102 protein-coding genes, 2 tRNA genes and 1 pseudogene (2 of these 105 cut by a window edge) are annotated in these 115,343 nt (G+C 41.6%); 40 read left to right on the forward strand and 65 right to left on the reverse strand.

Going from position 1 to position 115,343, the window contains the following annotated elements; genetic code table 11:
• The 3 genes from LX64_RS04495 to LX64_RS04505 all read right to left on the reverse strand — a co-directional run.
• Nucleotides 1-442: the 5' end (the start) of a CusA/CzcA family heavy metal efflux RND transporter gene (locus LX64_RS04495; RefSeq protein ID WP_111596438.1), read on the reverse strand. It extends 3,938 nt beyond the left edge of the window; only the first 442 of its 4,380 coding nucleotides appear in the window; its start codon is at nucleotides 440-442; its stop codon lies beyond the left edge, outside the window.
• 107 nt (nucleotides 443-549) lie between these two features.
• Nucleotides 550-930 carry a hypothetical protein gene (locus tag LX64_RS04500; RefSeq protein WP_148707194.1) on the reverse strand — a complete coding sequence of 127 codons (381 nt, stop codon included), beginning with the start codon at nucleotides 928-930 and terminating at the stop codon, nucleotides 550-552.
• Between the two features lie 139 nt (nucleotides 931-1,069).
• A complete protein-coding gene (locus LX64_RS04505) occupies nucleotides 1,070-2,584 on the reverse strand; it encodes a S41 family peptidase (protein ID WP_111596440.1) in 1,515 nt (504 codons plus the stop codon).
• A gap of 239 nt (nucleotides 2,585-2,823) precedes the next feature.
• On the opposite strand from LX64_RS04505, the gene LX64_RS04510 reads away from it, so the two are divergent.
• From LX64_RS04510 to LX64_RS04560, 11 genes are read left to right on the forward strand one after another with little or no spacing between them, the layout of a single operon-like run.
• The gene (locus tag LX64_RS04510; protein WP_111596441.1) at nucleotides 2,824-3,492 is read left to right on the forward strand and encodes a stress protein; all 669 of its coding nucleotides are present in this window, start codon (nucleotides 2,824-2,826) and stop codon (nucleotides 3,490-3,492) included.
• Nucleotides 3,493-3,495: 3 nt separating this feature from the next.
• On the forward strand, nucleotides 3,496-4,155 hold the full coding sequence (locus LX64_RS04515; RefSeq protein ID WP_111596442.1) for an HAD family hydrolase: 660 nt from the start codon (nucleotides 3,496-3,498) through the stop codon (nucleotides 4,153-4,155).
• A gap of 5 nt (nucleotides 4,156-4,160) precedes the next feature.
• Nucleotides 4,161-4,985: a phosphoribosyltransferase family protein gene (locus LX64_RS04520; RefSeq protein WP_111596443.1), complete on the forward strand. Its 825-nt coding sequence runs from the start codon at nucleotides 4,161-4,163 to the stop codon at nucleotides 4,983-4,985.
• Nucleotides 4,970-5,524: a TerD family protein gene (locus LX64_RS04525; RefSeq protein ID WP_111596444.1), complete on the forward strand. Its 555-nt coding sequence runs from the start codon at nucleotides 4,970-4,972 to the stop codon at nucleotides 5,522-5,524. Before LX64_RS04520 ends, LX64_RS04525 begins: the two co-directional genes overlap by 16 nt.
• Before the next feature lie 5 nt (nucleotides 5,525-5,529).
• Entirely contained in the window at nucleotides 5,530-6,141 is a 612-nt protein-coding gene (locus LX64_RS04530) for a TerD family protein (protein ID WP_111596445.1), read from the forward strand.
• Between the two features lies 1 nt (nucleotide 6,142).
• A complete protein-coding gene (locus LX64_RS04535; RefSeq protein ID WP_111596446.1) occupies nucleotides 6,143-6,781 on the forward strand; it encodes a vWA domain-containing protein in 639 nt (212 codons plus the stop codon).
• Nucleotides 6,782-6,784: 3 nt separating this feature from the next.
• A complete protein-coding gene (locus LX64_RS04540; RefSeq protein ID WP_111596447.1) occupies nucleotides 6,785-7,423 on the forward strand; it encodes a vWA domain-containing protein in 639 nt (212 codons plus the stop codon).
• A 10-nt stretch (nucleotides 7,424-7,433) separates the two neighbouring features.
• Nucleotides 7,434-8,477 carry a TerY-C metal binding domain-containing protein gene (locus LX64_RS04545; RefSeq protein WP_111596448.1) on the forward strand — a complete coding sequence of 348 codons (1,044 nt, stop codon included), beginning with the start codon at nucleotides 7,434-7,436 and terminating at the stop codon, nucleotides 8,475-8,477.
• Nucleotides 8,477-9,865 carry a PP2C family serine/threonine-protein phosphatase gene (locus LX64_RS04550; RefSeq protein ID WP_111596449.1) on the forward strand — a complete coding sequence of 463 codons (1,389 nt, stop codon included), beginning with the start codon at nucleotides 8,477-8,479 and terminating at the stop codon, nucleotides 9,863-9,865. The genes LX64_RS04545 and LX64_RS04550 overlap by 1 nt, the downstream gene beginning before the upstream one ends.
• A 3-nt stretch (nucleotides 9,866-9,868) precedes the next feature.
• Nucleotides 9,869-11,380, forward strand: coding sequence for a helix-hairpin-helix domain-containing protein (locus tag LX64_RS04555; RefSeq protein WP_111596450.1), 1,512 nt, complete (start codon nucleotides 9,869-9,871; stop codon nucleotides 11,378-11,380).
• 9 nt (nucleotides 11,381-11,389) lie between these two features.
• Complete coding sequence (locus LX64_RS04560) at nucleotides 11,390-12,415, forward strand: TerC family protein (protein ID WP_111596451.1); 1,026 nt, start codon at nucleotides 11,390-11,392, stop codon at nucleotides 12,413-12,415.
• Nucleotides 12,416-12,495: 80 nt separating this feature from the next.
• Here LX64_RS04560 and LX64_RS04565 read toward each other — a convergent pair whose 3' ends face one another.
• The 5 genes from LX64_RS04565 to LX64_RS04585 form a co-directional block, all read right to left on the reverse strand.
• Nucleotides 12,496-13,638, reverse strand: a complete 1,143-nt coding sequence (locus tag LX64_RS04565) for a PepSY-associated TM helix domain-containing protein (protein WP_111596452.1) — start codon at nucleotides 13,636-13,638, stop codon at nucleotides 12,496-12,498.
• A gap of 124 nt (nucleotides 13,639-13,762) precedes the next feature.
• On the reverse strand, nucleotides 13,763-14,995 hold the full coding sequence (locus LX64_RS04570) for a DUF4374 domain-containing protein (protein WP_111596453.1): 1,233 nt from the start codon (nucleotides 14,993-14,995) through the stop codon (nucleotides 13,763-13,765).
• Nucleotides 14,996-15,014: 19 nt separating this feature from the next.
• Entirely contained in the window at nucleotides 15,015-17,381 is a 2,367-nt protein-coding gene (locus LX64_RS04575; RefSeq protein ID WP_111596454.1) for a TonB-dependent receptor, read from the reverse strand.
• Nucleotides 17,382-17,392: 11 nt separating this feature from the next.
• Nucleotides 17,393-18,016 (reverse strand): hypothetical protein, encoded by a 624-nt coding sequence (locus LX64_RS04580; RefSeq protein WP_148707195.1) that lies wholly within the window; start codon nucleotides 18,014-18,016, stop codon nucleotides 17,393-17,395.
• Between the two features lie 37 nt (nucleotides 18,017-18,053).
• Nucleotides 18,054-18,620, reverse strand: a complete 567-nt coding sequence (locus LX64_RS04585) for an RNA polymerase sigma-70 factor (RefSeq protein ID WP_111596456.1) — start codon at nucleotides 18,618-18,620, stop codon at nucleotides 18,054-18,056.
• A gap of 271 nt (nucleotides 18,621-18,891) precedes the next feature.
• Here LX64_RS04585 and LX64_RS04590 point away from each other — a divergent pair, with 271 nt between their 5' ends.
• From LX64_RS04590 to LX64_RS04610, 5 genes are all read left to right on the forward strand, one after another.
• Nucleotides 18,892-19,074, forward strand: a complete 183-nt coding sequence (locus tag LX64_RS04590) for a hypothetical protein (protein WP_111596457.1) — start codon at nucleotides 18,892-18,894, stop codon at nucleotides 19,072-19,074.
• 75 nt (nucleotides 19,075-19,149) lie between these two features.
• Nucleotides 19,150-19,608, forward strand: a complete 459-nt coding sequence (locus LX64_RS04595; RefSeq protein WP_111596458.1) for a hypothetical protein — start codon at nucleotides 19,150-19,152, stop codon at nucleotides 19,606-19,608.
• A gap of 86 nt (nucleotides 19,609-19,694) precedes the next feature.
• Nucleotides 19,695-20,753: a hypothetical protein gene (locus tag LX64_RS04600; RefSeq protein ID WP_111596459.1), complete on the forward strand. Its 1,059-nt coding sequence runs from the start codon at nucleotides 19,695-19,697 to the stop codon at nucleotides 20,751-20,753.
• Nucleotides 20,754-20,972: 219 nt separating this feature from the next.
• On the forward strand, nucleotides 20,973-21,797 hold the full coding sequence (locus LX64_RS04605) for a helix-turn-helix domain-containing protein (protein WP_245952552.1): 825 nt from the start codon (nucleotides 20,973-20,975) through the stop codon (nucleotides 21,795-21,797).
• A gap of 11 nt (nucleotides 21,798-21,808) precedes the next feature.
• A complete protein-coding gene (locus tag LX64_RS04610) occupies nucleotides 21,809-22,606 on the forward strand; it encodes an SDR family NAD(P)-dependent oxidoreductase (protein WP_111596460.1) in 798 nt (265 codons plus the stop codon).
• A 219-nt stretch (nucleotides 22,607-22,825) separates the two neighbouring features.
• Here LX64_RS04610 and LX64_RS04615 read toward each other — a convergent pair whose 3' ends face one another.
• On the reverse strand, nucleotides 22,826-23,041 hold the full coding sequence (locus LX64_RS04615) for a hypothetical protein (RefSeq protein WP_111596461.1): 216 nt from the start codon (nucleotides 23,039-23,041) through the stop codon (nucleotides 22,826-22,828).
• A gap of 250 nt (nucleotides 23,042-23,291) precedes the next feature.
• On the opposite strand from LX64_RS04615, the gene LX64_RS04620 reads away from it, so the two are divergent.
• Complete coding sequence (locus tag LX64_RS04620) at nucleotides 23,292-23,597, forward strand: hypothetical protein (protein WP_111596462.1); 306 nt, start codon at nucleotides 23,292-23,294, stop codon at nucleotides 23,595-23,597.
• A 77-nt stretch (nucleotides 23,598-23,674) separates the two neighbouring features.
• Here LX64_RS04620 and LX64_RS04625 read toward each other — a convergent pair whose 3' ends face one another.
• Nucleotides 23,675-24,910, reverse strand: a complete 1,236-nt coding sequence (locus LX64_RS04625; protein WP_111596463.1) for an SEC-C domain-containing protein — start codon at nucleotides 24,908-24,910, stop codon at nucleotides 23,675-23,677.
• A 27-nt stretch (nucleotides 24,911-24,937) separates the two neighbouring features.
• Nucleotides 24,938-25,789: a hypothetical protein gene (locus LX64_RS04630; protein ID WP_148707196.1), complete on the reverse strand. Its 852-nt coding sequence runs from the start codon at nucleotides 25,787-25,789 to the stop codon at nucleotides 24,938-24,940.
• 783 nt (nucleotides 25,790-26,572) lie between these two features.
• Between LX64_RS04630 and LX64_RS25950 the strand changes: the two genes are divergently transcribed.
• Nucleotides 26,573-26,725, forward strand: coding sequence for a hypothetical protein (locus LX64_RS25950; protein ID WP_158538526.1), 153 nt, complete (start codon nucleotides 26,573-26,575; stop codon nucleotides 26,723-26,725).
• Nucleotides 26,712-27,698: pseudogene (locus tag LX64_RS26435) on the forward strand (recombinase family protein); the annotation flags it as partial. The gene LX64_RS25950 and the pseudogene LX64_RS26435, both read left to right, overlap by 14 nt.
• A 526-nt stretch (nucleotides 27,699-28,224) precedes the next feature.
• Here LX64_RS26435 and LX64_RS04645 read toward each other — a convergent pair.
• The 6 genes from LX64_RS04645 to LX64_RS04670 all read right to left on the reverse strand — a co-directional run bounded on the left by LX64_RS04645 (nucleotide 28,225) and on the right by LX64_RS04670 (nucleotide 36,712).
• Nucleotides 28,225-28,300, reverse strand: a tRNA-Lys gene (locus LX64_RS04645).
• A gap of 162 nt (nucleotides 28,301-28,462) precedes the next feature.
• Nucleotides 28,463-29,449, reverse strand: coding sequence for a metallophosphoesterase (locus tag LX64_RS04650; protein ID WP_111596466.1), 987 nt, complete (start codon nucleotides 29,447-29,449; stop codon nucleotides 28,463-28,465).
• A gap of 823 nt (nucleotides 29,450-30,272) precedes the next feature.
• Complete coding sequence (locus LX64_RS04655; RefSeq protein WP_111596467.1) at nucleotides 30,273-31,865, reverse strand: RagB/SusD family nutrient uptake outer membrane protein; 1,593 nt, start codon at nucleotides 31,863-31,865, stop codon at nucleotides 30,273-30,275.
• 20 nt (nucleotides 31,866-31,885) lie between these two features.
• Nucleotides 31,886-35,107, reverse strand: a complete 3,222-nt coding sequence (locus LX64_RS04660) for a SusC/RagA family TonB-linked outer membrane protein (protein WP_111596468.1) — start codon at nucleotides 35,105-35,107, stop codon at nucleotides 31,886-31,888.
• Between the two features lie 12 nt (nucleotides 35,108-35,119).
• Entirely contained in the window at nucleotides 35,120-36,061 is a 942-nt protein-coding gene (locus LX64_RS04665; protein ID WP_111596469.1) for a FecR family protein, read from the reverse strand.
• Between the two features lie 96 nt (nucleotides 36,062-36,157).
• A complete protein-coding gene (locus LX64_RS04670; protein ID WP_158538527.1) occupies nucleotides 36,158-36,712 on the reverse strand; it encodes a sigma-70 family RNA polymerase sigma factor in 555 nt (184 codons plus the stop codon).
• 348 nt (nucleotides 36,713-37,060) lie between these two features.
• Here LX64_RS04670 and LX64_RS04675 point away from each other — a divergent pair, with 348 nt between their 5' ends.
• Together LX64_RS04675 and LX64_RS04680 are read left to right on the forward strand one after the other, a co-directional pair.
• Nucleotides 37,061-37,951 (forward strand): retropepsin-like aspartic protease, encoded by an 891-nt coding sequence (locus LX64_RS04675; RefSeq protein WP_111596471.1) that lies wholly within the window; start codon nucleotides 37,061-37,063, stop codon nucleotides 37,949-37,951.
• Between the two features lie 103 nt (nucleotides 37,952-38,054).
• Nucleotides 38,055-38,756 (forward strand): sterol desaturase family protein, encoded by a 702-nt coding sequence (locus tag LX64_RS04680; RefSeq protein ID WP_111596472.1) that lies wholly within the window; start codon nucleotides 38,055-38,057, stop codon nucleotides 38,754-38,756.
• A gap of 7 nt (nucleotides 38,757-38,763) precedes the next feature.
• Here LX64_RS04680 and LX64_RS04685 read toward each other — a convergent pair whose 3' ends face one another.
• The 3 genes from LX64_RS04685 to LX64_RS26155 all read right to left on the reverse strand — a co-directional run bounded on the left by LX64_RS04685 (nucleotide 38,764) and on the right by LX64_RS26155 (nucleotide 40,994).
• Nucleotides 38,764-39,528, reverse strand: a complete 765-nt coding sequence (locus LX64_RS04685) for an alpha/beta fold hydrolase (RefSeq protein ID WP_111596473.1) — start codon at nucleotides 39,526-39,528, stop codon at nucleotides 38,764-38,766.
• 167 nt (nucleotides 39,529-39,695) lie between these two features.
• Nucleotides 39,696-40,292, reverse strand: coding sequence for a YdeI/OmpD-associated family protein (locus LX64_RS04690; RefSeq protein WP_111596474.1), 597 nt, complete (start codon nucleotides 40,290-40,292; stop codon nucleotides 39,696-39,698).
• 114 nt (nucleotides 40,293-40,406) lie between these two features.
• Complete coding sequence (locus LX64_RS26155; protein WP_211324733.1) at nucleotides 40,407-40,994, reverse strand: hypothetical protein; 588 nt, start codon at nucleotides 40,992-40,994, stop codon at nucleotides 40,407-40,409.
• A gap of 117 nt (nucleotides 40,995-41,111) precedes the next feature.
• Between LX64_RS26155 and LX64_RS04700 the strand changes: the two genes are divergently transcribed.
• Entirely contained in the window at nucleotides 41,112-41,690 is a 579-nt protein-coding gene (locus tag LX64_RS04700) for a TlpA family protein disulfide reductase (protein ID WP_111596475.1), read from the forward strand.
• A 33-nt stretch (nucleotides 41,691-41,723) separates the two neighbouring features.
• Here the strand turns inward: LX64_RS04700 and LX64_RS04705 are convergent, their stop codons facing one another.
• The 23 genes from LX64_RS04705 to LX64_RS04815 form a co-directional block, all read right to left on the reverse strand.
• Nucleotides 41,724-43,043 carry a serine hydrolase domain-containing protein gene (locus LX64_RS04705; RefSeq protein WP_111596476.1) on the reverse strand — a complete coding sequence of 440 codons (1,320 nt, stop codon included), beginning with the start codon at nucleotides 43,041-43,043 and terminating at the stop codon, nucleotides 41,724-41,726.
• A 3-nt stretch (nucleotides 43,044-43,046) separates the two neighbouring features.
• The gene (locus LX64_RS04710; RefSeq protein ID WP_111596477.1) at nucleotides 43,047-43,643 is read right to left on the reverse strand and encodes an HAAS signaling domain-containing protein; all 597 of its coding nucleotides are present in this window, start codon (nucleotides 43,641-43,643) and stop codon (nucleotides 43,047-43,049) included.
• Nucleotides 43,640-43,975 (reverse strand): PadR family transcriptional regulator, encoded by a 336-nt coding sequence (locus tag LX64_RS04715; protein WP_111597027.1) that lies wholly within the window; start codon nucleotides 43,973-43,975, stop codon nucleotides 43,640-43,642. The genes LX64_RS04710 and LX64_RS04715 overlap by 4 nt, the downstream gene beginning before the upstream one ends.
• Nucleotides 43,976-44,686: 711 nt before the next feature.
• Entirely contained in the window at nucleotides 44,687-45,451 is a 765-nt protein-coding gene (locus tag LX64_RS04720) for a GLPGLI family protein (RefSeq protein ID WP_111596478.1), read from the reverse strand.
• Nucleotides 45,452-45,454: 3 nt separating this feature from the next.
• A complete protein-coding gene (locus LX64_RS04725) occupies nucleotides 45,455-48,193 on the reverse strand; it encodes a TonB-dependent receptor (protein ID WP_111596479.1) in 2,739 nt (912 codons plus the stop codon).
• A gap of 36 nt (nucleotides 48,194-48,229) precedes the next feature.
• Complete coding sequence (locus tag LX64_RS04730) at nucleotides 48,230-48,553, reverse strand: hypothetical protein (protein ID WP_111596480.1); 324 nt, start codon at nucleotides 48,551-48,553, stop codon at nucleotides 48,230-48,232.
• The gene (locus tag LX64_RS04735) at nucleotides 48,550-49,098 is read right to left on the reverse strand and encodes an RNA polymerase sigma factor (protein ID WP_111596481.1); all 549 of its coding nucleotides are present in this window, start codon (nucleotides 49,096-49,098) and stop codon (nucleotides 48,550-48,552) included. The genes LX64_RS04730 and LX64_RS04735 overlap by 4 nt, the downstream gene beginning before the upstream one ends.
• Entirely contained in the window at nucleotides 49,099-49,440 is a 342-nt protein-coding gene (locus tag LX64_RS04740; RefSeq protein ID WP_111596482.1) for a DUF6249 domain-containing protein, read from the reverse strand.
• Nucleotides 49,441-49,544: 104 nt separating this feature from the next.
• On the reverse strand, nucleotides 49,545-50,636 hold the full coding sequence (locus tag LX64_RS04745; RefSeq protein ID WP_111596483.1) for a glycosyltransferase family 2 protein: 1,092 nt from the start codon (nucleotides 50,634-50,636) through the stop codon (nucleotides 49,545-49,547).
• 21 nt (nucleotides 50,637-50,657) lie between these two features.
• Entirely contained in the window at nucleotides 50,658-52,256 is a 1,599-nt protein-coding gene (locus LX64_RS04750; RefSeq protein WP_111596484.1) for a tryptophan halogenase family protein, read from the reverse strand.
• Nucleotides 52,257-52,267: 11 nt separating this feature from the next.
• Nucleotides 52,268-53,878 carry a DUF6734 family protein gene (locus tag LX64_RS04755; RefSeq protein WP_111596485.1) on the reverse strand — a complete coding sequence of 537 codons (1,611 nt, stop codon included), beginning with the start codon at nucleotides 53,876-53,878 and terminating at the stop codon, nucleotides 52,268-52,270.
• Nucleotides 53,875-55,626 (reverse strand): ABC transporter ATP-binding protein, encoded by a 1,752-nt coding sequence (locus LX64_RS04760; RefSeq protein WP_111596486.1) that lies wholly within the window; start codon nucleotides 55,624-55,626, stop codon nucleotides 53,875-53,877. Before LX64_RS04760 ends, LX64_RS04755 begins: the two co-directional genes overlap by 4 nt.
• Nucleotides 55,627-55,637: 11 nt before the next feature.
• Nucleotides 55,638-57,341, reverse strand: a complete 1,704-nt coding sequence (locus LX64_RS04765; protein ID WP_111596487.1) for a S8 family peptidase — start codon at nucleotides 57,339-57,341, stop codon at nucleotides 55,638-55,640.
• Nucleotides 57,335-58,780, reverse strand: a complete 1,446-nt coding sequence (locus tag LX64_RS04770) for a radical SAM/SPASM domain-containing protein (RefSeq protein WP_111596488.1) — start codon at nucleotides 58,778-58,780, stop codon at nucleotides 57,335-57,337. The genes LX64_RS04765 and LX64_RS04770 overlap by 7 nt, the downstream gene beginning before the upstream one ends.
• A gap of 72 nt (nucleotides 58,781-58,852) precedes the next feature.
• Entirely contained in the window at nucleotides 58,853-59,062 is a 210-nt protein-coding gene (locus LX64_RS04775) for a hypothetical protein (RefSeq protein ID WP_111596489.1), read from the reverse strand.
• Between the two features lie 82 nt (nucleotides 59,063-59,144).
• A complete protein-coding gene (locus tag LX64_RS04780; protein WP_111596490.1) occupies nucleotides 59,145-61,001 on the reverse strand; it encodes a S41 family peptidase in 1,857 nt (618 codons plus the stop codon).
• A gap of 617 nt (nucleotides 61,002-61,618) precedes the next feature.
• Nucleotides 61,619-62,878: an amidohydrolase family protein gene (locus tag LX64_RS04785; protein WP_111596491.1), complete on the reverse strand. Its 1,260-nt coding sequence runs from the start codon at nucleotides 62,876-62,878 to the stop codon at nucleotides 61,619-61,621.
• Nucleotides 62,879-62,889: 11 nt separating this feature from the next.
• Entirely contained in the window at nucleotides 62,890-63,951 is a 1,062-nt protein-coding gene (locus LX64_RS04790; RefSeq protein ID WP_111596492.1) for a TlpA disulfide reductase family protein, read from the reverse strand.
• 66 nt (nucleotides 63,952-64,017) lie between these two features.
• Complete coding sequence (locus LX64_RS04795) at nucleotides 64,018-65,403, reverse strand: RagB/SusD family nutrient uptake outer membrane protein (protein ID WP_111596493.1); 1,386 nt, start codon at nucleotides 65,401-65,403, stop codon at nucleotides 64,018-64,020.
• A 10-nt stretch (nucleotides 65,404-65,413) separates the two neighbouring features.
• The gene (locus LX64_RS04800; protein ID WP_111596494.1) at nucleotides 65,414-68,935 is read right to left on the reverse strand and encodes a SusC/RagA family TonB-linked outer membrane protein; all 3,522 of its coding nucleotides are present in this window, start codon (nucleotides 68,933-68,935) and stop codon (nucleotides 65,414-65,416) included.
• A gap of 13 nt (nucleotides 68,936-68,948) precedes the next feature.
• The gene (locus tag LX64_RS04805; protein WP_111596495.1) at nucleotides 68,949-69,959 is read right to left on the reverse strand and encodes a FecR family protein; all 1,011 of its coding nucleotides are present in this window, start codon (nucleotides 69,957-69,959) and stop codon (nucleotides 68,949-68,951) included.
• A 43-nt stretch (nucleotides 69,960-70,002) separates the two neighbouring features.
• Nucleotides 70,003-70,548, reverse strand: coding sequence for an RNA polymerase sigma factor (locus LX64_RS04810; RefSeq protein ID WP_111596496.1), 546 nt, complete (start codon nucleotides 70,546-70,548; stop codon nucleotides 70,003-70,005).
• A gap of 208 nt (nucleotides 70,549-70,756) precedes the next feature.
• Nucleotides 70,757-73,147 carry an outer membrane beta-barrel family protein gene (locus tag LX64_RS04815; protein ID WP_111596497.1) on the reverse strand — a complete coding sequence of 797 codons (2,391 nt, stop codon included), beginning with the start codon at nucleotides 73,145-73,147 and terminating at the stop codon, nucleotides 70,757-70,759.
• 130 nt (nucleotides 73,148-73,277) lie between these two features.
• Between LX64_RS04815 and LX64_RS04820 the strand changes: the two genes are divergently transcribed.
• The 4 genes from LX64_RS04820 to LX64_RS04835 all read left to right on the forward strand — a co-directional run bounded on the left by LX64_RS04820 (nucleotide 73,278) and on the right by LX64_RS04835 (nucleotide 76,013).
• Complete coding sequence (locus LX64_RS04820) at nucleotides 73,278-74,309, forward strand: sensor histidine kinase (protein ID WP_111596498.1); 1,032 nt, start codon at nucleotides 73,278-73,280, stop codon at nucleotides 74,307-74,309.
• The gene (locus tag LX64_RS04825) at nucleotides 74,306-75,007 is read left to right on the forward strand and encodes a LytR/AlgR family response regulator transcription factor (protein ID WP_111596499.1); all 702 of its coding nucleotides are present in this window, start codon (nucleotides 74,306-74,308) and stop codon (nucleotides 75,005-75,007) included. Before LX64_RS04820 ends, LX64_RS04825 begins: the two co-directional genes overlap by 4 nt.
• A gap of 270 nt (nucleotides 75,008-75,277) precedes the next feature.
• Nucleotides 75,278-75,514 carry an RNA recognition motif domain-containing protein gene (locus tag LX64_RS04830; protein ID WP_111596500.1) on the forward strand — a complete coding sequence of 79 codons (237 nt, stop codon included), beginning with the start codon at nucleotides 75,278-75,280 and terminating at the stop codon, nucleotides 75,512-75,514.
• Nucleotides 75,515-75,566: 52 nt separating this feature from the next.
• On the forward strand, nucleotides 75,567-76,013 hold the full coding sequence (locus tag LX64_RS04835; RefSeq protein WP_111596501.1) for a cold-shock protein: 447 nt from the start codon (nucleotides 75,567-75,569) through the stop codon (nucleotides 76,011-76,013).
• A gap of 78 nt (nucleotides 76,014-76,091) precedes the next feature.
• On the opposite strand, the gene LX64_RS04840 is transcribed toward LX64_RS04835, so the two are convergent.
• The gene (locus LX64_RS04840; RefSeq protein ID WP_111596502.1) at nucleotides 76,092-76,838 is read right to left on the reverse strand and encodes an acyl-CoA desaturase; all 747 of its coding nucleotides are present in this window, start codon (nucleotides 76,836-76,838) and stop codon (nucleotides 76,092-76,094) included.
• 197 nt (nucleotides 76,839-77,035) lie between these two features.
• Nucleotides 77,036-77,425, reverse strand: a complete 390-nt coding sequence (locus LX64_RS04845) for an EthD family reductase (RefSeq protein WP_111596503.1) — start codon at nucleotides 77,423-77,425, stop codon at nucleotides 77,036-77,038.
• Between the two features lie 640 nt (nucleotides 77,426-78,065).
• Here LX64_RS04845 and LX64_RS04850 point away from each other — a divergent pair.
• The 6 genes from LX64_RS04850 (at nucleotide 78,066) to LX64_RS04875 (ending at nucleotide 83,565) form a co-directional block, all read left to right on the forward strand.
• Entirely contained in the window at nucleotides 78,066-78,650 is a 585-nt protein-coding gene (locus LX64_RS04850; protein WP_111596504.1) for a hypothetical protein, read from the forward strand.
• A 117-nt stretch (nucleotides 78,651-78,767) separates the two neighbouring features.
• Nucleotides 78,768-79,247: a RidA family protein gene (locus tag LX64_RS04855; protein ID WP_111597028.1), complete on the forward strand. Its 480-nt coding sequence runs from the start codon at nucleotides 78,768-78,770 to the stop codon at nucleotides 79,245-79,247.
• Between the two features lie 192 nt (nucleotides 79,248-79,439).
• Nucleotides 79,440-79,781, forward strand: a complete 342-nt coding sequence (locus tag LX64_RS04860; protein ID WP_111596505.1) for a HopJ type III effector protein — start codon at nucleotides 79,440-79,442, stop codon at nucleotides 79,779-79,781.
• Nucleotides 79,782-80,129: 348 nt separating this feature from the next.
• Nucleotides 80,130-82,415, forward strand: coding sequence for a xanthine dehydrogenase family protein molybdopterin-binding subunit (locus tag LX64_RS04865; protein ID WP_111596506.1), 2,286 nt, complete (start codon nucleotides 80,130-80,132; stop codon nucleotides 82,413-82,415).
• A gap of 21 nt (nucleotides 82,416-82,436) precedes the next feature.
• On the forward strand, nucleotides 82,437-82,904 hold the full coding sequence (locus LX64_RS04870; protein WP_111596507.1) for a (2Fe-2S)-binding protein: 468 nt from the start codon (nucleotides 82,437-82,439) through the stop codon (nucleotides 82,902-82,904).
• 31 nt (nucleotides 82,905-82,935) lie between these two features.
• Nucleotides 82,936-83,565, forward strand: a complete 630-nt coding sequence (locus LX64_RS04875) for a hypothetical protein (protein ID WP_211324734.1) — start codon at nucleotides 82,936-82,938, stop codon at nucleotides 83,563-83,565.
• A gap of 184 nt (nucleotides 83,566-83,749) precedes the next feature.
• On the opposite strand, the gene LX64_RS04880 is transcribed toward LX64_RS04875, so the two are convergent.
• Nucleotides 83,750-84,613 carry an alpha/beta hydrolase gene (locus LX64_RS04880; RefSeq protein ID WP_111596508.1) on the reverse strand — a complete coding sequence of 288 codons (864 nt, stop codon included), beginning with the start codon at nucleotides 84,611-84,613 and terminating at the stop codon, nucleotides 83,750-83,752.
• A 261-nt stretch (nucleotides 84,614-84,874) separates the two neighbouring features.
• On the opposite strand from LX64_RS04880, the gene LX64_RS04885 reads away from it, so the two are divergent.
• Complete coding sequence (locus tag LX64_RS04885; RefSeq protein ID WP_111596509.1) at nucleotides 84,875-88,339, forward strand: hypothetical protein; 3,465 nt, start codon at nucleotides 84,875-84,877, stop codon at nucleotides 88,337-88,339.
• A gap of 146 nt (nucleotides 88,340-88,485) precedes the next feature.
• On the opposite strand, the gene LX64_RS04890 is transcribed toward LX64_RS04885, so the two are convergent.
• The 12 genes from LX64_RS04890 to LX64_RS04945 form a co-directional block, all read right to left on the reverse strand.
• Entirely contained in the window at nucleotides 88,486-89,220 is a 735-nt protein-coding gene (locus LX64_RS04890) for a DJ-1/PfpI family protein (RefSeq protein ID WP_211324735.1), read from the reverse strand.
• A gap of 130 nt (nucleotides 89,221-89,350) precedes the next feature.
• On the reverse strand, nucleotides 89,351-90,091 hold the full coding sequence (locus LX64_RS04895; RefSeq protein WP_111596510.1) for a putative quinol monooxygenase: 741 nt from the start codon (nucleotides 90,089-90,091) through the stop codon (nucleotides 89,351-89,353).
• 7 nt (nucleotides 90,092-90,098) lie between these two features.
• A complete protein-coding gene (locus LX64_RS04900) occupies nucleotides 90,099-90,911 on the reverse strand; it encodes an alpha/beta fold hydrolase (protein ID WP_111597031.1) in 813 nt (270 codons plus the stop codon).
• 70 nt (nucleotides 90,912-90,981) lie between these two features.
• Nucleotides 90,982-91,554 (reverse strand): carboxymuconolactone decarboxylase family protein, encoded by a 573-nt coding sequence (locus LX64_RS04905; protein WP_148707197.1) that lies wholly within the window; start codon nucleotides 91,552-91,554, stop codon nucleotides 90,982-90,984.
• Nucleotides 91,555-91,566: 12 nt separating this feature from the next.
• Nucleotides 91,567-92,136, reverse strand: a complete 570-nt coding sequence (locus LX64_RS04910; protein WP_111597032.1) for a cupin domain-containing protein — start codon at nucleotides 92,134-92,136, stop codon at nucleotides 91,567-91,569.
• A 10-nt stretch (nucleotides 92,137-92,146) separates the two neighbouring features.
• Nucleotides 92,147-92,371 (reverse strand): 2TM domain-containing protein, encoded by a 225-nt coding sequence (locus tag LX64_RS04915; protein WP_158538528.1) that lies wholly within the window; start codon nucleotides 92,369-92,371, stop codon nucleotides 92,147-92,149.
• A gap of 214 nt (nucleotides 92,372-92,585) precedes the next feature.
• Complete coding sequence (locus LX64_RS04920; protein ID WP_111596513.1) at nucleotides 92,586-94,550, reverse strand: sigma-54-dependent transcriptional regulator; 1,965 nt, start codon at nucleotides 94,548-94,550, stop codon at nucleotides 92,586-92,588.
• Complete coding sequence (locus LX64_RS04925) at nucleotides 94,543-96,975, reverse strand: sensor histidine kinase (RefSeq protein ID WP_111596514.1); 2,433 nt, start codon at nucleotides 96,973-96,975, stop codon at nucleotides 94,543-94,545. The genes LX64_RS04920 and LX64_RS04925 overlap by 8 nt, the downstream gene beginning before the upstream one ends.
• 331 nt (nucleotides 96,976-97,306) lie before the next feature.
• Nucleotides 97,307-98,896, reverse strand: coding sequence for an MFS transporter (locus tag LX64_RS04930; RefSeq protein WP_111596515.1), 1,590 nt, complete (start codon nucleotides 98,894-98,896; stop codon nucleotides 97,307-97,309).
• Between the two features lie 2 nt (nucleotides 98,897-98,898).
• Complete coding sequence (locus tag LX64_RS04935) at nucleotides 98,899-99,945, reverse strand: HlyD family secretion protein (protein ID WP_111596516.1); 1,047 nt, start codon at nucleotides 99,943-99,945, stop codon at nucleotides 98,899-98,901.
• A gap of 10 nt (nucleotides 99,946-99,955) precedes the next feature.
• Nucleotides 99,956-101,287 (reverse strand): TolC family protein, encoded by a 1,332-nt coding sequence (locus LX64_RS04940; protein WP_111596517.1) that lies wholly within the window; start codon nucleotides 101,285-101,287, stop codon nucleotides 99,956-99,958.
• A complete protein-coding gene (locus LX64_RS04945; protein WP_111596518.1) occupies nucleotides 101,274-101,531 on the reverse strand; it encodes a hypothetical protein in 258 nt (85 codons plus the stop codon). The genes LX64_RS04940 and LX64_RS04945 overlap by 14 nt, the downstream gene beginning before the upstream one ends.
• 89 nt (nucleotides 101,532-101,620) lie before the next feature.
• Between LX64_RS04945 and LX64_RS04950 the strand changes: the two genes are divergently transcribed.
• Nucleotides 101,621-102,409: an AraC family transcriptional regulator gene (locus LX64_RS04950; RefSeq protein WP_111596519.1), complete on the forward strand. Its 789-nt coding sequence runs from the start codon at nucleotides 101,621-101,623 to the stop codon at nucleotides 102,407-102,409.
• A 136-nt stretch (nucleotides 102,410-102,545) separates the two neighbouring features.
• Here LX64_RS04950 and LX64_RS04955 read toward each other — a convergent pair whose 3' ends face one another.
• The 3 genes from LX64_RS04955 to LX64_RS04965 are packed head-to-tail and all read right to left on the reverse strand — an operon-like array spanning nucleotide 102,546 to nucleotide 104,848.
• Nucleotides 102,546-103,226 carry a hypothetical protein gene (locus tag LX64_RS04955; protein WP_111596520.1) on the reverse strand — a complete coding sequence of 227 codons (681 nt, stop codon included), beginning with the start codon at nucleotides 103,224-103,226 and terminating at the stop codon, nucleotides 102,546-102,548.
• Nucleotides 103,227-103,244: 18 nt separating this feature from the next.
• Nucleotides 103,245-103,997: a hypothetical protein gene (locus LX64_RS04960; RefSeq protein WP_111596521.1), complete on the reverse strand. Its 753-nt coding sequence runs from the start codon at nucleotides 103,995-103,997 to the stop codon at nucleotides 103,245-103,247.
• Between the two features lie 14 nt (nucleotides 103,998-104,011).
• Nucleotides 104,012-104,848, reverse strand: a complete 837-nt coding sequence (locus tag LX64_RS04965) for an ABC transporter ATP-binding protein (protein WP_111596522.1) — start codon at nucleotides 104,846-104,848, stop codon at nucleotides 104,012-104,014.
• Nucleotides 104,849-105,072: 224 nt separating this feature from the next.
• Between LX64_RS04965 and LX64_RS04970 the strand changes: the two genes are divergently transcribed.
• Nucleotides 105,073-106,179 carry a sensor histidine kinase gene (locus LX64_RS04970; protein ID WP_111596523.1) on the forward strand — a complete coding sequence of 369 codons (1,107 nt, stop codon included), beginning with the start codon at nucleotides 105,073-105,075 and terminating at the stop codon, nucleotides 106,177-106,179.
• Nucleotides 106,176-106,892, forward strand: a complete 717-nt coding sequence (locus tag LX64_RS04975) for a LytR/AlgR family response regulator transcription factor (protein WP_111596524.1) — start codon at nucleotides 106,176-106,178, stop codon at nucleotides 106,890-106,892. Before LX64_RS04970 ends, LX64_RS04975 begins: the two co-directional genes overlap by 4 nt.
• A 172-nt stretch (nucleotides 106,893-107,064) precedes the next feature.
• On the opposite strand, the gene LX64_RS04980 is transcribed toward LX64_RS04975, so the two are convergent.
• Nucleotides 107,065-107,137: transfer RNA gene (locus tag LX64_RS04980), tRNA-Lys, on the reverse strand.
• 220 nt (nucleotides 107,138-107,357) lie between these two features.
• Between LX64_RS04980 and LX64_RS04985 the strand changes: the two genes are divergently transcribed.
• The 4 genes from LX64_RS04985 to LX64_RS05000 all read left to right on the forward strand — a co-directional run bounded on the left by LX64_RS04985 (nucleotide 107,358) and on the right by LX64_RS05000 (nucleotide 112,872).
• Nucleotides 107,358-108,170 (forward strand): SDR family oxidoreductase, encoded by an 813-nt coding sequence (locus tag LX64_RS04985; RefSeq protein ID WP_111596525.1) that lies wholly within the window; start codon nucleotides 107,358-107,360, stop codon nucleotides 108,168-108,170.
• A 195-nt stretch (nucleotides 108,171-108,365) separates the two neighbouring features.
• On the forward strand, nucleotides 108,366-109,193 hold the full coding sequence (locus LX64_RS04990) for an SAM hydrolase/SAM-dependent halogenase family protein (RefSeq protein ID WP_111596526.1): 828 nt from the start codon (nucleotides 108,366-108,368) through the stop codon (nucleotides 109,191-109,193).
• Complete coding sequence (locus tag LX64_RS04995) at nucleotides 109,190-109,507, forward strand: putative quinol monooxygenase (protein ID WP_111596527.1); 318 nt, start codon at nucleotides 109,190-109,192, stop codon at nucleotides 109,505-109,507. Before LX64_RS04990 ends, LX64_RS04995 begins: the two co-directional genes overlap by 4 nt.
• Before the next feature lie 131 nt (nucleotides 109,508-109,638).
• A complete protein-coding gene (locus LX64_RS05000) occupies nucleotides 109,639-112,872 on the forward strand; it encodes a glycosyltransferase family 117 protein (protein WP_111596528.1) in 3,234 nt (1,077 codons plus the stop codon).
• Between the two features lie 85 nt (nucleotides 112,873-112,957).
• Here the strand turns inward: LX64_RS05000 and LX64_RS05005 are convergent, their stop codons facing one another.
• The 3 genes from LX64_RS05005 to LX64_RS05015 form a co-directional block, all read right to left on the reverse strand.
• Complete coding sequence (locus LX64_RS05005; RefSeq protein WP_111596529.1) at nucleotides 112,958-113,497, reverse strand: hypothetical protein; 540 nt, start codon at nucleotides 113,495-113,497, stop codon at nucleotides 112,958-112,960.
• Nucleotides 113,497-114,489, reverse strand: a complete 993-nt coding sequence (locus LX64_RS05010; protein ID WP_111596530.1) for an AAA family ATPase — start codon at nucleotides 114,487-114,489, stop codon at nucleotides 113,497-113,499. The genes LX64_RS05005 and LX64_RS05010 overlap by 1 nt, the downstream gene beginning before the upstream one ends.
• A 177-nt stretch (nucleotides 114,490-114,666) precedes the next feature.
• Nucleotides 114,667-115,343, reverse strand: the 3' portion of a protein-coding gene (locus LX64_RS05015) for a sugar phosphate isomerase/epimerase family protein (RefSeq protein WP_111596531.1). Its footprint extends 160 nt past the window's final position; only the last 677 of its 837 coding nucleotides appear in the window; its start codon lies beyond the right edge, outside the window — the gene reads right to left on this strand; the stop codon is at nucleotides 114,667-114,669.

Raw genomic sequence — 115,343 nt, forward strand, 5'->3', positions numbered from 1 at the left:
CTTTCTTGGGCTTAATGACGTATTGATAAATTTCACCAAGGCCCGTTGTAACAGGCGCAAGGGAAGGCATATTGGCATTCTCGTTTATCTCTACTTGCGAGAGGCGTTCCGTGATTTGTTGACGTGCCCAATATATATCTGTTTCATCGTCGAAAACGATCGATACGAGCGACAAACCGAAGCGCGACATGCTTCTACTTTCTTTAATGCCGGGCACATTACTAACGGCCAGTTCAATGGGGAAAGTAATGAGGCGTTCTACATCTTCTGCCCCTAAAGAAGGCGCTGTTGTAATTACCTGTACTTGGTTATTGGTAATATCGGGAACGGCATCAATGGGCAATTGTGTTAATTGGTAGGTGCCATAGGCGATCCAAATCAATGTAAACACAGCAATTGCCAGTTTATTTTTAACTGAGAATTGAATAATCTTATTGAGCATAAATATTTAGCTAGGATACACAATATCGTGGCCCACGGTGCTAGTAAAGCAATCGGCCATTCATGCAGCGTTGGCTGCAGCAATCATGAAAAAATAGGTAAGAAAAATTATGCCCTTGGAGGACGGAAGAGGCAATCGGCAGCAGGATTGAAGTAGAACTGCTGGCGTTCGAGCGGGTAATCTCTTTCAACAATACCTACGCGCGGGTTTTGGATGGTTTCTTTTTGAAGATGTGGTACGAACAAGAAGGATACAACAGTAATATGCGGGCTTTTAAAAGGCAGTTGCATATCCTTATCATCATCATTATCATCTAAATCGTTTCCCCAATAGTGCATCCCTAGGAAGTCCATGAATGTAATAGAGGCATCTCTGCGGGTATGATCTTGGAAATGTTCATATAGCTTAGGCAGCTTGGCAAACTGTAGAAAGTTTGTTGCCTCACCTATGAGTATAAAGAACAATATGTGCAAGATGGCCTTTTTCACGGTGGCAAAAATAGGGTTGTTTGTGGAAAATGCAACATGAAAAGGATGGATGGTAGGAAAAGTTAATATGGAATGTGTTACTACATTGAGCATTCCTGCCTATTCCAAGTGTAATCTCGCAAGTTATGACATCCGTATATTAGGGCTTGATGCGAGCTTGGGAAGCGAATACATGTAATGCTTCTGTAATATCTGCATCCCTATTGCTTACTACATCCCAAGGGGTATAATTTACCGTCCTATTCGGCATAACACCATGTCCATAAACAGGCTTTTGCAACACAGACACAACGCGCAACATGGGAAAGTCGACCGCTACCTTGGTATTAGGCAAAGTGAGCACTTGCATATTACCACCGCTGCAACCCTCTGCGCCTCCATGTGTTTCACGCCCAATGAAGAAGGCCCTTGGGCAATATTGCCTAATGGCAGCAGCTGTATGTGCTCCAGATGAAAAGGTAGCACCGTCAATGAATACAACGAGATTCCCGCCGTAATGATCAGTTTGATCTATATGTTGTTGTGCTAATAAGTTAGTGAAACCCTGTTGAAAGTCCATTTTATAATGCCCATCTTTTACTTGACCTGTAGGTATGAAACTTAGTTTGAAGCTGCGTGTTCTTTCGGGATCGAGGTATTGATCGAACGGTGTTCTTGCGGGATTGGCGATACGTGCCCATAAGTCGCCTACCATTTGAAAGTTACGATCGGCTACATACGTTAACAATTTAGCAGCGATCCTAATATCTCCCCCCGTATTATGGCGAAGGTCGATAATTAGGTTTTTGGTCCCTTTTCTACGGATTTCTTCAAATGCTTTGGCATAGATGAGGGTATCGTTGTATTGATAGCTGTGTACTTCGAACCAGGCAGTATTGCCATTTTGTTGAAATCGAAGTGGCAGGTAACCCGTGGTGGTATCTACTTGCCAATCTTTGTAATTATCGACGATTGGGATAGGATCGGCTGGCGGGGTATTAGCGGGTACGGTATCTACGATGATGGTGTGCTGATTGCCTTTGGGGGTTTTCACCACCATGGTATAAGGTGGTTGCCAATGGTAATACTTATTACAAGCATCTTCGAAACCATCATATTCGCTGAGGAATAATTCTTTGAAGGTAATGTTGTTACCATCGGCCGCGTAGAGATCACTTCCATGTTTGATAATATCTTTCGTGGGGGTATTATTGATGCTGATAATTTCGTCGCCTGTTTGCACCGTGGCGATTTGATGATACGTAATAAATGCCCGGTTGTTTTGCACCAGTACTTTGAATGGTAAACTCGGTAATGCTTGGCTGGGTCGTTTATAGTGCTTGGAATGTTTGATTTGTGTATGGCCGCATTTTAGGGCACTGATAAACGGGTAGATAGTGGCGATGAAGGCATCTTCCGTTATGGGTTGATTGAGTTGCGCGCGGGTTGTTTCGTACATATAGCGAAGACTATCGGCAGCGGTGTAAAGCCCGAAAGCGGGATGCATATCGTGGATAGCTGACCATAAGATGTCCAAGTCGGATTGCATGCTTTTGACGGGGAGTAATGGCGGCTTGGGCTGTAGTTGTGCTTGAAGGCTTAGGGAAATACTGAGCATTACAGCTAGTAGACTGAATTTGTATCGTTTACCTTTGTGTTGATAATGAACATTCATGATGCATCGCAATATGGGATGAAGTTAATAAAGTGGCGACAAAGCATACATTAAATTTCCAACTTGAATAATTCCATACCGTTCATTTACCTTCACATCACATCATTACAAAAAATCACCCATCCCCTCCCTCTTACGGCTTCCCGTAAAATTGCCAGTACAAGCAAGATTACTTTTGAAATGCAATAACGCCGCAACCAATTACCCGGTGTAAAACATTGCAACCAAAACTACCAGCTATGGCAATCAATCTACAAAAAATCACTTTAGAAAGAACAGGTGATTCCCACGTTATTGACCTCTCTAAAAAAACAGGTGGTCTTACACAGGAGATCAACATTAACCTCAATTGGTCGAAAGGTACTACTAAAAAGAGTGGCTTATTTGGCGGGCTTTTTAGTAGTGACAGTACAGACATTGATCTCGATTTGGGTTGCTTCTATGAACTCAACAATGGCGAAAAGAGCGTCATCGATGGTTTGCAATTCGCTAAAGGAACAGGTGGACCTAAAGAGCAACTTACGCGGCAAGGCAGGTATACCGGCGTGCCTTGGATTTGGCATACCGGTGACGATCGCGGCGCTGCTGCAGGTTCTGGTGAAAACATTATTGTGAATCCTCAAGGTATGCAAGATTTGAAGCGTATCGTGGTGTATTGTTTCATCTATGATGGTGTAGCTAATTGGGCAGAAACGAATGGTATTGTTACCGTAAGCGTGCCGGGTGTGGCCGATATTGAAGTACAATTAGGCAAACAATCAAGTCCCAACAACTTCTGCGCTATCGCCGAAATCCTTTTCTCTCACAACACCATCAACGTTAAAAAGCTTGTCACCTTCCATAGTGGTCATGGCACCTGCGACATTGCTTACAAATGGGGATTAGAATGGGGCTTTGGCGCTAAATAACCGATGAAAATAGACACCTCAAAACACAGCCATTTTTCATTCGACCTGTGGTTAACGCTCATCCGCTCCAACCCTTCTTTCAAAGCAAAGAGAAATGCATTATTCAAAGCCGTTTTCAATATTGGTGAACCGTTAGAAAAGGTAGCCGCTATTGTTAGGCATTACGATGTGCTAGCGAATAAAATCAGCGAAGTATCGGGGCGACATATGTATGCTGAACAAATTTACTGTTTAGTATTACAAGCGCTTCACATCGACTTGAACGAGCATACCCAACAACTACTGCAAACATTCCAGGCGGAGGCAGATGAGTTATTCATGTTGTACAAACCGGTACTACTGCATACTAACCTCCAACAACATTTCGAAGCAATAAGGGCACAAGGTAAATCTATTAGCATTCTAAGTAATACTGCCTTTATTAAAGGATCGGTGTTAAGGCAAGTGCTAGCGCACTACGAGTTGTCGGAACTACTTTCTTTCCAGTTGTATTCTGATGAAATAGGTTATGCCAAACCTGCGGGGAAAGCCTTTGATCTTGTTTATCAGCATGCCAATAGCATTCGACCCATCGACAAGTCATCCATATTACATATTGGCGACAATCCTACGGCCGATTACCATGGTGCTATCAATTTTGGATTCAATGCCCTGTTAATTTAACAAATATGAACCTGAGATACAGTCTTCACAAAATCGAGCATGCATACGACCCGTCCTTTTCCCCGCTGGAGTATAGTCGCTTTAAATTCGGGCAAACTTGCTACGCGGAGAAATTCGCACAGGAACTATTTGATGGGTTTATTGCTCAATATACCGATCTCGTGCTGGCGCAAGAAGAAATTATATTGTTACCCAGCCCGTATTGTGCTATTCCCACTGCTTCAAATTTCCTGTGTGCTTATTTCAAAAAGCACTTGAACAGCTTTTTGTTTAAACACCAGCGTCCTGCTTGCAAAGAAAGTAAGATACATCGTTACCAAACGTATGTAGAAGATTATGGCAATATGGATTACGAGCAGCGGGTACGGCTTATTTCCGGCGACACGTATTATTTAGACAAGCAATTTATTGCCGGCAAATTGTGCCTTTTCTTGGATGATATAAAAATCACGGGAAGTCATGAACATACGGTGAATAAAATTTTGACGCAATATAATGTTGATGGACAATTCATCTTCTTGTATTTCGCTGAATTAATGAACAGTGATGTACATCCACGCATAGAGAATTACTATAACTATTTCGATGTGCAATCGCCCGGCGATATTATCCGCATCATGAATAGCGCCAGCTTTTGCTTTAATACGCGCTTAGTGAAGTATATACTATTGTTAGACACAGCGGCTTTTACCGAAGTCATGCGTAACATCAGCAGGAAAAAACGCAACGAACTACTCGACCTAGCTATTAGCAACAACTATCACCAAGTTATCGATTACCAAGAAAATATTTCAAAACTAAAACCCAAAAAAACATGTCAATTAATTTGATCAAAGGGCAAAGACAAAGCTTACAAGCGCCCAGGTTTACAGTAGGTCTTGGCTGGGATGCTAATACATCCTCTACAGGTACTGATTTCGACTTAGATGCTTCTGCTTTTATACTTGGCGAAAACAGCAAACTCTTATCTGATCAACATTTTGTATTCTACAACAACCTCCAAGCGCCGAATGAATCAGTAGTGCATACAGGCGACAACCTGGTGGGAGACGGTGATGGTGATGATGAACAAATTATAGTTGACCTCTCAAAAATTGATGCACATGCCAGTGAAATCTGCATCGTAATTACCATTCACGACGCGGCAGGGCGCAACCAGAATTTTGGACAAGTGCGCAATTCTTTCATCCGCATTTTCAATCCTGATACGAACGAGGAGTTATTGAAATATGAATTGGAAGAGGACTTCTCTATTGAAACGGCTGTTGAGTTCGGTAGAATTTATAAGAGAAATGGCGAATGGAAATTCGAAGCCGTAGGCGCCGGTATGAAAGGTGGTTTACAGGATTACTTAAACAAATTCAACTAAGCAACATGTCGATTGATTTACAGAAAGGCCAACGCATCAACTTACAAAAAAGTAACGGCACAACGCTCAGCAACATCTGTGTAGGTGTTAACTGGGGAGCTATTCAACGAAGGAATTTACTGGGAATAATGAAGCAAGAAGCGGTTGACCTTGATGCCAGTTGTATTCTTTTCGATGACCAGCAGAACAGGATGGATGTTGTATACTTCGGTCGCCTTCGTTCGAAAGACGGGGCCGTAAAACACAGTGGCGACGATTTAACGGGCGACATGGGTGAAGATGATGGTAAAGATAATGAAATCATTACCGTAGACTTCTCTAAGCTCGATGCTAAAGTTAACAAGATCGCCTTTGTTCTGAACAGTTTCCGCGGACAAGATTTTGCCTCCATCCCTTTTGCTTCCATCCGCATATATGAAGGAACACCCACCTATGTACAATCGGTGTTTGCCAGTTACAACATCGCACAAGCCAGCAATTTTGCAGGACATGTTTCTATGGTACTAGGCATCTTTTACAAGGTAAACAACGAATGGAAGTTTAATGCCATTGGCGAACCTACCAAAGATCACAAACTAGAAGATACGATTAGAACTGTTCAACAAAAATTCTTATAACATGAGAAGACTACCGGTATACCTGTTGTTAGATACTTCCGGCTCCATGACAGGCGAACCCATTGAAGCCGTGAAAAACGGGGTGCAAATGATGATCCATTCCCTTCGTCAAAACCCCCAAGCCATCGAAACAGCATTTGTGAGCATTATCACCTTCGATACGGATGCTACACAAGTGATCCCGTTAACAGACCTCGCCTCGTTCCAAATGGTGGATTTAAAAGCCAACGGCGTAACTGCTATGGGGGCCGCCTTGGGTTTATTGGCCGACAAACTACAAACGGAAGTAGCCCGCACTACGCCTGAACAAAAGGGCGACTGGAAACCATTGGTATTTATCATGACCGATGGTATACCTACCGACGATTGGCAAATAGGGTATAACAAGCTGAAAGCTGTCAATAAAGGCCTTATTGTAGGTTGTGCGGCAGGACATGGTGCAGATGATTCGGTATTGAAACAAATTACCGGCTCGGTGGTACGGTTAGACAATGCCGATTCCGAAAGTATTTCCAAATTCTTTCAATGGGTAACGGCTTCTATTTCTACCACTTCTACTAAAGTAGAAGAATCGGGGAAAGAAGTAATAGGCATGGAACAATTGCCACCGCCGCCATCGGAACTAGTCATAATAGCTTAAACCATGACGAGAAGATTACTTGCTTACTTCCTCTTGGACACCTCGGGTTCCATGCATGGAGAGCCTATACAAGCATTGAATAACGGCTTCAATGGATTGATTAGTATGCTACGAGCAGACCCGCAAGCCATGGATTCGTTACATATCAGCGTGATCACGTTCGATAAGGATGTGAAAAACATAATACCGTTAACAGACTTGGCCAGTTTTCAGCCTGTAGAAATTAAATGTCCAGAAAGCGGCCCTACCCATACGGGGCAGGCTTTAGAAATGCTTTGTGACCTAGTAAAAAAGGATCTCGTTAAAGGTTCTGCTGATAGGAAAGGCGATTGGAAGCCGTTGTTGTTTTTATTCACCGACGGCAAACCATCCGACTTACAATTGTACCGTGCGGCGATCCCAAAAATCAAAGCACTTGATTTTGGTATGATCGTCGGGTGTGCAGCGGGACCAAAGGCAGAAACAAGTTTCTTGAAAGAATTAACGCCTGAAGTGGCCAGGTTAGACACAACGGATGTAAACACGTTGACGACCTTCTTCAAATGGGTTAGTTCTTCTATTGAAATGGGTAGCAAATCCCAAGGCACCGGGGAAAACATGGTACTGCCGCCCCCACCTGGTGAATTAATTCTAGTTGTATAAAACAGCCATTATGAGAAGATTACCGGTTTACTTTCTAATAGATGTATCTGAATCGATGGTGGGAGAACCCATTGAGCAGGTACAGCAAGGCATATCGACGGTGATGACCGCGTTAAAAACAGATCCCTATGCCTTAGAAACAGTGTGGGTATCGATTATTGCCTTTGCCGGCAAAAGCAAAGTAATCACGCCTTTACAAGACGTGATTACTTTCTACCCTCCTACTATTCCAATAGGTAGTGGCACCTCTTTATCGAGTGGCTTAACAACACTTATGCAAGCCATTGATCGAGATATCGTAACCACTACGTTCGAGAAAAAGGGTGATTGGAAACCATTAGTGTTTTTATTCACCGATGGTACACCTACTGATGCTTCAGAACAAGCGATTACGCAGTGGAACAACCATTATCGAAGAAAAACGAACATGGTGGTTATTTCTATTGGTGATCGTACTAATTACGCGCTTTTAGGCAGTCTATCGGAAAACCTCTTACGCTTTCAAGACACGGATGCAAATGCTTATAGTGCATTCTTTAAGTGGGTGACGGCTTCGATCAAAGCAACCAGTGAGCATGTGAGCAACCATGGGATGGAGGTGATTAATCTTAGTAAAGCAGACCCGGGTGTAATGGAGAGAATCGACTTAACAAAGCAACAGGTAGTGCCGGATGATCAGTACGTGGTAGTACATGGTAAATGTTCGAAAACGAAGCAGTCGTATTTAGTTAAATATCGACAAGCATTGCAGTCACCGGGTATACACGATTTTCAAACTAGGGTTTATGAAATACAAGGGGCTTATAAAATTGATGCTGATAGTTATGAAGCACTGTCGAGCCAAGCAGCTTCCTCCATCAAAGTATCATCCAGCGAACTCCAGGGAAATACGGATTGCCCCTATTGTGCACAGCGTTTTGCAATGGCTACTTGCAACTGTGGTAAGAACCATTGTATTCGTGGCAACGGGAAAAACACTTGTCCATGGTGCGGGCAAACAGCCTATTATCGTTTTTCATCCAGGAGGTTTGACATAAATAGAACATTAGGATAATGGTAGAACAATTCTTACAACAACTGTTAACGGAGTTCAATATCGCTACTAGTAAATACTCGGACAATACTATATCCCGGCTTTTACATCATGCGAAAATTAATGAACTCACGAAATCGATCACGGCCGCTAAAAAACAGGCGATCAATATCTTTCAAATGTATAGCGTTTCAGAAGCATTCAAAGACACACCCATCATACTGCCCAATGCCACAGCCAAGCAAGCCTATTCATTCCAGTTCGATTTATCGGCATTTCCGCATACACGCATACGGGAAATTCGGTTACTCGATAAAGTAGGGCTGGCTTTTGATCCGGTTACGGCGCAAATAACCGGTGTACCCATGGTGGCCATTACAGTAGACTTGCAGGTTGTTTTTACATGTGGACAAGATGAAGACCAGGCAGAAGACATCAAAATTATTCCGCTGATTGTAAATGCCGATCCGAAAGACTTGTGGTTGAACAAACCGAGTAATAAAAGTGCATTGTATGCGAAAGAAGACAGTGATCGATACGCCGGTACTTTTCTCGACAAACGCATTGTAGTAGCTTCTCAACGTGGACGTTCGCATGCGCATGAAGGTTCGTTCCGGGATGATCACTTTTATACAAAGCCGTTATTGCTGGGTTGGGAGATTATTGCGGTAGCAGATGGCGCGGGTTCAGCCAAGTTTTCACGGGAGGGTTCAAGGATAGCCACCACGTTTATTGCCGATAGTTTTAATGATGAAGGGGTGTTGAAGGAATTATCGGATCGTTGTACGGAATACTTCACCCCTACCGAAGAACATTCAACGGAAGAGCAAGCATTGAAGCACAAGTCGGCCATCATTAACATCCTCTATAAATCTGTCCGTAGCCTTCACACTGCGCTCAGCAATTTTGCTACGCAAGAACAGGTACAACTGAAGGATTTAAATACGACGTTGATTTTCGCCTTGGTTAAAAAATTCGAATACGGTTACGTAGTGTTAACGTTTGGTGTGGGCGATTGCCCCATTAATGTTATCACGGAAAACCCGCACGAGGTAAAACTCCTAAACCAACTCGACATCGGCGAATTTGGTGGAGGTACCAGGTTCATTACCATGCCGGAAATATTCACGAACGAAATAGTGAGCCGATTTGCCATTCACCGTTTTAGCGATTTCTCCAAGCTTGTATTAATGACCGATGGTATTTATGATCCCAAGTTCATTACAGAGAACAAACTGGAAGACAAAGCGGCTTGGGATATGTTTTGGGCTGATTTAGCCGGTGAGAATGAAGACCAAGCAAAAGTTGACTTCCTACAACCCAACGGTATCGACCAACAATTATTATCGTGGTTAGACTTCTGGAGCAAAGGCAACCACGACGATCGTACGCTCGCCATAATTTATTAAGCTATGCAAACAGTAAAGGTTACTTCCATTATTGATACTTCTAAAAGCTACGAGTACATCGACAATGGCACGCCGAAACAAGGCGGTGTGAAAGATGTGTACTTCTCGCCCGATAGGAAATATGTTGTTGCCTTCTTTAGAACGCCCTTAGACTTCAACCAAAAAGATCGTATCAAGCGCATTGTTACCTTGTATTTAGACAACATCAAAAAAGGTCATGCGGCTGATTACTACTTACAAGATATTTTCCGTTGGCCTTACGATGCGGTAGAGCGAGATGGGAAAACGGGCGTGATTGTACCGGTATACGATCAGCGGTTTTTCTTTCACAAAGGGTACGGTGCGAACGATAATATCAAAGGCGGCGAAAAAGTAGGCAAATGGTTTACCTCTCCTTCTTTCAGGCATCAACAATATCCATTGTCGCTAGATCGGGCAGAATTAGGCGATTGGCTAAGTTATTTCCAAGTGGCAATTAGTATATGCCGAGGTGTAAAGAAAATGCACCAAATGGGATTAGCGCATAGCGATTTATCGTACAACAACGTATTGGTAGACCCTGTTACCAAATCGGCCAACATTATCGACCTTGATGGTTTGGTTGTGCCGAACTTATTTCCACCCGAAGTAATTGGTACCGCCGACTTTATTGCGCCAGAAGTATTGCGTACGAAGCACCTTAAAATATCGGACCCCAACCGTATTCTTCCCAACCAAAGGACCGACTTACATGCTTTGGCGGTGCTTATTTACATGTATTTACTCAGGCGGCATCCATTAAGGGGCGGGAAGATTTGGGATACGGATGCGGAGAAAGATGAACTGCTGGCAATGGGCGAAAAAGCATTGTTCGTAGAACATCCTACCGATGCCACCAACCGCGTAAAAACGGATCAATTGCGTAAATGGGATACTTTCTGGGGCAATCCTAGTAAAATTCCCTATACGGCAACCGGGCCCTATTTATCCGACCTATTTCGACGTGCTTTCATCGATGGGTTACATCAACCTATGCAGCGCCCTATTGCTAATGAATGGGAAACTGCTTTACTAAAAACAGTAGACCTTATACAACCTTGTCATAACCCTTCTTGCGAAGAGAAATGGTACGTATTCGACAATACATCCAAGCCTACTTGCCCCTTCTGTGGCACATCGCATAAAGGCACTTTACCCGTGGTGGATTTATACTTCAAGTTTAAGGATGATGTATGGAAACCTGAAGGACATCGCTTGATGGTGTACCATCAACAATACCTTTTTAAATGGCACGTGTCGAGGAAGGTAATTCGCAATGAAAGTTTAACAGCTGAAGATAAAAAACCGGTGGGCTACTTCGCTTTTCATCAAAACAAATGGGTGCTTGTGAACCTTTCGCTCGATGGTATGAAAGACCTTACTACGCAACAAACCATTCCTCACAATGCTATGGTGGAGCTAAACAGTGGTGGTAAGATTTTATTATCGAACGAGGAAGGTGGCAGGCTACTTTATATCACTATTACGAATCAATAATTACTAAAAATGGAACAAAATATTTTACAACTGCACCCCGGGCTTGTTTGGGGTTTCGCGGTAACAGTTTTCGTGATGTTGTTGCTTGATTTGGGGATTTTTCATAAGAAGAGTCATGTTGTGACCTCAAAAGAGGCATTAACCTGGTCGTTGGTATGGATTAGTTTAGCCATGGTATTCTCTGGTGTTGTATTGTGGGTGTTTAGTCATGATAGTGGCGGTTCCACCGTGGCGATAGAAAAGTTTACGCAGTTTCAAACGGCGTATTGGATAGAGAAAGCCCTATCGGTCGACAACCTATTTGTATTTATTCTTGTATTTTCTTATTTCAAAGTACCGCGGGAGTTGCATCACCGTGTGTTGTTTTGGGGTATTTTAGGCGCCCTTGTATTCCGGGCTATTTTTATATTCGCCGGTGTGGGGCTGATTAATGTTACTTACTTGAACCCCATATTGGAATTGCTGGGTGCGAAACCTTTAGCTTGGAATATTAACTTGGTATTGACCATATTCGGGATATTCCTTGTATATGCCGGTGTTAAATCTTGGGGCAAAGGCGACGAGGAAGAAGAAAGTGATTTCAGTAATTCGGCCGGTGCGAAGCTTGTACGCAGGTTATACAAAGTAAGCGACCACTACGATGGTGGCAAATTTTTCACTGTAAAGAATGGTATCAAAGTAGCTACGCCGTTATTGGTGGTAGTAGCCGTTATTGAATTCACGGATGTATTGTTCGCGGTGGATTCTATCCCGGCCATCTTTGCTATTTCAAAGGACCCATTTATTCTCTATACCTCTAACATTTTTGCCATTTTGGGTTTACGTTCGTTGTACTTCTTGTTGTCGAACTTCATACATATGTTTAGCAAATTGCCTTACGGGTTGTCGATCATTCTTTCCTTTATTGGATTGAAGATGATTATTTCGCCGTGGGTGCATATATCTTCGCCGGTTTCTTTGGGCGTTGTGGTAGGTATATTAATAATTTCGGTGGTGGCATCGTTGATGTTCCCGGAAAGGAAGGAAGCGGTGTAGCTGGATGTTTAATGAATAAGAAAAAGCCGCACAGGCCATAGACCTATGCGGCTTTGTTTATCGATGGGGGTGCTTCTGTATTAGTTCGCACTTACATTGTTCAATACAGCTTTCTTCACCGGCTTTTTCTTTTTCTTCTTACCCCACCACACTAAGAAACCGGTTATGGGCAAACTAGCACATATAAGGCTACCTAGGAAATAAATCACTTGGGTGGTCATACCAGCTAATGAACCTACGTGAAGGCCGTAATTAGCACGCATAATTAAATCTGCAAACTTTAGTTCACGGAGTGTTTTCTCGGAGGTGGGTAATTGTGCTAAAGTATGTTGATCGAGGTAAATATCTCTCCATGTACCGCGATGCATATCTACGCAAAGGTATAGTGCTTCAGCGGGTTCATCGGGGAAGGCAACGATAATTTCCTTTTTGTTGTAGACGCCAATTTCGTTGATGCCTTTACGCCATGCTTTGTCGACATTATCGATGCTGGTAATTGTGCGAATAATGCTTGTATCGGAATGGCTGCTTACCCGGGGAGGTACACTTTCACCTCCTGAAGCAGTCCAGTATACACTGGAAGAAAACCAACCGAAACACATCATTAAAGCAGAAAAGGCGAAAATGGTTGCTACGATGAAGGAATAGAAGCCTAGCACATTGTGTAAATCATAGTTAACACGCTTAAAGCTGGCTGTCCATTTAATCTTGAAACTTTTGTCGACGTTGGCTTTCTTTAAGTTTTTAGGCCACCAGAGTACGATACCTGTGACTAATAAAATGAAGAAAAGTAATGTACCATAAGCAGTGATGTGGTGGCCCACTTCATGTGGTAACCACAAAAAGATATGTCCATCTAGTACCCAATCAAAGAAATCTTCCCGTTCTACAATTGCATTTACTTGTGCCGTATATGGATTTACAAAGGCTACGGAATCACTTTTTTCGAGTGATACTACAGCGGCTTTGTCTTCCCCTTTATACCATATTGAAGTAACAGGTTTACCTGCTGCTGCGGCAGCGGATTTTGCTAAGGCCGATGGTGGCAGCATGTCTACTTTCCCCGTATTAGGCGCATGTCGCCACGGGTTGGTAGCGTTGCGGATCTCATGTTCAAACACTAATACGCAGCCGGTAATACCCATAATTACTACAATAATGCCGGATACTAATCCTAACCATAAATGCAACCACGCGTTCAGTTTCTTTAATAGTTTCTTCATCTCAAATAATTTCGTCCAAGTTCTTTCGCTCTATACTTTAATTTGCAGCCGTTCGAAATAGGGAACATACTGGTGTTGTATACTTACGCGCGGCAATGCTGCCTGCTGAAGCAATTGTTTTATCTTACCATTTGTCGATACGCAATAAATATTCATACCCCTGGTCGAAGGCCAAACCTTGGGTAAGGTTGCCTGTCATTGGATCGTATTCATACATATGTCCTTTTTTATCGGGAGAATTCAACATGATATAGGCTTTGTTATCTTCCACTACAACTGCATTTACATATACTTCACCGATATCGGTAGGTAAATCGAGTTTACGCACGATTTCACCTTTTCTTACGTTGAAGATGACGAAATAGCTTTCCCAGTAGTAGTAGAAATCGGGACGTGATCTATCGGAAGGAATTCTAACACGCGCAATGGCTTCGCCGTTACCGATGTACCACATAGCTTGGCAAGTATGACCTTTTAACGCGGCAGAAAAATCGAAGAAATAATTCGGATCGATTTCGGCCGTACCATTTTTAATACGGTAGATGGCAGAACCACCATCGTAATCGAAGCCTGCTTCTGGTACCGTGGTGAAATAAATGTCATTTCTATCATCGGTGAAAGAATACGGTGTATAACGCGTAGGTGCACCAGGTACCCAAGAGCGGCTATCTTCCAGCGTAGCGCTGATATTCATCGATGGGTAATCGATTACGGATACCAATACTTTGGGATATGGCAATGCCGGCCATTTAGCAGTATAGCTATACCCCATAAAGATTTTACCATCGCGGTATTCTACGAAACCAGGTGCAATGGCGAGGTATTCTTTCTCGGCAGGTAAAGAGATGTTCAATTCACCGTTGCTTACGCTTAAGTCGGTCACTTTTACTTCGCTGTACAGCACTTTATCGCTGGTACCGTTGGTACCGATTAGGATCAATGTTTCAGCATTCACCCATACGTGCGAGCTAATACTGGCCATTTGTGGGAACGGCACTTCTTTATCGGTGATAAGTTTGTCGTTGTTAATGTGGTATTTACCTAAGCGACCGGTATTGCTATTCAAATAATAATAATAACCATCGCGTTGAATAAAGCCTTGGTCGTTACAAATGGTGGTTACATTCACACCTTTACCATTTAAGCCAACGGAACCTTCTTTCAAGGAAGGCACTTCAACCAAGTAATAAGCAGTGTTTGGCCAACTGCCGAGCATCATCAAGGCACCGTATTTCTTATCGCGGCTACCTTCTTCTTCGGTAAAACGTTTGGGTTCTTTCTCGCAACCGGCTAACAATACAGCACAAAATACGGCCGGTGCAATAATGATATGTTGGAAAAATCTATTCAATTTCATGATCTAGTCTTAATAAATTTTATCGAATGAAGTATCTCAATTTCACAGCAAATGCACGACCCGGCTTTTGTAAGCGGAAGTTATCGTAAGCAATCTCATCCGATAAGTTGCGGCATTCTACGCCGATATTATACGTACCATCGTGCATGGAGTAAGTTAACACAGCATTGTGGATCAACTGTTTTGGAATGATGGGATTACTGTTGATGTTACCATATGCTTCCCAAGAAAGATAAAACCAGTGTACATATTGCGTATACCAATTCAACTGAATGCGAGAACCTTTACCTAACAAGTTGTTTTTACCAATGTTTACATCGGCATTCCAGAACAAGGAAGGTTGGTTCGGTACTTTATTACCGAAAGTAATATCGGGTACCGTAGAGCCTGCTTTTGTGAAACGCGTGTTGTTAATCATTCGTTGGTAGCTAAGGTTGAAGGAACCACCGATTAAATCGGCATATTGGTATTTTACTTCCCCTTCGAAACCGTTGATTTTTACGGAAGATTTATTCTCGTAACGTCTTGCCGCCGGCACGTAATAAATAAAGTCGTCGGCATTGCGGTTGAAGTAACCTGCTTCCGTGTAGAAGTTGTGTTTGCCGAGGCGTGTGCTATAGTAGAAACCGGCGTTAAAGTTGTTGCTCGATTCTGGTTTCAGGGTAAGGTTAGGTACCGTTAAGTAGCCGTTACCAAACATTTCTTCTGCTTCTTGTAGGCGGTAAGCACGTTCGTAAGATGCTTTCACGCCTAGTTCTCCCGTTATTTTAAAACGAGTAGCCACACCATAGCCGTAGTTTTCTTGGAAGTCTTTCAACCGCTCGTATACAACGGCGCCATTTGTATCGAAACGCAGTACTTGGCTTTGTTGCGTACCTACACCGTACATTTTACCGAAGAAAGTATTCGCCCAACGACCATCGAAGAAGGTTTGTTGATAAGCTATACCTATCACGTGCTTACCTAAAGTGCTGGGGATATGATCACGATCTTCTTTCAGCGTATTATAGCTTTTGTTTTGGATGTGATCGAAAGTATAGTTTAGGTTAAATGAATGTTGTTTGTTGATATCATAGCTGATGTTCAAACGAGCGAATTGACGAGGACGGGTAATTTTGCTGATCGTTGGTTCGTTGCTCATTTCGGGTTTGGTAGCTTTTACATAAGTGCCATCCCATTGGTAGCGGCGCATAGCAGTATCAACTACGTTGATTTCATCGGCAGCAATAGCACCGTAAAAGTTAAGGTGTAAGCCTTCGGTGAAGAGGTTGCTTTTTTTATAACGAACAGAACCGTTTAAGCTATGTCCTTTTCTTACAGCGGCGCCGTACACCATTTGTTGTTCGATACCTGTTTGCAGTTCTTGGTTGTAGCCTGAACCTGAGAACCCGACAAAGAAAACATCTGCCCATTTTCTATTCACCACACCCGCTTCGATTTGCCCCATAGCGGAACGGTATTGGTCGTGGAAGCGGTTGAAATCTTTTTCTACGTAGTCGTATTTTTTCTCGTCCCACACTTCTACACCGCGCATTGTATAGTTATTGTCGGCGTAATTGTAGAAAGAACTTACGCGGATAATGAATGGTGAGGCTGAATCGGGTTTGAATTGCGCGTTCAGTGATGCCCTGTGTGTATTAAAAGAACCGTAGCTATAGCTTGCATCTAGGAACCTTTGTGTGCTTTGATCGGTGACGATATTTACGATACCACCTAATGCATCGGAACCATAATCTACCGGTACTACGCCTTTGTATACTTCGATACGTTTAGCCAAGTTCACAGGGATGTTGTTTAAGCTCATAGTGCTGCCCATAATATCTAAAGGCACCCCATCGAGGAAATACTTTACTGATTTACCGGAGAGCCCGTTGATCGAGAACGTAAAATCAGACCCTACACCACCTTGTTCACGAACACGTACGCCTGTAGTGCGGCTTAGTACTTGGTTGAGGTCGGCCGTAGTATTCGCGTATTGTTTTGTGTCGATGGCATTAATAGTAAACGCTTGTTCTTTCAGTACTTGTGCTTGTGTTTTACCATATACTTGTACTTCGTCGAGGTTTTTACCAGGCGCCAGGGTAAAATCGATTGATGTATTTTTTGTTGTTAATTGGATGGTTTTTGTGGCCCGATCGAACCCAACGGCAGATACTTCAAGGGTGTACTTGCCTGTATTAGATACGCGAACCGTGTAGGTACCATTTTCGTCGGACACAGCACCTAGCTTTGTATTTTGTATACGTACAGTGGCACCTGGAATGGGTTGCCCGTTGGTGGAGGCGGTGATTTTACCGGAGATCACCCACGCACCTGTTTGCTGTGCTGCAGCAGCAAGCGTTAGCAAACACAAGGAAAAAGTAAAAAGGAATTGCCTGATGGTCATTTAATAAGTGTTTATAATTGGTGCTGTTGCTGGAGCAACTTTGTTTGTATGATTTTCCTGATTGCCGGGGGAACGCCTTCCATGCGGCTTCTATTAACAGCAATCACTTGGTTCGGCATTGTTAGCAGGATGTAGGATTGATCGGCCTGTAATTCCATCGATTGTTTAGCGCCTATGTGTTCGCCGCAATGCACTTGTACGTTTACGGGAATATCGTTGGAAGAGCTGTTGTCGATTTCTACAATACCGCAAAGCTGCACGAGTAATGGACCGGATGAGTCGATCGCAACATGGCTACCGGGCCCGGCATTATAACTAAGTGCTTTGTTATGCTGCTGGTTCGGGTGATTGAGTTGCCAGCCCATCCAACTACCGGCCATGATAACCGTGGCGATACTAGCAGCAATGGCCATACGATAGCGACGGTAAAAAGGTACTACCCCGTTTCGTGGTAATACTTGGGTGGATAGTTGTTGCCAAGTGGCATCAAACGCAGCCTTTTCTCCTTCGAAGGGAAGCGAATCGTTTGGCGACGCGGCACCTTGAAGCCAAGCCTCTACTGCCAGCTTTTCAGCCGGTGTGCATGCTTGTTGGAGGTAGCGTTCTAATAGTTCTTTGTTGATGTCCATATTCATGTAACTATATATTAGTTCCATGAACAAGCCTTACCCCCTAACGACTCAATAAAAAAATTTGAAAAAATACCATGAACAAGGAAGAAAGTTGGGATTTGAGGAACTTATGTGCCCGCGTGATGTGGTTTTCCACGGTTTTCTCAGATACCTCTAGCTTAGCGGCAATTTCCCGGTTCATGAGCCCGGCCTCGCGTTTGAGGGTAAATACTTCGCGGCATTGCTGGGGCATTTTACAAACAGCCTTTTGAATACATTCGGAAAGGTTACGGTATAGCACCGTGTTTTCGGTACCTGCTTCACATTGCATAGCACATTGGGCGTAATTCGCTTCATGGGCAGCATGACTAAGCTTGTCGCGAAGGTATTGGAACGATTTCAATCGTACTGCACGAACGAGGTAATGTTCGATATTGCCTTCTATACGGCGGGTGGTTCTATTTTGCCACAGGGAAGTAAATACATCTTGCACCACTTCTTGGGCGGCATGTTCATCCTGTAGCACATGGAAGCTGGTACGGAGTAATTGCAGGCCATAAGATTGATAGGCGGCAGTGAATATAGCCTCCGTGACTTCGGTTGTTATATGATCTTGTGGTGCATGCATTCCCTTGTAGTGTGCGCAGGTTGTGGTGTTGAAAACAGGGCAAAAGTACTAGTGGTGTAGGTTAGATGTTTGCGAAATCGGGAAAATTATATTTGTATGGTTAAATAGAAATGTACGCTAGAATGTTGGCTATAGCGGGATGTAGGCGGAAAATTGGGATGAGAATTATTTCATTTACCTATCGTTTATTAAATATGCACCGGTTGATAGAAATCATGATAAATAATTTATTTTTACGACAAGCGATCAAACTAAAAAATCTAAACAACCTATGAACAGTAAACAAGGACCATCATTTGTTTTGCTCATTGTAGCCATCATTGTTGGTGTAGCCCTTTATAAGCAATTCGATTTTGAAACAAAAACATTTGCCAAGCCGGCATTATCGGTGGTATACGGTATTACTTTACTAGTGGCCGTAACTGTTATCGTAAGGAATTTGCGGAAGAAATAATTCGGCATACTAACGGGTTGGGTGAAATGCCTAGCCCGTTGGTTATTTTGTGTTTTGGCTTATTAACGAAATTTTATGGAAGAGAAGATTGCCTATAAGCTTTTACTGAAACAATATTGTGAACAGGTATTGCTGGATCGTATTGCTACTACTCAGCAAGCCATGAACGAAGCGCAAGCGGCGGCCAACAATGAAAGTAAAAGTTCGGCTGGTGATAAATACGAAACAGCGCGGGCGATGAGCCACATGGAAAAGGATATGCATGCAAGGCAATTGTTGGCGCACCAGCAAGAACTACATGCCTTGCGGGCCATTAATGTACAAACGATTTACCAGCTACCTACGGCAGGGGCGTTCATTCAAACCACCACTACCCTCTTCTTCATTGGTGCTGGGCTTGGCAAACAATTGGTCAATAAAGCAACCATTATCTTTCTTTCCCCCTCATCACCTTTAGCATTACAATTAGCCAAGAAAAAAGTGGGCGATGAAATTGAGTTTAAAGGGAAAGTAGCTATCCTCGATATTTATTAATTTCTAATTTTAATCTTCCCACCATAGGTAGGTTGACCAAGAAATTTGTTTGTGCCTTACCTTTGCGGCGGTTATAAACAAAATACATGAGTCAATTTTCGCATATAAACCTGCCGCTAAAGCATAAGCTCACCTTTACTGCTAACCCAGTAAACGTAGTACCATTGCCGAATAGCGAGATTTTAATGAACTTTGCCAGCCAGCCACTGATTACCAAATTAAGCGCTCAACTCGAGATCGTTTGGGAGAAAATCATGCAAGGGCACAATGTAAAGTATGTAAGCAGTAAACTATCTGCCTCTTCTGATGGTCGCCTTATTGCCATTGCCGGGATGACAGATTTGCGCATTCTTGATGCGGAAGGCACCCAAGTGCTTCACACCGTAGAACATCCATCGTGGAACTGGTTTTTAGGCGCAGCTTGCTATTTTTCTACCGACAACCAAACCATTTGGTACGTGATCCCAGGTGAGGAAGAAGCTACCGACAAGTTACAGGTAATGGACGCTACTACTTTCGAGGTGATTGCCAGCTACCCGCTGTTGGATAGTCAACAATATACTTATACTTTCCACGCTACACCTAGTAACGATGTAATTTTCCTCGAAGCAGCTGCGGGACAGGAAGAAACCGTGTTAATGCAATTGGCGCTTCAAAACGGCCGTATTTCCTTCGTTGAATTAACGCAATGTGCCGATATGATCTTTGGTAACTTTGCACCATCGGGGAAAGAATTCGTGATGGCACCACATTATGATGGACCGCTAAAGGTTTACTCCTTCCCGGAAATTGTTGAAATAGCCAGCCAAGAGCAAGATGCTATTTTCGATGGTAGTAAAGATTTCCCTGCTTCGGAACCCGATAATATCAACTATACAGTTTACTTTATTGATAACGCGCATATCCTGGTTGTATCACAATTCGGTAGATTACTTTTGTTAAACAGGGCCGATTTACTTTGTAAGGCGGAAGTAATGCCAGCAGGTATCGAGTTTACAGCTTACAACATGGATGGCAATCCAACGAGCAACCCAGATTATATTTACGATTATAGCAGCAATATCATCAACGTTATTCTTATACACCACCAGTTATTATTAACAACCGGTGATGGTGAATTAAGAAGTTATGATTTGCCGGTTTGATAAACTTTTATTGAGGTGCCTCCAGGTTTGGGGGCACTTTTTTTCACCTCTCCCTTTTCCTACTCCAATATCCCTAACCCTGGACTTTACAACCAAGTAATTTGGACTTTATGGCCAACCTATCCCATTCCAAAATGCGGAACTTTGTGATCGAAATAACACAACAACCTACGTAGCAAATACTGTTATATGTAGGTAACCACTTTTTAAACGGATCGTATGGAAGAGCATCACAAACAACTTAAGGAAGCACTTACAGCGCCACAAATTCTATTCAATGCGTATACAAACGCGCAAATGGAAGGCGAGGCATTTGTAACAGACCATATATTCAGTTATATCATAGCGGGTAAGCAGGATATTTGGGTAGCTGGTAATAAGTATGCATTCGGGGAAGGCGATTACCGTTTCTTTACAAGAAACCAGTTGGCGAGGTATGTAAAAACCCCGGTAAGCGGCATTTTCCAGTCTATAGCCGTGCATATCGACCAGTTTACGTTACAAGACATGAGCGAGCAATATGGGCTACATAAAACACATCCTAGTAATCCAGGTGCCCCGGTGTTGCTTCAGCCCGGGAACCTCTTACAAGGCTATGTCGATTCATTACGGCCGTACTTGCATTTGCAACAACCCGATCCGCAGATAATAGCCCTGAAAACACGGGAGCTTGTATTGTTATTAATCAAAAACGAGCCGAGGTTGAAGGATATTCTCTTCGATTTTAGTGAACCGGGTAAGTTAGATTTACAGGCATTCATGAATAACCATTTCCGTTATAACGTGCCGTTGGAGCGCTTTGCATATCTAACAGGGCGTAGCTTATCGGGGTTTAAGCGCGATTTCGAAAAGTTATACCATACATCACCCGGTAAGTGGTTATTGGAAAAAAGATTACAAGCTGCTAAGTTCCTCTTAGAAGAGAAAAACGAAAAGCCGTCTAATATATACCTCGATCTTGGGTTTGAAGATCTCTCCCATTTCTCCCATGCTTATAAAAAAGCATACGGCCATGCGCCGAATAGGCATCTAAACAAGTCATAAAAATTAACATAATGGATACACAATTAAAGGGCAAAAGAGCCCTGGTAACCGGGTCTAGTTCCGGTTTAGGCGAAGCTATTGCCAAGATGTTAGCACGTGAAGGGGCTACTGTTATTATTCATGGTCGTAACCGTGAACGTGCCGAACAGGTCGCCGGCAGCATAATCCAATCCGGCGGGTTAGCCGAGGTAGCAATAGGCGATTTATCTACGAATGAAGGTGCAGATGCTGTGGCGGCCGCTGCATTACAATCCGGGCCAATTGATATCCTGGTGAACAATGCGGGTGCTACTTCCCATCAATCGTGGGGGGAAGCCAGTGCTGAAGATTGGTTAGATATCTACAATACCAACGTAGTAGCCTACGTAAGAATGATACAACGTATTGTGCCACAAATGAAGCTACAAGGATGGGGCCGCGTGATTCATATTGGCGGCGGGCTTGCGATTCAGCCTATTAAGGAGCAACCCCATTATAACGCTACTTTGGCGGCACGGCATAATATGTCGGTATCGTTGGCTAGGCAATTGAAAGAAACGGGGATTACATCAAACGTAGTATCGCCCGGCGCGATTATGAATCCCATGGTGGAAGAATGGTTGCAACAAGCTGCACCGAAGTTTGGTTGGGGTACTGATTTGGAAGAAATTAAGTATAAAGCTGTGCAGGATTTAATTCCTAATGATACCGGGAGATTTGGAGAACCGGAAGAGATTGCCGGTGCTGTTACGTATTTGTGCAGTAGGTATGCGGATTATATTAGCGGGGCTGTATTGAGAGTGGATGGTGGTACGATTCGGTGTTTGTAGGGATGTTTGGTTGAACGCTAAAGGATGGCAATATGTTGTCCTTTAGCTGTTTAATTTGTACTTATTTTGATTCAAGTATGCCTCCCACCTGCTTGTAAAAGACTATCCATCTTATCATACCCAAGTGACCCAAAAATACCTTCGAAAGAATATCAATTAGAAAAGGATCATAAGATATCGAGATGATTACATAAGCCCACTGGTATATCATCCTATTCTTCATAAATATTTCTTTAATTCATCCGGGGTAACCCTTAGTTCGTCAGCAACATCAAAAATTGTTAAGGGGGTGAAATCATTGATCCCTAGTTTCTTTTTGATACGCGCAATTAGGTTGCGGGTGGCACGTTCTTTAAATCCTGTGATGGCCATTAAGTCTTTGGCAGTAAGAAATATTCTGCTATTTTTCGTTGATAGTGGGTTACTTTTTTCCATATCCAAAAATTTGATATTGATATCTTTTGGGGATTTCAATATGACTAGTTAATACATTTGGTAAGTGTTTCAACTGTTGAGATATTGATGCCATATTAAATGCCATTTCAATTGACAGTTCGCTATCGTTCAGCTGCATGAAGGGTCTAATAATAAATACCGGGTTATGACAACAAACTACCTTATAGCACACCACAGCATGTAAATACTAGTCCTTTTCTGTGTTTCAATACAAAGCAAGCAATTGGAAATGGCGGTACCTGTTAGTACAATTTCAAATCTTTCAGCAGGTGAGTTCGTCGGCATTTGTGCCGACACACCGCAACAGCCGATAGAACTAAAACGATTCCACGCCCGCGTTTTAGTTCATGATCTAGCCCTTAAAGTTGAGAAAGAATCCTACCTGCCTATACCAGTAGTAAAGGCGGTGACCAGGGAAGACATAATGGACAACTACGAGATTATAAAGCAGGACGTACAGGATATTGTGGACGCAGTATTACAGTCCGTTTTAAATAACCCATCAAAGGAAGGGCTAATAGTAAAAAAAAACTAATTAGCCACAGTTGACCGAAATTGCGGTGCGCTTTCGACCGGTCATAAACTACCGGTCGAAAGGGCCACCTGAGTATGTTATTGCTGCTTGTGATGACACTCCGCGAATTTTTTGCCGCTACCACAAGGGCAAGGGTCATTCAGCGTGATAAAATACTTTTTCACAACGAAGTCTGGATTATCAATAGCATCCTGCATTCCAGGTGTATTACTGGCTGCGATAAACTCGTCGATCTTCTTTTTCTGTTCCTCAATTTCTTGGTCAGAAATCTTTCTTTCAAATTTCGGCGGCCATGCTAAATACTTGTTCCATAACTTGTAAATTATGAAATCCGGAACGCGTGGCGGTTCCTTCAATGTTCGATCAATATCTTTCCTTTCAGATAATGTTGATCTATAGCCAATAGCTTCCTGTAACCCCTTTTTCAATTGGTCGCCAGAAATGAAAGTATGCCTTTCACCAACCAGTAATTCAATTACAGACTTATGGAACTTGTCATTCGAGGAAAAAATTAAACAAAATGGCAGATAGTACAAATATTGTAGATCAACATGATTTGTTGGTCGAGTTCCGATAAGATGGTTTTTTAATCCTATGTAAAAGAACAGCTTCACTAAGCAACAGTAAAAAGCATAAGGAGCGAAACTACTAAATTTCTTCTCCGGTTGTTGTTCCCACCTTGCAAAAATGACCGCGGCGGATTCCGCACTGATGCCAAACTCTGCAATACAAAACTTCAAAATACCTGTTTGGTTCTGCGGGTCAGCCATGATTTGATCTACATAATTCTTTACCTCTTGGAGCGATTTTAGTGGTGGGCTTCCTGCATCACCTTTCTTTAGCTGCTGTTGTAAATTTTCCAAAATATCCTTTTGAGTAGTAACCTCTCTCCACAGTTTAGCGACTAGCTCATCTGTAGTTGAAAACTCTCCAGTCCTCCATTTACCTAATGCTTTCTCCTCCGCCGAATCTTCAATATGAAATCCTCTTAGCCCAGTTGTACTTTCTTTCGTTGTAATTTCTCCAACTATCGGACGGTTATCAATGTTCACCATATCTCCCAATAAATCCATTTCTATCAACTTGGAATAATGAATATTAACGGCAGAATTGTGTGGTAGCAGTTTTCTAGCCAGCTTCACAACAGATTCTTTTGAAGATTTGCCCTCACTTTCGTCTTTCTTCAAATCACCCAAAACTTCCATCACAAGGACAGGTGTAATATTTGGTAGAAAATAGTTATGCAACATATTAATCTCCTCCGGATTGAGCATCTGGAAAGAGGATTTATCTAAAATAATTGATATTGACATAATACTCTTTTAAGCCATTTCTATCGATTATATATTTTCCATATCGGTATCGCTCGCTTCTTTTGGAATGATAGGTTGCGGAGCTATAGGAATCTCATTACTTAACATGCCCGTATCAATAGCTAGATCAAGAAGTTTTATGCACTCGATGAATGAAAATCCATAAATCACTTTACTTGGGACTAAAACTTTACTGACTAATCCGACAAGAAAGCCGTCACTATCTACTATTGGCGCTCCGCTGCATCCTTTGTAGTCATATTTATCAGTGATAACCTGTGGCGAAACGAATAATTGAAAGCTCTTATTGGTTCCGTGGAACTTTATACTATGCTTAAATGTATTTTCCATTTTAAGCTGCATTCCAGAATAATCTGGTCTAATTCGACCAAAGAAGCAATATGTTTTTTCAGGTGAAGGTTCAACGATATTGCGACTATCAAGAATCATCTTGTGACCTTGCGAAATTTTAAATGCTTTAAAATCCAATTCTTCTTGTCGAAGTTCAAAATTCTCCTTAATCTCAGCAAAGGTAATATCCATCTTTTCCCCAGCTTTGAAAAGATCATCAAGTTCCTTTATTTCTTTAGCATTGGAAACTTTGTACAAATCAAAATAACAAAGACCACCCATAGGTTTCAACATAAACCCAGGCTTGCCTTCTTCTTCGGAAGGAATACCTGTTTCTAGGTAAGTTCCTAAGGTATCATCCTCGGTGACATGGCGTACTGAAACGAGGAAATACCTATCACGATGAAAAAGGATGCAACCGCTGCCAAAGCCTATCGGTTTCATATCAGTTTTAGCCGCTAAAAAAATTTGAATTGATGATCTAACTGCTACTTCAGGAACGGTAAGGTTTTTTTGCTCGCCTTTCATAACTATTTCAATATAATTTAAATAAAATTCATTTCTAATACTCGGAATCGGAAACACTTCATAATATACGATATTTTTAAATATCTCAAGCAACATCATAGGCGTTACTATTCTCGATGCTGGTAAAAGTCAATCTTGTTACGGTAAAAGTCAACTGGCTATTCCCTTTTAAATTCCATACTTCACGTATTTTTCTAGTACAGATTGCAAAACGATGGTAGTTCTCCCTCAATTAGTCCGCAGTAGGAAATTTACGAGCCTATCACTTATACAGCTTAGGCAACGATTGAAATTTATAGAAACCCACTTGTATGATCTTGGTAAACGTATTTCTGCGTTCAACGTCATACAAAAGAAAACCTTTGTCCAAAAAATACAACGGGAGCTACTAATCTTCCAAATTGGGTATTACTTCGCCCTTTACGAACATCTGTATAATATTCTGATGGAGAAAGAAAAAAAAGACTTCATCGCCCAAAACCCGCGAATGAAAATACTATTTGACGAGAGGATAGTAAAAGATATACAGGACATTATCAGATTGCGCGAAAAAGCAAAGAAAAATCCTCCTAAGCCGCTGTAAATCGTTTTCTGTTTTCAAAACCACCACCCATTTTTTAAACATTTTCTAAATTTTAAACCTTTGTAACACTTTGATACATCTTGCCCGTGATGCACTGCCTCTGCTCCATTTATGAGCGTTCTTTTGCCTTCATAACCTTTGTAAATTTGTATCATCCCTCGTAGCACTTGGATTTTGTGACGTATGAACATGAGTGTGTTATGAACAAAAAAATGACGCCTGAAATGGCGGTAAAAATCCTGAGTGAACAAGGCATTGCGGTCACTCTGGAAGATGCCGTGGCTATTCTTGAAATTATCTACCGGCTTGCAGAAATTACAATCACCGAAATTTTAGACCATGAAGATTGCTGACTTATATATTCGAGTAAGCACAGATGATCAGCGCGATAAGGGATTTTCTCAAAGATACCAGGAGGAAGTTTTGAGAAAATATTGCGATCATAATTTCATCCAGGTGCGCCATACAATTTTTGAAGATCACAGCGCGAAAACCTTTAATCGCCCACAGTGGAACAAATTGCTTACCGATTGGCGAAAGACCAGAAACCAGGTTGATTTTGTGCTATTTACGAAATGGGACAGATTCTCGCGTAATGCGGGAGACGCCTATCAAATGATTAGTACTATCAGAAAACTCAATATAGAGCCGCAAGCTATAGAGCAACCGCTGGACATGACCGTCCCCGAAAGCAAAATCATGATGGCTGTGTACCTCGCCGTACCCGAAGCAGAGAATGATCGCCGTGCGCTTAATGTTTTCTATGGTATGCGCCGCGCACGAAAGGAAGGTAGATGGATGGGAACGGCCCCCATTGGCTACCAGAATAAAACAGACGAATCAGGAAAATCAAAATACATCTGCCCCAAAGACCCGGAGGCAAGTATCATGAAATGGGCTTTTGAGGAAATTGCTACCTGCCAATACAACACCGAACAAATCTTGCAAATGGCCCGTAAACGGGGCTTAAAATGCAGCAAAAACAATTTTTGGGTAGCAATACGAAATCCTGTGTATTGTGGTAAAATACACGTCCCTAAATACCGGGATGAAGAAAGCATCTTTGTACAGGGCAAACATGAAGGCATCATTTCCTCTACTTTATTCTATCTCGTTCAGGAAATACTTGATGGACGGCGTAAAAAGCAGCGCACAAAAATTGTTGTTGACGATCAATTGCCCCTACGCGGTTTTCTCCTATGCCCCCGTTGCGGTAGGGTCTTAACTGGCAGCGCATCAAAGGGAAGAAATCGTCACTACCATTACTATCACTGCATTACTTCGTGCGGCTGTCGCTTCCCGGCAGAACGTGCAAATAGTCTCTTTGCAAAAGAGCTTCGTAAATATGTGCCACGATCACCATACAATCAGCTTTTCCGCCCAGCGCTGGAATACTATTTTGTAGCACAAACTAAGGGTATCAGCGAGGAAAGAGATCGTCTACTAAATCAAATCGATGCTTATACAGAATTAATACGAGAAGCTAGAAAACTGCTATTTCAGCAGCAGATAACACCGGGAGATTTTAAAGAAAGCAAGGAAGAATACGAAAAGGCGATTGCAAAATTAGAGGATAGCCTCGCGGGAATGCCCAAAAAAACACATAATATTGAAACCATCCTCGAAAAAGGCATGGCAAACATTTCTGTATTGGACACAATCTTTGAAAATGCTGATATTGAACAGCGGCGGCAGATCATTGGTTCGATATTTCCCGAAAAACTCACTTTTTCCGGTGACGCATATCGAACCACAAGAATAAATTATGCGGTTCAGCTAATATGCGGTCTGGATAAGGCTTCCGTAGAAAAAGAAAATGGGACAAATCCGTCAATTTCGGACTTGTCCCATCTGGTGATCCCGCTGGGACTCGAACCCAGGGCCCATACATTAAAAGTGTATTGCTCTACCAACTGAGCTACGGAATCATCGATGACCATATCATCATCGTGGGGTGCAAAGGTAATAAAAAGATTATCATTACCAAGCGTTTATAAAGATTTTTTCAAAAAAAACTTAATTGCCCTAATTCGCATACATCCCAATCATGCCAAAAAACAACATCCCAAACCAGCAGAATGTTGCATCAATTACTTCTCCACCACAATCGTCTTCAACACCTCTCCTTTCCGACTAATAACCTGCACCTGTACATTGCCCGGCAACACCGAAAACGTCATAAAACCCTGTATAGGGGCGAAGAAATCATACTCGCCGCGGGGGTGCATCTTTTCATTGGCTTCGGAGCCAGCGCCGCTGATAAAGTGGTGGGTGTACTTGCCCTTCGGGTGGTAATATTGCAAATGGTGCTCATGACCGCTGATATACATGTCTACCTTGTACTTTTCGAAGATTGGTTCGAGTGAGTTACGTATGTACGGTTTGTTCAAAGCACGGTTACCGGAAGTATAGCATGGATGATGCGCTACCACGATCTTCCAACGAATGTTACTACTTGTATCGGATAGCGTTTCTTCTAACCAACGTTTCTGCGCGATGGAGTCTTGTCCTATTAACTCTTTACTATAACTAGAACTGTAAGCTTCCGGATCGAGGGGATTGGTATCCAGGAATATAAATAATGCTTCGGCGCCACCGGCGATCTTCTTTTTGAAAGAATAATAACGTGCCGGCATATGCCAACGCTGGCTCACTTTTGTATAATCCACTTGGGCTTGCGCATTACCGTGGTAATCATGGTTACCCAATACGGCATACCATGCCCGGTGTAATGGATACTGGTAGAATACATTTTCGAACGACAAGTTCCATAACGGATCTTGCGTACTAGCCACCCCATCAGGATAAATATTATCGCCCGTAGCGATGATAAAATTGGCATTCATACCCGTAACTGCCTGCGCTAAGGTCGAAGCAACATCCTTTTGGAAATACTCGCCACCACGACCAAAATCTCCAATTACCGCAAACTCCAAGGCATTATCCCGGCTTAACTGCCCTTTGATAAAACCACCACGGTACCCTTTATCATACTCTGCTTGGTACTTTTTTGTTTGTGCCAATAAAGTACAAATACTCACACCTAACAAGATGAAAATCAGCAATATCTTCTTCATAAACAATTCACATTTCGTTTAAATAACAATATCGATTGATAGCATACTCATCAAAGCAACAATGGTAAGAATGTATATGCTATACCTATTAAGAACTTCCCATAAATTCAACCTAAACAATTCATCCATACTACTAGGACTTTTGTAACGAAGGCAATTAGTGTCGTTATTGAGGCAACACCTGCTTTTAAATGAGTTGTAGTTGCACAGGGCCCAATTCAACCATTTGAACTACAGTGAACTGGTATTAAGAAAGTACCCTACTTAGGCACAAACCTGTATTTCCTCACTATTACAAAGGCTCCATTCTCCCATCATCCAACCTAATACTAAGATGATAGAATAGTGCCTCATAAAATTTCATATTGGAAAACACCTCTACTCTCACTAATCATTCATCTATTTTCCCATCCTGATAGAATGTTTTACCTAAGCATACATATTGCCAAAACACCATTATAATCAATCTTCTATTTCTCAACAATACCCACGCTTCCATTCTCCCATCGTCCAACCTAATCCTAATATCATAGAATAGTACCGCCTATGCTTTCATATTGAAAAACACCTCTACACGCAGTAATCATCCATCATGATAGAATGTTTTGCCCAAAACTCCATTTCAATCACTCTTTAATCCTTACCAATACAAAGGCCCTTTCTCCCATCATTCAACCTATATCATAAAATAGTTCCACTCAATCACCAATCCAAAGTTTCCATTCTCCACCATTCAACCAGCAACATTAACACTACAATAAGCTATCCCTACAAAAACTAAAAAAGGTGTACCCACCCCAATTAAGCAGGTACACCTTCAATATTAATAACTCGGATTCTGTATCAAGTTCCCATTCAACGTAATCTCGTTGGCAGGAATCGGGTAGATGCGTTTGCGGGTATCTTTATCATTCTTGTAACCCCATGCGTCTTCGTATTTACCAAAGCGGATCATGTCGTTTCTTCTCCAGGCTTCCCAGGCCATTTCGCGGGCTCTTTCTTCTAGCAAGCCGTCGAGGGTGATGCCGGTGGCTGCGTCGGTTTTAGCGCGGAGGCGGATTTTGGTAACCAATACGTCGGCGGTTTGTAATTCGCCGGCTATAGTGGTAGCAGTGGCGCCGCGGAGGATGGCTTCGGCTTTCATCAGGTATACGTCGGCAAGGCGGAATACAGGCACGTCGTTGTTGGAGTTACGGGTGCTTGGGTTCGTGTTCTTGTCGGGATAGTATTTGATGCTTCTTACGCCGCGGGCCTTGCCTAGTTCATCGTTGCCCACGTCCATGGTTTCTACTTTCTTTAATGGCATTTCTGGTGAGAACTCTAATTGCCATTTGATGGTAGCGGCTGGATCAGGACCGTTATACGTATCATCTAAACCTTTGTTGGTAGTGGTGATGTAAATGGGTGTTCCGTCGAAGTTATATTGCTTACCGGCTAACCATGTATTGTTACGTACGTCGTTCGGGAGGTTGAATTTCTCGTAGAACGATTTGATGGTGCTCATGGCAATACTAGGACGGAATGGTAAAGAATACTTCGCCTGTAAGCCTGTATGCAACCCGAAACGGGCAAATTGGTTTCCCTCGATAATATTCGCATCGTAAGGGATGGCGAAGATGGTTTCAGTAATTTGAGGACCATTTTCCGCCGCGAAAATCGAGATGTAATCGCTCGTTAAACTGTACTTGTTGCCTTTGAGGATGCTATCCGCCATGGCTACCGATTCGTTGTTCATGTTTTTGTTGATGTACACCTCTGCGTTCAAATACATCTTCTGCAAAAGGGCAAATGCCATCCATTTAGTAGGACGGGAATACGTTACCTGGCCAGTATTCACGCTTAACAAAGGCGCTACTTCTTTCAATTCTTTCTCGATAAAAGCAAAGATCTCTGCCCTACTCGCTTGCTTCGGCAACTCGGTATTCTTGAACTTTGTAATCAAAGGAATATTGCCATACAAATCCATCATGAAGAAGTAATACAAAGCGCGCATAGCACGTACTTCTGCCATTGAAGTGGCTTTCGCCGGTATGTTCGATGCGTTCTCAAACATCTCGTACACCCTGTTACATGTATTAATACCCGTGAAACCCCACTGCCATACATTACGTACCGTAGGATGGTCTTTCGTGTAAGTATGCAAGTGTAAGAAACGGTACTGCCCACCATCATCGTAGTTACCGTCGCGGGCCGGGATGATGGCTTCGTCGGTCGATAATTCTTGTAATCGCCAGTAATCGATGGCATACGCCGTTGCTAATTGAGAATAAATAGGGCCCGATGCCGCGAGGAAGCTCTCGGGGGTGTTCGGGAAGTTGCTATCTACGTATTCGGATTCAACATTCACATCCAGCTTTGTACAGGCTGACAAGAATGCGGCTCCACATATTGCGCTATATAATAAAATCTTTTTCATGGCTGCAGGTGATTATACAATTAGAAGGATGCATTTAAACCCAAAAGGAATGAACGTGTTTTCGGGTAGAAATTGTTATTGTCGATGCCCGGGGTTAAACCACCCATTTCAATTTCTGGGTCGATACCACGGTAGTTAGTTATCACGAACAAGTTATTCGCCGATACATATACACGTAATCTTTTCAAATAATTGCTCTTCATGGGTACGTTGTAACCAAAGGTTACGTTATCCATACGTAAGTATGAACCACTCTCGATATAACGGTCGCTCAATAAGTAAGCTCTATCGTCTTTTGCCGATTCTGTTAAGGAGAAGCGTGGCAAGTTCGTAGCGGTAGAACCGTATGGTACGTTCAAGTTCGCCAAGGTAGCGTTCAAGATGTGGCTTCCGTAAACACCGCGTAAGAAGAAGTTCAAGTCAAAATCACCGTAGGTAAAGGTGTTGCTCCAACCGTACAATAATTTAGGCTGCGCATTACCGGTTTGTACCAAGTAGCTGCTATTATACTCGCGGGTAAGGGTACCGTCGGGTTTATAGAATTGAGAAAGACCGTCTTTGTCTTTACCGGCATACAACATGGTATAGAAGGTACCTAATGGCATGCCTTCCAATAAACGTTGCGAGAAGTTACCACTTTGTCCACGGCCACCTAAATCGGCTGTTTCAATGTAGTTTACTTTGAAGATGTTGTTGGATAAAGAAACAATTTCGTTCTTGTTGTGGGCTAGGTTAGCACTGGTCGACCAAGAGAATTTACCTCCTTGAATGGGTTGTGCATTGATTTGTAATTCAATACCACGGTTCTGCATTTTACCTACGTTCGCTAACATCGTATTTACACCCACGCTCGTTTGTGTAGCCGGTACGTTGTACGTGTAAATCAAATCAGATGTAATCTTGTTGTAGTAATCCAACGCGAAGTTCAAGCGGCCACGTAAGATGGTTAAGTCGATACCTACGTTCGTCATGGCGGTACTCTCCCATTTCAAATCAGGGTTTTCAATTTGCACAGGGGCAATGCTCGATAAATACTGACCATTGTAATAGAATTTACCTTTCAAATCGTAGCGCATCACGGAAATCAATGGATCAAAACCGAGCGAGTTACCGGTAACGCCATAACCTGCACGTACTTTTAAATCGTCGATCCAGTCAATGCTCTTCATGAAGTTCTCTTTCGATACTTTCCATGCCGCTGAGAAGGCTGGGAATAATGCCCAACGGTTGTTAGCACCAAAAGCCGAAGAACCATCTTGGCGTAAGGAGGCTTGTAATAAATATTTATCCTTGTAGGTATAGTTTGCTCTTCCGTAAAAAGAGATAAAACGTAAAGTAGAAATCCTAGTGCCGCCGTAATTCGGTAAATAACCGCTCAATGGGCTACCTAAACTTAAGTTATCTCCCTTCGTAGCATCCGACACGAAGCCTTGTGTCGACGTTTGGAAACCATCGCCTTTACGGTCTTCCTGCCAAGAGTAACCGGCTAACAATTTAAGATCGTGTTCGCCGAAGTGCTTGTTGTAGTTGACGTAAGTTTCGAGCAATTTGCGGGTATTGCTGAACGCGCTTCTTGTAGTACGACCGTTCAATCCTTGTGCTAAACCCGATTTGCGACCATTATAAATATCACGGTTAATTTGCTCATCTTGCATCGACACGTTCAATGTATACGTTAACCCATCCACGATCTTCAATTCCGCACGCGCATTCCCTAACATGGTTTTCGTTTTCGTTTTATCGGTGTTGTTCACCACCAACGAAACAGGGTTTAAGTAATTACGGGTACGCGACCAATCTTCCTTAAAGCTACCATCGGCATTGTAGATGTTCGTCGTAGGTAAATACGTTAACATGTTCAAGAATACGAGGTCGGGGATTCTATCTTGCGTAGCCACGCTATTGCTAATCGCCAAGTTCAATTTCAAGCGATCGTTGAAGGCTCTTTGCTCTAGGTTCGCACGTACGTTTAAACGCTCCATTTCAGAACCTTTCATAATACCTTGGTTTTGCACGTAGTTCACGCTACCATCGAATACCGTTTTCTCGTTACCACCACCAAAAGAGATGTTGTGGTTATGAGAAATACCTTGGCGCGTTACTTCTTTCTGCCAATTTGTATTCGCACCGTCTTCATCTATTGGCGCCAAAGCATTACCATTATCTTTCAAGAATTTACGAAGCTCATCACCGGTTAACATATCAATGCTACGGGAAATATTCTCCACGGCACCATAACCGCTATAGGTTACCCAACTTTGCCCGGCTTTCGCATGGCGTGTGGTAATCATAATTACGCCATTCGCTGCACGGGCACCGTAGATGGCTGTTGAAGCGGCATCTTTTAAGATATCCATCGACACGATGTCGGCCGGGGAAACGAGTTGAATAGAAGCTCCCGGCACCCCATCAATTACATAAAAAGGCTGTTGCGCCTCGCCTGTTCTAAAGGTAGAAGGTCCACGTAAGATGATGCTTGGCGTAGCATTCGGATCGCCGCTACGTGTGACGTTTAAACCCGGTACTTTACCTTGCAACAGTTGTTCCGGTGATGTAAATACGCCCGCATTAAAATTCTCGGCCGATACATGCGAAATCGCACCTGTTAAATCACCTTTCGTTGTTTGTCCATAACCCACTACCACAACGCTATTCAAATTACTAGCGCCTGTTTCCATGGCTACGTTTATGTTGGTACGACCATTCAAGGCAATTCTTTCCGTTTTGAATCCCATGAAGCTCATCACCAAGGTATCCGTCGCCGGATCAGCATTCAATACGAAATGCCCCACCGCGTTCGACACTGTACCGGTAACCGTTCCTTTCACTTGCACACTCACTCCCGGTAATGCCGAGCTCGACGCTTTATCGATAATATTACCACTCACCACTACCGTCGCTTTCTCCTTCTTGATCACCACTACCCCTTCGTTCACCACGAATTGATAACCGGTACCACGAAGTAATTGGCGCAATACGTTCTCCACCGTTTGCTTGTTTACGTCGAGCGATTGTACCCGCACTTGTTGCAAAGCGGCCGCTTCGTATACAATATCAATACCGGCTACTTTGCGGAGTTGCGCTAATGCATCCGACAAAGTACCTTCTTTTACGTGCAATTCTTGCACAATAACACGTTGCGATTGCGCCGAGGCTGAACCGGCAGCGCCTAGCAACATCAGGGCATAGAGGGCCCCGGTGCAAAGTAGCTTTGCACCCGTTTGGTTAAATTTAGCATTCATATTTAGGCCAGGTTAATTTTTATGATTCGATGATTGCACGGTGTATACACCGGGACTTTTTTCTGTGATGTTGACTTTTTTTTCTACCAATTGTTGTAATACAAGAATAACTTGCCTTAGCTCCAGCTTCATCCCCAACGACCCGCTAATCCTTATGCTAGCTTCATCTTGCAGATCAAACGTAACGGGATAATAGCTTTCGAGCATTGTTAGCACATCTGCCAACGGCATATCCTCGAAGTTGATGCGATGGCTACGTAATCCTTCTACATCTAGCAATGGCATAGTGGTGGTGTTGAATGTATAGCTATGTTTATCGATTTGAATTTGATCTCGTGCCGATAGGTAACTGAATACCAATTCGTTTTTACGTACGCGTATTTTCCCGGTACTAACGCCAATTGTAATATGATCGTGCTTTTTATAGGCTTTTATATTGAAAGAAGTACCCAATACATCTACCATTACACTATCTACCCCTACACTAAATGGATGCATGTCATCTTTTGACACATCAAACAATGCTTCCCCGTACAATAACTTCACTTGCCTATTACCATTAAAACCCTCCGCGTAAGCAATCCCCGAGCCAGGCCCTACCCACACGGTACTATTATCTGGTAAGCGCACCATTTTACGTTCACCCGTTTGCGTGTACAGGGTAACGAATCGGGTAGCCGGTTCTTTCTTCAATAATAAATAACCACTCACAGCTACAACACTTACTACAACAGCGGCGGCCGACCAGCGTAAGAGCTTTCTTGTAAAACTCATGACCGGCACGCCTACCCGGTGTTTGATACCCATTAACATTTGCTTACGCAGTTGCTCCTTCTCTTTCCCTTCCGGCATATTGCCTGGGAAATCGTTGGTATTGGAAAGATGGTCCAACCAACCGTGTAAAAAATCTTCGGGCGCATCCTCGAACCGCGCCGGGCGTTTTTTATTGTTCAAAATACAGCGTGTTTAATATAAGGTTCCACAACTCGATCGTTTTAACTATCGAGTATAGCGTGTTAACATTTTGGTAATATAGATGGGTAGGAGTACTTATAAGCACATCAATAAACGATGCAATAAAGGACGTGCTTTACGGTATGCATTACCGAGTTGATTACGAACGGTTTGTTCCGCTGTACCGCTTCTATCGGCTATTTCGCGGATACTCAATTCTTGAAAATGGTACATTTCAAAAACTTGTCGTTCTTTTTCAGGGAGTTGTTGGAGGTCGTGGTGGAAATGCTGCAATAGGTCTTTATCTTCCACCTTTATATGCGACAACACGCTACGGAGTTCGCTATACGCTACAAACTTCTCTAAATGCTTTTCTTTTAGTCCTTCATCGCGGAACTTGCGCAGAATAAGTTTGCGGGCGGCAGCAAAGAGGTAATATTTAATATCGGTTTGAACGGCGAGGGTTTCCCGGCGTTCCCAAATGCTGGCGAAGAGGTCTTGTACTATATCTTGCGCATCGGCTTGGCTGTCCATAACCTTGGCGGCGTATACATACAAATCTTCCCAATAAGTGTTGAAAATCATTTCAAACACTTTGAAATCGCCCTCTTTCAAGCGATGCAACGAGCTTATTCCGGGTGAGTATTGCATAAAATGGGACGAGCAAAAATAATTGACGGGAAGAATACAAAGAAGAGGGTAATACAATGATAGCATTGAGTTAACATTGGAGGATGCTCCTGTTAGCATGCTACTTACCTTATCACCTGCATGAAATTTTCTTTATTCAACAATACCAATTACATCAAAACAGTGGAATTTCTTGCTACCTTGCTTAACGCGTTTTTCCCGTGGTGGTTAAACAATGACCAGTTTTTCTATACTTAAGATACAAAATAATTGGTATAAGCAACCATCAATTTCATCCCCTAAATTCGTTCCTTCATACCACCTTCATGCCCATAAATTTCCTGTTTTTTATACCTTTAAGTAAAAAACATGCGATTACGTTTATTATCATTAACCCTCTACTTATTATGTTGTAGCGCATTTTCCTATGCCCAAACTGCTTCAAAATCAATCCCGTTCGAGTTATTACCATCAGGACATTTATTAGTAAAAGCCACTATTGATGGCGTACAAGGTAACTTCGTATTTGATACCGGTGGTGGTATCACCTTCTTTACAAAAGCGTTTTTTAATAAATTAAAGAACGTGCAAAAAGAAGACGGTGGCTATACCGGGTTCCGTGCTACGGGCGAAAGAATTGATGCGGATTTGTTTTATGTGAAAGATTTCGAATTGGGTCCTATTAAGAAGGCGAAAGAAGAAATCTCTTACGTGGAAGCTGATTTTGGTGGTATTGATGGAATTATTTCTTTGAAGATAATTGAACACACCCCGTTCACTATCGACTACATTAAAAAGCAAATTATCCTAGAAACGCCGCAATCTGTTGCCACCATCAGGAAAACAGCGAGCATTGTGCCTATACAATTGGAACAATCACGCGAGAAGTCACTCACGATCTTCTCTTACTTCAAATTCAACGACACACTTACCCTGCAAGTATCACTCGATAGCGGTGCCGGTAAAAATGTATTCCGCCTTAACTCGAAGTACTTGAAAGCTTTGGGTGTTGATGTGAACGATACAACCAAAGTAAAAACACATAGCCGTAAAAGTGAGATGAATACAGGTTTCGTAACGCACATTTACCAAACCCAACTCAGCAAAATTGCCGCTGCGAACGCACCCACTGTTACCACGCAAGATTTCCCCGCACAATTCATCGATGGCCTCATCTACGATGGTATTATGTGGATCAACTGGTTCGGGAATCAAATCACGTTCGATTTGAATAAAAAAGAATTATTAGTAAGAAAATAATCTTTCCATACTATAAAAAACTCCAAGCATGTTTGCATGCTTGGAGTTTTTTATGTACGTTTCCATAATTTTGTACCACCATATAACCCAATCCCTTGCAACTATGCAAACACTGCTCGAACACCTAGCCCCCTTGCCTATTGCGCTACAATTACTACTTTTCTTTGTAGAAAATGTGCTTGTGCTGGCAGGTGCTTTGTTATTAGGGCATTTGTTATTGGTTAAACAAGGTATTCCAATTGGTAAAGCATCACAGAAAGATATGCGTATCGCCAGTATAACAGTGCTATTAAACACCCTTATTACCCAAGCCGGCTTCATGCTCTGGCAATATGGCTATATACAAATCGATTTTAGCTTCTCTTATACTTTCTTCATCGATACATTGATCGTGTTCTTTGCTATGGACTTCTTCATGTTCCTCTTCCATTGGGGCGTGCATTTTACTTTTCTCTATAAATATGTACATACGCTCCATCACGAAGCGGTGCATCCCAAACCGGTAGATCTATTCGTATTACATCCATTAGAAACAATGGGTTTCGGGGTTATTTGGTTAGGGTTACTATCGTTGTACACGTTTCATATAGGTGCTATTGTTGTTTTCCTAACGTTGAATGTAGTACTCGGTATTATTAGTCACCTTGGAACGAACTTGCAAGAAAGCACCCCGCAAAGATCCAAAGGTGTGCTACAATACTTCGGCAATGCTCGTTTTCACCACCAACATCATCTGAACGAACAAGTCAATTTTGGCTTTTTCACCAATATTTGGGACCGGGTATTTAGCACCTACGTTCGTTAATAGCTACTTACAAAGCCCCTTTTGCCGCGTCTTCTATTAAGGCTGCTACTTCTTTAGGTCGCGATGCATATATAGCATGGCTACCGCCTTTGATCTCTACTACTTTCTTACTTTGCGCACGTTTCGCGTAAAAGCGTTCCAAACCTGGATGAATAATCCTGTCGGCTTCTGCAACCATGTACCAACTAGGTTTCACACGCCATGCAGGTTGCTGAACAATGCCTTGGAAACATTTATCGGCTGTAGGCATTTGTGCATGCGCCATAAACAATGCTTTCTCCCGGGGTAAATCGGCGGCAAAGTCGGCGGGGAAATGTGCAGGATCGAGGTAGTCGAATCCATCTTTCCCTTTGATTAAAGAGGTGTACGCAGAAGGATAGGTTTTCACCAAATCGGCCCGGTGCTCATTTGCATCCGGTGCATGGGCTGCGATATATACCAAGCCGGCCACCTTGGGATGGTTACCCGATGCTGTTATAATTACGCCACCATAACTATGCCCCACTAAAATAACTGGTCCATCTTGCTGGTCGAGCACGCGGTTTACTGCGGCCGTATCTTCTTCTAAGCTTCTTAAGGTATGCTGGGTAATGGTAACGTTATAACCTTTGGCAACGAGTTGATGGAAAACACCTTCCCATCCCGATCCATCTAAAAATGCACCGTGTACCAGTACTACGTTTTTGATCCGTGTATGTTGACTGAAAACTGTACTTACAGCTAACATGCATAATAGTGTTGCCAACTGCAAGGCGAGGATACTTCTTTTCATAGCGGTAAGTTTGTATGATAAAACAGGGATACCCCAACTTCCATAATACAAATCTTACCGCGTAAGGTTCGATTTGCGGGCTACCTGATCCTCTTCGAGTGTTGAACAAGCCACTATCCTATTGGGTAATCAACAGCATAAATTAAAGCATGAAAAGAATATAGCGTTTAAAAACCCATTAAACCTTTACCATCTAGTATTTGCGGACGGTACTTTTCGATACGTGCCAAACGCGTTTGTGCTTGTTTAGCCTGTGAAAAATGAATGAGATAGGCACGTTGGCGCCCCGGGGTTAAGGCTTCGAATGCACGTTTAAAATCGTGATCCTTCGCTAATACAGCTTCGAATTCCACTGGCATAATGGTGCTTAGGTCTTGCTTTGCTACTACTTTTAACCCCGCCTGCTCAATTTCGATAGCTTCGGCAATATAGGCTTTGATAGTGGAGGACAAGGCTTTAATGTCGGCCACATTTTTAAACTTCAGGGTACGGCTTACTTGGGTATTCTCCCCTGCTTTAGTGAGTACGCCTTCGGGATCTTTCAGCAAAGCACCTTTGAAGAAACTCAATACGCATACGTCTTTCAATGCACCGATAATCACAACGTTGTTGCCATTGAATGTATAACAAGGCTGCTTCCATTTATAGGTTTCTGTAAGTGGGGTCGACAATACAATTTTGCGCAATTCTAATAGCTCTGGCTGCCATTGCTCCAATTGCGCAAAGAATACGTCTACTTGCGGGTCTGTATGCTGCTTTGCCATAAGATATACCAATAAAGTGAATGTCGAATTTACCAAAGAAATATAAAAGTAAGTGCATAAAAAAAACCTGCGCCATACGCAGGTTCCTTATAATACGCTTATACGAGCAGCTAATTATTCAACGTAATAACTTACCTCTACAAATTGCCCCTCGGTTGTTTTATCCATATCTTTCATTTCTTTCATCACACCAGCCAAGGTTATAGGTCGTGCAGGTAATTTCTCTTTTCCCTTTTTGTGTGCAATCATCATCAATTCTTCTCCTTGCTCATTCCTCAATTCGTACGCCTCGTAATAATGCGCCAATGGAATCATGGTAAATACAGTACCTACAGGAACCATCATAAAGCCTGTAAACTTCATTTTGCTATCTACATGATGCGGAATACCTTGCATAATTACATTGTTAGATACCGTAGCCGCCGCAAAAGGTACTGGTTTGAATTGCTCGTAGCTGGCTTGTAGCTTCTCGTCGAATTGTGCGATGACGGCCGCTTTGGATGTTTCATCCAACAACTGCGTAGCTAATTCGAAAAACAAAATAGATTGTTGCTTGTCGGCGAACATACCGGCCACCTTGCCTACCTCTGCTTCGGTAATAACTTGGTCGTTCGCATGGGTAAAGATGTTATAAAATCGGCCTCCATTATCTAGGCTAGCAATGGCTTCTTCTGCATTTTTGAAGGGTGTAATTTTTTCCATGGTATAGATCTTATGCTTGATAGGATTTGTATTGCATCCTGTATAAACAAACATATAAAAAAATATAACGGGCTAGCGGTTATTTTTTTCTCGTGATAATTATCCTATTTTCATGGCATGAAGTTTTGGCAAGTTATTCGAAAGAACTGGGTTACGTTATTATTCTTAGCGGCTGCTATTACCATGGTGGCCAGCCCTACTGCAAAAGCCTGGGTACTACAGCAATTCATGAAAACCGGGCTATTCAATGCCTCTATCGAACAAACCACCACGGCACCTACCCCTGTGGCCGATTTCGACTTTACCGACGAGCAAGGGAATGTGATCAATACGGCTTCTTTACGGGGCAAAGTAGTATTTATCAACTTTTGGGCCTCTTGGTGCCCTCCTTGCAGGGCCGAATTCCCGTCGATGCTGGCTTTATACAACCAATTTAAAAACGAACCCGGCGTTTACTTCTTGATGTTTAATTTGGATAACAACATCGCTGCCGCGAAAGGTTTCTTACAAAAAGAGCAATACGATTTGCCTATTTTCAGAACTTATGGTGCCATTCCTCCAAACGTATACAACGGCTCTTTACCTACCACCGTTGTGCTAGATAAAAAAGGCATGCTAAAGTTCCATCATACCGGCTTTGCTAATTATGATGGAAAAAATTTCCAACAACAATTAGCCAATTTAATCCAAGAGTAAAGCGCCTTCATGGTTGAAGACGCTGTATGTTGTTTATTCCTTTGTAAACAAAAACTCTCTTCCTCCCTGCTTTAATAGCATTTCCTTCTTCTCGGCAGTAAACTCCATAATGATCCCCGCACGCTCAAATGTAAATACGTTTTGCGCGGTAGCATCAAGTAATAAAGCCGGTTGACCGCTCGCTTGGGCTACTAACCTCCCCTCCTTCTTGGTAATATCAATGGTGATAGGAATTTGCTTGCTGGCATACTTCCCTACATATGCATCCAAATCACCCTCTGTTACAGCTACTTTCGCAAATGTTGGCACCATGAAAGGCTCGTTATAAAAACAGCTTAATGCTGCATGTAAAACCGCTTCAGAAGGATATACATACCCATTCGAAATCAAAGCAATCGATAACTTACCACCCGGGAAATACCAAAGGTTGCTATGAAACCCATCAATCCGGCCGTTATGCCCAAACGCTTCGTGTCCCTTTATTTTCACCTCGACCATACCCAAGCCAAAATCATCTTTCATCGCTTTCATTAAGTTCAAAGAAGCGGGTGTAAGTAGTTGCCCATTCATCAAAGCCACGATAAAAGTGTTCAAATCTTTCGGGGTCGACACAATACCTCCCGCACCCATCGGAATACTAACATGCGTTTCTTCTTCTTTCGTCCACGATGAACGGAACTTGTAAGAATAAGATTCGTTTTTACTTAGATCCGTTTTACTACCAAAGTACGTGTCTACCAAACGAAGGGGCTTCACAATTTTTGTTTGCAAAATTGTACCATAAGGCTGGCGGTATACTTTCTCTAAGATGTACGACAATAACACGTAATTCGAATTACTATAATCGCTTTTGGTACCCGGTTCGAATGCAGGTTTACTATTCGCAATAATGGCGATCATTTCCTTCTCCGGCTTGTTTTCCGTTAAGTACGATAAGTACGCATCATCTTTCGTGAAATCGTACACACCACTGTGGTGGTTCAATAATTGTTCAATCGTGATCCTTTGCGCATGGGGGATTTGTGGGAAGAATTGATCCAAGGTTTGTTGCAACGCCAATTTCTTCTCCTCTACCGCCTTTAATGTAAGCACGGCTGTAAAGGTTTTCGACACAGAACCAATGCGGTATTTCGTGTTGGTATTGGCCTTTTTGGAGGAAGTTAAATCGGCATACCCAATAGCACGGTTATAGATCACTTGGCCATCTTGCATCATGCAAATGCTGCCCATGTATTTATCGTGCTGTTCGAGATTTGTAAAAAGGCTATCTAGCTTGGCTTTATTAAAAGTTTGGGCATAGGAAGCTACAGCGGCTACCGCTAGGAAGCCGGTCATAATTATTTTTCTACACATAATTTACTTTTTGTTGATGCTTTTTTTGATTCTAAGCAGGAGCGTGATGATGAAATAAAACAACACAGCAGAGAATAGCATAAGCGATATAAACCAATCGCCCAAAATCTCTACCATACCGGGTTGAAGCGGGTTTGTAGTTCTACCGAGTAACTTGAGATGACCATCTTGTGTGAACAACCCAACTTGCTCGGGATGCATGATTTTCGCGACAATCAAAAACAAGAAGGCGAACAAAAACAAGTATAACACGGCGAATATGATATACGAAAAACCGTTCGTGATATTCAGTACTAAAGCTTTGAAAATATGTAGCGGATTGAACGTCCTTGTAGCTTGCTCTAGTTTCTTATCGGCCACCAATTGTTTCAGTACATCGTGCGGCTCGCCTAACTTCTCCAAGATATCTAACAGTGCATCAATTTCATGGGTTGAACCCCTGTGTTGAATGGCTTCGAAAATGTGACTGTTAAACTCCATGTAAATATCGTCCTGGCTTTGCTGCGGGAGTGATTGGATTTCTCGCTTCACGCGCTTCATGTAGTCGCTGTACACCCTGGCAGAGGCCGCTTGTTCGAATGGTATCGTTGCTATTTTCATTTGATAATTTTCTCGATGTCAAAAACTAGTGTTTTCCAATAAGCATTCATTTCTGCCAAAGTTTTCATTCCCACCTCGGTTAAGCTGTAATACTTTCTCGGGATGCCCGTTCCTTGCTCTACCCACTTCGAATCTACCAGGTTGTCCATCTTCAAGCGGTTCAATATGGGATACAGTGTGCCTTCTGCGACCTCCATATCGGTATGCTTTTTAATTTCTTCGATCAGCTCGTAACCGTAATATTCATTGTCTTTCAACACGTTCAATATCACGAATGTGAGCGTTCCCTTTTTCAATTGGGACTTCCAGTTTGCTACAAAGGTTTCGTTCATGAAACAAATATACAAAACAAAGTACATTGCTATACAATGTATTTTCTAATACCATACAACATTGCATAACAAATAGCTGAAAATCAATATTATAGCCTGGAAAAATATTTTTTATCTCCCCCAAAGAGGAGTTTTACAAGCATCCACTCCTGCAAAAAGGGCACTCCCAAACCCTTGCTGCCATTACTGCGAGTCGGTAAAATGTCGACAAATAGTCTACAAACACCTTACTACACGGGGGACTTGTCGGTAAAATGTCGACAAATAGTCGACTAACACCTTACTAACACTGGGGGTTTACCGGTGAAATGTCGGTGAGGAGTCGGTGAAGAGTCGGTAGAATGTCGGTAAGCACCTGGTAAACGATCGGTATCAACTGCGGAAATAATGCAAAATATAATATCTCCCAATGGTAGTTTAATGTTATTTCAATGGTTTTCCCTTGCTATTACAGTGTTCCACATATATTTCACATATATTTTCATGTTTGGGAGATCGAGTAAGTGTGTATGTGAAGCTATTGCTTCATGCTGTGATCGCACAGGGAAAGTATTAAAAAAGGGTTCTACCATCAAAAAGGGCCGAACCTTCTACCGGGTTCGACCCATTCTTTTGATTTCAACATGGTATGGTCTAAACGAAAATCAGGGATTAACGCACCCTTCCAAGTTTCCTATTTTTCAAGTCAACGTAAATTATTACTAACAAACTTTATAGCGATGCTTTCCTGATCACTAGTCCGCCGGCATCACGCCAGCTAGCAACCATAGCCGATATTTTCGATAAGTATTCTGTTTTATTGATAGCCTGTTTCGCTGCCATTTGCTTCCACTCTTTTTCATCGGGTGGTGTAATGGAAACGGAGGTAGCAAACCAAGTAACATGCTCATACGGTAAGGCCAATCCTAAAATAATACCCGGCAAACCACTGTACGATTCCGGGCCGCTTTCACTCATAATATCTGGCGCGAAGTAAGCCACTACATATACCGAATCCAATACCAAGGCATTCGCTCTTCTACATTGAAAACCCGCAATCTCCCTCATTTCCAACGTAATCTTCCAACGAATTTTATGCAAACTATCCAACACCAAGAACGAATTCCCAAACACGCTTTTTTTGAGTATGGCGGAGCCTTGTTCTTTTTGTGTTAACACTTCATTATCATACCCCACCATTTTAAACCATTCATTCGGATCGCTAGGCATACCGGCCTTTTCAGCAGGTTTATACAAAGCCCCGTGTTGATTAAATTCGAGTTTGAAATAACTCGTATTGAAGGCCGGGTTCGCAGCTTTGTACTTATCGGCATTCTCTTGCGGCATCCCTCCCTTCTCCGCCATTTCTTGCACTAATTTGTGTGCTTGTATTTTGCGTTCGAAGGTAATACTACCTGCTTGTACCGGCTCTCTTACTTGCGCCAGTAAGCTGTTTTGGAGTATGATGAGTAATATAAGGCTACTGATCTTTTTCATGTGTTACTGGTTATTGGCGGTGGGTAATTTCGAAAAGTTCCATAACAAGCTCAACAAGAAATACCGCTGTACCGTGGTATATTGTTGTTGTGTTATAAAGTTGCCTTGCACAAAACGATTGAACCCTCGCTGCTGGTTTAACAAATCATTTACCGATGCCCTGATGTTCCAATTACCTTCTTTATCCAATCTTCTACCTATAAACGCATTCACTAACAATACATCCATATCTCCTGTAAACACGGCCGTTTTCTGGCGAATCATCCACGATGCATCGGCATGTAATTGCCATGCTTTTAGGAAGTAAATATCGGTCGACGGGTTAATGTTGTACAACCAATAATTCACCGGTGCTTCGGGCTGCAACGAGGTTTTATTGGTATTATACGAGGCTTGGAATTTAAGGTTCAGATCTAATTTCTGCTTGATGGATTTATTGAAGTAATATTCCGCCCCGTATGAATTATTCGTTACGGTATTAATGGTTTTGTTACTCAATTGATCGAGCGATTGTACACTGGCATTTAAGTTCAACCCGGTATGTGCATCCCATTTCAATATCTTCTTACCGGTACCAATATAAGCCCAGAACTTCTTGCTATTCCCATCGTTCGACCAAGTAATAAAATTACGGCCATCTTCATCTGTTACCACCGAAGAGGTGATTTGACTTTTCGCCCGCGAGAAGTTGAAGTTGCTAAAGAAATACTTTTCTCCCGCCGGTTGAAAATGGTTATACCGCACACCCCAAGTACCTGTGAAATAAGGATGCAAATCGGCATTCCCGTAAATAACATTCAAAGGATCGGCATTATTTACCACGGGCTGCAATTGCTCGATGCCCGGCATATTGTTATCGCCTTTGAAGTACACGCTCACCGATTGTTGCAACTTAATTACATAAGCAATTTCCGCTGCCGGGTACCAGTTCACAAAGTTCTGTGGGTAACGTTGGCCGGTGTATTGATTTTCCTGTTGCAAGTGTGTAAGTGCTACATCGGTACCAAAGTTCATATGCAACTTGGGTGATCCGTATATCATTTGCACACCTGCTCTATTGATGGTTCTGTTATATTTGAAACTATTGCTGATAAGGCTATCCGGGTTTTCATACCCCTGCTTACCAGGTGCCCATGCACGAATATCTGAACTACTGCCATGGTGGTTAATACCGTAGTTGAACGACAATACAGACCGTGCACTAATAGGACGAACATATATCAACTTCGCCTCCAGGCCTAGATCACGCATAGCATCTTTCCGTTGTTGGTCCAATACCTGCAAACTATCTTTCGTAATATCATTCGGGAAACGATTTTCTGCGCGTATGGTTCCTTCGGCATTACTGGCATTGTATTGCTGGTCGAGTTGTAATGTAATACTGCTTCCTTTTAATTTCAAGGCGCGGGCCAGTGTAATAGCCGTATTAAATCCACCGTTGTTCACGGTATTATCGAACCTACGGGTACCACTATTCAGTATTTCTTGCGCATTATTGACGGTGCTGGAGGAAAAGAAGTTGTTCATTTTCTTATGCTGTGTAGCACCTGCCATTACTAAGCGGAACGACCATGCCGAATCGAAACGGGTTTCGTAGTTGCCGTGTAATTTATGTTTGAATACTTGTTGTTTGAATACTTGGTCGATATTAGTTACCAGCACATCCGTTGGTAAACTTTGTTGCGAGATGGTGTTAACGGCACCGTCGATGTGCAAGCCTGCTAACTTGTAGTTAAGCGATACGGCCGATTTATCTTCATTCCATTTATCGGCATAATGTATACCGCCGGATTGAGATAAGGGCAAGCCTTGTCCTTCGTAGGTACCACTCCAAGAATCTAACTCGCTATCGCGCATCGTGGATTCATCTTTCGACAATTGGTATTTGTCATTGTCTTGTGAACCAAGACCAATTTTACCCGTATTACTTAACGTACCGTACGCAGCAAATCTTCTTTTACCTCGAAAAATATTCACCATGGCTTGGTTATCGAAGAAGCCTTCAGGGCCACCACCGATTTCTACCTTTCCAAAGCTGCCGCGCTTGGCATCTTCTTTTAGTTTTAGGTTGATGGTTTTGTCTTTAATGCCATCGTTAATGCCGGTAGCCGCGGCTAAGTCGGATTTTTTATCGTAGAGTTGTACCTTATCGACCATATCTGCGCGGAGGTTGCGCGTAACGAGTAAGGGGTCGTCGCCGAAGAATTCCTCGCCTTCTACGAGTACCTTCTTCACGATTTCACCTTGGGCGATAATTACGCCGTTACGGTCTACTTGCATGCCGGGGAGTTGTTTTAAAAGATCTTCTACAGAGGCGCCTTTTTGTAGTTCGAATGCTGCTGCATTATATTCTGTTGTATCGCCTTTGATTTTGATGGCGGCTTGTTGCTTGTTGATTACTACTTCACGCAGTAAGCGTGTGCGGCTAACAAGGGGAACAAGACCTACCGTGTAAGGACTAGCAGCTACGGTAATTCGTTCTGCGAAATCCGCGTAAGGCATTCTCGATACTAACACAATGTAATGGCCGGGTTGCACATCCCGGAAAGCAAAACTACCATCGTCGGCAGTTCTTGTATGGGCCACTAGCATGGAATCTTTTGCTTGTAGCAGCATTACCGCGGTTCTAGGCATTGGCACCTGCAAGGCCGTATCTTTTACTTGGCCTGTCACCGCGGTTTGCGCAATGGCGGGCATACAAAAAAATAGGCACAGCAATACCAGTAGCGTATAATTCTTCATGTTTGTGTGGATGGGGGTTCAGGTTACCAAACTGGGTTATGATTCGGATGAAGGCCGGGAAATACGACGCCGGGTAATGCGGCTAAAAAGCATGATCATTACAATGAACACTACAATGGTACACCATGCTACAGCGAGCGTTGTTCTAGGGAAATCGCCCGGTGCTAAGCATAATACCAGCAATAAAGCCACAGCAACAATCAACATTACAATCAACAATGGTTCATCCATCGAATACACAACTTTCTTATGGGCAGGCGGTGCCATTTTTACCTGCTGTAAAAAACGTTGGTTAAAATTGTTCGATGGCACTTTCACCAATTGTTCTTGTAAAATCTTTTTAATTTCTTCGTTATTCATGATGAAATTTTGTTTGATGATTGTGACTCCATTGCGCCTGCCATTTTCTTCCTGGCTCTATGTAACAATACTTTCACACTACTCGCACTTTGCCCTGTGATATCGGCAATTTCTTTCACCGGCTTCTCGGAGAGATAAAATAAATTAATAACAAGGTATTCATTCGGCGTTAGTATCCTCATGGCATGCATCAATTCGGGATGCATGTTACTCGTTGTATCTTCACTATTTGCTTCTTCTAATATTTCTGCGGCTTCTTCCGACATGCTCATGTAACGTTGCCTTTGTTGCATGTGCCGAATGGCTTCATAATACACGATCCTATACAACCAGCTAGAAAATGCAGCCTCGCCACGGAACTGGTGAATATGTAAGAACACTTTTAATAGTGCATCTTGAACAATATCCTCAGCCGCATTCGAATCATGGCAGTATTTCAGTGCAATAGAGTAAGCGAGATCCCGGTGCTTCTCCAACAATGCATTCATCGCGTTACCATCTCCCTGCCGTGCACGTTCCAATTCCTGGTCGAGCAGGTTCGCCATCTATTCCGCCTTCTTTTTCAATAAAAAATAATAACACAACATACCCAAGCCGGCACAACCGGTAATGGAAATTAAGTAAGGTATAATCGTGTCTTCTCCCTTCATACCATTGGTAGTAATATAACCAATGGTTAAGCCGAGCGCCACCGATAGTAATATCACGCCTTTACCCAGCATGCTATACTTCAAATTATCCATATAATTCCCTTGGAATACGAAATCTCCCTTCCGGATCAATTCGAGCCTCTCGCGGTGCTTTAACCAGCAATAGTAAGCCACTACAGCAAAGCTGAATACCACGAATAATATGATGGCCCATGCAAACAATACTTTAGGATCCATTCTTCCGCTTTTTGTTGTTTAATTATTTATACTATTTAGATACAACAGGTGAAGGAAAGGTTACAAAAACGCAAACTTTTTTTTGTGGCTTGATTATCAACGCCTCAGGTTAACCTTATAGGGCTTTCCATCCCGAAATTCTTATAAACAATGCCCCGCCCCCAACCTTCTTCATTCACATTAACACCACCTTGCTTGACTTGTTGCCTTTGATACCTGTTATGACATTCACTAAAAGATAATAACATATTCAAAAATGCAGGCCCTTTTTTTGAAACCGGCTGCCACTTTTGATCGCCTGTAGGCAATTCTTCTACAAAAAGCTCTCCTGATACCTTTAATACACGGCCGGTATCGTTGCCGGTATCTATACGGGTAACAGCGCCGTTTTCTTCATACGTACCACTTAATAAATCGCCCGGTAATATCTGCCACCCCAGGTAAGAAAGCACGGGATTAATGCCCCACCGTTGGTCGTAATGGAATACAACATCATAACAAGTACCATCTTTCATTAAATAAATAGCATGGTTACGACGTTCCATATCACCTGTTACCGCCAGCAAAATATCGCGGATATTGGCCACGATTTTGTAGTTCTTGATACGATCTACGTTAGAATGACCAATATACCCCAAAAACTTCTCGTCTTCAATATACACCCTTTGTCCGCCCATATCTTCCATCCTATTCACCAAATCCACGTCCTCGATACCATACGCCGCCATTTTCTCATTAAAGCCGCGGGCTTGGTAGTACATGTTTTGGTGAAAGGCGAGGCGGCCACCTTGGTCGCGGTACGGGATGTAATTACGACGAAGCGTAGTAACAATGGTTTTATCTAAATAGGGGTTGAAAGCGTCTTGCACCCAAGCGGCGTAGCCTTCGCCCGTGTAATTATCGGCGTCGACCATGCAAATTATTTCGCCTTGCCCTAAGCGCAAAGCCATGTTCTTGGAATGCGAGATGTGGAAATGTTCCGGTTCGAAGGTTTTGTAATAATTGACGAGGCCGGTATCGATATAGGGTTGCAGGTGTTCCTTCGCCCAATCTTCCATACCATCGGCAGAATTGTAGTCGAGTACAACAAACTCTATACCTTCCACGTGTTCATTATGCCGAATATTGGTCAATAATGTTTCCTTCAAATGTTCTAAACGGTTCATACAAACCGTACAAATGGAGATCTTTTTCATGTTGTGGGGATGAATGAATGGTTATAGCAATTGTGGATGTTTGAGCATAATATCCAAATCTTCGCGGAGCGGGATGGTTTTAGCAGCAATGTTTTTCCAAACGTGTAACATCGCATTCCAATCGGCCTTATTCTCTGGCGACAACTGTTGAATATTACCGGGCAATACGCCTTGACAAAAGAGGATATGATCGATCCCGTATACATCGAAAATCGTGTCTTTCAGCCAAGGCTGTATCATATTGCGGGTGGTGGTATCTTGGCGCGATAACAAACCTATTTCCTTATACAACGACAAAAACTTTTCGAAGCCGCTGGTATTGCCATTTGCCCGGCAATCTTTCCAATACGGGGTATCGAACTTTTTATTGTATTTAAAGTGAATAGAGAGGAACCAGCGGATGTATTCCCAATGTTCCTTCATGGTATCGTTTAGGAGATTGCGCAGGGCTGGGTTTTTCTTCAGCAATACAAAATGGTTCATGAGCAAAATAATTTGATCGATGATCATGTGCACACCGGTAGATTCTAAGGGTTCTACAAAAGAATAGGCGTTCCCGATGGCCACTACGTTACCTTCTACAAACCGTTCGTGCCTACCACTACGAAAGCGAACGTGCTTGATACTTGAAGCGCTCATCCCGGGATTTTTGCGGAGCATTTCTTCAATCGCTTGTTCTTCGGTACAATGCGCGCTGGAGTATACGTAACCGCGATGGTCTTCGTGGCGGAGCGGGATGTTCCAGCACCAACCATTGTCCATTGTTTCGGCGGTGGTGTAACATTTAATATGGCCGTTATTCGGTAAAATACCTGTTACGGCACGGTCGTTGAATAAGCTGTCTTGGAATGATACATACGGCACATTCATTTTCTTCTCCAACAACATCGATTTAAAACCGCTACAGTCAACATACAAATCATACACAAACTTATCGCCGTTCACATTTATCAACGCCGCTACTTCCCCCTCTTCATTCAATACAGCGTCTTTAATTTCTTCATCCAAAAAGATCACACCCGCACGTGCGGCGGCAAACTTCAGGTAATCGATAAACTTGCGGTTATCGAGGTGATAAGCGTACTTCAGATTTTTAGACAGGGAATGATACTTTTCTGTACCATCTTCTTCATAACGAGCAATAAAACTAGCATCTTGTCGCATAAGTAGCGAGTTAAGCGAGCATTCATTTACATCGCCGCTATGCAGGTAGGCCGACAGAATATCTTTAGTATCAAAAGGATAATTGAAGTAATAATCGCCCGGCTTACCCCAGAAGAACTTAATACCCAGCTTCCAAGTAGGCTCTACCATGCGAAAGAACTCTTGTTTATCGAGTTCTAATACCCCGAATAAATAATCGGCCATGAGCGGCGTAGTAGCCTCTCCTACGCCTATAGGCGGGATATGACTAGGTTCAATCACCGTAACCGGGATATTAAAAAACTTACGGAAGGCAATCGCAGAAAGATAACCGGCTAAACCGCCACCTACAATACAAACACTATTATAAAAATCATCTTGTGGCAGGGCCAAGTCCATATAATATGGTTGCGGGTTCATTAGCACTTCTTTCGTGGCTTTGAACTGTTCTACAAGTTGTAGATAATCATTTTGCATCGTGTTACTTTTTATGGTTGAACGTGGATGATACCATTAACGATTAAGTAGGTAACGCATTGGAAAAATGAACGAGCCGCTTCCGCTTCATGATCGAACGGGAAAGTGGCCGTAAACCTTTGCAATGCATCTGCGTACAACATGTGCTGTTGTGCTACTTCGCAAACAAATAGCGTGTAATTAGTAAGATCGATTTCCATTACCGCACCCGTAATATAATCTTGTAAAAGGGCAATGGTGGTGGGGTTGATGGGTGGAAAATCTTTCGTATATACCATTGTATCGGTCCAGTTCCATTGCACATTTTGTAATGAAGCCACTGGATTCAGGGATAGCCTAACGGGTGTATTCAATGCTTCTTCCGGCGAGGGTAATAGATCCATGCTATTAGCTGTAAGGCCCTCTGCTGCATACAAGTCTTTCGTTTCTAACGACTCCTTAGCGTATTGTAATCGTTCACATTCTAAGTTGAAAACATCTTGCATACGCGCACGATCTTCTTCAGGCAATGCATGGATAGTGTTTTGCCAAGCAACGAGATAATCATCCAAAGGCAAGTCCACCGATGGCGCATTAATTTCTAATACCGACGCTAAGAAAACTGTTCTACCCATTAGGCGATGAGGTGCTTGGCGGAATACTTTTTCTTTGAGGAAGGTTTGAACTTGCGCTTTCTCACCTGGTACGAAGTAGTTATTGATAGTATCGAAATACGAGGGAAAGTCTTTTCGTAAGCGGCGCGCAAGGAGTGCGCAAACGAGTTTGGATTTTTTGTTATGCCCCATGAGGTGCACATACTTTCTACCTAAAGGAGAAATACCGAAGTGATTGAGTGCTTGGTAACCAAATGGCACTGGCTCGTCGCCAATTTCACGCTCTGGCACATCGTCGGTAACAATGTTATTCACCAAGTGCATGGTATCGGGCGTGAGGAATAAATTATCGGTAAACAATGGAGCATGTACCTTTACATCATGATGTTGTAAAAGCCATGCAGCTAATGCTTGTTCGGCAATATGATTCGCATTAGAAGGGTGCTTCATATTGGCGATCAACGTAGCATGATCATCGAAGAAATTAAAGGCCATGGCAGCATGCTCTTGGAAGAACGGCACATCCAACCCGCCGTACACACCGGCGTTCAGCGCAACAATGGCGTTCTTTTCCATGGTATTTAACCATTGTGGCAGTGGCTTTGCTGTTTTTTGGTTGATATCGTTTACGATATCGGTATAGAAAGCGCCGGCAAACTGTTCTACTTCCCGGTTTTGATACACTACATTTTGTTGCGTGCGCAAGGTATTGAAGGGATGAAAAATAAATACATCACCATCGACATGCAAGAATGGTTGTTCTTGCAGGCCGTAAGTTTTTAATTTAGGCGCGGCCCAGAGGTAATCGGGGTAAGGGAAATCGTCGAGTACGACGTGTACTTTCGTGTAGGGCAAACCGAATGTATCTACGAGGAGTTGTTTACCGAGTGTATCGGTGTACAATTCTACTTCGTTGTAGTACTTGCGCAGTTGTAAGCAACTGAGGGCCCAACTAAAGAAGTGAAAACGTTGATCGAGCCAGCCGCCATGTAAGCCGGGCCTCGTCCATAAAGTTTGAACTATTTTCATAACAAGCGTGCTTTTTCATTCGTGTGAGTAATGATTTGACTACCGAACAATGCCATGTAATCGGTATTGGTCGATAGCAGGTATTCGTGCGAACCTTGTGCTGCTATTTGCCCATTTTTGAGGAGCAGCACTTCGTCCATCGCCATCACAGCACTGAGGCGGTGACTAATAGTGATAATGATTTTATCGTGTTGCATTTTTCGCAAGCACGATAGGATGTTCGCTTCGCGGGATGCATCTACGGCAGAAGTGGCTTCATCTAAAATGAGTACTTCCGATTTTTTTAGTAAGGCACGGGTTAATGCTAACTGTTGTTGTTGACCACCCGAAAGCATCACTTGGCCTTCCCCTTCCCCTATCTTCGTATCCCAACCGGCAGGTTGTTCCATTACGAAAGCGTACATGCCCGTGTCTTGTAATGCTTGCCGCATATCAGCCTCGCTTACATCATGCAACCCGTAAAGGATATTAAATCGAATAGAATCGTTGAATAACAAAGGCTCCTGGTGCACCACCGCGATACGCTCGAACCATTCGCCAGGCGCAAAGTGTAATAGGTTATGTTGCCCGTTAATGAGCAATTCGCCTGATTGGGGTGGGTATAATTGGCAAAGTAATTTTACCAAGGTACTTTTCCCTGAGCCATTCCAACCAGCTATTGCGTAGCTACGGCCTTTTTCGAAGGTGATATCGAGATGAGGAATAATAGTTGTTCCACCATGACTAAAAGCAATATTCTTCAACACAAGCGATTCAATGGGCACTTGCAATGTTCCTGTAGGCGTAGGTGTAGGCGTATATTGAAGCAATGGCATAATGCGTTGCATCGATACTTTTGCTTTTACAAAATCGACATGGAAGTATACCAAATCGTTCGCCGGTGCATATAAGCGGTTCATATATTGTATGAAAGCCACGAGCGAACCTGTAGTTAAGGCACCTTGTATAGTGAAGTAACCGCCTACCCCGAGAATAAGTAAGGGGCCTGCTGCTACGAAAAACATAGCGAGGTTACGGCTTAACGACGATAAAACGGTAGCGCGTTGGTATAAGTTGAACAGGTTGTCTAAGTGGTTGTTTAAGCGCTTTTCTTCGAAGGAATTTGCTTGGTGGAGTTTAATGAGTTTGAATTGACGAATACTATCGATAAAGTAATTATACACCTCACCTTCTTTCACCGAGCTGGCTTCCACTACTTTCTTCACTTCCTTATTCCAATAACGATTAAAGAAAATGGAAAAAGGGAATACCGTGAGCGATAGCAAGAACAACCCAGGATGCAACAAACACAGCATAAACGATAACCCCACGAGTAGCAAAACATTGTTCGTAATGCGCAAGAAGCTACCTACGAGGAAAGACTGGATTTTATGCACTTCGTGGTTCACTTTCTGGATAATATCACCAGGATTGTTGGCCTCGAAATAAGCATATGGTTGTTGTAATAGGTTACTGAACAAGCGCAACTTCATACTATGCACCACGCGGTTTGCAATCCAAGTACCCAAATAATCCGACCAATAACCGAGTAACAAACGCATACCATATACAACAGTTAAGCCCGCTAACAACCCAATAATCCCCCTTACATTCCCGGCTGGAATATAATCGTCGATAATAAGCTTCAATGCATAGGGCGAAGCCAATCCTGCCACGGTACCGGCTATCATAATAAGGAATAACATCGCTTCCTTCCAGAGGTGAGGACGTAAGAATGAGAAGAAGAGTTTATAATCCTGCCACTTCATACATCAAAGGTTTAAATAGGTTCATTACAAACGGGTGCCGCAAAAACCGACAGTAGTAATTGTAAGCAGGCTTCGGCAAAGCCTGCATCTTGTAAAATCAATACACCTTCTTTTAACACACCGGCCGCCGGTCGTTCCTCAAAAACACGGGCCATTTTTACACCGGGGAAAAACGCGGTTAGTTGCGTGGCCAACACTTCCATTTGCGGGAAGAATTGTACATCATCTTCCGTGATGAGTATTAAATCGGGCTGAATACCATGTAACATGGCATACGCATGTGGATCGAGCGCTTGTTGTTGTAACATAGGCTGCTGTATAGATACCAGCAACATACCGGGATCACGGAAGTATTGTAAAGCTCTTAGGCTAGGCTGTAGTAATGTAGTAGGCGTTGTTAAATAGAAATCTACACCTGTTAAAATAGCTTGTACACTGGTGGCTAGTGTAGCAGGCTGGTATCCTGCTTGTTGTAGAATGGCCGTCATACTACATTGGAGCGGTAATGTAGCAGCGCCACGAGCCGAAACAATTAATACAACCGGCACTTGTACAGGTTGCAAAAACTGTAGCTGGGTAAAATCTTGCACAATAGCGGTAGGATGCCCCAGTAATACAATGTTTGCATCGCTTTTACATTGATGAGCTAATTGTTTTAACAATACAGCATCCGCTTCATGAAATACGATAAAGTTCTTTTGCTGTAATAACAGTTGCTTCAATTGTGCTGTAATAGCGGGGTAATTGTAGAAGCTAAGCACAGAATGCAAGCTACCCACTGCTAATGTATCGAACTGCATCATATCGGCCTGTTCTACGGGGAATTTCGGGATATGATGCGGGTAATAACCATGATCATACACCGGCATTAAAGCAAACTGTTTACAAACAGTGGCCACTTGCCACATGATAGTATCAAACAAAGGCACCAAGGTAATTCTACCGAGATGCTCCCAGTGTTTATTTTCGTTGAAGTATTGTTCTTTTAAACCATCCAATAACGCCGGGTTGTACAAGTTTACCGGTGCCGGTAATGGTAGCGGAAAACCGGCTGTTACGGCGGATTGGATTAAGCGTTGTAGCCATTGCGCTATAGATTGATAAGGGGATGCTTCCATGATGCGTAATAAACGTACACCCAGCAAGGGACAAGCGAAGCTGGTACCGAAGTATTCGCGGCCGGCAAATTGAACTATGCCCTTGGTATAGAACGTAACGGGATGCTCGCGAACATGCAGTAAGTCGGCTTCAGCACGTAGGTCCATACATCCAACAGATATAACAGCGGGATGGAATGCCGGGAAGCTTTGCTTATCATCCAAATGTGCTGCCGCTACAATAGGAATATTGCGATCATATGCCAGCTGGCAAACCGTTGCCAGTTCGGGCGACATGTACTCGCTTTCCACCCCCACACTCATATTCATCAAATCTACACCTGCATCCAAGCAAGCTTGGATGGCAGCCGTTAAAACACCTTCATCCGTAACGGGCTCCTCATTAAAAATCTTCACAACAAAAAGGCTTGCGCCCGGGAAAGCTGCTAAGTATACATAAGCGCAAACCGTACCATGCATCAATTGATCATCGATCTCTTCTTCCATTACAATTGCGCCATTCGCATGGCGATATAAGGCTAGCCCGCTCATGTTCTCAGCACCGGCAGGCAGCAAACTTTTCCGAACGCCACTATCAATAATTCCAATTTTTAGCATGTTTCTACAGTTCCATTACGAGCAATCATCGTGTGCGCATCTTGTTCTTCGGTGAAGTTGTAATCATAGATGGCGCGCATTCTTTCTTCCATAAAGTATTTCCAGGCAGAACATACCTTGCTTTCGGCATTAGATACAAATCGCATGTTGCAATTCTCTTCGCAGATGGGCAATACTTTACAAGTTCTACAATCGGGTTGTTGTGTTTTATCGAAATGGCGGTAATAATCCATTCCAGGTTGCGTAGGATCAAACTCGCTTACGTGTTGGATGCGCTTGGTTTTATCGTTGATGGTGTTATAGCATTTATGAATATAGCCGCTATCGTCGACCGAGATTGAATTCGGGCTTTCTACCGTACCACAATAGAATTCAGCAAACGAGGGATAAGCGAAATTCAAACGCTTGGTTGCTACACTGTGTTGTGAAGCCCAACGGTTGAAACGCTCGACCTTCAACTTAGTGAAGTCTTCTTTGGATTTCTGGTATTCATAGCTTGTATAGTATACATCTTTATCTTGGTTATAGCCCAAGAAATTATAGAATTTTGGCGACCAGCTAAAGGTCACTTCACTATCGCGTTGAGGCCATATGCCCTTTGCTTCCAAGTCGTCGAACATTCCTTCTAACTCCCTGTATACAGCTTTGTCACCATTAATACGGATAGTAACATAAAACTTACCGAAAGGCATGCGCGATAAATGATCCAGGATTCTATCATACGTGCCTTTTCCATTAATATAGTAACGCATAGAGTTGTGCATTTCCTTGCTACCATCGATCGTAATTTGCAGGTCGCGGATATGGTACTTTTCGAGCATATCGAAAGTGGCCACATCTAGCAAAGTACCGTTCGTGATAATAGATGCTTGGTAATCGATGCCATTTTCTTTAGACAGCGCAATTACAAACTCGGAAAACTCTGCGATTGTTTTCTTACGAATGAGGGGTTCGCCACCAAACCATTCGATGCGAATGTTTTTAATGGGCGTTGCATGGGGTTGGTAAACGATTTGGGTAATCATTTTCTTCATAGCCTCCATGTTTTCTGGGCCAAGGTACTTGGTATCTTCTTCGCCCGGGGTTTTATCTCCTTGGTAGCAATATGGACAATTCATATTGCAAGTATTGGTGGGAGAAATCACCATAAACAGCGTATCGGAACGGTCGCACGTAGCGCGGTTCGTATCCGCCCTCTTCTTCACTTCCACAAACTCATCAATTTCTCTTGGGATAATCATCCCGTTACGTTGGAGCACTTCAATTACATCGGCATCCAGGTAATGAATTTCCATGCTATTGAGCTTAGAAACAATCAACCCGGTTTCCCAATCAAGTTCGATCATACCGTTTGACAGGGAATTGTAAATGATATACACTTGCTTTTCGGGGTAAGGAATGGCGAAATTATAATAGCTGAGTTTGAGGTCTGGTAACATATCATGACGTTTTAAGGTGTGGAAAAAGAAAGCCACTGCAACTGTACAGTTGCAATGGCTTTACCTATTTGACTAGAACAGGATTTCGTCGCCTTCGTTAGGGTTGCTAGTGCACCAAAGGTTAGAAGAATAACCAGATTTGCAGCTAGATCCACTTGAAGAAGTAGAATAACCTGAAGAGCAATAAGGAACTACGAGGTTTTGTTGTTCTGTAGTACCAGCATAATTTTGGTTTACTGCTTGAGGTTTAACCAAGTCGCGTACTTTTTTTGTGTTTTCCATGATTGTGCGATTTAAATTGATGAAAAAATGGGATACATATATATCGGCCGGATATATTCAACAATAGGGGCGCGGTGTTGCATTACAGTTGCTGCAAGCGCGCGAGGGCTGTCGTAAGTAGTTTGTCGTTATAGGGAAAGAAATCTTCCCATGTTTCAAGTGGTACCAGCAAATCGGGGTATAGGCCACGGTATTCAACTACATCATGCGGGTCTGCCGGTCGGAATTTATTCAACATATTTACGCGGACAGTAATATCGTATGGCAAGATGAAGGATTCGCCGCTTGCATAAGAACCGGCCGTTTTTGATGTACCGATAATTTTTGCGTGGGCATGTTTTCGCATCAACAACGCAAATACTTCCGATGCACAAGCCGTTTGATGATCGACGAGAACAACAACTTCTTTATCTTTTAACTGCAAATATTTACAAGGCTGCAAAGTAATCGGTGCTTGGAGGTGCTTACCATTCGCTGCCGTGTACTCACTTATGTTTGCTACAATAGGCTGATCGATAAAAGAGGCTACGATGCGGAAAGCTTCTAACTCCAAGCCGCCTGTATTGCCACGCAAATCGAAGATGATCGATTGACTGTTTGTAAGTTGTTCTTTCTCATTATACATCATTAACCATTCACCCAAATCCCATTTATTCAAGCGCCAATAGGTAACGTTGTTCTTCGTCCAATGTGCACGGTGAACCGGCCTGAATGATGGCGGAACGGTTACTTGCATATTTTGCGCATAGGTAACCTGTTTCGTTTCACCGTTTTGTATAATTATTAACCGGGTTGAATCGCTGGCGGGTTTGAAGAGCATTCGTTGTACAGCTTGTTGGTAACGAGTTTGTTCGTCACCGTAAAACCGGCCGTTGGCTTGCGTAATAGCCACCTCGGGTAAGTGGCCGTCGATGCTAAGTACAGTATCACCCACCTGTATACTTTGTGCGAGTGCTGCGTTGAACACCCCAATGACGATAAATGCTTCGCCGATTTTTCTTACATGCACAGGGCCGTTGAGCGTATTGGGTTGTTTTCTTTCGATATAAAAATGCCCATCATGAAAGGAACGCATTAGGCTATCTACACTATTTATTTTCCCGGAGAAAGCCACATTCCTTTGGCTGATTTCTTTCATTTTCGCCAAGGCGATCGTGCTCGATAATTGGTGTTCTTTGTAGTAGACATACTGTTTAAGAACGGATGTGAGCAAGCTTAGTATCTGCTTTTGTAAGAAGTTGCTATCTGTAGTAGGTTTAGTGGTTTCAAATACGTAAGCTTGGGTATAAACATCGCGGTACATCGTGAAAGTAGACATAGGGTAACTATCGCCCACCTTCCAATTGTACGATGCAAGTTGTTGTGCCGGTTTGCGGGTAATATCGTAGAAGAAAATACCTCGGGCAGGTTCGTTCACGATATTGTGTTGCAAAACTTTGCATTGCCCAAGGATTACATGGGGATAACCTCCGTTTTTCGAAGACCGGGCGACGATATGTACAGATACGATGTTTTGGGGTGATTTGTTTTGCAGTTTGAATTGTTCGAAAGGAATTTCGATGGGTAGTTGGTAACCGGGTAAAGTGCAATTCCATTCGTACGTAAAAGCTTGTTGTAAGCTATCACGCAAGGTAATAGTGCACTTTGCGGGTTGGTCTAACTTGGCATTCAGTAATAAAACACCATTTAAAACGGGTGCTTTTAAATTGAATGTTAATCCCTCCGATGGGATGGGCACACCCTTCCGAATTACGTTCTCTTCCAAGCTAAATGCTGGGCCAAAGAATGTTAACCCGTCAACAAAAGTATAGCGAGAAGCCGGTAGAAGGTCTTCTACTACATTCCGTTGAAGTTTGTTTACGCTAATTTTCCATTGTGCATTCGAGACGTTGACAATACATAGTAACATGCACAAGATGGTAAGACGACTACTTCTCATACTTGCAACTATTTTCGACAGATTTGGGACAATACTTTTTCAATAAGCAAACGCATCTGCTTACGCTAAAACATAGATGTACATTGCAAATACGAGGATATCATCCTCCTTTACGAATGAATTCATACGTGGAACGATCTGCTCTAATCCGGGTCAACTCATATGTTATATGCTAAACCTTGGGGGCCAAAAACAAGCCGGCTAACAATAACGTTTCCATTTTCTCAACCTAACATTTATCACTACCTGTGATGATTATGAACGTTAAATTAATTCGCATAGCTGCGAAAATAATGCAGCAATAAAAAAAGTTTGTAATTCCTATTTGTGAGGAGTGCGATACAACTTGGTGAAATAGAGGCAACAACAATACTAACAATTCTCCGAAACGCAATAACAATAAGCACTTACGCAGTATCACAACAGCAGGCATGTTTCCGTATGAAACGTTACTTCAGTATGTATAAATTTGTTCGGCATACGAACAATTCTTTTCATGATGTTTCCCAATAATGGAATAAAAAAGCGAAACATCCCTACAACCAGTCCTTTAAACGTATAAAATACGCGGCAAGAAACTTTGTAGAACTGTTTCGCTGAAGACTGGTGTGATGATATTAAAGTTTGTTTGGTGTATGAAGAACGCCTTCCTTTATCACCAATAAAGGTCTAAACAATGTGCTTAGTTGCGTATTGGGATCTTCTGCTACAATTAATAGGTCGGCTATGTTTCCTTTCATTACCTGTCCCCTATCTTTCAATCCAATAACACGCGCAGCATTTAGGGTAGCAGCTTGTATAATATATGAATTGGAAAGGTTGCATTTATTGGCCAAGGTTTTCATTTCATCTTCCAAAGGCACTTCGCCCGGGCCTTCTGGGTATACCCAATCGGTACCAACAACAATTTGCACGCCCACTTGGTGCGCCAAGCGAACTACGGTTTGTGCATAGGTTAATTTATTATTCGTAGCATGAAAAACAGTTGGATCAAGGAATACACCATTTGCTTTCATTTGTTGCAGCAACACTACAAGGTGCGCCGTATCCAATGTAAAGTTTTTATATACCGAACGCCATGCCGCCGAGATTTCAATTGTATCACCCGGTAACTGGTCGAAAGCCATATCAGCCGCATGTGACATGCTACTCACGCTAAGTTTGGCCACATCCATAGGCTTTGCTGGAAACACAGCTGCATGCGACCAAATTTTCAATCCTTGCTTATTCGCTTCTGTTGTAATACGAGCGATTTGGTCCTTTGTTAGGTCGTTATATACTTTAATCCCAGTAGCGCCATATCCCTTCGCCTCGGCTACAGCCTTTGCGATGTTGGTATTCGCATCAATGCTACGATACCATGGAGTGTTCCCATCTTTCGATTGCTTACTGCCCCGGTTGATCAATTCCCAATAATGCGACCCTGCAAATTGGGCTGCATAAAAAATACTTGGGGCAGGTAATTCCTTTTTATTAATGCGTTGTTTATAGTTCGCTAAATAACTACCATCACCGGCCATATCCCGTACAGTAGTGATCCCATGATACAGCATGTTCAACAAAAGTGCATCTGTCTTTTTCATCGCTGTATCAAGATTCCTTAAATCGCCGGTAGCCAAATGCATATGTGCATCCGTGAGACCCGGCGTTACATACTTCCCATCACAATCGATTACTTTATACCCTTTCGTGGGTATGTTTTTCTTCCCGTAAACAATGTTCGTGATTTTACCATTATTAATGTAAATAGCACCTTTACGTGGTTGAATTGTGGCATCCCCGTTAATGATAGTCGCATTCTTCAGCAATGTTTGCGACTGTGCTTTGTGCATAATGGCCAAACATGCTAGCGCAAGTAATAGATGTTTCCGTTTCATGTAGTGAATGATTATAATTTCAACAATTGCTCTTCGGAGATATGTTGACGAATGATATGACCCTTTTTATCGATTAAAAATGTAGCAGGCAAGGTGGCTACTTTGTAATCTTTCACAGCTTCACTTTTCATCGCGTTGTTTGTGCGTAATTGCAGCCATGGAATTTTGTCGGCTTCAACCGCCTTACGCCATGCCTCCTCTTTTTCATCTACAGAAATCGACACCACCACAATACCTTTTTGCTTGATCTTATCATATATCTTTGCGAGCTTCCTATTGGTAGCACGGCAAGGCGTGCACCAAGAAGCCCAAAAATCGATCAATACATATTCATGCGATTCTAACAAGGTATGTAGAGAAACAGTGCTTCCATCTATGGCTGTTAGGCTAAAATTCGGCGCCGGTTGCCCTACCATTTTATTCGCTTGTAACACTTGTTGCTGCGCCAATAGTTTATCGTACGTGGCGCCAGCCTGTGGGTACTTTTTAAAAGCCGGCAATAACTTATTTATATCTTCCTCTCTCCACAGGTTACCATAATTATAGGCGCTCCATGCACCGGCAATATCTCCAGCATGTTGTAAACAGAACTTCACCCGTGCTTCCATTACTTTTGCAGCAGCTTTATTCCCTTCTTCCCCGGCACGTAACTTTTCATCCAAATCCTGTGACTTTGCATAAGCATTCCCCCACATTTGCCAATTCTTCTCCAATGGCTTAACTACTGCTTCAAATGATTTTAATGCCTGTAGCTGCTTCCCCCCTTTTAGCTGGATAGAAGAACCGGGTAAAATATCTATCACCACTTCACCCTCGTTCGAAAAAACCGTTGCATTGGCAAATGGAGCACGCATGCTAATACTGTAAACAGCAGGCAGCGAATCCTTCATTTCAAATGAAGCCGCACCCTCTTGCAAGAAAACGGTATCAACGAAGGTTCGTTTAGGCCAATCGCGGTAGATCGTTATTTTAGTACCGGCTTTGTGAATAGCGGAATGAATTTGCACTTTTTGGGCAATAGCTGTTTGCGCCATGCCAAGAAGCAGCAAAGCCATGCAGGTTATCTTTTGCATCAGATAGGATTTTAAAAAAGCCGGCAGCTTTGCAATAGCTGCACGGCTATGTTATAGTTGGTTAAGTTATCGTGGATTGGGAACGATGTTGGAATTGATAGCGCTAATTTTTGGACTAATTTCCATCAAGTAACGGTTATCTAATGCAGGCAAAGTATATATAGTACCTTTGTACACACGCTTTAATTCTTTCCTAAAAGCAGGTTCACGGTTTAAGCGCTTTAAATCGAATAAACGCAACCCGTGGTACATTAATTCACGGCGACGTTCGTCCAGTACTTTCATCAAACCTTCTTCTTTCGTAGTAGCAGTTAAATCGGTATAATCGGCCGGTTTAAAACGCTTTTTACGAATGGTATTTAAAATGGTCATGGCTTCACTGGTTTTACCATCACGCGCCAAATATTCGGCATTGATCAGCATCATTTCTGTAACTGTAATGCTAGCGTTTAAGCTTCTAGCAAAATAATCTGGTAAAGGACTTGTAGAAGTGGTACCTGTAGACGTTAAACGGGAAAATGTATATACATATCGAAGATCCTTTTCACCTAGTACATCTAATAAATCTTGGCTAATCATGAAGCCTTGGATAATACCATTTTGGCTATTGGTTTTCGTAAAGATGTTTTCTGGCCACTGGTCTACGGTAGGTTTATTCGTAACACCGCTCCAAGGCCTGCTTGGATTGGTAAAACTGAACGTATTATAATCGAGAATCGTGTTATTGTATGACAATGCTACGTTTGCAGCCTTTGCAGCTTCGCTGTAATTGCCCATGTAGAAGTAAACACGTGCTAACAAAGCGTATGCTGCTGCTTTACCCGGGTGCACATAGTTTTTACCGAATGTTTGAAAGCTGGGTTCTGCAATGGCTTCTTCCAAATCTTTTAATACTTGTGCATACACATCGAATACAGTAGCACGAGCATGCTTGGCTTCTAAATCTGGCTTCAACACCAAAGGCACCGCCAAATCTGTTTTAGCGGTAGCAGCTTGATAATCGCTACCATATTGCATAGCTAATTGGAAGTGGTAATAAGCACGGTGCACTTTCGCTTCTGCTTCTAAACGTTTGCGATCTGGGTTAGTGGCATCGGCAGCCTTGGGTAAGTTTTCCAACACTAAGTTACACACGTAAATGTTTGGATACGACTTATTCCATTCAGCATCATCTTCCTCTGCTTTATAGGTTTCATTCATCCACAAGTACAATTTACCTGTACGATACAATAATTGCTCAGTAACCCGGGTATCCGTAAAAGCAACATCGTCCGTCAACAATTCATTATACCCATAAGGCGCATCTGCCAAAAGAATATCGTTCAAAAACTTCTCGTAATCTGCCACCGTGGTAGGAATGACTACGTTGCGCGGCGTTACTTCTGTAAACTTACTACAGCCCGATTCAATCACACTAAAAGCAATAAATGTATATAGCAATAATTTCTTCATGTTTCTATGGTTATAGTTCTACGCGAACGGTGAATGTTGTGATTTTAGGAGAAGGCAAACTATAGGCACCCAATACTGGGTCGATTGCTTCTGGATCGAGGCCGTATTTGTTCTTCGCCCATAATGCTACGTTGTTCATTTGCGCAATAAAATGTACACCTTTAAAGGCCGACTTGCGCAGTAATGTTGCCGGTAAACTATAGCCTAATTGGATTTCTTTCAAGCGGATAAAATCACCCGGCATTACACTATTCGAAGAATACAAGGCTACACGTGTTCTACCATCGTACATCATATCATCCGTTCCTTGAATTGAAGGAATATCTGTAGTCAATTCATCGCCCGGTTTTCTCCAACGGTTGGCGATTTGATAATTCAAATTCCCTGCTCCTGCATATCCATCCATGTTAGGCATTTCTCTTCTCATTACGTTGCCAAAGTTGTAGGTAGCAAACACACTCGCGAAGAAATCACGGTAAGTAAATACGTTCGTGAAACCGCCTACATATGGCGCACGGTATACACCACTTACCATTAACGAACTCATTACAGGCACTTTAATTTTCTCATCTTTATCACCATATACTAATGGATTACCTTTTTCATCCAAACCCGCCCAACGGTAGCTCCACAAGGTTTCCCGACCGTAACCTTGTACATAAGGAGTAGTACCAGAAGGGCGATTGCTGGCTGGATTACTATCTGGCAACTTGCTTTCTAATACAATATTTTTATTGTACGCGAAGTTTAACCGGCTATTCCATCTAAAGTTGCTTTGTTCTATGATATTACCTTGGATATTAAACTCAATCCCTTTATTGCGCATGCTGGCAGCGTTGATTTTCAAGCTTGCAACACCTACTGTAGGATCAAGTACGGAAGAGCCAAATAAATCGTAACCGTATTTGTTATACGCATCAATTGTTACTTGCAGGCGATTATTATACATGCCTACATCTACCCCTAAGTTCACGGTGCGCGTACGCTCCCAACGAAGTTTCGGGTTGTAATAATTCATCCGCAACGCGAAATCGTTCAAGTTCGCTTGTTGTCGTTGCGTAGCAACTAATACAGGGGTCGTTGTTTTATCGAAGTTACCCGTTAAACCAACTGTTGCACGGAGCTTTAAGAGCGAAATGTTTTTGATCGTCATGAAGCTTTCCTGCGCGATATCCCAAGAACCACCGATCGACCATAACGGCGAGCTTCTATATTTCGGATCGGTACCAAACAAGTTGGATTGATCGATACGGTAACTACCGGTAAAAGTATATTTACCATCGTATGTATAGGCTAGCGTGCTGTAGTAAGAAGCATGGCGGGTATCGTTATAATTGAAGTTGTTGTAGTTCGTAGCATCATAAATAGGAATAGTTGAGTTATCCCACCAGCGTAAACCACCTTTCAACAATGTTTTTTCATCCACACCCATCCAAGAAAGCAATTGATCGTTGTACCCATATCTGCGTGTATTATATCCATCGGTCACGAATTTCTTCAATTCCAAACCCGCTAATACATTCACGAAATGCTTTTTATTAAATGTATTCGTGTAGTTCAACTGCGTTCTGAAAGCCCAGTTAATGGCGTTGCTTTCACTTGTATTCAAAATATTACCTTTCGGCAAGTTGAAGTTGGCAGCATTATTCACCAAGTTAGCATACTGGTTTAAATGCGTGCGGGTGGCTGTCATACCCGTATCTTGGATATTCTTAACGCTGGTTTTCATTTTATCGTACATGAATGTACCATTCAACGTTAACCCTTTCACAATCTTCCAATCGGCTACTAACCTTGTTCTCAATTCCATCGATTTGGAATTGTTGCTAGCCAAGCGTGCATCTTGCAAAATATTCTTACCGAAATTATAATACCCTTTCTTCATCATCGAATCGTTCGATATGGCGTTGAAGTCGGTATAATCGTACAAGTAATTCCCTTTGTTATCAACCAGCATTTGGTAAGGTGCCAAATTGCTGATATTCGATGCACTAACAGGACTAGTATACGAATCACTGAACACGGTATTAATGTCGGCACTTATGCGCACTGTAGGACTCAATTCAAAATCACTACGCGTATTCAATTGCGCGTTGTTCGATTTGTTGCCGATGATTGTATTACGGTTGTAGTCGTATGCGCCAGATACTAAAAAACGATAACCTTTACCGCCACCAGAAAGTGACAAGTAATGGTTATTTCTAACACCTGTTTGCAATAACAAATCGTTGATCTGTTGCAGGTTCGACAACCTACCCAATGAATCGGATTTCGCAGCGTATTCAGATGGCGTAAGTAAGCCTTTATTCAACTTAATTAACAAATCATAAGAAGGCGTATAACCATATTTCGAACCTTCCCATCTTTCTGGGAAAATATATTCTTTGTCTAACAATTCTTTATCATAATCTACCATCGTTGCGCTACTGGCCCTACCCAACTTCGCATAATCTGGCTTCTCTGTAAAGTAGGTGTTCGCAGCATAGCTAATTTTCAACTTGCCTTCTTTCCCTCTTTTGGTGGTAATTACAATTACACCATTCGAAGCAGAAGCACCCCAAATAGCTGCCGCAGCAGCATCTTTCAATACATCGATAGTAGCAATGTCATTCATATTTTGCGGCAGTTGCGCCACCTGGAAACCATCTACAATAATTAGCGGTGCTGTACGATCTGATTGTAAAGCACTGCCACCCCTAACTTGGATAGAAAGGCCTGTACTAGAACGGTTAGCTACAGTACCAGAAAAACCATTGGCCATGGTTAAGCCTGGGATAGCTCCTTCCAATACGCCTGTGAGCGACTGGCTACTTCTTCTTTCAATTTCTTTCTCTGTAATACTAGCGATTGCACCCGTGGTGTTCTTTTTCGCCAAGGTTTGGTAACCTGTAGACACTACCACTTCTTGAATAGAACGTGCTGCTTGTTTTAAAGTAACGTTTATTTGAGACCGGTTATTGGTTTCGAGTTGGGTGGTTTCGTACCCGATATAGCTTAATAAGATAGTGGTGGGTGCATTGTGTAATTGAAGGGTAAAATAACCCCGATCATCTGTTACGGTAACCGCTGTGCTACCATGCTCGCGGATGGTTACACCCGGCACATACATTACATCGTTACCATCGAAAAGGCCCACGCGGCCCTTTATGATTTTTTCAGCAGAAGCGGAAGAAGGTGCTACAACTTTCTTGCTCACGCTGATCATGTTATTGTTCTTCTTGAAAGCAAAAGCATACTGATCTGCTAAATATTGTAACACTTCATCCAAGGTCATTTTCCCGGCTGGAATAGTAATGGTTTCGGTGGTGTTTACCGTGGAACCGCTGTAGTAAAACCGGGCTTTATAAATAGTGGACAACTCTTGAAAAGCTTTATCGGCTTGCAAATTGGAAATGTGCACCGCTTTTTTATCCTGCGCGGTCACTTTGCCTGGCAACGACAAGCAAATAATTAGTAGTAAAAGTGTTAAGGCATGGGCATACTTTCCCCATTGGGTTATCCTAGTGGATAACCGGCGATTCTGACATTTCATAAATTTTGGCTGATTACTTAATTAAAACACTCGTAGCATCGGTAAATTGATATTGTTTGTTCACTGCAAAACACAAAACATTCAGTACTGATTGTAATGAATCGTTCCGGAACTTACCCGAAAACGTTTCCTTCTTCAAATCCACTCCTTCTATATTAATGTCGACATTATAACATGATTCCAATTGCGCCACCACTTCCTCTAACGGCGTATGCTCAAATATGATCTCTTCCGTCTTCCACAACGCTAAGGCCGTTTGTTCAAATACTTGCGCCTTACTTTGGTGATGATTAATGGCTGAATTGTAACTCTCCATGGGCAAGAGATATGTTAGCAATTTTCTATGCTCATTAACTCCTTGTTCCACCTTTACTTTCCCTTGCTCTAACATCACGTGTACATGGCCCGGCGTAACCGTCATTTTAAACGCTGTACCTAACGCGGTTACCGTATAATCGCCACCCTTTACATCAAATGGTAGGTTAGCTTGCGATTTGATCTTAAAATACCCCGTTCCATTCAGCACTACATGCCTGTTCTGGGTATTATAACCCGCGTCTATATCCAGGGTACTATGCTTATCCAGGAGTACATATGTGCTATCTGGTAAAAGAATGCTCTTCCTTGTACTGCCATCTGCACTGTAGTGTAACTGTAAAGGTGCAGATGCAACAGTTGTGGGTATATTACTTTGTTTCGTTGGCCATTTAACAATCACCAAAACTGCTATTACAGCAGCCGCAGCGGCAGTACTCCACCAATACAATTGCTTATTTCTTGATCTTGGCTTACTCGTTCGTAAATAATCGTCCATTAATGCCATGGCGCCGGCTTTCTCCTTTTCTGCTACCAATAACCAGCCGGTCGACTTTACAATGTCTTCCGCTTCGTTAAAAATATCAGCATGTTCAGGATGTGCCTGTAACCATTGCCGCCACGAGTGAACATCTTGTTCATGCTCACGTAAGCAATAATTAATAAAAGAAGGCTGTGCGATCAACCACTCAACGGTAACATTGTCCATTTTTGGCACCTTTTAATAGTACAGAGGGAAATTGATGATCCTTTTACCACAGAAATAAAATATTTTTTTTGCCGATACTCGCGCGAAGCTGCGCAATCGCCCTGTGGGTAAGGTTATAAACGGTTCTAAGACTGGTATTTTTTGCGTCGGCTATCTCTTGTAGCGACATATGCTTTATAAATCGCCACTCAATTACTTCCCGCTGGGCAGGCGTTAGTTGCTGTAAAGCTGTTTGGATAAGGCTGTAACGGGTATCGAAGATAGCTTGTTCATCCAGTTCTTCACCCGACAAATTGATATAATCAGTAATATTATCTAAGCGCTTTACTTTACCCCATTGCTCAATTAACCTGCGTTTAAAAGCAGTAAGCAAGTACTTGTCGACATGCACATCACGCGACAAGTTGTCTTTTTTCTCCCATAGATATATAAAGAAATCGTGTAAACTGTCCTTTACGAAAGCTGTTTCCCCGTCGAGCCAACGGCAGCCCCATACAAATAGGCGGGTGTAATACTTGCTGTACAAATCACGGAAAGAGACGTCATCCCCATCACAGAAGCTTTGCCAGGTCTTTACGTCGTCTTGCATGCTGATGAATCTAAAAGCGGAAAAATGTTTATCAAACAGGAAATAAAGATATTTGATTTTTATTGTTCCTCCGCCAAGAAAATTTATGAATGGCCAAGACGCCGGGTGATTGTCGTAGCTTTATAAAAATTTATTATCCTTCTGATCAGTATACAAAGAATCCCCGGTACCGCTAAGCAATACCGGGTTTCGATAGGATTCAATACCTTTAATGAGCCCTGCTTTTCTCGTCCTCGTTCCCTGCCTCGCGCTGTTTCGTACTTATTTTATGGTTCCCCATTTTGTAACTGATCGACACTCTAAAGCCGCGGCTATCTCCATAACTACGTACCGTATTCTTGATGTTATTAGAATAATAAGCAATCAAAGGGCGCTGCGCATTCAATAGATCTTCGCCCGTTACGGTTAATGTCAATTTCTTATCCATCAATAAAAACTTCATTGACACATCCAATATATGCATAGTAGAAATATGGAAAATTTGATAACGCCCGGGTAACTGTACCGCATAATTGATACCCAAAAACGCCGTCTTCCCCTTGTTCATCGTAAAATCATTATTACTATAGATGTAGGCATTATAACCATCAATCGATTGAATAAAGCTGCTGCGCGATTGTACATTTTGATAGTTCACATTTAAGCCGGTAAAGCTATTCCACCAATGCAAAGTATTGAAGTTGTAATACGTCGACACGCCCAATTGGTAAGTATTCGCATAGTTCACAGGCGTTTGCTTTGTAATATTGGTGGTACTATCTACGATCGACAATTGCTGTCCAAAATCCGTTACCTGTGAATAATACAAGTTGCTCACCCACTTTTGCTTGTGCACATAAGAAAACTCGGTATTATCGATATAAGAAGGTTGTAAGAAAGGATTACCTGCTGAATAGAAATACGGGCTGGTGCGAATTACGAAGGGGTTCAAGTAATCGAAATCCGGGCGGCGAATACGGCGACTATAGCTAAGCGAATACGAATGATCGTTGCTAGGCGCATATGTAATAAAAGCTGTTGGAAACAAGCGCGTATAATTGTTTGTATTGGTTTGATCTAAGTTTTTAGAATAACCTTTGGTTTGCGTAGCCTCCATCCGTAAGCCTAACTGCATTTCCCATTTCGAATGCAGTTTTTTATTTGCCGAGAAATACAGTGCTTCGTTATGCTCCTTATAATTAAAAATATTCGACTGATCAACATTCGGTACCGTTGTACCCGTATGATGATCGAAAACCGCTAAATCATTGTTGGTATTGGTATATGAAACCCTACCGCCTACGCTAATATTGGCCCATTTATAGGGTAAGCTTATATCAGCTTTAGCAGAATAGTTGTCGATTTTATTGACGTTGGTATTGGTAGATGAAAAGAAGGTATTGTTTTCAATTTGCTTACTATCGTTGAGTTCGTTACCGGCAAAGAAGCGGTTATCGTGCTTTTTGTAGGAAAAATAATCCATATCGATGGTAATGCTTTTCCCGGTTGAGTCCAATGTAATAGCATGGTACCAGTTTACACTGTTCATCTTTGGCTTATTGGCTGATTGCGCAGTGGTAGCAATAAAACCTTTGGCTACCTGCGTTTGGGGATCTATTATACTGGTGAATGGTGCATTATTGGCATCCCGATCTGAAAAACTACCTAAATATTTAACACCGGTTGTCCACTTAGATGTTAGCTTATAATCAACCCCTACACTGGTACTCAACCCACTTTCTGTAGATGTAGTACGTACATGTTGTAACCAATGTGCTGAAGGGTATAATATGGCTTGGTCTGAAGTGGTACGTAACTGTTGTTGACTTTTACTAATAGAAGCCTGTACCGCTAATTGCCGGTGGTTATAAGTAAATAATGCTTGGAAGTTACTGCCAGCATAGGTTTTTTGAATATAAGATCCTCCAATATTGGCCATCCAAGAATTTGCCTTTGCTTTCTTTAATTTAATATTGATAAGACCGTTGTTACCCTCTGCCTCGTATTGCGCAGGCGGTGTAGTAATTACTTCAATGCTCTTTATATGATCTGCCGGGATCGATTTTAGAAAGGTGGCTACATCCTCTTGCGACATTCTTTGTAAACGGTCGTCAATCATCACCAATACCTCGCCCTTTCCTACAATAGAAACTACATCATTCTGCACACGTACACCCGGCGCAGCTTTCAATGCATCTAAGGCAGTTCCCCCGGTTGGCATAACGGCATGCTCTACATTAAATACCAAGCGATCTACCTTTCGTTCAATCAATTGCTTAGCGGCAGTAACCGTTACTCCTTGTAAGGCCGTTGCATCTTGTATATTCAATATGCCTAGGTCGGTATCTTGTTCCAGTAACACTTCTTTATTTATTACTTCCTTACCAAAATGCTGCATGCGAACCTGGTAAATGCCCTTCGCGGCTTTAAACGTAAATTGTCCCAGGCTATCCGTCACCATTTGTTGAACGGGCGAATGCGCTTCTTTAAATAAGCCCACGTATACAAATTCTACCGGCACTTGTTGCTGGTTCAATACTTTGCCTTTGATGGAAAATTGTTGACTAAAAACATTGCTATACAATAAAATTGCTGCCACGAAGAGTAAAACCTGTTTCATATACTGTGAATTAAAATCTGTCACAAAACAACAGGGAATAGTTCCGTTTAACTATTTTTATCGACAAACCCCCGCTGTTTTTCTACGAACCCGGGGGCATCTCTTTCTGAAAAGGAATAGTTTTGTAAGTATGAATGAAACGTTACACAGCGGCACTTTAACTACACGAAAAGCAGCGCTTATACACTTAGTATTTTGGTTGTTGATAGCGTATTTTACCTTCGTAAAGAACCCTATCCACGCCAAGTTTCTTGTGCCAAATTTGTTTTATTGTACGTACGTGATGGTGTTTGTAAGCACCTTTTATGTGCATTACTTCGTAGTAATGCGGCGCGTGTTTCATCCTTTTAATTGGAAAAAGTTGCTGTTGGGGTTAATTGTTTCTTACTTGTTTTTTACCGGTATGCGCTGGTTGGTGGAACAAGAAATTACCCGTGTATTATTCGGGGAAGTGAATTATACGAGTACCACCTTGTTGAATTACTTGTTGGATAACATGCACTACAGCAGTATGCCTATTTTATTCAGCTCCTTTCTTTGGTTAGGGATCTATTTTGTGCGTTTACTGGAGTACAACCATGCTATTGTAGAAGAAAATCAAATCACAGAAATCAAGTTCCTCAAGGCACAAATCAACCCCCATTTCGTATTCAATACCTTGAATAACATCTACTCGATGGTGTACTTCAAGTCGGACCAATCCTTGTTGGCCATAGAAAAATTGAGTCACGTGATGCGCTTCACCACCTACGAAGCCCAAAAGGAGAAGATCTACTTGCAAGATGAAATCAACTACATGAAAGCCTACATTGAATTGGAGCAATTGCGCCACCAAGATGCAGGGGAAGTAAAATTTACCATCCAAACCAGGAACGACTACCTGGAGGTGCCCCCCTATATATTGTCACCACTAGTTGAAAATGCTTTGAAACACGGGGTATTGACAAAAGAAATGACGATCGAAATTGATTTGAAAGTAGACCAACAAAGCTTAGTTTTCGCGATTACGAACGAAATTGGTACACAAAAGAAAGATAAATTAGGGGGTATTGGGCTCGACAACCTGCAAAAACGGTTACAAATACACTATCCCAACAAACATACCCTTACATTAACAAACGCACAGAACCGCTTTACCGCTATATTAACCATTGCCTTATGATCAACAACAAAATCAACTGTATTATACTCGACGACGAACCCTTCGCCGTGAAACTAATGGCCGATTACGTTTCCAAAGTACCGCAACTCAACTTGCTGTATGCCGATTGTGACGTATTCAAAGCCATGGATGTACTCAAAACGCAAGCAGTCGACCTCGTGTTCCTCGACATCCAAATGCCGCAACTAACCGGTATCGAGCTAATGCAACTCTTCAACCGGCAACATAACTTCATCATTACCTCGGCTTACCCGCAATACGCCTTAGAGGCCTATCAATTCCACGTGATCGACTTCCTGCTGAAGCCCATTACCTTTACCCGGTTCTATCAAAGTATTGAGAAATATACCCGCTGGCAGGAAACTTTCCAGCTAACCGGGCGCGATGACTCTCTTTTCGTAAAAGCCGACCGGAAACACTATAAAATAGCGCCTAGTTCCATCCTTTATATCGAAGGATTAAAAGATTATATCCGCATCCATACTACAACAGAGCAAATAATGGTACTGGAAAACATGAAAGATATTATAGAAAAATTACCTACGAAGCAATTTGTCCGTATTCATCGTTCCTATATCATTCCTTTAGATAAAATAAGAGTCATAGAGGGCAACCAGGTACAGATGGTGGATGGTACATATTTGCCGATTGGCGAAACCTACCGGAAGATGGTGGGGGAATGGATTGAGAAAAAGTAGAAATAAATCACATATAATCTTTTTTATTTACAGGACCTTAGGAAAGGTCATTATATATGATATGCTAAATAAGTAACCTGCTTATTCAATAAAAAATCGTACCTTTAATAGAATTATTTCGGGCTCCTGCCTCTGCTTCTTCTGATTTAGATTTAATCTCTCTCAGTCATTGCTTTTCCAGCTGCCATATTGATTACCCTCAAAAATGTGTTTTATGAACTGTTCAATACACAAAAGAATTGATATTAGTTTTCATCTAACACCATTGATATGAAAATTTACGTTGGAAATTTGCATTACAGGGCATCGAGGAGCGCATTGTATGCTTTGTTCGTCCCATTTGGGTATGTACAGCTAATTGAAATTCGTATGCTACAGGATGGTAGCGCTGAAGGAGTAGCCTTTGTATATATGAAAGGCCGGCACGACGGCACGAATGCTATACATCAATTAGACGGTATGAACTTCATGAACAGGTTCTTACAAATATTCGAAATAGAAGAATAAGTACAAACTATTAATTGCAATATTGCATATCATTAAAAACAAAGGAAAAATTATGAGTGATTCATTTTCTAAAAAAGCTAATCAGAACAAAAGAGCAAAAGCTAAAGAAGACAAAGCAGCGAAGATGAGAGATAGAAAACTGAACAACAATAAAGGCAAAGGCTTAGAAGACATGTTAGCTTATATTGATGAAAATGGAAATCTCAGTTCTAAACCTCCAAAAGAAACGACCGAGTTTGAGATTGATGCATCTGATATGACGGTTAAGGAGATTACACCTAACGCACCTAAAGATACTGCTAACACAGGTATCGTATCATTCTACAACAGTGCAAAAGGCTTCGGTTTCATCTCTGTTAAAGGCAGCAGCGACCGTATTTTCTTCCACAACCGTAATCTTTTACAACCAGTACAAGAGAACGACCATGTTACTTTCGAGGTAGAAAGAACTGCGAGGGGCAATAGCGCCGTAGACGTTAAAAAAGTGAGTAGATCGTAAGGCATTTTTAGCCCATTGATTCATGTATATTGGTCAAAAGAAATACTTAGGTATCTCTTTTGACCTTTTTTATTGCCCTTATGCCAATTGCAGGGCCGGTTTCTTTACAATCCTGATAATCTTACAAAACGAGAAGAAACGAATGAGGTAATACACCGGGTCTATTTCAAACCAACGCTTGCCAAAATTGACAGATGCCGGGTGTTTATGGTGATTATTGTGATACGACTCCCCTAACATTAATACATCCACAAACAGCAAGTTCATAGAAGTATTGCGCAATTTAAAGTTGATATATCCATACTTATGGGCAAACCAGTTCACAATAGCACCATGAAATGCTCCCATTGTAATAATAATAGGTAATAATAAATACTGCCAAGGGCTCGTTGCAAAAAATGCAAAGAATACTATATAAATACCTACCCATAATAAACGAGAAACAGCGCTGTTAGCAAAGCGATCAAACCATGTCCATTCCGGTAAGTTCTTGGTGTACCGGGGATCAATAGTAGACTTATTATGAAGAATTTCTTGGTATACAGTTCTCGTTTTCCACATCATCGTGAAAATATTAGAAGAATATGAAGGCGAATGCGGGTCGAGCTCGGTATCGGTATGCGCGTGGTGTAACCGGTGCATAATACCATATGCTTTAGGACTCATGTAAGAAGACCCTTGGGTGATATAAGTAACTACAAAAAAGAACTTTTCCCAACCTTTACTCATCGTAAAAGCACCATGTGCTGCATAGCGGTGTTGAAAGAATGTTTGAGAAAATAGCGATAGATACCATACTGCCACGAAGAACAGGAACACAATCATATTTGAAATTTTGTAGGAGCGGAAATAAATCTCAAATACGCAAGGAAGAATAGATGAAAAAAATAAAGACGCTACTGGTGAAGAGAAGGATTTCTCTAAATATAGGCTTTTATATGTTAAGGAAATGACAAAGGGAAGAATATAAAAACAAAGAGCCCTGTATTTGAAACATACAGGGCTCTTATTTGCTAATTATATTACTCTACGACTTCACTGATTTGTACAACAGGCGTAGTATTTGTATACTTTATAAAATCGGCCCTAATCTCGGTAACGTGTTTCGCCAACGCTTCTTCATAATCTGATAGTTTATCGAAGTACAAGTACCCAATCGCTAAAAAAGGCATGGGCTGATCGGGCATACCACTTTTCAAACCTTGATCAATGGCCAAGTGCTTAGGATTGAAGAACTTCCGCATAAGTGGCATGTGGCTGTTCTTGTAATAGTTCATATCAAATGTTTTGCCTTCGCCATTGGGGTAAAGAATGGTCACTTTAATCATCCCCTTTTTAACGGTAGACTGTGCCTTAACAAAAGTACACGAGATGGCAAATAGTAGGGTCAGTAAAAGGAGTTTCGCTTTCATGCATGCATGGATTTAGTGGTTGCGTGGAAAGTTTGTATCGTAATGTACGATATTAAACGGATTAGGTTCATCAAATTATAAGGTATTGGAAGGATAGGTTTTTTGTACGAAGTATCCTTGCAGTGTAACATATTTTTGTATCTAATTGAAGATGATTAGTTTAATGAGCTTCCTAAATGTCATTATAATATCTTCCAATGTTCTTCTAATGTTCTTCCAATGTTATCCCAATGTTCTACATATATACCCCATATACCTGGGATATATGCTTCCATGCTATTTGACTATTAGCTTCATGTGATTGCTAAGGTGCTTCCAAGTAGTTTCCATGTGATTTCAACCTAATTCCATGTAATTCCATGTAATTCCATGTAATTACATAGTGTTTATATAGTAGAGAGATGCTATTCAATAGTATGTAGATCGTTGTTTACCCAGTAATGCATCGTTCGTTTACCGAAGGCAGCCTGTACTTTTATTGAATTTCAATCAATTACAACAAATACCATGTAAGATATACATTTCCATGCCCAGCCTTTTTCTCGTAATAGGTTGAAAGTGGATGTTTTATAAAAATACAACGTACCTTATTGAAATGGTAAAAAGGGAATTGACTATTTTTACTACGTAACACCCTTCCATGAAACAAATACTTTTAGCTGCTACCTGCTCCTTCATGAGCATTGTACTACATGCACAATCCACCTCACCAGGTTATATCGTCACTACGTCCAATGATACCCTCGCGGTTCAGATAAAAATGAAACGAAATGTATTTGGCCAGGTAACCAATAACTATACAGATGAAGTAGAAGTCGTAGATAGCGTAAAAGGTACCATTAAATATTTGCCGGGTGATATTCATGCATATGGCATCGTGCGTGAAGATCACAAGTTAATGTTTGTTTCTAAACCCACAACAAGTGGAGAACAGAAGTTCTTATATCCTATGTATGTAGGTCCTAAATCGAGCTTATATGCCTACGGGATATTCACCTCCGGAGGTGGTTATGCCATGCCTAATAAACAAGTTTTCTATACGTTTGAAAAAGCAGGTGGTATATTTCTTTGCCTGAAAAACATAGTGAACAAGAAATTCAAAGCACAAGTAAAAGCGTTTTACCAAGATAGCCCTGCAGTGATGGAAATCATTGATTCGAAATTGAAATACTGGCTTGAATTGGATAAGGATCTACTCGTTATTTTGAAAAAAGCGAATGAATAATCACCGCTAATTTCAACCAGCAATAATGACCATTCATCCCATGTTGCTATGGGTTACATGTTTCATGTTCTATATTTATTAGATCACAAAAAACTCGGAACCCTTAAACGCTTACTCATGAGAAGAACAGTCCCTCTACTCTGTTTTGTAACCATGCTATTGGCTGCCACTGCGTGCAGCAACAACCAAGCTCCCAAAGAAACAGCCCTCAAAGCCGACAGTACAACTACACGTACGATCAAAGAAAAATGGCATTGGGGAAATGAAAAAAAGCAAATCGATGATCCCGGTTACGCCCAAATTGTAAAAGTAGGCAACACCCTGTACATCTCTGGTATTGCAACCGACGATTTAAGTCCTGCCGGTATCAGCAGCGTGTACAGCAACTTGGAGAAATGTTTGCAAACCTATGGTGCTACCTTTAGCAATGTTGTAAAAGAAACATTGTACACTACCGACATTGAATTGATGAAAAAGCACAACAATGCGCGCTTACCTTTTTACAAAGGTGATTACCCCGCAGCAACTTGGGTGCAAATTAGCAGGCTCTACGAAGCCAATGCCAAGTTAGAAGTCGATTTAATAGCGGAACTATAGTGGTTTAAACAAGCTATTATTGTCAATGCACAACCGGCCTGGTTGTGCATTGCTTTTTTAATGCGTTATTATTATAAATGTTGCGTCATCAAATTTGTTTGAAAAATTGTCTTTCTTTGTAGCACATTTTCAACTTATTATGCTGTACAATGCACAGCGTTAAACTCTATAAACACAACATTCAATATTCAAATGAAAGAAGCTCTCAATACCTTGTTGGGCCAATTAAAAGCCAATACTATTGTTTTTAAAGATGTAATCGCATTCATTGAAAATCATTACATCGCACAACCAACAGCCTTCAAAAATGGCGATGCATATAATGAAGCAACGCAAAACCAAGGCAGCGCTAAAGTGTTTTCATTCGCTCAAATACATAACTTGTCGAAAGAAGATACCTTACTATTGTTCGCAGAACACTATCAAGCCGTATTAAACACTCCCGAAGCAACTGATCATCAAAATATTAGGCAATTTATGGCACACGGCTGGGAAGGTATCCAGTTTGAAGGAACTGCATTAACGAGCAAATAAATACCCACTTTATTATCATACAACCAGTCAACCGAAATGAACAATTTCTTGGCTGGTTTTTTATTTATTGATATTATTTGCCTCTCCATTTCTAAGTATACACCCCATACAAATAATCATCTTGCCACTCGTGCATCTCCCCTTTCTATATCAAAGTAGTTTTGTACATTACAATACCACACAAATAAACCCCGTCCAACTAACTTTACTGTTCTTCAACAAGCAGTAATATTGGTAGGAATACCAGTTAAACGTATACATTCCGTAGACGTTTTTTACATTATTTTGAACAAGTGCAAAACGGACATATATAACGGTCATTATCAGCCTTTATTTCAACTATTTACAATGGAACAATCAAAGTCAACCCAAAGCAGGCGGTCTTTCCTAAGATCCTCTTTGTTAGCCGGAGGCGGCTTTATGATCAGCTTTACTTGGCTGGCCAAAACAGGCCTCGCAGAAGGCCACAAAGAAGCCATCCTACCAGCACAATGGAATGAATTGACGGGGTATATAAAAATCACGGCAGACAATGTCATCAAGATACTCAATCCCAATCCCGAATTCGGGCAAAACGTAATGACCTCCCTCCCCATGATCGTAGCAGAAGAACTAGAAGCCGATTGGAAAAATATCGTGGTAGAAATGGGTCCTCACGACAACCTAAAACTTGGCCCCCAGTTTTCCGGAGGTAGTAATTCCGTACGTATGTATTGGAAACCATTGCGGGAAGCGGGCGCAGCAGCCCGGCATATGCTCTTACAAGCGGCCGCCAACACTTGGCAAGTACCCATCGAAGAACTGACCGCTAAAGAAGGTATGATTATCCATACAAAAAGTGGTCAATCGGCGACCTTCGGCAATTTTGCATCCCTAGCAGCTACCTTGCCAATTCCAAAGAACGTTCCCTTAAAAGCTACTAAAGATTTCAAAGTAGTTCGCCACCCACAGAAGAATGTGGAAGGCATGAAAATCGTAACAGGGAAGCCGCTTTTTGGCCTCGACTATAAACAGGAAGGGATGCTATACGCGATGATTCAACATCCTCCAGCATTCGGCATGAAACTACTATCTTTCGATGCTTCAGAAGCACTGAAAATGCCAGGCATCAAAGATGTTTTTACCCTTACTTTATATGACGAAGGTTTCGAGCAAGCAGGATTCGATACCCGTACTTTCAATGAACTGTTAGTGGTGGTAGGTAAAACTACTTGGGAGGTGATGAACGCAAAGAAAAAACTTTCAGTACAGTGGACTTCCGCCGGGAATACAACGGATACCATGAGCGGACGAAACGGTAAAAGAGAAGTAGTTGTACCCGGGGAACTTGAAAGTACCAGCGCCCAACTTGCAAAAATGAAAGCGTATGCGCAACAACCTGCACAAGTATTACGTAAAGACGGCGACCCAGAAAAAGCCTTTAAAAATGCGGCACACATTATAGAACGTACCTATACGGCCCCGTTCCTAGCGCATAATTGCATGGAACCCATGAACTTCTTCGCCCATGTAACTGAAGATAAAGCCTTGGTAGCAGGTCCATTACAAGGGCCCGCCTGGATAGAACCTACTTTATCGAAATTATTGCACCTGCCACCCGAAAAGATCGAAATACAAGTAACGCGCATGGGTGGAGGCTTTGGTCGAAGAGCATATTGCCACTATGTTTCAGAAGCCGCCCTTATTTCAAGAAAAGTAAAAGCACCTATACAACTTGTTTATACGCGCGAAGACGATATGACGTACGGCATTTACCGCCCTATGTACACGGCTACTTACCGTGCAGCATTAGATGCCAATAAAAAATTGATTGGTTTTCATGTAAAAGGAGGCGGTATTCCTGAACATCCCATTCATGAAAATAGGTTTCCGGCAGGAGCTGTCGATAATTACTTAGCAGAAGGATGGCAAATACCATCGAATATTACCATTGGCGCATTCCGGGCTCCCCGGTCGAATTTTAACGCGGCTGCGGAACAATCATTTTTAGATGAACTGGCGGCAGCTATGGGAAAAGATCCCATTGATCTAAGATTGGAGTTATTGAAAAAAGCCAAAGAAAATCCAGTGGGTAAAAACAATGATTATGACCCCGATCGATATGCCGGTATACTACATTTAGTGAAAGAGAAATCGGGATGGGGCAAAGCAGAAAACAAAAAGTATAGCCGTGGCGTAGCTGCTTATTTTTGCCATAACTCCTATGCTGCCCACGTGGTAGATATTGTTATGAGAAATGGCACACCATATGTTGAACGTGTATTTAGTGCTATAGATTGTGGCATTGTAATTAATCCCGATGCCGCGGCCAACATGGTAGAAGGTGCCGTAGTAGATGGCATTGGTAATTCATTCTACGGCAAATTAAGTCATATCGAAGGCGTTGCACAACAAAGCAATTTCTACAACTATAGGATGATCAGGCACAGTGAAGCCCCTAAAAAAATCGACGTGCATTTTGTAAAAAATGATATCGATCCAACAGGCCTAGGAGAACCACCTTTTCCACCTGTTTTCGGCGCCGTTGCTAACGCCTTGTTCAAAGCCACTAATAAACGCTATTACGATCAACCATTTGCTGAACATTTCCCTAAGCCTGGTAACAGCAAATTGGATCATAAAAACTTAGGTTAAAACTACTATCAACACGCAATTATGGTTACGTTAAACATCAATAATAAACATTACGAACTTGATATAGATCCCAATATGCCACTATTGTGGGCATTAAGGGATGTAATAGGGCTGGTTGGAACCAAGTATGGCTGTGGAGTTGCTCAATGCGGTGCTTGTGTTGTTCATCTAAATGGAGAAGCAGTGCGCTCTTGTGTTACAAAAGTAAGTAGAGCGGCTGGGCAAGAAGTGGTAACCATTGAAGGTTTATCACCCAACAACGACCATCCATTGCAACAAGCATGGTTAGAATTGGATGTATCACAATGTGGTTACTGCCAAGCAGGCCAAATCATGTCGGCAGCTGTTTTACTCAAAGAAAACAAAAATCCTACCGATAAAGATATCGACCTCGCAATGGAAGGCAACATTTGCCGTTGCGGCACGTACGTTCGCATCCATAAGGCCATCCAGTTGGCGGCGCAAATTCAAAGGAACGATGCAAAGTAAAAGCAAGGCTGTAATTTTAAAACGTCTACTCGTGAGAAAAAAATTCTTCCATCAATACTATACACGCATTATCATTACAATCCTTGTTGTAACCGTTATTGGATTAACAGCTAACGGTTTAAGTAATAAAAAAGCAAGGGTCACGTTCAACGATCATACTATCAGCAAAGCTGATAGTATTGCATCGGTTGTTGCATTTGATAAAGTTTACCGTGTTTTAATGAGTCCTCGTTGTGTGAATTGTCACCCTGCAGGTGATATACCGCTTCAAGGAGATGATAGTCATTTACATACTATGTCGCCCACCCGTGGTAAAGACGGGAAAGGCCTGTACGCTATGAAATGTTCAAATTGCCATCAAGACACCAACTTGCCGGGGCTTCATACCCCACCGGGTAATCCTAATTGGGGGCTTCCGCCGGCTGATATGAAAATGGTTTTCGAAGGACAATCAGCGCGTGCACTCGCCTTGAAAATAATGAATTACAATACGAATGGCCATAAAGATAAAGCGGCTCTCCTTGCGCATGCGAGGGATACTTTGGTGAAAGCCGGTTGGAATATGGGTGAAGGCCGTACCCCGCCTCCTATACCTTATGATGAGTTTGTGGCTGCTTGGGATGAATGGATTAACAAAGGAGGTGTTGCTCCAGCGAAATAATTACGGTGAGGAAATTACGTTCTTCAGCTGTTCTACTTCACAAACAGCATATAAAAAGGGTAAAGCAAAAGGTTGTATTCAATACCTTTTGCTTTACCCTTTTTAGCACCGCACACGCTTACATATTTTGCATGATGCGTTGTAGACAATGCTACTGAAAAGAAAGCTCGTATCAATCGAAGCCTTATTCTGAATATGCAGTTTTCGGGTAGAGTATTTTAAATGCATTATAAACTGCTTGGTGAATAACTGTGGAATGCAATTCGCCCGGCATATAATCAAATTCTACACGCATGTTCCGGTTTGTTTTCAATACTTGGAAAAGCTTTTCAGCATCCTTAAACATTCTTACATCTTCCTCTTTGCTAGGCGCACCGATATATACATTCACAGCTTTTTTCAAATTATTATTCGCTAGTTTCGTGGCATTGTGAAGAAGCGATTTATCGCCCCACCAAAGACTAGGGGAAATGATAATATAATCATCAAACAACTGCGGACGTTTCAATAGTATTTCCGTGGTGAAAAGCCCGGCTAACGATTCCCCGATAACCGTTTTCTTGCCTGTAGCGAAGTACGTTTTCTCCATGTAAGGTTGCAATTCTTTTTCCAAGAACTGTATATACTTTGCGGACCCGCCATATTGTGGGAAGCTCGACTTTTGGAAGCCTTCTTTCTCAATAAAATCTGTATTCGATACAGCGAAAGTAAAATCACGTCTACGCGTATTGCCTTCAATCCCTACAACAATTGAGCGGGGAAAACGTGCAATCCATGGTTGTGTATTAAAACGAACAATGCCGGCGATATGGATAAAGTCTTCTTCCAGCCCACCATCTAATACATAAACAACAGGATACTTCATGGTATCACTTGGCGTATAATCTTCCGGTAAATATATATTGATCGTACGATCTTCTCCTAATATTGTCGAATGTAAGAGATCAGACTTTCCTATCACTAAAGGCTTGCTGCTTGATTGTGCAAAACACAGGGTGCTGACAAATAGGGTCAATAACAGCGTAAGTAGGTACTTGTATGTTGTCATGATGTTGGCGGATTGTTTTTTCTCTTAAACACAATATTACTACATTAATCATTCTTTCATGATATCCTTAGTTGCCCTTCATGGATTCGATCCCAATTCCTATTTCATATGCTAGCTTATGTATTAAGCACCAAGACACATTACTAAAAAATACGGCCGCGTTATTGAACTCCTGCAACGTATTTTGGTTATTAATGACAACCACTCCTCAAGTTATCCTCACACACAGCCATTCCTCACACATCCAAACATTGAAAAATCATGTCAATTACAACAGCACCGGCTATTAGCCCTATTGCGACTTACCTATCCTCTACTCCCTTAACAAGAGAAGATCAGTCATTCTACATCCAAACGGCGCTCAGCGGGGCCATTTTGGGCGATGGCAACCCCATGGTAATGAACTACAGTAACAACGCCATTACTATTGAACAATGGCAACCAGGGAACCAAGCACAATTATGGGTATTTAACAATAAAGGAGCGATATCACCCATCACAGATCCAACCATGGGAATAACAACATCCGCTACCAGTAGCCAATCTGCCGAAGGATTATCTATCGAAACTTTTACAGGAGCTTCCAACCAAGTATGGTCCTTCTCAAACAACCAGTTTATAGTAGACCTAGGAGGCTCAACAGGACAATTGTGCCTCAATGTACAAGGAGGAGGATCTGCTGCAGGCACCAGTGTAATCACGTATGCTATATCCAAGAGTACAAATGAATATTGGCACCCCTTCCCAGCACAAGTGATCCCAGCCAACACTTGGTTCTACTTACAAACTAACTTGCAGAACAGTTCCGGTAACACAGGCATTTATGTAATGACAGCCATGGCAGAGTCTAACGGTAATAACCCACTTGTAGCGATACAACCTTACAAAGAAGGCGCCGCTGATCAACAATGGATGATGACCCCCAGCGGCACAGTGGTAAATGCTTTATACCCAAATCTTGCCCTGACTTCTAACAGTAGCGACGACGAACCTATTTCACTACAAGCCATTCAATCCAATTATACAAACCAGCAATGGTGTTATGTTGAAGGCATGTTAGCTTGTGGCTCGGCCGGTAATACCTGGTATTTGAATGTACAAGATGCTATTCTTGCCCCTGGGCAACCATTAATTAACTACGATTTTAGCAAAGGTACAGACAATGAAGGATGGACAGTCATTCCCTACGTACCTAGCGGCCAATGGTTCACCATACAAAGCGCCATGGAACCATTTGGAAATACGGCGGGTTTATTAACTTTGGCACCCAGTGGCACTATTAACTTGCAACTAGCCGTGAATGCCCAAGAAGTTCCCGCAGGACCAGGCGCTTTGGCGCAACTTTGGCGTAGAACAACTGATGGGAATATTGTAAGTGCTACCAACCCAAATTTGGCTTTAGCAGCTACAACCACTAATGGTAACCTCACCATCGCACCACTTCAAAAAGAAAATCCTCTGCAACAATGGACATGGTCGAACTTACAAGCAGAATCCGAATCTAAAACAAACGAGGTGCTATGCGGTATGCTAGAAAACTTTTCCTTAAAACAGGTTATTAACGGGACAAGTAAACTCGGCCAACCATTAGCCCTGAGTGATGCAATTACAACACCAGGTAGTGGCCAGGTACCTCAATTATTCTATGTAGTACCATACGGTATTCCAATGAGTCAAAGTACTACTATTCAAATGGCCCAGGAAGACCTCTATCTAACCCTCCCCCCTTATGTAAACCCGGGTACATACGTTCAAATCACACAACTTACTTCTGAACCAGCTCTTTCCACATGGGAGTATCAACACCCGGGCTATATTGTTAGCAGTGCCTATCCGAACATGGTGCTAACAGCAACACCCGACAATAGTAATTATGTATTTATATTAGGCGTATACCCACGGCAACCAGAACCTGAAGCTTTTCAATTATGGTGGATCAGCGAAGAGGGATGTATTGTAAATCGTGCTACCGGCCTTGTTATAAGTAATTTAGGTACGCCTGCTAATACAGCCGTTTTGCTACAACGTTTAAGTCCATTACCGGGCTACCAATCATGGACATGTTCTACTGGCACCAGCCTAGAAATTGCCATAATGCAGCCCAGTTCAGCCTATCCAAATTATCCTCAAACTGATGCAAACGGCAATACAACGGCATATGGCGACATCTGTTCTAAGCTTGGCTTACCAAACGGTATACGCGAACAATATATTAACCTTGCTTCCCCGGTGGATAATTACCAGTCAATAATGAACATCTACTATACCTCGTTACTTGTTAATTCCAACCCGTTACCACCCTCATTAACCTTGGAAGATTATGCACCTGTTGTTAAGCAACTCAACGAGGAAATGTTGGCTGTATCGGGTGTAAGGCGACTATTTCAACAAATGACAACGCTATATCTTTCACTCAGCCAAGCACAAGAGATGTTGCTTTCTGAATTAATTACGGGCTGCGCTTTACCGAATGGTTTGAAAACAATTGTACCGCCACCGCCACAAAAGAAAAAAAGTTGGATTGGCGATTTGGTAGAAGGTTTAGCCTATACAGCCTTAAACATTGCGGGAAGTGTTGAAGGCGATCCTTTCTTAGGTAAGCAAGTGGCCGCCGCTGCAAAATTTGGCTTACCTGTGGTTGCAAACCTCATGTCAACAGGCTTCTCTGTATACCAAGGTGCACAGCAAACTACCAGTTACCTGTCTAAATACGCAGCCATTTTAAATAAAGCGGAGCTTAATATTTACACGTATGAAATGACTGTACTGGAACTACAACAAGTATTATTGAATGAATTTGAATCATTGGGTTCGGCATTAGGTCAACTTGAAACCTTTATTCTAGCCAACTGGGGAATTACAGAGCATGTATTTAACATGTCGAAAGCAATGGGTTCTAGGCAATCGCTATTCTGGCCGGCGACTTTAACAGGTACAGATACACGCAATATGTTAGCTGAATATACGATCTCCGTATTACAAACATTAATGCCTGCGAATCCTGGCTTTACGATTAATGCAAACTTGCATACAAATGCTACTAGCCCTGTAAGTCCTGCTGGTTGGCAGAGCGATGGTTCGTTTGTAGAAAACAATGACGATGGCACGCAAAATGTATATACGAATACTGTGAATAAGGAAATTATGGATATTATATGGGGGCTTGGCACAGTACCACTATCCTTCTACAAAGGATTAAACGGGTGGGCGCTTAAAACAAGTTACCAGGGACTTTTAGTACAAAATTCTGATACACCACCGGATGGGGCATCTATCGTTGTATCAATAATCAACTACACTGGATCAACAATTTATGCCGATCTATTACTTTGTTGCTTGCTGAATAGTACTGCTAATAACAACCCTACACTTTGTACAAGCATTACTTACACCATTTCTCCATACGGAACGCAACAATTTGCAGGAGGTTATTTCGCACATTTTTCTCAAATTGGAGGTGCCAATTTTAATATGCCATATGGTTTACAAAGTAATGATAGTGGTGATAATGGCATTACATTAAGCGATGATTCTTCCACAGTAATGGGAACACAAGTCTATAATAGTTTCCAATCGAGTGGTAATAATCGTGAAAATTTAATAAATACCTTACCTACATATACATTCCCGGGTCTTACATTTTATGCCCCTTATTTCGGCACGTTAAAACAAACGACCAATTCACAGGGCGTAGTGTTTGTTACCATCGAAGTGTATAAAGAGTAAGCATATATTGCTTTAAATAATCAATAACAGCAGGCATGTTTGCATGCCTGCTGTTTTCTCCAACATAATCCTGGCGGTACTAATTAAAATGCACGTAGTAGTTTGCATGCAGTTTATAGTTATAAGATGGCCAAGGTATAACCACCTTACTTTTTAATTAACCAGCTTTCTACAGCCTTGGAAAAATCGGCTACATCTACCGGGTGCCTGCTGGTAATTAGGTTGCCATCTGTTACCACAGTTTCATCACTCACAATACCACCCGCGTTTTTTAAATCCACTTGAATATTCCAATACCCTGTTAACCTCTTTCCTTTCAAAATATCGGCCGATGCAAAAACAACCGGGGCATGGCAAATGCCGGCGATCAATTTTCCCGACTTGTTAAAGTCTTGGATAAATTTGATCACATCTTTATCATACCGAAGATTATCGGGATTCCAAGCACCACCGGGTATAAATACAGCATCATAATCGCTTACTTTTATTTGATCGGCTGTATAGTCGAATTTAATCCATCCTACCGGTTGCAGGTATTGAATAGCCATTACATGTGTTTTCGACATATCGGGGTAGCTTAATCCAAACCGCGCGGGAGCTGGGTTAAACTTTGGTGATACAATATCAACCCTCGCACCTAACTGCTTGAAGTACCAAACCGGTCCTGTGAGCTCGATCTCTTCAAATCCATCTGCTACAATCACAGCGATTCGTTTACCTGTTAACGTTCTCTCCTTCACGGGTGTGAAGAAAAAAGCCTTCAATGCTTCGTTACCAGGAGCATTCAATAATTGGGATACAGGCATATTAACAACAGCAGTTGCAGTAGTTAATTGGTTAATAACTTCCAATTCATGCGATATTGCTTGTTCGTTATTCATTTTCCCCTGTGCATTTAAATTTGTGATTGCAGGTATACAAAAAAATCCTACGACCAACAGTTGAAAAATCGGTTTCATTATTTGCATATTTTGATATGGATGTAATAGTGTTTCTAATTGAAAGTGTCTACTAAAATTCAACCAGCCTATGAAGTCCCGTTTCGAAAGGTTGCTTTTTGATACTTGTATGCAGGTACTCTATGACAGGCTTTATGGGAGGAAAATTTAGGTGATATTGAAAGGCTGCTTCGTTTCTAAAATGTTCGTATGTAACAAACTGGGTTTTATCTTGCTTGAACTGCGAAAGCTGGTAATTGATCACACCCGGTTCGCTTCGAAACTTAGGCATGGCTTCATGGTAGATTTTCTTGAAGCGATCTTCTGTACCCGGCTTTGCATCTACAAACAACATAATAGTAAGTGGTTTGTCGGTAGCGTTCGCCGTTGTTCGCCATTGCTTTTTTGAAACAGGTTCAAGGTCATTCACAAATATCTCTAGGGGCTTTACAGGCAATACGTCTTTAGTAAATGCTGCTATTGCTTTGCAAGCTGCAGTGTTCCTAAACCTTTCATACGCCAATTGACTCTTCCACCTTTCAATTACCCATAGTACCTTTGTGTGCCCTTCTTCGTTGTAGGCTTTTGCCATGATGTTTTGCTCGTTATTAGACGACACCCGTACATAGTTTTTTAATGCCTTTTTCACCTTATCTTGGTTACCTTCTTTTACTTCATACTTGGTTATCACCACTACTGTCGAAGGAGATTGCTTACTGGAGTTTTGAGCAGCAGCCTGTAAGTTGCTTAGTCCAACCCATACCATACTGAATAAGATTAACTTCAAGGATGAAATAATTGCTTTCTTATGCATGGCTATGTTATTGTGCTATTTTCAACAGCAAGGCAGATACTGCTTGTGGCTGTGAAAGGAACGGTGAATGACTGGTATTTACTGAATAGACATTTTTTATACCGGCTGAAGCAATCATTTTGTCTTGCAAGCTGGGGCTAATAACAATATCATTGGCAGTTTTGATATAGGCTTTGTCAACAGCACCGAAGTTGGCTACAGTTAATGTTACCTTATTGCCGAATGGAATGGCCGGTTCTGGGCGATAATTAGTCATTACCAAATCTTTCATCGCTGGTGAACCATCACCTATGAAAAGATTCGTCAAGCTTTCCCGTTTTACATCAAGTGTTAAATGATCGGCTGACTCAACAATCTGTGGGCCGAGTTGAGAGCCAGGGTCTGTCATCGCCAGTTCACCTAGGCTTTGCCCAGATACAGGTATAAATGCACCGATGTATACAAGCTTTTTAATTGTAGCCGGGACCTGTTCAGCAACCGTAGTAATGACCATTCCGCCCATACTATGACCTACTAAAATTACTTGTCCGCCTGCCTTTGAAATGGCATCGGTAACCTTGTTTCTATATACCTCCAAGCTTATAGTATGCGTAGGCGTTTGATCACTTCCATGCCCGGGCAGTTCTACAACAATTACTTTATTGCCTTTACTTTCCAAATCTGCACGTACGGCATCCCAAACATACGGGGCTTGCCATGCACCATGCACCAATACATAGGTGTTGGTTTTGGCATTATTGGAGTCATCATTATTTGTGCAAAACGAACAGAAAAAAACAAGCAATATGGTAGAAAGGAGTAACGAAATTATTTTTTTCATATTAATGAAATTAATGGTGAAAGAGAGCGCCGATTTCATAGCTATTTTTCGGCTATTGCGATGATCCAAACTATTCAGTATCGCCAGGGGCAGCTATATCAAATCCATTCAATAGGGTCGCTATCAAACTATACCCACCCACCAAGAAGAATAGTTCTGCTACACCTGCTTGGCCTAAGAGATGCACCGCTAATTGATAAGTAGCTGTAGGTACAATACGCCCACTAACGAGCGAACGAGCAATATCGTGTGCAACACACTCCTCGGCAGCTAATCCATGGGGACTACCTCCAGCGGCCAATGTAGAAATAACACGGGAAGGGATACCAAACGCTTCGGCCATAATTTCATGTGCATACAGTTCGAAGCGAGCACCTAACTTTCCGCCCACCGTAAGTATAGCCACTTCACGCACCGTTTTAGGAAGTGTTGCATGCTGATCCAAAGCGCGCAGAAAAGTTAATGCTGGCACTCCAAACTGCGGGTATTGCAGCAAAGGAGGAAATGGCCCTAACAATGCACCATCACTGTCCATCATATTTACTTGGCCTTGACTATGACCTACCAACTTGGCTATTTCATCATGTACATACCGTACATCAGGAGGAAGGTCATTTGGCGGTATTGGTTTAATACGCATCACGAATATTTCAGTTTAAGCAAGATCACCGGCATATTGCCCAGCGATTAAGATGAAAGCCATTCGGCAAATTTTACCTGAACGATTAGCCCAAGCGTGATTTGTTCCACATTGAATAACAATGTCACCCGCTTTAATAATCGATTCTGTACGGTCTAACACCAGTGTTATTTCTCCTGCTAATACAATTCCATAATCAAGCGTTTGCGTTCTATGCATAAGTGGGTGTGGCGCGCCTTCTGCAGCCGTAGAAGCCTTTTCATCGCCCATCGCGCTGAATTTAGATGCAGCATCAGTTCCTGTTAGCTTGCGAATCTCTTCTCCCTCTGGCGGGAACTCGATAATGCGCATTCTTGTACCATTTTTGGGAGGTGGTAATACCAATCCATTTTCAGCCGGCTCTTCTGAATAGGCTTGAATAATAACAGGTGTTTCCAATGTGTGCCATACTTCGAAAAATGTAGGGCCACCGGGGCCACCTACTAATTGTGTATGCACAGGCGGTGCATCGGAAATAATAATGGCTTTTCCATCAGCATCATGCCCTGTCACAATGCGTCTAAAACTTGTTGGTTGCTGGTTCATGGTCATCATTTTAATTGTTCCCAGGTTTTTTAAATACATATACGCCGAGGTAGTGAAATAGAACGCCAATTGCCCATGCAGGGGTCGACCATAATGGCCACGGGTATGTAGTATCTGTTAGATACCATACCAGCCAAATTACCGGTGTAGCTAACAGGAATACCATTAAATGGATTTTGAATCCTTTTGCGGTTTGGGCAGGAGTTGAAGTGGCCCATTGGTTTGATTGTGTCATGCGAATCATTTAGATCCAGGGAGGCTATTTGCATGCCATACAATCGAAGTGACGAGAACGGAGAAACGGGTTGCAGGTAATACTTTGAAAATCATACAATCCGCTATATAATGCGTGGTTACGAGAAAACGAATGGGCAGTATGTACACCCGAAAATTTCGGGTGTGCCATATTATATCTCCGAAAATTTCGGGGCTTTTGTAATGTTCATGCATTAGGGTTCAGTGGAACCGGTGAAATCTTGCCTATTAATTTGCAGCTTTGCCATTTTGGATTCAAGAGTACTAGGTTTTATGTTTAATAGTGCTGCAGCACCTCCTACTCCGCGTATACGACCTTTTGTTTTCTTTAAGCAGGCCGTAATATATTCTCTTTCCGTTTGTTGTTGAATATGTTTTACCTGTTCGAAAGTATTGACCATTTCGTTCGCTATAATTCCCGGGGAAGCTCCATGAAAGCTCCGCATTAATTCTAACTTTGATTTACCATCGTTAAGCACAACAGATTGCTCTATAATATTTTCAAGTTCGCGAATATTACCGGGCCAATGATAAGCATACATCTTCTCCATCATACTATCGGTAATCCCGTTGAAAGGCTTATTTAATGAATGGCAAAATTTTTGTGCAAAATAATTGGCTAAAGGCGCTATGTCCGTTTTCCGTTCACGTAATGGTGGTAGTGTAAGTGGAAACACATTCAGCCTATAATACAGATCCAATCGAAAATTTTGTGCTGCTATTTCTTGCTCTAAATTTCGATTGGTAGCTGCTACGATGCGCACATTTATTTTTACGGTTGTACTACCTCCAACATATTCGATTTCTCTTTCCTGCAATACGCGCAATAGTTTAACCTGCATGCTTAGAGGCAATTCACCAATCTCATCTAAAAATATAGTTCCCCCATCTGCCAGTTCAAACTTACCCTTCCTCTTTTCAATAGCCCCCGTAAATGCACCCTTCTCATGCCCAAACAATTCCGACTCTATTAATGTAGCTGGAATGGCTGCACAATTCACCTTTATAAAGGGTGCATTTTTCCTTGGCGACAATTTATGGATGGCTTGTGCTACACCTTCCTTACCGGTTCCACTTTCACCCAAAATAAGCACAGAAGTATTATAAGGCGCCACCTGTGCGGCCAAATCCAATGCCGATAACAACAAATGATGGTTGCCAATAATATCCTTAAACAGTTTGTTTTCCGTCACTTCACCTCGCTTCTTCTTACTAGTAGCAGACTGGAGCATAGAAGATGTTGAAGCATATACCGTTTTACCCGCTAACTCTTCCAAGCAAATCTTCAAGCGGTTCAATAATGCTATATGTTCTTTGTGATAGATATTGATTTGACGACTATAGAAATAATAATGTACCGATAATCCATACCCAAGCGACAAAGGAAATACGAGATAAGATTGCATACGCAACCACTCCATCAGTTTTCTTTGCAGCAAATTATTTACAACATTCCCTGTCATCCCGTAAGTATAAATATTAGCATGATTGTCGAACACACTATTCTCCATAATACCTTGCAACCCGGTCTTCGATAATCCTGCTATGTTCTCCAACTCCTTTTCTCCAATAAACTGGTATTCGTCGAACCCTGTACGCAAATAACCTATGTCAGTAAATTGTTGTGCATCCATCGGCCTCATCCCACTTACAATAAAATCGAACGGTATATATGGTTGTAAAACCTTGGCCATTTTGCATAAAGATTGCTGGGCATCCAGCCCTTCATTCATTATTTCCGCAATGCTTTTTTGCAACTGCTCTTCACGTCTCCATTTCGACTCAAAGCTATGCTGATGTAAGTACCAAGCAATTTCCAAGGCAACAAGCAAGTCTTTTTCCCGCACCGGCTTCACAAGAAAACCGTATGGTTCAGTTGTTTTCGCCTCTTCCAGTATGGCTTGGTTAGCATAAGCCGATAAGAAAATAAAAGGAATATGACCGGCCCTTAATTGCCGTGCAATATCAATGCCCGATAACTTACCTTTTAACTTTATATCAAGTAATACTAAGTCGAGGTCATTTTGTTCTATATATTCTTGTGCTTCTTTTGCTGAAGCCGCAATACCGCGTACTGTATAACCAGCCACCTCTAAAATTAATTGAAGGTTGTTGGCAACAATAAATTCATCCTCAACGATCAATATCTTTTTACTCATACGATAAGTTATTAGAAGTACTAAACAAGATCGATATATGCAAACCTTGGTTATTTTCGATATTGAAAACCCCGTCTAATTGCTTGGTGAGTCCTCTCATTAAAGTAAATCCTAATGCGCCTTGCTTAACCAGGTTCATATCGGACGGTAAACCAATGCCATTATCAGCAATATGCAGCAATAAATGATCGGGATCATGATGTTGTAAACTAATTTTTACGACACCTTGTTGCTGCCCCGGAAATGCATATTTTATGGCATTTACAATGGCTTCGTTGATAATAAGGCCTAAAGGAATAGCTTTGGATACGTCGAGCTTTAAAGGTTCAATATCTTGTTCAATTACTGTACGATGACTAAAATCGAAGCTATCCTGCAAGTAACTTATGAGCTCGTCGATATAACGAGGCATATCGATAAAAGATGTATTCTCGGATTGATATAACTTTTGGTGAATGAGGGAGATGGCTTGCACCCTTCGTTGACTATCGTTAATAGCTGTTAACGCTGCACTATTATCAATGTACCTGGATTGAGAATCTAGCAAGCTCATGATAATCTGTAAGTTGTTCTTCACCCGGTGATGAATTTCTTTCAGTAGCCATTCTTTATCATCCAGCAGGTCTTGTAACTGAATATTCTTTAGGGTGATAATTTGATTACTCTTTTGTTTCAACCTATTCTGCCGGTATAATAATAAAGCAATGATAGCTACCGCACCAATTCCTCCCAACGTTAAATTCTTGACCAGTTTTGATTGTTGAGCTTGTTGATTTAATGCTATAAGCTGGGCTTCTTTTTCCCGTGTTTCATACATGACTTGGAGTTCTTCTGCTTGCCGTATTTTATTGACCCTATAATTAGAATCCAATAGTTTAGTATATTCCTTATAATGGGCTATGACGGCCTTATAATTCCCCAAGGCCGAATCAGTTGCGATGAGTAAATGATAACCCCATAGATCGTTCATCAGCGCATGATGCCCATACGATTGTATCGTTGCATTTTTTTCAAGATATGATTTAGCTATACGAAATTGTCCTCGTTTCAAATAAAGTTCTGCATAACGTTGGTTCACGCCCGCTCTTCTAAAGGGGCCGCGTACAGCCTCTGCCAATGTTTCAAGAGAATCCATCTTTTTGATATGTATTTCAGCTGAATCAAACTTATTTAGATTTAAATAGCACGTAGATAGCATGTTTTGATAAAAGAATTGGTCGGCAACACTGGCAAGTGGGTTCACCTTTTTTGAGATGTTCGAAACAAAAGTGAGCGCTTCATTTGCACGACCTTCATTATTCATTCGTTCTACAACAATATTCAAAACATTATAGACCGCTGGATTACGATCGATTACAAATCGTTGCGTTGCTTTTAATGCCATATCATACCCTTCTTCCTGCCGTCCCTCCGAAGTATACAAAATAGCCAGCCTTCCATAAAATAGGCCCCAACCAATACTATCACGACAGTTTTCCGCTACTTTAATGGTTTGATGCGTATAGCGTAAAGGTTCACCAAATTTGCCTTGGTACATTGTTACGTTGGCAAGCGCTTCTGTGTTATAATGAGTATAGGGGTAATGAATTGATTCCTCTAATGAAAGAGCCTTATAGAATAAGTCATATGCCTTAGATTGTTTGCCAATAACTGTTAAAAGGTAACCTAGGTCGGTCAATACGTTAATCTCACCTTCGATATCTCCAATGCTGTGATAAATATCGGCCGCTTGTTGTAGATCTTGTATTTTTCTTTGGAATGTAGCTTGTTGGGTGGCCGTATAAATACCACGATAGGCCATAGCTCTTGCTTCCGTTTCTTTATCACCCGCTTGTTTGCATTGGAGAAGAAGTTGATGATAGATAGAATCACCTTTAGGATCGTTTACTTGTAGGTATATTTTCCCCAACAGGCAGAGCGCTGTACGTTGCCACTTTCCTTCTTTTTGGGTTTTACTTTCCTTAATAGCCGCCTGTAGAAAATATGCCGTACTATCTCTATAACGGGTATATGCACTGGGTTGAAATGCGTAATAAGCACCTAGTAGTAAGAGAGTTTGCAGTCGCCTTTTGCCATTGGTGGATGCAAGTAAGCGAATACCTAGATTGGGATCAGCCCGATCGAACCAAGCAGATTGTTCACGCAACTTTTCATCAGCAAATCCTTCTGCCAATAAAGCAAACCTACTTAATCCAAGGTAACGGCTAGCTATTATTAAGCAGCTATCTTGATCGGTTTGTGCCTCCTTGGAAATGTATAAATAAGTGGAACTTAACCACAAGTTCAGCCGCTGCCACGAAGCTTTATCCCTACTTGGTGGATAATACGAATATGAAGTAGTTGCAGCGAAAGAAGTAGATGGGGATTTAGCATGCGATGATGCTATTAGTCCTAAGAGCATAACAATAAGAACTACTCTTGACATACGTAAATTTTAGCGTGATTTGGTTGGATGGGTCGACCAAGAGATCTACCAGGTTTTCATCTCCTCTAATTTAACAAATTCATTGGTGACGCCAAAGTCAATGTTCAACCAACTGTTCGAATTGTTACTGCTTTTACCTTGTAAAAGCACAAAGTGCTTTACTCCTATTAAGCTATTACTATGGCTTTACCCAACTATAAACCACTTTAAGTAAGTGAGTTAGATATGCCAACAAAGTCAACAAGCTAGTGATATAATATGCTATCACTAGCTTGCTAAATAACTTCGATAAAAAGGCTTTGATACAATTATCAAAGCCTTTTTATGCTTCCTAATAGGGTATTGTTCCCTTCTTCAATCTAACAAGTACCTTTTGCAACTTTGGTAAAAAAAGCAGTATTATAATAACACTCATTACACCAATTAGCATTACATCATAGTAATCGCGGGTTGCACGTGCCAATATTTGTTGGCTAACAAGTTTATTAAAATATGTTCCCGCTGCTGCTTTTGCCGTATACATATCATTGCCAGCATGTACATATTGGTTTTGAATATCCTGCATGGTGATCGCTAGTTGTGGATTCGTTTCAGTTAAAGATGCGCGTAGCTTTTCCCTTACAGCGGATTTAGTAAATAATTGAATTTCATTATTCAATGCTAAGCTAGCTGTAAAACCTGTAAACCGCGCGAATATACCAACAAGCGATGCATTGAACGCTATCTTCGGTGGTGCTGAAGAACCGGTAAAGGTTACAATGGGAACAAATAAAACACCTGTTGCTACACCATAAATAAACATGGGCAAAATAAAATCCATAGTTTCTCCTTGCACGGAAACAAATAGTATCATATAACCATAATACAATGCCATTATTCCAAATCCTACGATAATTGTCCTTATTAAATTATATCCCATCAATACAAACCGGGCGGTAACAAACATACTTAGTACTGTTCCAACAATAATAGCGCTCCATATAGGGATCGTACTTAGCGGATCATTCCCTATAATTACTTCAAGATAACCATAAGCCAAACCAGTGCTTCCTTTGAAAATATAAAAAGTAAATAGCAAAAGCAGGCCCATAACAAAATTCTTCGCGGTAAATACTTGGAGGTTAATTAAGGGTCGTTTCAATTTCGATTCCCTACTTACAAACAGTACCAGCATAAGTAAGTTGCTTATACTAAGTAAGCAAATTAAAGGACTATCGAACCAACCTAATTGCCGACCATAGATCAAAATGTATCCAAGTATCAAAACAAAAGACACATAGAACAAGTAACCCCACCAATCAACTTGGTACAATGGTATCTTCTTCGTAAATCTCGCATGGCCGTTCATTGTCAACAATACAACAATAGCAAGGATAATGAGTAATAGATTAAACCAATAAAATAGCCAATTGAAGTCGTAATGATTAAGAACCACACTTGCGCAAATAGCATAAAAGGGAACGGAAATTTGTATACTGCCATATAGCAAACTATACCCAATCACCCGGGCTCGCGTAGTTTTTAACCGGGGAAAAGTAAGCTGCAATACAATGCCCGACATCAATGCACAAGTAATTCCTTGCACGAACTGGCAAACAACAAAAAGCGTCCAATCCTTCAAATAGAAACAGGCTACAGCACACACCACGTTAACAGCAAGTGCTATCAATAAGTATTTCTTAGGTGCGAAATATTTTACTAGTCGAAAATCTAATGCTAAGAAAGCTACGGTTGAACCATAGATAACCACCATCGCATATTGTACATCGGTAGGTTGTACACCATAATAGCCCATTACTGTAATTGGACTGCTAAACAAGGCGAAGCCGAATAAGCTGGTCATAAGAATCGCAAATATTATAGCCCTAGCCATCCATTCTGTTACCCATGATTTGAAAACCGGGATTTTATGTGCTTCCATGATTAATCTTTTAAAACATAAACATGAGCATTCATGCCTGCAGAAAGTTTAGTCAAACTACCTTGAATGCCGGTCAACTTAATACGAACAGGAATTCGTTGAATTATCTTCACGAAGTTCCCAGTAGCATTGTCGGGTGGTAACAATGAATAACGAGCACCTGTGGTAGGAGAAATTGATTCGATCGCACCACTGAATGACTCGCCCGGGAAAGCATCTACCGCGATCGTTACTGGTTGTCCAATTTCAAAATGGCTTACTTGGGTTTCCTTAAAGTTGGCTATAATCCACTTTTCTTCTGACTGGTTTACCAAAAATGCTACAGTTTGGCCGGGTTGAATTAATTGTCCTTCTTGAATGCTTTTTTTACCGACTTGTCCATCGAACGGTGCTGTGATAACTGTGTATTTAATATCAAGTTCTTGCCTTTCGAGGAGTGCTTCTTTGGTTTTAATCTCTGCTTGTATTGCCAAGCGTTGTGCACCTAGGTATTTTAATGTAGATTCAGCAACTTGTAGTGCAGCTTTCGTTTGGTTGAAATCTGATTGTGTGATCGCTAAAGACGTACTGATATTTTCGAATTTTTGTGGTGTAGTTGCTTCCTCTGCTAACAGTCTTTTATACCGGTTAAATTCGCTTTGTAATTGATCATGCTTCGCTTTTGCACCTGGAAGCTGAGCTTTGATAACTTCGATACTTTTAAGCTGGGTTGCTTCATTTGCGGCTAAGATCGACATTTTAGCTTGCGCACTCATTAGTTCTGCAGATGCCGCGTTTCTCTTCAAGGCGTATTCATCCAGCTCAATTAAAACCAATGTATCGCCTTTATGCACCTGCTGGTTATCTTTGTAATATATTCGACTAATATAGCCTCCCACTTTTGCATTCACAGGAGATAAGTATGCATCCACCTGCGCATCGTTGGTTTGGATATAACGATACCCGTTGAAGAAATATATTCCACCCCAAACGATCATTGCTATTAATAAAATAATACTCAACCACTTGGTAAGTGTAACGATAAATTTATCCGCGTTATTTTTTTTCATAGTTATAGTATTAAAGCATTCCCACAATAGCTAGTAGGCGAATATGACTTAGTTTATAATTTGCTTGTGCTGTTGTAAGGTTGAAATTTGCCTCTAACAAAGCATTTTCTGCATCCAAAAGGTCGGTTAGCAATGATTCTTGGTTGAGGTAACTATTTCGAATCACGCGAACAGCTTCTGTATTTCTAACAATATTCTTTTGCGCGGTGGCTATACTCTCTACTGCTTGTTGCTGCTCTAAATAAGCTTCCTTTACTTGAACAGTTATTTCATCTATTTGAATATTGACTTTCTCTTTTGCTTCGCTATTGGCAACTAGCGCATGCGCTATAGCATGCTTACTCTTATATAAATTATCGATCGAAAATTGCACCTTCACACCCGTTTGACCAAATCCCCAAAGGTTATTCGAGTAGGGATAAAATGATATTTGTGGATAGGTATAATTATAATGGGAGAATAAGGAAACACTGGGTAAGCGAGCAGCTTTCGTTTGCTTAATATGCAGCTTACTCCATTTCTTGTCACTATCAACAATTTTATAAGCTGGCGATTGTTGAAGTGCAATAGTTATGTAATCGGTATAATCGTCATCGGCATTCACATCAACCTCCGTACTTTTACGATACGCTATTGTTAATACAGTATCGCTATTGTGGCCCATGAGGATATTGAGCCGTTGCGTAGCCAGGTCTATTTTCTTTTCAATCCCTGAAAGGTTTAAAGCGAGTTGTGACAGTTTCACCGAGGTTCTTAACACATCACTTTTCAACACAACACCATTTTTATGTAAGCTTTCGATAAGTGATAGTTGCTTCTTCTCTGTAGCAATTTCGGCGGCAAGGAAATCCCGGAAATGCAGGTACTTATACAGATCGAAATAGGCAATCGCAATTTGGTATTTTACACTATACTTTTGTAAATCTACTTCATACTGCTTTCGCACCTTTTCTTCCTCTTTCATCTTAACATTTACCCGGTTTTTACCACCGTTAAAAATGTTAAAGTTAAAATTATATCCAAGCCCATATCCATAGCCTTTTACAGGTACATCTTGGGGAGAAGAGAACAATCCATGATCATACATGAGAAATTTAGAATTGACTTTAGCATCCCCTCCTATTGACAGTTCCGGAATAAACCGATCTTTAGCTTCAAGTACAGCCACACTGCTTTGTTGTAATTCTAGCGCTGATAGTTTTAATTGACGGTTATTAGCTTCGGCGATCTGCCAAATTTCTTCTAAACTGAATACGTGATGCCTTGTTATATCCTGGCTAAATAAAAATTGTGAGAATAGTAAGAATGCTCCCAATATTGGGATTGATTTATATCGTTTCATGAGTTGATTTTTTATACACTGCTTGTTCCTTTTTATGTATCATCCATCTTTTGACAATCTTTTTTATCTCATCAAATACGAACGAAAAATCCATGATGGGCATAAAAGGATAAGCATATGCAGGCCAGTATATTTTAAGCATATCTATTTCATCAGCCTCTTGAGAAACTTTACTATTAGTAGGACTAGCTTCTTCCACTAACGTATCATCTTTTTGTGGTTGTTCGACTTTTATGTTATTCATGATACTTGTATTATTTACGAAGCGAAATTACCTACACGGCCAAAGCATCATTTTATATAATTAGCCTAATATTTGTTAATTTTGGCCATATGAAGATGTTGAAGCATTTGATACAGAGTGTTGACAAACACCCTTCTTCTATTATGGTAGTACGTCAACAAACGGAACAACGATTACCCGCCCATCAGCACGAAAAGGCACAGCTCCTTTTGGTATTTGGCGGAATTGCTTACCTACAAACTGCCGAAAAGGATTTCTATATTCCATCCAATCATTATATCTGGATACCTAAAAATTATCCGCACAACTTGATGTTCAATACGCAGGACCTTCATATTATCAATATCTATTTCCCTGGCAGGAACGCCAATAAGTTCTACCATGAATTGGGCATTTATCCCGTAAGCAAACTCTTATTTGAAATGTTAGCATTTAGTGAACAATGGCAAGGCGATTATTTCAAAGGTTCATGGGAATTCGAGTTTCTAACGACCCTCCGGAACCTATTGCCCAAGGAAAACTTACAAAAATTCTCGATTCAATTGCCTACAACTGGCGACGAGCGGCTACAAGCCATTGTGAGTTCACTCCGTAATAGACTGAATGAAAACCTTACCTTAGAGAATACAGCTACAGAGAATAGCATGAGTGTAAGAAGCTTGACCAGGTTGTTCCAAGCTAAATTGCACATAACATTTGTGCAGTACTTAAAAATGCTACGGGTTATACGTGCGATGGAGTTGATGAAAGATAGCGAGATGAATATGACGGAGATTGCTTACGAGATTGGATATTCCAATATCGCAGCATTTAGTAATAATTTCTACCAGTTAACGAATATGCGACCATCGGAGTTTAAACTAATCTCGGGTAGATAGGTCTTCTTATCACATGCTGGATGACTTCATTGAAGAAATGTTTTAACCTTCAAACAAGAACAACTCATAAAAGCCACGCGGAAATTGACTTTTATGAGTTACCCAAAGCTTAGTACTGAATACAACAATTAATTATCTACTTATGCTTACTCAACTTCTCCGCAAACTGCCCTTTGAAAACCAATAACGCCGAATCACTCAAACGAGGTGCAAAATCCCGGTAATCGATCTGTTCAAAATAGGCAACACTACTACCATAAAGCTGTAAACCCAGGTGATTAACCTTATTGCTCGTTTGAAAAACACAACTACTGTGTTGGCTCCCCACAACCTCCAATTTTTGCACGTTAATGCGACTAATCCTAGCGGAAGAATGCCCACTCAGCATGATATGCATACTATCGCAGTTCCAGTCCTTAATAATATTAGTAGTTCCATTGGCAACAAGATTCAATAAAGTAGGGCTAGCAATCATTAAACCATTCGGTAGTTCTTCTTTTAACGCATTATGCGAAGCACCTGCCACTGAAAACCATATAAATAGGGTATCTTGTAAAATCTTCGTTTTCAGAAAACTCTTCCTTGAATTAAGCACTTGTATGCCTGGTTTATTAGCTTGTTTAATCTCAATAGTATATGCATTGCCGCCGGTTATCTTCAAATATTTGAATGGTGGGATAACTACGTCTTCGTAATTCTTAAAAGCACTCGACAAATCGATTCTTAGATAAACAGCACGAAGGGAAAAATCAACTAGTACTAACGTAATCAATAACCCGGATATCAGTCCTAATAATATTTTATTGCTTGTTTTCATAGCTTGATATAAATAAGTTTATAATGCTGTTTCTTTGATTTTGCACCAAGTTGCTATCCATAAGGTAATAGGAACAACCATCCATATAATGATGGAAACAATTGTATCTACAGTTGAACTTGTATTGACAGTAATATTCTCATGATTATAACTGAAAATAAATCCACTGAAAGGCATATTGGAAACAATATTTCTCTCTTTTGTAACAAGCTGTAATAAATAATCATTACCATTAAACACAAGAAAAAAACCGGTGATAATTACCAGCACCGTTTTCAGAAAATGCATTCTCTTGAAGTAAACACTACCAAACAGGATAATAGATTGAAAGCTTATAAACGTAAATATGAATTGATAGAAATTGTTCTTACATAGATTAAACTCACTCCAATTGGCTGCTTCTTCGCCCAAAACTTGTACCATCAATTCCCTTACAGTATAAAACAAACCAAGGTAAACGAGTAGATACACAATAATTCCATAAAAAATGGCCACCCCTACTTTACTAAGAACAGGAGCCGGTAAAAGCAGCAACCAAATCCCTTTTTGCTTGTTTCCCAGTTCTTTTAAGATTGAATTCATATATAAGCCCCCGCCTATAAAAAGCAGTATTAAAAATATTCCCCTCGTAGTATCGCCATTAAAACTGGTTCGCCAATGCCACGTGAGTAATAGCAAAAATGTAAGAACGGCTGTCATCGCCAACATACCAATGAACCAAGCTTTTCGGTTTTCGAACCATTGCCTTTTGAGAAGAAGTATAAAATGCATGTTTGACAGGTTGATTATTGGTTAAAAATGGATGATATGAGTGTTGGGTTACTTAAAGTGGCATTAAACAGGATTTCTACATCGAGAGAGGTGGATACATTACCATGATTGCGACATACTACAATTGTACCATTAGAAGTATTCTCTTCATATAGAACATCTTCTTGCCCCACAAGTGCTTGTTTATAGCAAAACTTAAGTAAGTCATTAATGTGTTGTTTGTCTTCATGTAATAAAATGCTACTATTGTCCATAATGATGATCGAGTTGACCAGGTCATTTACATCACGTACTTGGTGGGTAGACAATAAAATTATCCTGTCGGCTTTATTGGCTTGTGCCATGATTTTCCTGAACTGGATTTTTGATGGAATATCAAGTCCATTGGTTGGTTCATCCATTACTAATAACTGCGTATTGGCTGCCAATGCAAATGCAATAACAGTTTTCTTCTTCTGACCAAAAGAGAGCTGCTGTAATTCTTTATCCCCATTTATGTGAAACTCTTCTAGGTACCGAGTAAAAGTTGCGTGGCTAAACCTTGGATAAAAGGGTGAATAGATAGCTATAAATTTTTCAATAGTAAGCGGTGGCAAGTAGCATTCTTCGGGAATAAAGAATAACTGCTCCAAGAACTTTTTCTCCCTTTGTTGTGGAGGAAGGCCATTTACTAAACAAGTACCTTCTGAAGGAGAAAGTAGACCGGTAATAATTTTCATAAGCGTTGATTTTCCAGCGCCATTTTTACCCAATAAACCATATATCTTACCGGCTTGTAAATGAAGGTGCAAGCCATTAAACAGCTTAGTTTTTTTGTTATAACTGTACGTTAAGTTGTCGACTGTAATCATTTTGATTGAAATTATTAATCCAAATAGAGGACATTTTGGAGGCTAGCAAAAAGAAATTCGACAGAATTGAACAGAAGTCGACTAACAATAGGCTGCAGAACAATAAGAGCTTTGGAGGATGCTTCAAACATATTTGTTGCCTGTAAATAGCTGCTTGTTGCTCAAATCATAGCATTGATCAGAAAATTTTCGAAAGATGTGCTTATAAATGCGAGATTAGTAGCATGGATTTTAAAACTTTGGTAGAGAAACTTCATACAAACCAACAATTAAGGGTAGCGGCACATGTTTCTTTCTGGTTACTACAGTTCTTGCTTAACTGGTACCTAACGTCCATTTCCTTTAATGTATATAGTTTATTTAGTACGCGTATTATAGCTTTGCTTAGCTTAACTGGCGTGCTGAATATGGCCTTGGTTTACTATCCTTTGGTTTACTATGTACTACCGAAGGCAAGGAAAGGAAAGTACATGTTTGTACTCTCCAGCACATTGATATTGCTGATTACGTATACTTTTATCAATACCATTTGTGAAGAAGTGATATTAACGAGCTGTAATACCTGCATGAGCCTCTTAGAGAATAGCGATAAGGGATATTACCAATTTCTGCAAACACCTTGGTCCAACCGAATGTTTGCTAAATTGGCCAGCTTGGGTATATTTTTTATGCTCGCTTTTTCCATCTGTATTCCGTTGGCTATAAAAATGGGATTGCAATCATTTAGGCAACAACTGGTAGCCATGCACCTGGCTAAAGAAAATGTTGAACTCGAATTCAACTTCTTGAAATCACAAGTCAACCCTCATTTCCTTTTCAATTCACTGAATAATATATACGGGCTCATCCTAACAAATGAAAACACCAAAGCAGCAGGAACCGTAGCCCGCCTATCTGAATTTATGCGTTATTCGCTCTACAATTCAACTAGCGATAAAATGCCGCTTACCAAGGAACTGCAAGTTTTAAAAGATTATGTAGAACTTGAAAGGATCAGGCTTAATTTCACAACCGTAACACTCAACATCATGGCCGATCGTGATGACCATCAATTACCATCCTTGTTGCTAATGCCTGTTATAGAAAATGCATTCAAGTATAGTGCAGATGTACAAGGTGCGTATATCTACATGCAGCTGGAGATAAAGAATAGTCAACTATTTTTCAAAGCTGAAAATTCGGTAGATATGGATAGACAATTGCAAACAACAGGCGGTATTGGCTTACAAAACTTACGAAAAAGACTCGACCTATATTATCCTGGTAACCATACATACAAACAAGGTATCCATGAAACCACGTATATTGTTGAGATAACCATAACATTATGAACATAATTAATTGTATGGTGGTAGATGATGAACCTATCGCCAGGGATATCATCATAAGTCATATTGCAAATACACCCGGGCTAATCTTGGTAAAAAGTTGTATGAATGCTTCTGAAGCTTACGAGGGATTATACCAACACCCAGTAGACCTCATTTTTTTGGATATACAAATGCCTGTAATTACCGGGGTTGATTTTCTGCGATCGCTTAGGAATCCCCCACTCGTGGTATTTACCACGGCGTACGAGCATTATGCTATAGAAGGCTTTGAACTTAACTCGGTAGATTACCTACTCAAACCCATTACCTATGATCGCTTTCACCAAGCGATGCAAAAAATAAACGACAGGTTTGCTTATAAAAACAGCTTAGTAATACCACCTACTCCTATAGTGCCACAGGTTGATTATATTTTTATTAAAATGGATACCAAGCTGGTACGCGTTAACCACGAACAGATCAATTATATCCAAGCAGAAAAGGACTATAGCTCCGTTTACCTGGATAACAAGCGATTGTTTGCCAGCATGCACCTCAAGCTTTTTGAAGAATTACTACCCAAAGACCGCTTTCTAAGGGTACATCGTTCTTTTTTGGTGAACCTATCGAAGATAAAAACCATACAAGGCAACATGATAGAATTAGAAGGGAAAGAATTGCCGATAGGGGCAAATTATAAGGAGGAATTATTTAGAACGTTGGGGATAGCTTAGTTGCCCTGAACTTCCTATCACAAACCTAAGAGCCATGGGGAGTGTATAGGTAAATATTAATACCTAGGTTTTTTAGCTTTGTAAATCGTGAAATATTTAATGAAAATAAAGCTTACATACAAGCTTCAAATATGCTCAATAAAAAAAGCCACTCGATTGAGTGGCTTCTCTGTGATCCCGCTGGGACTCGAACCCAGGGCCCATACATTAAAAGTGTATTGCTCTACCAACTGAGCTACGGAATCATCCTTTTTGTTTGCCATTTCAACAGTGTGACTGTTTCGATGGGAGTGCAAAAGTAGGAAAAAAATCATTCCCTCCAACTTTTTCTGGAAAAATTTTTAACACATTTGCTCAAAACAGCCAGCAGTAAGAGTTTTCGCGCAGAAAATATTTTCACTTGTTGAAAAGTTTCTCTTTCTTTCTACCTACTACTCCCCTATTTTTGCATCGCAATTATTTATTATGAACAATTCCTTCCAACAAAAAGTATTTGTTATCACCGGCGGCACTTCCGGTATCGGTAAAGCCATCGCTTTCGCAGCTAAAGAAGCGGGTGCGTACGTAGCGGTGTGTGGACGAAAACAACAAGCGCTCGATGAACTCCAAGCTAGCATGCAATACAATCAACTCTTCACTTTCGTTGCAGATGTAAGCGTAGAAGATGATTGCAAAAAATTTATCGACGCCACGTTACAACGTTTCGGAAAGATCGATGTACTTATCAATAACGCCGGTATTTCTATGCGCGCCTTGTTCAAAGATGCTGATGTAGCCGTACTGAAGCAATTAATGGACATCAATTTCTGGGGAACTGTTTATTGTACAAAATTTGCATTACCTTCCATCACCCAAAATAAAGGCACTATTGTTGGTGTATCTTCTATCGCGGGGTATAGAGGCCTACCTGGCAGAACAGGCTATTCCGCTTCCAAGTTTGCTATGCAAGGTTTCTTAGAAGCGCTACGTACTGAAAACTTACACACCGGCGTTAATGTCATGTGGGTTTGCCCAGGTTTCACCGCTTCCAATATTCGTAACACAGCCCTCAATCAACACGGTACCGCCCAAGGCGATACCCCCCTCGATGAAGGCAAGTTAATGAGTGCAGAAGCCGTAGCCGACTATACTTTACAAGCAATCGCCAAAAGAAAACGCACGTTGGTGTTAACAGGTCAAGGAAAACTGACAGTATTCATGAGCCGTATGTTTGCCGCTTTAACCGACAAACTCGTGTTCAACCACTTCAAAAAAGAACCCGGTTCACCTTTACAGTAACAACAAAGCTTTTTACCAGGCCACGAAAAAATTTGCTGCATAACCTGTTATGTATGCAGATTTTAACTTTATTTGCAGTTAAATCGAAAAACCTATGCAACAAGTTCATACTGTTGCGTGTATTGTAAAAGGTATTCGAACATTATATCACGAAACGCGAGAAAGGATTTTCCAAGGGAATTTGGATTGAGTAACATGGCTATTATTACGCTTACATCAGACATTGGGTTACAAGACTACCTAGCAGGTGCCATCAAAGGGCAACTGCTACAATGCTGCCCGGAAGCGAAAATAATCGACGTGTCGCACCAAATCTCCCCCTATAACCTACCTCAAGCAGCATACGTTTGCAAAAGCGCGTTCGAACATTTCCCTGCCGGTACTTTCCACCTCGTGCTTATTAACCTGTTTGATCGGAAACCCGATCATATGCTGTTAGCGCAATATAACGATCAGTACGTTGTATGTGCCGACAATGGTTTCATTACGATGATCAACGGGGAAATGCCCACCCAAATTGTCAAAATCAAACTCGATACTACTAAACCACGCAATTCCATCAACATCATTACCCAAATGGCTAAAGCCATCCAAGAAATGATCGAAGGGAAATCCATGTTCGAAGTAGGCGAAAAAATAACAGGTATTGTCGAAAAAAGAAATCTACAGCCTCTAACAGGAGAAGATTATATCGAAGGACAAATCCTACACATCGATAACTTCGAAAACGTTGTGGTGAATATCACCCAGGAACAATTCGAACAACACCGCGGCCAACGCGAATTCAAAATATATTTCCGCCGCGACGAAGTCATCAACCAAATCAGCGAAACATACCCCGATGTGCCAGAAGGCCATAAATTAGCGCTCTTTAACGCCGCGGGATACCTCGAAATAGCTGTCAATAAAGGGAATGCAGCAGGACTATTCGGCCTTCAAGGGTTCCGAAAAGACCAGCTTGTACAACCCAACCCATACACCCAACTGTCTTTTTATCAAACGGTAAGAATAATTTTCGAATGATTTTACGTATCGTGAAAATGACGTTCGACCCCGCCAAAACGGGGACTTTCCAAGAACTGTTCGCACAACAAAAATCTGCTATCCGCAACTTCCCAGGTTGCCATCACCTCGAACTTTGGCGCGAAACTGCTAACGGGAACATCTTCTTCACCTACAGTCACTGGACCTCGGAAGATGATCTTAACAATTACCGCCATTCCGAACTTTTCGCAACCACCTGGGCAGCTACCAAAATATTATTCGCCGGCAAACCAGAAGCTTGGTCATTACAACTGGCAGACGGACCCGTGCCTGGGGCGGCTTTGCAAGATTAGAATTTTCTAACACCTACAGTTGTAGCAGGTTTCAAGCTATAACAACTATTTATAAAACGTTAAAACTGTTGATGGCATTAGCTTAATTGCTATCTTTTTATATTTTTGTCGGAATATCTTAAAACAACCTTATGAATTTTAACAGGATCAATAACATTGTAGGTTGGATCGTCGGGATCTTTGCTTGCACTGTTTATTTAATGACCATGGAAGCGACGGGCAGCTTATGGGATTGTGGCGAGTTCATTTCTGCGGCCTATAAAGTACAGGTCCCCCACCCTCCAGGAGCCCCATTGTTTGTGCTGATCGGTAGAATGTTTACCCTTCCGTTCAAACCTTCTGAAGCTTCGTTGGGTATTAACATCATGTCGGCCTTAGCCAGTGGTTTTACAATTCTATTCTTATTCTGGACAATCACGCACTTCGCACGCCGCATTTTCGTGAAAGCCGGTGAAACGCTTACAGGCGGTCAAATCACGGCTATCATGGGTGCTGGTATCGTAGGTGCCGTGGCTTATACTTTCTCCGATTCATTCTGGTTCTCGGCTGTGGAAGGTGAAGTATACGCTATGTCTTCTTTGTTCACCGCGGTTGTTTTCTGGGCCATGTTGAAATGGGAACACGAAGCCGACGAAAAATATGCAGATCGTTGGTTAGTGCTCATCTTCTACCTCATGGGCCTTTCTATCGGTGTTCACTTATTGAACTTATTGACGATCCCTGCGATGGTCATGATATACTACTTCAAACGTAATAAAGCCACTCCTTGGGGTACTTTCTGGGCATTTTTGCTCGGTTGTTTGCTCACCGGCTTAATCCAAAAGTTCATTATCCAAGATACCATCAAAGTATCTGGTATTATGGACGTGTTCTTCGTGAACTCTTTGGGTTTACCTTTCTATACAGGTTTTACGATTTACTTCATCGCTATCTTCGGCGTAATGATCTACGGTTACTTCAAACCGAAGTTCGGCTTATACGCACCACTTATTTTAGTAGCTAGCGTATTAGCTATTCCTGTATTGGATGGCTTTAGCGGTGCAAAATTCTTTAAACTGATTATCGGTGTTGGTATCGTTCTTCTCCCGAACATCTTGAAGAAATATTTCAATACCGACCTTTCTGTAGCACGTACAAAACACTTTGTGCAGTTAACCACTGCCAGCATCGTGTTCTTATTACTCGGTTATTCTACTTACGTAACTACGCTTATCCGCTCTAGCGCCGATCCTTCTGTAGATATGTACAATGTAGATAACCCCGTATCGCTCGTAGGCTATCTCGGCCGCGAACAATACGGCGACTTCCCATTGATCTATGGCCAAGTGTTCACAGCACAACCAGAATCATGGAAAGCAGAGGGTAATATCTACGCTCGTGGTAAAAACAAAGAAGGTAAAGATGCCTACGTAATTGCTGGCGAAAAAATGTCGCCGGTTTACCGTGGTGAAGATATGATGCTATTCCCACGTGTTTGGGATGGTAGTAATGAACAAGGGCATGCCGACTATTACCGTTCCTTCTTAGGTCTTGGTAAAGACGAAAAGCCAAACTTCATTGATAACATTAAGTTCTTCATGGGTTACCAAGTGAACTTCATGTACATCCGTTACTTCTTCTGGAACTTCGTAGGTAAACAAAACGATACCCAATGGTCGGGTAACGTACGCGACGGTAACTGGATTTCCGGTATCGCTCCAATCGATAATGTATTGTATGGCGATCAATCCCTCATGCCAGACAGCTTAGCGAATAACAAAGCACATAATAAATTCTATTTCTTGCCATTGATCCTTGGCATCATAGGGTTTTTCTTCCACTATAACCGTAACCGTAAAGACACGCTCGTGGTGTCGCTCTTGTTCTTCTTCACCGGTCTTGCGATCGTGCTGTACTTGAACCAAGCAGGTAACCAACCACGTGAACGTGACTATGCATACGTAGGTTCTTTCTACGCATTTGCCATCTGGATCGGTTTAGGCGTGTTAGCTGTGAACGATTTCTTATTGCGCAAAGCGAAAACGGCCATGTCGCCTGTTATTGCAACTGTATTGTGCTTCGCTGCCGTACCGTTGTTGATGGGCTTCCAGGGCTGGGATGACCACGATCGTTCTACGAAATTCTTAGCACGCGACGTAGCAAAAGACTATTTAGAATCTTGTGCACCAAACGCAATTCTCTTCACCGTTGGTGATAACGATACTTACCCACTATGGTATGCACAAGAAGTAGAAGGTATTCGTCCAGATGTACGTGTAATCAACTTGAGCTTACTCGGTGTTGATTGGTACATCGATCAACAAAGAAGAATGGTGAACCAAAGCCCTGCCGTTCAAATGACTTGGGCACCAGAAGCTTACCGTGGCGATAAACGTAACTACATCCAATACTATGATGCAGGTATGTTCCCACAAGACAGGTTCTACAACTTGAAAGAAGTAATGCAGTTCTTAGGTAGTGATGATGAACGTGCGCAGGTTAGAACAAACCGCGGTGATAACATGAACTATCTTCCAACGCAGAAACTCTTCATCCCTGTTGATAAAGAAACCATCTTGAAAACAGGTACTGTAAGTGCAGCCGATAGCGCGCAAATTCTTACGCAATTGCCTTTCCAAATCTCTAAATCAATTCTCTTCAAGAACGACTTAGCAGTATTGGATATCATTGCAGCAAACGATTGGAAACGCCCAATTTACTTTACCGGTCCTACCGATTTAGGTTTCGGCGACTACCTCCGCGTAGATGGCTTAACATACCGCCTTGTTCCTATTCGTAAACCACAAAGCGATGAAGTATTACCTGGTTTGAACGACAACTTGAACGTTCCAGTCATGGAAGAAAACTTGTTGAAGAAGTTCGCCTTTGGTGGTGCAGAAACGCCGGGTACGTACTTCGATGAACCAAACCGCCGTATGTTACAAGTAATTCGCAATGCTTACACCAAACTTGGCGTATCTTTAGCAAAAGACCTTGAAAAAGAACGCGCATTAAGAGTATTAAACCGTGCAGATAGCATGATCCTTGAAGAGAACTATCCTTACGCGATGACCTCTCCAGGTAACTTGCATAACTTGTATTCTATGGAAGTAGTATACGCCTACTATCTTGCCGGCGACTTCAAGAAAGCTAACGCCATCAGCGATAAACTGATCCGCGACATGCAACAACAAATGCAATACTACAGGGATCTTCCTCAAAACAAAATGACAAGCGACCTCTTAGACGACAATGATCGTGCAGAACGCTTTGTACAAATGTTGCAACAAATGAAAGAGCAATTCACCAAGCACGCTAACCAAGCTCCTGCCGGTGGACCAGAAGCTCCTCAAAAAATAAGTACTACAGATTCGGTGAAAAAATAACCGGGTTAATCATAAAAGAGAAAAGCCTTGTTCACAATGTGAGCAAGGCTTTTCTCTTTTATGTATTCTTATGAACTGCTTTAAGCTAAACGAGTTGTTGTAATTCTTCTATGGTAACTTGAAATCTTTTATTCTTCAAGTACATAATAACAGCTCTTAAATGAACAAAACTGTGTTCATTTCTATCAATAATAGCAGTAAACAAACTTGTAAACCTGTAATCGTTATGACTTTGCGTTGACTTAGTAATTTTCTTAAGTTCATCTAAATCCATAGATAATCCGTACTCCATAATATTAATCCCAACATTCTCCACAGCACGTAAAATAAACCGCTCTACAGCCGGTTTAATCTGAATGATATAATGGTGCTTCTTCACATCTCTATGCCTGTGTAATGATAGATACGACGTATCAATTACAATAGTAAACTCTTTTAAGTAGTCTACTTCTTGTTTATCCTTGTCAATAATTCCTATTGCAAAGTCATCTTTAAATCGCTCCTTCATTACTTTAGTAACACTTCCACAGCCTTTTTGGTGATTATATCTTGTAGTGGCAGGAACTAATGTTTGTATGAGATTGGTATCTACATAACATTCAGGAATAACAAACAATTCTGTCATTAGAGGTAACTTTCATAGTTGGTAAACAAGTCTACACCATATTGAAATACCTCGTGTAATTCTTGGTCTGTTAACTTTTTCACCTTGGTTTCGTGATCTTTATAGCTAACCGTAAAAACGCCCAAATCTTCTCTTGCATTCTCAAGAAGGTCATTCAAGATAAATGGGCTATGAGTGGCTATAATATATTGATTGGTTTTATTATAAATCATCTCCTGTGTCAAATGAGACATATACGGAGGAAAGGAATGAGCTTCAGGTTCTTCAAACAATAAAGTGTTATGCTCATTTGAAATAATGGCTGCCTTATAAAAGATAATTCTTTGTAACGTATCAGCAATTGAATTATACGGAATAAGAAACATTTCGTCATTTGCTTTCGTTTGAATCACTTTTAAAGTTTGGCTGCTTTTATCAAATAGAATTTTCAATCCATATTCACTAAACAGATGCTGAACATCGGCTTTAAGTTTATTATACTGTTCAATAATCGCCAATAAATTAGGGCCAAAGGGGGGAATTAAGTATTTAGCATGCCCTTTCTTATAGTTTACATCATGCTTATAAGCATATCTTATAATGTAAGGTGGAACATACATACTAGGTGCTACTCCTTGCCGTAATTGCAATTTATCATCAACTTCAAATAAATATGGCTGAATAAATCTATTATTAGAATTAAATTCAATAGACATGCCCTCTCTAGGATGATACTTTATATTGCATTCATCACTATTATTCACCTCAACATAAATACCGTCCTTATAGTCGCCATTATGAAACAATTCAGTTTCATTTTCTACTCTGATTAAATCAGTCAATTTCTTAGATCCACTTTCTTTCAAAAATGGTAATGTGAATAAAGATAACGCCTCTATGATATTAGTTTTCCCAACATTGGGCTTACCAATAAAAAGGTTTATTCTATTTAAATCGTTAATATGTAAGGTTTTAATCGATTTAAAATTATTTATGCTAAGAGATTTAATCATTAGTGTTATTCCGAATCTTTATTTAGCTAAAATAAGTCTTTTTAGTCCTTAGTGTCGTTCAAGTGTAGAAATAATTGAAAAGAATTCTTATTAGCTAACAAGTCGGCAATCCACACAAAAAAAATCGCCGCCCCAAACGGGACAGCGATTCCTCAAAAAAACCAATTTATCTAAATCCTACAATTTCTCTACCATCTTCAGGAAATTTGCTACGCTTTCCTTTACTTCCGGTACGCTATTATCCCAATGGTACTCGTATTCCGCCGAAATGATACCCTTGAACTTCTGTGCTTTCAATTCTGCTAATACTCCCGGAATATTGGAAATACCTGTTCCCCATACCACGTCATGCGCTTTTGGCGATTTCTCATTCAAATCCTTAAAGTGCATGCTGAAAATATGTCCTTTTAACTTTTGTAAGCATTCTACTGGGTCTAAGCCACTACGTACCCAGTGACCAATATCTGCACAAGCACCCATATACTTACTGCGTCCTTTCAAGGCTACCAGTACGCTATCGGGATGCCAGTAATGACTAGGCTTAGGATGATCGTGGAAAGCCACCCTAATTTTGTATTCATCGCAGAGTTTGGATACTGCATCGAGGTGTTCATTTTTAGGTTCACAGTTAATGACTTGTACGCCCATGTTTTTCGCAAATTCGAATACTTGCTTCCAATCTTCCTCGCTTCTAGGCACTACTACACCAAAAGCAACGAGGGTTTTCTTCTTTTGCTTGAGCAGGTCGAGCACTTGGGCTTGCTTGGCAGCGTCCATCTTGAAGTCCATTTTACCTTCAATGCCACCGCCAATGTTTTGGCCATTGTAGCACTCTACGTAATGAAGACCACAAG

It is taken from the genome of Chitinophaga skermanii, assembly GCF_003259335.1.
Classification (GTDB): domain Bacteria; phylum Bacteroidota; class Bacteroidia; order Chitinophagales; family Chitinophagaceae; genus Chitinophaga; species Chitinophaga skermanii.

Coding starts and splice junctions, on each gene's coding strand:
- LX64_RS04505 (WP_111596440.1), bottom strand. CDS start 2,584: ATGAATGTTCATTATCAACACAAAGGTAAACGATACAAATTCAGTCTA.
- LX64_RS04510 (WP_111596441.1), top strand. CDS start 2,824: ATGGCAATCAATCTACAAAAAATCACTTTAGAAAGAACAGGTGATTCC.
- LX64_RS04515 (WP_111596442.1), top strand. CDS start 3,496: ATGAAAATAGACACCTCAAAACACAGCCATTTTTCATTCGACCTGTGG.
- LX64_RS04520 (WP_111596443.1), top strand. CDS start 4,161: ATGAACCTGAGATACAGTCTTCACAAAATCGAGCATGCATACGACCCG.
- LX64_RS04525 (WP_111596444.1), top strand. CDS start 4,970: ATGTCAATTAATTTGATCAAAGGGCAAAGACAAAGCTTACAAGCGCCC.
- LX64_RS04530 (WP_111596445.1), top strand. CDS start 5,530: ATGTCGATTGATTTACAGAAAGGCCAACGCATCAACTTACAAAAAAGT.
- LX64_RS04535 (WP_111596446.1), top strand. CDS start 6,143: ATGAGAAGACTACCGGTATACCTGTTGTTAGATACTTCCGGCTCCATG.
- LX64_RS04540 (WP_111596447.1), top strand. CDS start 6,785: ATGACGAGAAGATTACTTGCTTACTTCCTCTTGGACACCTCGGGTTCC.
- LX64_RS04545 (WP_111596448.1), top strand. CDS start 7,434: ATGAGAAGATTACCGGTTTACTTTCTAATAGATGTATCTGAATCGATG.
- LX64_RS04550 (WP_111596449.1), top strand. CDS start 8,477: ATGGTAGAACAATTCTTACAACAACTGTTAACGGAGTTCAATATCGCT.
- LX64_RS04555 (WP_111596450.1), top strand. CDS start 9,869: ATGCAAACAGTAAAGGTTACTTCCATTATTGATACTTCTAAAAGCTAC.
- LX64_RS04560 (WP_111596451.1), top strand. CDS start 11,390: ATGGAACAAAATATTTTACAACTGCACCCCGGGCTTGTTTGGGGTTTC.
- LX64_RS04565 (WP_111596452.1), bottom strand. CDS start 13,638: ATGAAGAAACTATTAAAGAAACTGAACGCGTGGTTGCATTTATGGTTA.
- LX64_RS04570 (WP_111596453.1), bottom strand. CDS start 14,995: ATGAAATTGAATAGATTTTTCCAACATATCATTATTGCACCGGCCGTA.
- LX64_RS04575 (WP_111596454.1), bottom strand. CDS start 17,381: ATGACCATCAGGCAATTCCTTTTTACTTTTTCCTTGTGTTTGCTAACG.
- LX64_RS04580 (WP_148707195.1), bottom strand. CDS start 18,016: ATGAATATGGACATCAACAAAGAACTATTAGAACGCTACCTCCAACAA.
- LX64_RS04585 (WP_111596456.1), bottom strand. CDS start 18,620: ATGCATGCACCACAAGATCATATAACAACCGAAGTCACGGAGGCTATA.
- LX64_RS04590 (WP_111596457.1), top strand. CDS start 18,892: ATGAACAGTAAACAAGGACCATCATTTGTTTTGCTCATTGTAGCCATC.
- LX64_RS04595 (WP_111596458.1), top strand. CDS start 19,150: ATGGAAGAGAAGATTGCCTATAAGCTTTTACTGAAACAATATTGTGAA.
- LX64_RS04600 (WP_111596459.1), top strand. CDS start 19,695: ATGAGTCAATTTTCGCATATAAACCTGCCGCTAAAGCATAAGCTCACC.
- LX64_RS04605 (WP_245952552.1), top strand. CDS start 20,973: ATGGAAGAGCATCACAAACAACTTAAGGAAGCACTTACAGCGCCACAA.
- LX64_RS04610 (WP_111596460.1), top strand. CDS start 21,809: ATGGATACACAATTAAAGGGCAAAAGAGCCCTGGTAACCGGGTCTAGT.
- LX64_RS04615 (WP_111596461.1), bottom strand. CDS start 23,041: ATGGAAAAAAGTAACCCACTATCAACGAAAAATAGCAGAATATTTCTT.
- LX64_RS04620 (WP_111596462.1), top strand. CDS start 23,292: ATGGCGGTACCTGTTAGTACAATTTCAAATCTTTCAGCAGGTGAGTTC.
- LX64_RS04625 (WP_111596463.1), bottom strand. CDS start 24,910: ATGTCAATATCAATTATTTTAGATAAATCCTCTTTCCAGATGCTCAAT.
- LX64_RS04630 (WP_148707196.1), bottom strand. CDS start 25,789: ATGAAAGGCGAGCAAAAAAACCTTACCGTTCCTGAAGTAGCAGTTAGA.
- LX64_RS25950 (WP_158538526.1), top strand. CDS start 26,573: ATGAACAAAAAAATGACGCCTGAAATGGCGGTAAAAATCCTGAGTGAA.
- LX64_RS04650 (WP_111596466.1), bottom strand. CDS start 29,449: ATGAAGAAGATATTGCTGATTTTCATCTTGTTAGGTGTGAGTATTTGT.
- LX64_RS04655 (WP_111596467.1), bottom strand. CDS start 31,865: ATGAAAAAGATTTTATTATATAGCGCAATATGTGGAGCCGCATTCTTG.
- LX64_RS04660 (WP_111596468.1), bottom strand. CDS start 35,107: ATGAATGCTAAATTTAACCAAACGGGTGCAAAGCTACTTTGCACCGGG.
- LX64_RS04670 (WP_158538527.1), bottom strand. CDS start 36,712: ATGCAATACTCACCCGGAATAAGCTCGTTGCATCGCTTGAAAGAGGGC.
- LX64_RS04675 (WP_111596471.1), top strand. CDS start 37,061: ATGCGATTACGTTTATTATCATTAACCCTCTACTTATTATGTTGTAGC.
- LX64_RS04680 (WP_111596472.1), top strand. CDS start 38,055: ATGCAAACACTGCTCGAACACCTAGCCCCCTTGCCTATTGCGCTACAA.
- LX64_RS04685 (WP_111596473.1), bottom strand. CDS start 39,528: ATGAAAAGAAGTATCCTCGCCTTGCAGTTGGCAACACTATTATGCATG.
- LX64_RS04690 (WP_111596474.1), bottom strand. CDS start 40,292: ATGGCAAAGCAGCATACAGACCCGCAAGTAGACGTATTCTTTGCGCAA.
- LX64_RS26155 (WP_211324733.1), bottom strand. CDS start 40,994: ATGGAAAAAATTACACCCTTCAAAAATGCAGAAGAAGCCATTGCTAGC.
- LX64_RS04700 (WP_111596475.1), top strand. CDS start 41,112: ATGAAGTTTTGGCAAGTTATTCGAAAGAACTGGGTTACGTTATTATTC.
- LX64_RS04705 (WP_111596476.1), bottom strand. CDS start 43,043: ATGTGTAGAAAAATAATTATGACCGGCTTCCTAGCGGTAGCCGCTGTA.
- LX64_RS04710 (WP_111596477.1), bottom strand. CDS start 43,643: ATGAAAATAGCAACGATACCATTCGAACAAGCGGCCTCTGCCAGGGTG.
- LX64_RS04715 (WP_111597027.1), bottom strand. CDS start 43,975: ATGAACGAAACCTTTGTAGCAAACTGGAAGTCCCAATTGAAAAAGGGA.
- LX64_RS04720 (WP_111596478.1), bottom strand. CDS start 45,451: ATGAAAAAGATCAGTAGCCTTATATTACTCATCATACTCCAAAACAGC.
- LX64_RS04725 (WP_111596479.1), bottom strand. CDS start 48,193: ATGAAGAATTATACGCTACTGGTATTGCTGTGCCTATTTTTTTGTATG.
- LX64_RS04730 (WP_111596480.1), bottom strand. CDS start 48,553: ATGAATAACGAAGAAATTAAAAAGATTTTACAAGAACAATTGGTGAAA.
- LX64_RS04735 (WP_111596481.1), bottom strand. CDS start 49,098: ATGGCGAACCTGCTCGACCAGGAATTGGAACGTGCACGGCAGGGAGAT.
- LX64_RS04740 (WP_111596482.1), bottom strand. CDS start 49,440: ATGGATCCTAAAGTATTGTTTGCATGGGCCATCATATTATTCGTGGTA.
- LX64_RS04745 (WP_111596483.1), bottom strand. CDS start 50,636: ATGAAAAAGATCTCCATTTGTACGGTTTGTATGAACCGTTTAGAACAT.
- LX64_RS04750 (WP_111596484.1), bottom strand. CDS start 52,256: ATGCAAAATGATTATCTACAACTTGTAGAACAGTTCAAAGCCACGAAA.
- LX64_RS04755 (WP_111596485.1), bottom strand. CDS start 53,878: ATGAAAATAGTTCAAACTTTATGGACGAGGCCCGGCTTACATGGCGGC.
- LX64_RS04760 (WP_111596486.1), bottom strand. CDS start 55,626: ATGAAGTGGCAGGATTATAAACTCTTCTTCTCATTCTTACGTCCTCAC.
- LX64_RS04765 (WP_111596487.1), bottom strand. CDS start 57,341: ATGCTAAAAATTGGAATTATTGATAGTGGCGTTCGGAAAAGTTTGCTG.
- LX64_RS04770 (WP_111596488.1), bottom strand. CDS start 58,780: ATGTTACCAGACCTCAAACTCAGCTATTATAATTTCGCCATTCCTTAC.
- LX64_RS04775 (WP_111596489.1), bottom strand. CDS start 59,062: ATGGAAAACACAAAAAAAGTACGCGACTTGGTTAAACCTCAAGCAGTA.
- LX64_RS04780 (WP_111596490.1), bottom strand. CDS start 61,001: ATGAGAAGTAGTCGTCTTACCATCTTGTGCATGTTACTATGTATTGTC.
- LX64_RS04785 (WP_111596491.1), bottom strand. CDS start 62,878: ATGAAACGGAAACATCTATTACTTGCGCTAGCATGTTTGGCCATTATG.
- LX64_RS04790 (WP_111596492.1), bottom strand. CDS start 63,951: ATGCAAAAGATAACCTGCATGGCTTTGCTGCTTCTTGGCATGGCGCAA.
- LX64_RS04795 (WP_111596493.1), bottom strand. CDS start 65,403: ATGAAGAAATTATTGCTATATACATTTATTGCTTTTAGTGTGATTGAA.
- LX64_RS04800 (WP_111596494.1), bottom strand. CDS start 68,935: ATGAAATGTCAGAATCGCCGGTTATCCACTAGGATAACCCAATGGGGA.
- LX64_RS04805 (WP_111596495.1), bottom strand. CDS start 69,959: ATGGACAATGTTACCGTTGAGTGGTTGATCGCACAGCCTTCTTTTATT.
- LX64_RS04810 (WP_111596496.1), bottom strand. CDS start 70,548: ATGCAAGACGACGTAAAGACCTGGCAAAGCTTCTGTGATGGGGATGAC.
- LX64_RS04815 (WP_111596497.1), bottom strand. CDS start 73,147: ATGAAACAGGTTTTACTCTTCGTGGCAGCAATTTTATTGTATAGCAAT.
- LX64_RS04820 (WP_111596498.1), top strand. CDS start 73,278: ATGAATGAAACGTTACACAGCGGCACTTTAACTACACGAAAAGCAGCG.
- LX64_RS04825 (WP_111596499.1), top strand. CDS start 74,306: ATGATCAACAACAAAATCAACTGTATTATACTCGACGACGAACCCTTC.
- LX64_RS04830 (WP_111596500.1), top strand. CDS start 75,278: ATGAAAATTTACGTTGGAAATTTGCATTACAGGGCATCGAGGAGCGCA.
- LX64_RS04835 (WP_111596501.1), top strand. CDS start 75,567: ATGAGTGATTCATTTTCTAAAAAAGCTAATCAGAACAAAAGAGCAAAA.
- LX64_RS04840 (WP_111596502.1), bottom strand. CDS start 76,838: ATGATTGTGTTCCTGTTCTTCGTGGCAGTATGGTATCTATCGCTATTT.
- LX64_RS04845 (WP_111596503.1), bottom strand. CDS start 77,425: ATGAAAGCGAAACTCCTTTTACTGACCCTACTATTTGCCATCTCGTGT.
- LX64_RS04850 (WP_111596504.1), top strand. CDS start 78,066: ATGAAACAAATACTTTTAGCTGCTACCTGCTCCTTCATGAGCATTGTA.
- LX64_RS04855 (WP_111597028.1), top strand. CDS start 78,768: ATGAGAAGAACAGTCCCTCTACTCTGTTTTGTAACCATGCTATTGGCT.
- LX64_RS04860 (WP_111596505.1), top strand. CDS start 79,440: ATGAAAGAAGCTCTCAATACCTTGTTGGGCCAATTAAAAGCCAATACT.
- LX64_RS04865 (WP_111596506.1), top strand. CDS start 80,130: ATGGAACAATCAAAGTCAACCCAAAGCAGGCGGTCTTTCCTAAGATCC.
- LX64_RS04870 (WP_111596507.1), top strand. CDS start 82,437: ATGGTTACGTTAAACATCAATAATAAACATTACGAACTTGATATAGAT.
- LX64_RS04880 (WP_111596508.1), bottom strand. CDS start 84,613: ATGACAACATACAAGTACCTACTTACGCTGTTATTGACCCTATTTGTC.
- LX64_RS04885 (WP_111596509.1), top strand. CDS start 84,875: ATGTCAATTACAACAGCACCGGCTATTAGCCCTATTGCGACTTACCTA.
- LX64_RS04890 (WP_211324735.1), bottom strand. CDS start 89,220: ATGAATAACGAACAAGCAATATCGCATGAATTGGAAGTTATTAACCAA.
- LX64_RS04895 (WP_111596510.1), bottom strand. CDS start 90,091: ATGCATAAGAAAGCAATTATTTCATCCTTGAAGTTAATCTTATTCAGT.
- LX64_RS04900 (WP_111597031.1), bottom strand. CDS start 90,911: ATGAAAAAAATAATTTCGTTACTCCTTTCTACCATATTGCTTGTTTTT.
- LX64_RS04910 (WP_111597032.1), bottom strand. CDS start 92,136: ATGAACCAGCAACCAACAAGTTTTAGACGCATTGTGACAGGGCATGAT.
- LX64_RS04915 (WP_158538528.1), bottom strand. CDS start 92,371: ATGACACAATCAAACCAATGGGCCACTTCAACTCCTGCCCAAACCGCA.
- LX64_RS04920 (WP_111596513.1), bottom strand. CDS start 94,550: ATGAGTAAAAAGATATTGATCGTTGAGGATGAATTTATTGTTGCCAAC.
- LX64_RS04925 (WP_111596514.1), bottom strand. CDS start 96,975: ATGTCAAGAGTAGTTCTTATTGTTATGCTCTTAGGACTAATAGCATCA.
- LX64_RS04930 (WP_111596515.1), bottom strand. CDS start 98,896: ATGGAAGCACATAAAATCCCGGTTTTCAAATCATGGGTAACAGAATGG.
- LX64_RS04935 (WP_111596516.1), bottom strand. CDS start 99,945: ATGAAAAAAAATAACGCGGATAAATTTATCGTTACACTTACCAAGTGG.
- LX64_RS04940 (WP_111596517.1), bottom strand. CDS start 101,287: ATGAAACGATATAAATCAATCCCAATATTGGGAGCATTCTTACTATTC.
- LX64_RS04945 (WP_111596518.1), bottom strand. CDS start 101,531: ATGAATAACATAAAAGTCGAACAACCACAAAAAGATGATACGTTAGTG.
- LX64_RS04950 (WP_111596519.1), top strand. CDS start 101,621: ATGAAGATGTTGAAGCATTTGATACAGAGTGTTGACAAACACCCTTCT.
- LX64_RS04955 (WP_111596520.1), bottom strand. CDS start 103,226: ATGAAAACAAGCAATAAAATATTATTAGGACTGATATCCGGGTTATTG.
- LX64_RS04960 (WP_111596521.1), bottom strand. CDS start 103,997: ATGCATTTTATACTTCTTCTCAAAAGGCAATGGTTCGAAAACCGAAAA.
- LX64_RS04965 (WP_111596522.1), bottom strand. CDS start 104,848: ATGATTACAGTCGACAACTTAACGTACAGTTATAACAAAAAAACTAAG.
- LX64_RS04970 (WP_111596523.1), top strand. CDS start 105,073: ATGGATTTTAAAACTTTGGTAGAGAAACTTCATACAAACCAACAATTA.
- LX64_RS04975 (WP_111596524.1), top strand. CDS start 106,176: ATGAACATAATTAATTGTATGGTGGTAGATGATGAACCTATCGCCAGG.
- LX64_RS04985 (WP_111596525.1), top strand. CDS start 107,358: ATGAACAATTCCTTCCAACAAAAAGTATTTGTTATCACCGGCGGCACT.
- LX64_RS04990 (WP_111596526.1), top strand. CDS start 108,366: ATGGCTATTATTACGCTTACATCAGACATTGGGTTACAAGACTACCTA.
- LX64_RS04995 (WP_111596527.1), top strand. CDS start 109,190: ATGATTTTACGTATCGTGAAAATGACGTTCGACCCCGCCAAAACGGGG.
- LX64_RS05000 (WP_111596528.1), top strand. CDS start 109,639: ATGAATTTTAACAGGATCAATAACATTGTAGGTTGGATCGTCGGGATC.
- LX64_RS05005 (WP_111596529.1), bottom strand. CDS start 113,497: ATGACAGAATTGTTTGTTATTCCTGAATGTTATGTAGATACCAATCTC.
- LX64_RS05010 (WP_111596530.1), bottom strand. CDS start 114,489: ATGATTAAATCTCTTAGCATAAATAATTTTAAATCGATTAAAACCTTA.